The sequence below is a fragment of the Nocardioides soli genome, from assembly GCF_014191495.1.
Lineage (GTDB): Bacteria > Actinomycetota > Actinomycetes > Propionibacteriales > Nocardioidaceae > Nocardioides > Nocardioides soli.
Map to the genome: position 1 here is coordinate 2,021,058 of NZ_JACHWR010000001.1, position 96,462 is coordinate 2,117,519.

At 70.5% G+C, this 96,462-nt stretch carries 84 protein-coding genes and 4 tRNA genes (1 of these 88 cut by a window edge); 33 read left to right on the forward strand and 55 right to left on the reverse strand.

From position 1 onward, the window contains the following. A protein-coding gene (manA, locus tag FHU40_RS10010; RefSeq protein ID WP_183592036.1) for a mannose-6-phosphate isomerase, class I crosses the window boundary here: on the forward strand, nt 1-702 show its 3' portion. 537 nt of this gene lie to the left of the window's left edge; only the last 702 of its 1,239 coding nucleotides appear in the window; its start codon lies off the left edge, out of view; it ends in the stop codon at nt 700-702. A gap of 141 nt (nt 703-843) precedes the next feature. On the opposite strand, the gene gmd is transcribed toward manA, so the two are convergent. Together gmd and FHU40_RS10020 are read right to left on the reverse strand one after the other, a co-directional pair. Further along, nucleotides 844-1,872, reverse strand: a complete 1,029-nt coding sequence (gmd, locus tag FHU40_RS10015) for a GDP-mannose 4,6-dehydratase (RefSeq protein WP_183592037.1) — start codon at nt 1,870-1,872, stop codon at nt 844-846. 119 nt (nt 1,873-1,991) lie between these two features. Beyond that, entirely contained in the window at nt 1,992-2,948 is a 957-nt protein-coding gene (locus FHU40_RS10020; protein ID WP_183592038.1) for an asparaginase, read from the reverse strand. Between the two features lie 41 nt (nt 2,949-2,989). Between FHU40_RS10020 and cysC the strand changes: the two genes are divergently transcribed. Further along, entirely contained in the window at nt 2,990-5,065 is a 2,076-nt protein-coding gene (gene cysC, locus FHU40_RS10025) for an adenylyl-sulfate kinase (RefSeq protein ID WP_183592039.1), read from the forward strand. Then, on the forward strand, nt 5,062-6,063 hold the full coding sequence (locus tag FHU40_RS10030; protein ID WP_183592040.1) for a sulfite exporter TauE/SafE family protein: 1,002 nt from the start codon (nt 5,062-5,064) through the stop codon (nt 6,061-6,063). Before cysC ends, FHU40_RS10030 begins: the two co-directional genes overlap by 4 nt. A 17-nt stretch (nt 6,064-6,080) precedes the next feature. Here FHU40_RS10030 and FHU40_RS10035 read toward each other — a convergent pair whose 3' ends face one another. The 3 genes from FHU40_RS10035 to FHU40_RS10045 form a co-directional block, all read right to left on the reverse strand. Then, a complete protein-coding gene (locus FHU40_RS10035) occupies nt 6,081-6,536 on the reverse strand; it encodes a type II toxin-antitoxin system VapC family toxin (protein WP_246390512.1) in 456 nt (151 codons plus the stop codon). Then, nucleotides 6,536-6,808 (reverse strand): type II toxin-antitoxin system Phd/YefM family antitoxin, encoded by a 273-nt coding sequence (locus tag FHU40_RS10040; RefSeq protein WP_183592042.1) that lies wholly within the window; start codon nt 6,806-6,808, stop codon nt 6,536-6,538. The genes FHU40_RS10035 and FHU40_RS10040 overlap by 1 nt, the downstream gene beginning before the upstream one ends. 62 nt (nt 6,809-6,870) lie before the next feature. Next, nucleotides 6,871-8,037 (reverse strand): nucleotide sugar dehydrogenase, encoded by a 1,167-nt coding sequence (locus FHU40_RS10045; RefSeq protein WP_183592043.1) that lies wholly within the window; start codon nt 8,035-8,037, stop codon nt 6,871-6,873. Nucleotides 8,038-8,213: 176 nt separating this feature from the next. On the opposite strand from FHU40_RS10045, the gene cysD reads away from it, so the two are divergent. The 5 genes from cysD to FHU40_RS29440 all read left to right on the forward strand — a co-directional run bounded on the left by cysD (nt 8,214) and on the right by FHU40_RS29440 (nt 14,983). After that, nucleotides 8,214-9,128, forward strand: coding sequence for a sulfate adenylyltransferase subunit CysD (gene cysD, locus FHU40_RS10050; protein WP_183592044.1), 915 nt, complete (start codon nt 8,214-8,216; stop codon nt 9,126-9,128). Further along, entirely contained in the window at nt 9,128-10,435 is a 1,308-nt protein-coding gene (cysN, locus tag FHU40_RS10055) for a sulfate adenylyltransferase subunit CysN (protein WP_183592045.1), read from the forward strand. Before cysD ends, cysN begins: the two co-directional genes overlap by 1 nt. Nucleotides 10,436-10,618: 183 nt before the next feature. Further along, a complete protein-coding gene (locus FHU40_RS10060; protein WP_183592046.1) occupies nt 10,619-11,791 on the forward strand; it encodes a glycosyltransferase family 4 protein in 1,173 nt (390 codons plus the stop codon). A gap of 193 nt (nt 11,792-11,984) precedes the next feature. Next, the gene (locus FHU40_RS10065) at nt 11,985-13,277 is read left to right on the forward strand and encodes a lipopolysaccharide biosynthesis protein (protein ID WP_183592047.1); all 1,293 of its coding nucleotides are present in this window, start codon (nt 11,985-11,987) and stop codon (nt 13,275-13,277) included. Between the two features lie 221 nt (nt 13,278-13,498). Continuing rightward, the gene (locus FHU40_RS29440; protein WP_183592048.1) at nt 13,499-14,983 is read left to right on the forward strand and encodes a heparinase II/III domain-containing protein; all 1,485 of its coding nucleotides are present in this window, start codon (nt 13,499-13,501) and stop codon (nt 14,981-14,983) included. 6 nt (nt 14,984-14,989) lie between these two features. On the opposite strand, the gene FHU40_RS10075 is transcribed toward FHU40_RS29440, so the two are convergent. From FHU40_RS10075 to FHU40_RS10090, 4 genes are all read right to left on the reverse strand, one after another. Then, a complete protein-coding gene (locus FHU40_RS10075) occupies nt 14,990-16,138 on the reverse strand; it encodes an acyltransferase family protein (RefSeq protein ID WP_183592049.1) in 1,149 nt (382 codons plus the stop codon). A gap of 115 nt (nt 16,139-16,253) precedes the next feature. After that, nucleotides 16,254-17,543, reverse strand: coding sequence for a glycosyltransferase family 4 protein (locus FHU40_RS10080; RefSeq protein WP_183592050.1), 1,290 nt, complete (start codon nt 17,541-17,543; stop codon nt 16,254-16,256). A 38-nt stretch (nt 17,544-17,581) separates the two neighbouring features. Beyond that, a complete protein-coding gene (locus FHU40_RS10085) occupies nt 17,582-18,844 on the reverse strand; it encodes a nucleotide sugar dehydrogenase (protein ID WP_183592051.1) in 1,263 nt (420 codons plus the stop codon). 147 nt (nt 18,845-18,991) lie between these two features. Beyond that, on the reverse strand, nt 18,992-20,338 hold the full coding sequence (locus FHU40_RS10090; protein ID WP_183592052.1) for an O-antigen polymerase: 1,347 nt from the start codon (nt 20,336-20,338) through the stop codon (nt 18,992-18,994). Between the two features lie 297 nt (nt 20,339-20,635). Here FHU40_RS10090 and FHU40_RS10095 point away from each other — a divergent pair, with 297 nt between their 5' ends. After that, on the forward strand, nt 20,636-22,015 hold the full coding sequence (locus FHU40_RS10095) for a polysaccharide biosynthesis tyrosine autokinase (protein ID WP_183592053.1): 1,380 nt from the start codon (nt 20,636-20,638) through the stop codon (nt 22,013-22,015). A 9-nt stretch (nt 22,016-22,024) separates the two neighbouring features. Here the strand turns inward: FHU40_RS10095 and FHU40_RS10100 are convergent, their stop codons facing one another. Together FHU40_RS10100 and FHU40_RS10105 are read right to left on the reverse strand one after the other, a co-directional pair. Then, nucleotides 22,025-23,770: a DUF4012 domain-containing protein gene (locus FHU40_RS10100; protein ID WP_183592054.1), complete on the reverse strand. Its 1,746-nt coding sequence runs from the start codon at nt 23,768-23,770 to the stop codon at nt 22,025-22,027. A gap of 187 nt (nt 23,771-23,957) precedes the next feature. Next, nucleotides 23,958-24,398: a hypothetical protein gene (locus FHU40_RS10105; protein WP_183592055.1), complete on the reverse strand. Its 441-nt coding sequence runs from the start codon at nt 24,396-24,398 to the stop codon at nt 23,958-23,960. Between the two features lie 346 nt (nt 24,399-24,744). Between FHU40_RS10105 and FHU40_RS10110 the strand changes: the two genes are divergently transcribed. Beyond that, entirely contained in the window at nt 24,745-24,990 is a 246-nt protein-coding gene (locus FHU40_RS10110) for a type II toxin-antitoxin system VapB family antitoxin (RefSeq protein WP_183592056.1), read from the forward strand. Nucleotide 24,991: 1 nt separating this feature from the next. After that, the gene (locus FHU40_RS10115) at nt 24,992-25,423 is read left to right on the forward strand and encodes a TA system VapC family ribonuclease toxin (protein ID WP_183592057.1); all 432 of its coding nucleotides are present in this window, start codon (nt 24,992-24,994) and stop codon (nt 25,421-25,423) included. Nucleotides 25,424-25,488: 65 nt separating this feature from the next. Here FHU40_RS10115 and FHU40_RS10120 read toward each other — a convergent pair whose 3' ends face one another. The 4 genes from FHU40_RS10120 to FHU40_RS10135 all read right to left on the reverse strand — a co-directional run bounded on the left by FHU40_RS10120 (nt 25,489) and on the right by FHU40_RS10135 (nt 28,081). Beyond that, nucleotides 25,489-25,785, reverse strand: coding sequence for a DUF1416 domain-containing protein (locus tag FHU40_RS10120; protein ID WP_183592058.1), 297 nt, complete (start codon nt 25,783-25,785; stop codon nt 25,489-25,491). 171 nt (nt 25,786-25,956) lie between these two features. Further along, on the reverse strand, nt 25,957-26,805 hold the full coding sequence (locus tag FHU40_RS10125; protein ID WP_183592059.1) for a sulfurtransferase: 849 nt from the start codon (nt 26,803-26,805) through the stop codon (nt 25,957-25,959). Between the two features lie 48 nt (nt 26,806-26,853). Continuing rightward, nucleotides 26,854-27,318 (reverse strand): DUF4395 domain-containing protein, encoded by a 465-nt coding sequence (locus tag FHU40_RS10130; protein ID WP_183592060.1) that lies wholly within the window; start codon nt 27,316-27,318, stop codon nt 26,854-26,856. Nucleotides 27,319-27,544: 226 nt separating this feature from the next. Beyond that, on the reverse strand, nt 27,545-28,081 hold the full coding sequence (locus FHU40_RS10135) for a thioredoxin domain-containing protein (RefSeq protein WP_183592061.1): 537 nt from the start codon (nt 28,079-28,081) through the stop codon (nt 27,545-27,547). A gap of 59 nt (nt 28,082-28,140) precedes the next feature. Here FHU40_RS10135 and FHU40_RS10140 point away from each other — a divergent pair, with 59 nt between their 5' ends. After that, nucleotides 28,141-28,569, forward strand: coding sequence for a VanZ family protein (locus FHU40_RS10140; RefSeq protein WP_183592062.1), 429 nt, complete (start codon nt 28,141-28,143; stop codon nt 28,567-28,569). 4 nt (nt 28,570-28,573) lie between these two features. Here the strand turns inward: FHU40_RS10140 and FHU40_RS10145 are convergent, their stop codons facing one another. Further along, complete coding sequence (locus FHU40_RS10145) at nt 28,574-28,852, reverse strand: MoaD/ThiS family protein (protein WP_183592063.1); 279 nt, start codon at nt 28,850-28,852, stop codon at nt 28,574-28,576. Nucleotides 28,853-28,937: 85 nt separating this feature from the next. Between FHU40_RS10145 and FHU40_RS10150 the strand changes: the two genes are divergently transcribed. From FHU40_RS10150 to mshD, 3 genes are all read left to right on the forward strand, one after another. Then, nucleotides 28,938-29,675, forward strand: a complete 738-nt coding sequence (locus tag FHU40_RS10150; protein ID WP_183592064.1) for a response regulator transcription factor — start codon at nt 28,938-28,940, stop codon at nt 29,673-29,675. Between the two features lie 316 nt (nt 29,676-29,991). Next, the gene (locus tag FHU40_RS10155) at nt 29,992-30,960 is read left to right on the forward strand and encodes a hypothetical protein (RefSeq protein WP_183592065.1); all 969 of its coding nucleotides are present in this window, start codon (nt 29,992-29,994) and stop codon (nt 30,958-30,960) included. 76 nt (nt 30,961-31,036) lie between these two features. Continuing rightward, the gene (gene mshD / locus FHU40_RS10160; protein ID WP_183592066.1) at nt 31,037-31,858 is read left to right on the forward strand and encodes a mycothiol synthase; all 822 of its coding nucleotides are present in this window, start codon (nt 31,037-31,039) and stop codon (nt 31,856-31,858) included. 99 nt (nt 31,859-31,957) lie between these two features. Here the strand turns inward: mshD and ygfZ are convergent, their stop codons facing one another. The 3 genes from ygfZ to FHU40_RS10175 are packed head-to-tail and all read right to left on the reverse strand — an operon-like array spanning nt 31,958 to nt 33,860. Further along, nucleotides 31,958-32,944 carry a CAF17-like 4Fe-4S cluster assembly/insertion protein YgfZ gene (gene ygfZ / locus FHU40_RS10165; protein ID WP_183592067.1) on the reverse strand — a complete coding sequence of 329 codons (987 nt, stop codon included), beginning with the start codon at nt 32,942-32,944 and terminating at the stop codon, nt 31,958-31,960. Continuing rightward, a complete protein-coding gene (locus tag FHU40_RS10170) occupies nt 32,937-33,356 on the reverse strand; it encodes a Fur family transcriptional regulator (RefSeq protein ID WP_183592068.1) in 420 nt (139 codons plus the stop codon). The genes ygfZ and FHU40_RS10170 overlap by 8 nt, the downstream gene beginning before the upstream one ends. 9 nt (nt 33,357-33,365) lie before the next feature. After that, nucleotides 33,366-33,860, reverse strand: coding sequence for a heme-binding beta-barrel domain-containing protein (locus tag FHU40_RS10175; protein WP_183592069.1), 495 nt, complete (start codon nt 33,858-33,860; stop codon nt 33,366-33,368). 24 nt (nt 33,861-33,884) lie between these two features. On the opposite strand from FHU40_RS10175, the gene FHU40_RS10180 reads away from it, so the two are divergent. The 5 genes from FHU40_RS10180 to FHU40_RS10200 all read left to right on the forward strand — a co-directional run bounded on the left by FHU40_RS10180 (nt 33,885) and on the right by FHU40_RS10200 (nt 40,564). Then, nucleotides 33,885-34,244 carry a DsrE family protein gene (locus FHU40_RS10180; protein ID WP_183592070.1) on the forward strand — a complete coding sequence of 120 codons (360 nt, stop codon included), beginning with the start codon at nt 33,885-33,887 and terminating at the stop codon, nt 34,242-34,244. Nucleotides 34,245-34,296: 52 nt separating this feature from the next. Then, the gene (locus FHU40_RS10185) at nt 34,297-36,618 is read left to right on the forward strand and encodes a coiled-coil domain-containing protein (protein WP_183592071.1); all 2,322 of its coding nucleotides are present in this window, start codon (nt 34,297-34,299) and stop codon (nt 36,616-36,618) included. Between the two features lie 55 nt (nt 36,619-36,673). Continuing rightward, nucleotides 36,674-38,836: an RNA degradosome polyphosphate kinase gene (locus tag FHU40_RS10190; protein WP_183592072.1), complete on the forward strand. Its 2,163-nt coding sequence runs from the start codon at nt 36,674-36,676 to the stop codon at nt 38,834-38,836. A 105-nt stretch (nt 38,837-38,941) separates the two neighbouring features. Further along, nucleotides 38,942-39,559: a DUF47 domain-containing protein gene (locus FHU40_RS10195; protein ID WP_215525423.1), complete on the forward strand. Its 618-nt coding sequence runs from the start codon at nt 38,942-38,944 to the stop codon at nt 39,557-39,559. 6 nt (nt 39,560-39,565) lie between these two features. Then, nucleotides 39,566-40,564, forward strand: a complete 999-nt coding sequence (locus FHU40_RS10200) for an inorganic phosphate transporter (RefSeq protein WP_183592073.1) — start codon at nt 39,566-39,568, stop codon at nt 40,562-40,564. 89 nt (nt 40,565-40,653) lie between these two features. On the opposite strand, the gene FHU40_RS10205 is transcribed toward FHU40_RS10200, so the two are convergent. Further along, nucleotides 40,654-41,721, reverse strand: coding sequence for a hypothetical protein (locus FHU40_RS10205; RefSeq protein WP_183592074.1), 1,068 nt, complete (start codon nt 41,719-41,721; stop codon nt 40,654-40,656). Nucleotides 41,722-42,024: 303 nt separating this feature from the next. Between FHU40_RS10205 and FHU40_RS10210 the strand changes: the two genes are divergently transcribed. Then, nucleotides 42,025-42,336, forward strand: coding sequence for a hypothetical protein (locus FHU40_RS10210; RefSeq protein WP_183592075.1), 312 nt, complete (start codon nt 42,025-42,027; stop codon nt 42,334-42,336). Here FHU40_RS10210 and FHU40_RS10215 read toward each other — a convergent pair. The 6 genes from FHU40_RS10215 to FHU40_RS10240 form a co-directional block, all read right to left on the reverse strand. Further along, nucleotides 42,312-43,058 (reverse strand): response regulator transcription factor, encoded by a 747-nt coding sequence (locus FHU40_RS10215; protein ID WP_252274779.1) that lies wholly within the window; start codon nt 43,056-43,058, stop codon nt 42,312-42,314. The two genes, FHU40_RS10210 and FHU40_RS10215, sit on opposite strands and share 25 nt — an antisense overlap. Before the next feature lie 81 nt (nt 43,059-43,139). Next, nucleotides 43,140-43,919, reverse strand: coding sequence for a phosphate ABC transporter ATP-binding protein PstB (pstB, locus tag FHU40_RS10220; RefSeq protein WP_183592076.1), 780 nt, complete (start codon nt 43,917-43,919; stop codon nt 43,140-43,142). A 23-nt stretch (nt 43,920-43,942) separates the two neighbouring features. Then, complete coding sequence (pstA, locus tag FHU40_RS10225; protein ID WP_183592077.1) at nt 43,943-45,043, reverse strand: phosphate ABC transporter permease PstA; 1,101 nt, start codon at nt 45,041-45,043, stop codon at nt 43,943-43,945. Then, entirely contained in the window at nt 45,040-45,984 is a 945-nt protein-coding gene (gene pstC, locus FHU40_RS10230) for a phosphate ABC transporter permease subunit PstC (RefSeq protein ID WP_252274781.1), read from the reverse strand. The genes pstA and pstC overlap by 4 nt, the downstream gene beginning before the upstream one ends. Before the next feature lie 76 nt (nt 45,985-46,060). Then, entirely contained in the window at nt 46,061-47,182 is a 1,122-nt protein-coding gene (gene pstS / locus FHU40_RS10235; protein WP_183592079.1) for a phosphate ABC transporter substrate-binding protein PstS, read from the reverse strand. A 166-nt stretch (nt 47,183-47,348) separates the two neighbouring features. Then, a complete protein-coding gene (locus FHU40_RS10240; protein ID WP_183592080.1) occupies nt 47,349-48,209 on the reverse strand; it encodes an NUDIX hydrolase in 861 nt (286 codons plus the stop codon). A 44-nt stretch (nt 48,210-48,253) separates the two neighbouring features. Between FHU40_RS10240 and FHU40_RS10245 the strand changes: the two genes are divergently transcribed. Next, nucleotides 48,254-49,315 (forward strand): hypothetical protein, encoded by a 1,062-nt coding sequence (locus FHU40_RS10245; RefSeq protein WP_183592081.1) that lies wholly within the window; start codon nt 48,254-48,256, stop codon nt 49,313-49,315. A gap of 201 nt (nt 49,316-49,516) precedes the next feature. Here FHU40_RS10245 and FHU40_RS10250 read toward each other — a convergent pair whose 3' ends face one another. From FHU40_RS10250 to FHU40_RS10265, 4 genes are all read right to left on the reverse strand, one after another. Then, entirely contained in the window at nt 49,517-49,810 is a 294-nt protein-coding gene (locus FHU40_RS10250) for a metal-sensitive transcriptional regulator (protein ID WP_183592082.1), read from the reverse strand. Between the two features lie 45 nt (nt 49,811-49,855). Continuing rightward, on the reverse strand, nt 49,856-50,020 hold the full coding sequence (locus tag FHU40_RS10255) for a hypothetical protein (RefSeq protein WP_183592083.1): 165 nt from the start codon (nt 50,018-50,020) through the stop codon (nt 49,856-49,858). Nucleotides 50,021-50,223: 203 nt separating this feature from the next. Beyond that, the gene (locus tag FHU40_RS10260) at nt 50,224-50,427 is read right to left on the reverse strand and encodes a cold-shock protein (protein WP_183592084.1); all 204 of its coding nucleotides are present in this window, start codon (nt 50,425-50,427) and stop codon (nt 50,224-50,226) included. 745 nt (nt 50,428-51,172) lie between these two features. Next, entirely contained in the window at nt 51,173-57,217 is a 6,045-nt protein-coding gene (locus FHU40_RS10265; protein WP_183592085.1) for a DUF5979 domain-containing protein, read from the reverse strand. Between the two features lie 343 nt (nt 57,218-57,560). On the opposite strand from FHU40_RS10265, the gene FHU40_RS10270 reads away from it, so the two are divergent. From FHU40_RS10270 to FHU40_RS10280, 3 genes are all read left to right on the forward strand, one after another. After that, on the forward strand, nt 57,561-59,228 hold the full coding sequence (locus tag FHU40_RS10270; RefSeq protein WP_183592086.1) for an RNA polymerase sigma factor: 1,668 nt from the start codon (nt 57,561-57,563) through the stop codon (nt 59,226-59,228). A 133-nt stretch (nt 59,229-59,361) separates the two neighbouring features. Beyond that, the gene (locus FHU40_RS10275; protein WP_183592087.1) at nt 59,362-59,529 is read left to right on the forward strand and encodes a hypothetical protein; all 168 of its coding nucleotides are present in this window, start codon (nt 59,362-59,364) and stop codon (nt 59,527-59,529) included. Continuing rightward, nucleotides 59,526-59,777, forward strand: a complete 252-nt coding sequence (locus FHU40_RS10280) for a hypothetical protein (RefSeq protein WP_183592088.1) — start codon at nt 59,526-59,528, stop codon at nt 59,775-59,777. Before FHU40_RS10275 ends, FHU40_RS10280 begins: the two co-directional genes overlap by 4 nt. 16 nt (nt 59,778-59,793) lie before the next feature. Here FHU40_RS10280 and FHU40_RS29445 read toward each other — a convergent pair whose 3' ends face one another. Beyond that, a complete protein-coding gene (locus tag FHU40_RS29445; RefSeq protein ID WP_183592089.1) occupies nt 59,794-62,226 on the reverse strand; it encodes a LuxR C-terminal-related transcriptional regulator in 2,433 nt (810 codons plus the stop codon). A 48-nt stretch (nt 62,227-62,274) separates the two neighbouring features. Continuing rightward, nucleotides 62,275-64,635, reverse strand: a complete 2,361-nt coding sequence (locus tag FHU40_RS10290) for an arylsulfatase (RefSeq protein WP_343057811.1) — start codon at nt 64,633-64,635, stop codon at nt 62,275-62,277. Nucleotides 64,636-65,100: 465 nt separating this feature from the next. On the opposite strand from FHU40_RS10290, the gene FHU40_RS10295 reads away from it, so the two are divergent. After that, nucleotides 65,101-66,558 (forward strand): hypothetical protein, encoded by a 1,458-nt coding sequence (locus FHU40_RS10295; protein ID WP_183592090.1) that lies wholly within the window; start codon nt 65,101-65,103, stop codon nt 66,556-66,558. A gap of 136 nt (nt 66,559-66,694) precedes the next feature. Here FHU40_RS10295 and FHU40_RS10300 read toward each other — a convergent pair whose 3' ends face one another. The 5 genes from FHU40_RS10300 to FHU40_RS10320 all read right to left on the reverse strand — a co-directional run bounded on the left by FHU40_RS10300 (nt 66,695) and on the right by FHU40_RS10320 (nt 72,158). Beyond that, entirely contained in the window at nt 66,695-68,284 is a 1,590-nt protein-coding gene (locus tag FHU40_RS10300) for a CocE/NonD family hydrolase (protein ID WP_183592091.1), read from the reverse strand. A gap of 2 nt (nt 68,285-68,286) precedes the next feature. After that, on the reverse strand, nt 68,287-68,493 hold the full coding sequence (locus FHU40_RS10305; protein ID WP_183592092.1) for a ferredoxin: 207 nt from the start codon (nt 68,491-68,493) through the stop codon (nt 68,287-68,289). Nucleotides 68,494-68,546: 53 nt separating this feature from the next. After that, entirely contained in the window at nt 68,547-69,785 is a 1,239-nt protein-coding gene (locus FHU40_RS29450; protein WP_183592093.1) for a cytochrome P450, read from the reverse strand. Nucleotides 69,786-69,888: 103 nt separating this feature from the next. Next, the gene (locus FHU40_RS10315) at nt 69,889-71,091 is read right to left on the reverse strand and encodes an NAD(P)/FAD-dependent oxidoreductase (RefSeq protein WP_183592094.1); all 1,203 of its coding nucleotides are present in this window, start codon (nt 71,089-71,091) and stop codon (nt 69,889-69,891) included. Then, nucleotides 71,088-72,158: an alcohol dehydrogenase catalytic domain-containing protein gene (locus tag FHU40_RS10320; RefSeq protein WP_183592095.1), complete on the reverse strand. Its 1,071-nt coding sequence runs from the start codon at nt 72,156-72,158 to the stop codon at nt 71,088-71,090. The genes FHU40_RS10315 and FHU40_RS10320 overlap by 4 nt, the downstream gene beginning before the upstream one ends. 250 nt (nt 72,159-72,408) lie before the next feature. Between FHU40_RS10320 and FHU40_RS10325 the strand changes: the two genes are divergently transcribed. Further along, complete coding sequence (locus FHU40_RS10325; RefSeq protein WP_183592096.1) at nt 72,409-73,410, forward strand: substrate-binding domain-containing protein; 1,002 nt, start codon at nt 72,409-72,411, stop codon at nt 73,408-73,410. A 5-nt stretch (nt 73,411-73,415) separates the two neighbouring features. Here FHU40_RS10325 and FHU40_RS10330 read toward each other — a convergent pair whose 3' ends face one another. From FHU40_RS10330 to FHU40_RS10365, 8 genes are all read right to left on the reverse strand, one after another. Further along, nucleotides 73,416-74,762 carry a sulfatase family protein gene (locus tag FHU40_RS10330; protein ID WP_183592097.1) on the reverse strand — a complete coding sequence of 449 codons (1,347 nt, stop codon included), beginning with the start codon at nt 74,760-74,762 and terminating at the stop codon, nt 73,416-73,418. A 7-nt stretch (nt 74,763-74,769) separates the two neighbouring features. Then, nucleotides 74,770-75,555, reverse strand: coding sequence for an ABC transporter permease (locus tag FHU40_RS10335; protein ID WP_221199551.1), 786 nt, complete (start codon nt 75,553-75,555; stop codon nt 74,770-74,772). A gap of 16 nt (nt 75,556-75,571) precedes the next feature. Continuing rightward, a complete protein-coding gene (locus FHU40_RS10340) occupies nt 75,572-76,363 on the reverse strand; it encodes an ATP-binding cassette domain-containing protein (RefSeq protein ID WP_183592099.1) in 792 nt (263 codons plus the stop codon). Further along, nucleotides 76,360-77,424, reverse strand: a complete 1,065-nt coding sequence (locus FHU40_RS10345; RefSeq protein ID WP_183592100.1) for an ABC transporter substrate-binding protein — start codon at nt 77,422-77,424, stop codon at nt 76,360-76,362. Before FHU40_RS10345 ends, FHU40_RS10340 begins: the two co-directional genes overlap by 4 nt. Nucleotides 77,425-77,554: 130 nt before the next feature. Next, the gene (locus FHU40_RS10350; RefSeq protein ID WP_183592101.1) at nt 77,555-78,574 is read right to left on the reverse strand and encodes a LacI family DNA-binding transcriptional regulator; all 1,020 of its coding nucleotides are present in this window, start codon (nt 78,572-78,574) and stop codon (nt 77,555-77,557) included. Nucleotides 78,575-78,788: 214 nt separating this feature from the next. Then, the gene (locus tag FHU40_RS10355) at nt 78,789-81,008 is read right to left on the reverse strand and encodes a sulfatase-like hydrolase/transferase (RefSeq protein ID WP_183592102.1); all 2,220 of its coding nucleotides are present in this window, start codon (nt 81,006-81,008) and stop codon (nt 78,789-78,791) included. A gap of 65 nt (nt 81,009-81,073) precedes the next feature. Beyond that, on the reverse strand, nt 81,074-81,349 hold the full coding sequence (locus tag FHU40_RS10360; RefSeq protein ID WP_183592103.1) for a DUF202 domain-containing protein: 276 nt from the start codon (nt 81,347-81,349) through the stop codon (nt 81,074-81,076). Continuing rightward, nucleotides 81,349-81,714 (reverse strand): YidH family protein, encoded by a 366-nt coding sequence (locus FHU40_RS10365; protein ID WP_183592287.1) that lies wholly within the window; start codon nt 81,712-81,714, stop codon nt 81,349-81,351. The genes FHU40_RS10360 and FHU40_RS10365 overlap by 1 nt, the downstream gene beginning before the upstream one ends. A gap of 91 nt (nt 81,715-81,805) precedes the next feature. Between FHU40_RS10365 and FHU40_RS10370 the strand changes: the two genes are divergently transcribed. Continuing rightward, nucleotides 81,806-83,101 (forward strand): thymidine phosphorylase, encoded by a 1,296-nt coding sequence (locus FHU40_RS10370; protein ID WP_183592104.1) that lies wholly within the window; start codon nt 81,806-81,808, stop codon nt 83,099-83,101. An 8-nt stretch (nt 83,102-83,109) separates the two neighbouring features. Here the strand turns inward: FHU40_RS10370 and FHU40_RS10375 are convergent, their stop codons facing one another. Both FHU40_RS10375 and FHU40_RS10380 read right to left on the reverse strand, forming a co-directional pair. Next, on the reverse strand, nt 83,110-84,015 hold the full coding sequence (locus tag FHU40_RS10375) for a hypothetical protein (RefSeq protein WP_183592105.1): 906 nt from the start codon (nt 84,013-84,015) through the stop codon (nt 83,110-83,112). Between the two features lie 226 nt (nt 84,016-84,241). Next, nucleotides 84,242-87,028 (reverse strand): Ig-like domain-containing protein, encoded by a 2,787-nt coding sequence (locus FHU40_RS10380; protein WP_183592106.1) that lies wholly within the window; start codon nt 87,026-87,028, stop codon nt 84,242-84,244. A 325-nt stretch (nt 87,029-87,353) separates the two neighbouring features. Here FHU40_RS10380 and FHU40_RS10385 point away from each other — a divergent pair. Beyond that, nucleotides 87,354-87,426 (forward strand) — tRNA-Lys (locus FHU40_RS10385). A gap of 171 nt (nt 87,427-87,597) precedes the next feature. On the opposite strand, the gene FHU40_RS10390 is transcribed toward FHU40_RS10385, so the two are convergent. Continuing rightward, a complete protein-coding gene (locus FHU40_RS10390; protein WP_183592107.1) occupies nt 87,598-88,146 on the reverse strand; it encodes a GNAT family N-acetyltransferase in 549 nt (182 codons plus the stop codon). 42 nt (nt 88,147-88,188) lie between these two features. On the opposite strand from FHU40_RS10390, the gene FHU40_RS10395 reads away from it, so the two are divergent. Continuing rightward, complete coding sequence (locus FHU40_RS10395) at nt 88,189-88,863, forward strand: PaaI family thioesterase (protein WP_215525470.1); 675 nt, start codon at nt 88,189-88,191, stop codon at nt 88,861-88,863. 3 nt (nt 88,864-88,866) lie between these two features. Here the strand turns inward: FHU40_RS10395 and FHU40_RS10400 are convergent, their stop codons facing one another. Beyond that, nucleotides 88,867-90,369 carry an NAD(P)/FAD-dependent oxidoreductase gene (locus FHU40_RS10400; RefSeq protein ID WP_183592108.1) on the reverse strand — a complete coding sequence of 501 codons (1,503 nt, stop codon included), beginning with the start codon at nt 90,367-90,369 and terminating at the stop codon, nt 88,867-88,869. 317 nt (nt 90,370-90,686) lie between these two features. Between FHU40_RS10400 and FHU40_RS10405 the strand changes: the two genes are divergently transcribed. Further along, entirely contained in the window at nt 90,687-91,568 is an 882-nt protein-coding gene (locus tag FHU40_RS10405; RefSeq protein ID WP_252274796.1) for an ATP-binding protein, read from the forward strand. A 25-nt stretch (nt 91,569-91,593) separates the two neighbouring features. Here the strand turns inward: FHU40_RS10405 and FHU40_RS10410 are convergent, their stop codons facing one another. The 5 genes from FHU40_RS10410 to FHU40_RS10430 all read right to left on the reverse strand — a co-directional run bounded on the left by FHU40_RS10410 (nt 91,594) and on the right by FHU40_RS10430 (nt 93,371). Then, on the reverse strand, nt 91,594-91,950 hold the full coding sequence (locus tag FHU40_RS10410; protein WP_183592110.1) for a metallopeptidase family protein: 357 nt from the start codon (nt 91,948-91,950) through the stop codon (nt 91,594-91,596). A gap of 208 nt (nt 91,951-92,158) precedes the next feature. Continuing rightward, nucleotides 92,159-92,590, reverse strand: a complete 432-nt coding sequence (locus FHU40_RS10415) for a PIN domain-containing protein (RefSeq protein WP_183592111.1) — start codon at nt 92,588-92,590, stop codon at nt 92,159-92,161. Further along, entirely contained in the window at nt 92,587-92,808 is a 222-nt protein-coding gene (locus FHU40_RS10420; protein ID WP_183592112.1) for a hypothetical protein, read from the reverse strand. Before FHU40_RS10420 ends, FHU40_RS10415 begins: the two co-directional genes overlap by 4 nt. Before the next feature lie 320 nt (nt 92,809-93,128). Beyond that, nucleotides 93,129-93,205, reverse strand: a tRNA-Asp gene (locus tag FHU40_RS10425). A 93-nt stretch (nt 93,206-93,298) separates the two neighbouring features. Next, a tRNA-Glu gene (locus FHU40_RS10430) sits at nt 93,299-93,371 on the reverse strand. A gap of 112 nt (nt 93,372-93,483) precedes the next feature. On the opposite strand from FHU40_RS10430, the gene FHU40_RS10435 reads away from it, so the two are divergent. Next, nucleotides 93,484-93,557: transfer RNA gene (locus FHU40_RS10435), tRNA-Phe, on the forward strand. A gap of 85 nt (nt 93,558-93,642) precedes the next feature. Here the strand turns inward: FHU40_RS10435 and FHU40_RS10440 are convergent. Beyond that, nucleotides 93,643-94,026 carry a hypothetical protein gene (locus tag FHU40_RS10440; RefSeq protein WP_183592113.1) on the reverse strand — a complete coding sequence of 128 codons (384 nt, stop codon included), beginning with the start codon at nt 94,024-94,026 and terminating at the stop codon, nt 93,643-93,645. A 213-nt stretch (nt 94,027-94,239) separates the two neighbouring features. On the opposite strand from FHU40_RS10440, the gene FHU40_RS10445 reads away from it, so the two are divergent. After that, on the forward strand, nt 94,240-96,462 hold a 2,223-nt coding region (locus FHU40_RS10445), incomplete at its 3' end, for an eCIS core domain-containing protein (protein WP_183592114.1).

Here is a 96,462-nt window from a genome sequence, read left to right on the forward strand (position 1 = left end):
GGCGTGGTCGGCGAGATGCTCGACCAGAGCGGCGACCCGCTCCGCCGACTGATCGGCGAGATCGCCGATGCCGCGGTCGCGGCCGAGGAGCGCGGGCACCAGCTGACCCGCACCGCCGGCCGGATGTACCTCGACCGGGCGAGCGTCGAGCGCGAGAGCACCCGGCTCTTCGCGCAGACCACGCAGCTGGCGCGGCAGTACCCCGAGGACCCGGGCGTCCTGGTGACCCTGCTGCTCAACCACGTCGTGCTCTCCCCGGGCGAGGCGATGTTCCTCGACGCCGGCGTCGTCCACGCCTATACCTCCGGCTTCGGCATCGAGATCATGGCGTCGTCCGACAACGTCGTCCGGGCCGGGCTCACCCCCAAGCACGTCGACGTCCCCGAGCTGCTCCACATCGCGAGCTTCACGCCGATCCCGGCGCCGATCTGGGAGCCGACGCCGGTCAGCGCCAACACGCTGCGCTATGCGCCTCCGGTCGCCGAGTTCACGCTCTCGGTGACCCGTGCCCCGGAGACGCGCCTGCCCGCGGCGGGGCCGCGCACGCTCCTGTGCCTCGACGGCGAGGTCGACGTGGTCGCCGGCGACGCCAGCCACCGGCTCCGGCAGGGAGAGTCACTCTTCGTGCCGCACTCCGACGGCGCGCTCGAGCTGGACGGCGACGGCACCGTCGCGATCGCGAGCGTGCCGACCGGTGGTTGAGATGCTCCGGAGCGAGGAACGAGCGGAGGAGCCTCGAAACCTCGTAGGCCGGGAAGCAGGGTCCGGAAGGGGTGGTTTCGAGGCTCGGGCCTGGCGGCCCTCGCACCTCAACCACCTAGGGCACCTCAACGACCGTGGCGGTCACCCGACCGGCGGCCAGTTCCGGGGCCGGTCGACCCATGGTCGGCCCTCGTGCTGGACCGCCTCGACGTCGGCGTCGACCATGATCCGGACAAGCTCCTCGGTGTGCACCGTGGGACGCCAGCCGAGCTCGCGCTCGGCGCGACGGGCGTCGCCGATCAGCTCGCCGGACTCGGTCGGCCGCAGGTAGCGCTCGTCGAGACGCACGTGCTTCTCCCAGTCGAGCCCCGCATGCTCGAAGGCCGCGACGACGAAGTCGCGAACCGTGAAGCTCCGGCCGGTCGCCAGCACGTAGTCGCGGGGCCGGTCACCTTGGAGCATGCGCCACATGCCCTCGACGTACTCCGGCGCGTAGCCCCAGTCACGCACCGCGTCGAGGTTGCCCATGTAGAGGTAGTCGGTGAGCCCGGCCTGGATGCGGGCGACGGCCCGGCTGATCTTGCGGGTCACGAAAGTCTCGCCGCGCCGGGGCGACTCGTGGTTGAAGAGGATGCCGCTCACGGCGTACATGCCGTAGCCCTCGCGGTAGGTCGCCGTCGCCCAGTGGGCGTAGAGCTTGGCGGCGCCGTAGGGGGAGAGCGGCCGACAGACGGTGTCCTCGTCCTGGGGCGCCGGCGCCACGCCGAACATCGCCGAGCTGGACGCCTGATAGAAGCGGCAGTCGAGGTCGGCGGTGCGGATCGCCTCGAGCAGCCTGACGACGCCGAGGCCGACGGTGTCGCCGGTGTACTCGGGCTCGTCGAAGCTGACGCCGACGTGGGACTGCCCGGCCAGGTTGTAGACCTCGTGCGGCTCAATCCGGCGCAGCAGCCTCGTGAGCCGGGACTCGTCGGTGAGATCGGCGTAGTGCAGGAAGAGCCGCGCGTCCGGGTCGCGGGGATCCTGGTAGAGATGCTCGATCCGCGAGCTGTTGAAGGTCGAGGCGCGGCGTCGCAGCCCGTGGACCTCGTAGCCCTTCGCGAGCAGCAGCTCCGCGAGATAGGAGCCGTCCTGCCCGGTGATCCCGGTGATCAGAGCCCGTCGCGTCACCGGCACAGCGTGTCATACGACGGTGCGCGACGGCCGGGTACCGAAGTGGTTGCGCCGAGAGGTCATACGGAGGGTGCAACCCCTTGCTCCGTCCGCATGACGTTGTGGGGACCCACCACTCACAGAACGGCGCGAATCTCTCCGACCTCACGCCCCCCGCCGAGCAGCGGCACGCGGCCGGTGCGTCGTACGGCCTCGCCGTCGACGCCGGCCTCCTCGTCGACACCCGAGCGACGGAGGGCGGCCACCAGGACGACCGGCCAGGCCCGCATCGCGCCGTCGTCGACCTTGAGCGCGAACGCCCTGCCGTCCGCGAGGGCCAGGGCGAAGCATCCTTCCGCCCCCATCTTGGCGACGGCGCCCGGGATGGCGTCCAGGAGGACGCGCTCGTCCCGGCGCGTGCCCGACACCCACGCGGGATGCTGTCGGATCGCGTCGGCGATCAGGCGCTCCGGCCCGGAGTCCGCGCTCGCGATCCTGCGGAAGGCCCGAGCCAGCCCGGCCAGGGAGGCCGAGAGCAGGGGCGCCCCGCAGCCGTCGACCGCCTGCTGGGCGGGCTCGGCCGTCAGCTCCTCGTACGTGGTCCGGATCGCCCGCTGCAGCGGATGGTCGGGGTCGAGGTAGGAGACCGGATCCCAGCCGTTGATCGCGCAGGTGACGAGCATCGCCGCGTGCTTGCCCGAGCAGTTCATCTGCAGCGACGTCCGCTCCCCGCCCGATCGGAGCACCGCGTCGCGCTCGGTGTCGTCGAGCGGGAAGTCGGGCGGCGTCTGCAGCAGCTCTTCCGACAGGCCGGTGGTGGCGAGGATCCGGCGTACGCCCTCGAGGTGGAAAGGCTCGCCCGAGTGCGACGCCGAGGCGAGCGCGAGCAACTCCGGGGGCAGGTCGAGCCCCAGCCGCACCATGGCGAGCGCCTGGATCGGCTTGTTGCACGATCGCGGCAGGATCGGCTCGTCGACGCCGCCGACGGACCAGCCGGTGCCGCCGGTCGCGTCGAGCGCGAGCACCGCGCCGCGGTGGTGGCCCTCGACGAATCCGGAGCGGACCAGCTCGGCCACGACGGGGGCATTAGGCATGGGTGCACATTAACTTCACTGGGAATGGCAAGATTGCCGCCGTGCCGAACGCAGCTCCGCCGCAGTACTGCCCCACGCCCCGGGAGCTCGACGACGTCGAGCTGCTGGCGATCGGGGCTCTCGCGCCGACGGTCGCCTTCGGCGAGGCGGACAGTCCGGTCACGCTGACCCTTCCGCCCGACGTCGCCGACGCGGCGGCGGCGGCCGGCGCGGTCGAGCTCGTCGACCCCGAGGGCCTGCCCCTGGCCCGGGTCGGCGTGCCGGACGGCGAGGTGACGCCGCTCACCCACGCGCAGTACGGGCCGTTCCGCCGCCTCTACCTCTCCCCCGCCCGGGTGCGCGAGCGGTACGCCGGACGGACCGTCGTCCCGGTCGTCGACGCTCTCACCGACGAGCAGATCGACGACATCGGGGCGACCGGCCCGGTCCTGCTCCTCGCGCTCGTCGGCCACGGCACCCCCGAGCTCCCGGCGACCGGCCTGATCCGGGCCACGCTGGCGGCCGCGGCGCTGATGCCGGACGCCGCCGTCGTCGCGGTCCCGCTCGCCTCCCACGACGACGCTGAGACCGACCACGCGCTCGGCCTCCAGGTCGTCGCCAACTACGCCGGCCCCGACCCCATCCGCGCGGTCGCCGCGCGGGTTGCCGCCACGATGGTGGAGGAAGGCGCGCCACCGCCCGACACCACGGTGGTTGAGGAAGGCGCGCCACCGCCCGACACCACGGTGGTTGAGGAAGGCGCGCTAGCGCCTGTCTCGAAACCCACCTACCCACCCGCCATCCAGGCGATCGTCGACCAGGAGCGACCCGACCCGGTCGACCAGGGCCTCGTGCTCTTCTTCACCGGCCTGTCCGGCAGCGGCAAGTCGACGCTCGCCCGGGCCCTGATGGACCGGATCCTCGAGCAGGGCGCCCGGACGGTGACCAGCCTCGACGGCGACGTCGTCCGCCGCCACCTGTCCGCCGGCCTGACCTTCTCCAAGGCCGACCGGGAGACCAACATCCGCCGGATCGGCTGGGTGGCCGCCGAGATCTCCCGGCACGGCGGTCTCGCGGTGTGCAGCCCGATCGCACCCTTCGACGAGACCCGCCAGCAGGTGCGGACGATGGTCGAGGACGCCGGTGGCGCCTTCTTCCTCGTCCACGTGGCGACGCCGCTCGAGGAGTGCGAGCGGCGCGACCGCAAGGGGCTCTACGCCAAGGCCCGGCGCGGCGAGATCCCCGAGTTCACCGGCATCTCCTCGCCCTACGAGGATCCCGAGGACGCGGACGTCCGCGTCGACACCACCGGCCGCAGCATCGAGGACGCGCTCGACGACGTCATCGACGCCCTGGCGGAGGCCGGCTACCTCGACCTGCGCGACGACGAGGGTGGTTTCGAGGCTCAGGCGCCAGGGCGCCTTCGCACCTCAACCACCGACCCGGTGGTTGAAGTGCGAGGAGCGCCAGCGACGAGCCTCGAAACCACCGACCCGGGCAACACGGTGGTTGAGGAAGGCGCGGCACCGCCGGACGCCACGGTGGTTGAGGAAGGCGCGCTAGCGCCTGTCTCGAAACCACCCCACCCGGACGACCCCCTCGGCGTCCTCTTCGTCTGCACCGCCAACATCTGCCGCTCGCCGTACATGGAGCTCGCCGCCCGCGGGCTCGCCGGCACCGACGGCGCCGTGGTCTTCTCGGGGGCGGGCACCCACGGCTCGGCCGGTGGGGCGTTCGACGCGGAGATGGCCGGGATCTACCGCCAGGCGGGGGGCAGCGACGGGCACACGTTCAGCAGTCGCCCGCTCACCACCGACCTGCTGCGGGACGCCGACCTGGTGCTCACTGCGGAGAGCTCCCACCGCCAGTTCATCCTCGACGACCACCCGGCGCTGTTCCGCAAGGTGTTCACGCTCGGCCAGTTCGCCGAGGTCGTCCGCAACGGGGACGCCGACCTGGCCGGACGCGAGCTGATCGCGTACGCCGCGGAGCACCGCGGCCCGGCTGACCCGGAGCTCGACGTACCGGACCCCTACCGCCGTGGGCCGGAGGCGGCCCGGACGTGCGCCCAGCAGCTCGACGAGCTCCTGCGCGTCGTCGTGCCGGCACTCACCGGCGCGGGGAGGATCGACGGATGAGCGAGGTGATCACCACCGGGTTCTTCTCGATCCTGGCGGCCGGCTTCTTCGTGGGCGTGATCGTCGGTCTCACCGGCATGGGTGGCGGCGCACTGATGACGCCCGCGCTGATCTTCCTCGGCGTCGGCGACGCGGCCACCGTGGTGACCGCCGACCTCACCGCCGCCGCGATCTACAAGACCGGCGGCGCGGTGGTGCACGCAAAAGAGGGCTCGCCCAACCTGACCCTCGCGAAGTGGCTGATTATCGGGTCGGTGCCGATGGCGCTGCTCGGCCCGTGGGTGATCCACCGGCTCGCGGGCGGGTCCCCGGACACGCTCGACGAGCTGCTCAAGCTGTGCATCGGCTTCGCGCTGCTGCTGGCCGCCGCGACGTACGCCCTGCGCCTCTACATCAACCTGCGCCGGGTCCGAGGCGGGGCGCCGGAGGCCGATCCGAACCCGCACATCCGCCCGCTGGCGACGCTGCTGGTCGGCGCCCTCGGCGGCCTGCTCGTCGGCATCACCAGCGTCGGCTCCGGCTCGGTCATCATGATCGCGCTGCTGATGCTCTACCCCGGCCTGTCGGCCGTGAAGCTGGTCGGCACCGACCTCGTGCAGGCGGTCCCGCTCGTGCTGGCGGCCGCCATCTCGAACATCGCCATCCACGGCATCGACTGGTCGATCCTGGTGCCGCTCGTGCTCGGCTCGCTGCCCGGCACGCTGCTCGGCAGCCGGATCGCCCCGAGGGTGCCGCAGTCGATCATCCGGCGCGGGATCGTGATCGTGCTCACCATGTCGGGCATCGCCCTGCTCGACAAGGCGGGCTGGGCACCGCTCGGCAAGGAGGACACCCACCCGATGCTGATCGCACTGGTCGGCGTCGCGATGCTGGTGCTGGTGCCGTTCATCTGGGGCCTGCTGCGCAAGGGGCAGGGCCTCCCCATGTTCGGGGCGCCCACCGTGGCCGAGCTCGACGACGTCGAGTACGACCCCGAGAGGGTCCGAGATCGAGGCTGAGGGGATCCTCGGCTCACCTACCTGCTGCAGTACTTGATCTCCAGCGTGCGTTCGCGGGCAGCGAGCCAGTCGGCGAGATGACCCTCGCCGTCCACTGCCGATCGCAGCTGTTCGGCGAGACGATGGTCCATCGTGACGAGTGCGTCGTCGGCCTCCAGCGCGGCAGCCGTGATCCAACAGTCGTTGTGCGACACCTTCCTGCTGACCGCCGAGCTCACGACACCGAACAGATGCGCCTGCTCCGCGCTTGCCGACAACGGCACCACCGTCAGCTCCTCCCGGCTGAACCTCAGGGTGGCGCCGCGCCTTGCCTTCGTGGCCTCGTCAGGCGCTTCCAGGACGCCTCGCTCGAGTTCGCCGAGCGTCACCGCGTGGATTGCCGGCACACCATCGTCGGCAGCCTCCAGCAGCCATCGCACCAGACCAGCGTCCTGCAGCTCGACCCAGCCGATGACCGCCGACGTGTCGAGCATCAACCCCACAGCGCGTCGTCCTTCGCCGCCTGGGCCGCGAGGTCGGCCTGCTTCGAGTCCACCAGCTCCTCGAACGCGCCGGTGTCACCGGACGACACCTGCTCCGCCTTCGCGACCAGTGTCTCGATCGGCCGGAGGTTGTGCGCGGGGCGGATCTCGGCGACGCGGTCACCGCGGCTGGTCAGGTAGACCACGTCACCCGCGCGCACCGCCTCGAGCACCCGCGACGTGTGGTTCCGGAGCTCCCTGATGCCGAATTCACGGACGGCCATGACCCCGAACGTAGCACTTTCCATGAAGAAGGTGCTACACGTTTCCCGAGCGCGACATCCACTCAGTCGCGACCGTAGATGTCGCGGGTGTAGACCTTCTCGGCGACGTCCTCGAGCACGTCGGTGCGCCGGTTGGCGACAATCACGTCGGCGCGCTCCTTGAACTCGCCCAGGTCGCGCACCACCTCGGCGTCGAGGAAGACCTCGCCGTCCAGGGCCGGCTCGTAGACGATCACCTCGACACCCTCGGCCCGGATCCGCTTCATCACGCCCTGGATCGAGGACATCCGGAAGTTGTCCGAGCCCGACTTCATCACCAGCCGGTGGATGCCGACGGTCCGCGGCTGGCGGCGGAGGATGTCGGCGGCCACGAAGTCCTTGCGCGTGGTGTTGGCCTCCACGATGGCGCTGATCAGGTTCTGCGGGACGTCGCGGTAGTTGGCCTGCAGCTGCTTGGTGTCCTTCGGCAGGCAGTAGCCGCCGTAGCCGAAGCTCGGGTTGTTGTAGTGGCTGCCGATGCGCGGGTCCAGACCCACGCCCTCGATGATCTGGGCGGTGTCGAGGCCGTGCGTCGCGGCGTACGTGTCGAGCTCGTTGAAGTAGGCGACGCGCAGCGCGAGATAGGTGTTGGCGAACAGCTTGATCGCCTCGGCCTCGGTGGAGTCGGTGAGCAGCACCGGTACGTCGTCGTCCTCGGCGCCCTCGAGCAGCAGGTCGGCGACCAGCTTGCCCGCCTCACCACGGTCGCCGACGACGATGCGTGAGGGGTGCAGGTTGTCGTGGAGCGCACGGCCCTCGCGCAGGAACTCCGGGCTGAAGACGATGCAGGTGTCCGGGTGCTCCTCGCGCAGCCGCCGGGTGAAGCCGACGGGCACCGTCGACTTGATCACCACCACGGCCGACGGAGTGACCGCGAGCACCTCCGCGACGACCGACTCCACCGAGCTGGTGTCGAAGAAGTTGGTGCGCGGGTCGTAGTCGGTGGGCGTGGCGACCACGGCCACCTCGACGTCGGCGTACGCCGCCTTCCGGTCCGAGGTCGCAGTCAGCCGGAGGTCGCACTCGGCGAAGTACTCCTCCAGCTCCGGATCCTCCAGCGGGGACACCCGGCGGTTGACCTGGTCGATCCGACCGGGATCGAGGTCGACGGCCCAGACGTCGTGCCGTCGGGCGAGGATGACGGCGTTGGAGAGTCCGACGTACCCGAGGCCGACGATGGCGATCTTCACCCCCCGAGCCTAGGCGGGTGACCACCCCCGTGGGCGGGCATGGACCGTTTCGCCGGGACGCCACTCGACGCCGTAAAGTGAAGCGAGCCACTCGACTTGATCGGCACTTCGTCGCTGACGAGGCCGGATCGCTACGATGTGGGCTGCTTGTCCCGAGGAGAGGTCGCAATCCAGTCATGACCGCAACGCACGCCGACTACCGGCTGAGTCAGCTCGACCAGCTGGAGGCGGAGTCGATCCACATCTTCCGCGAGGTCGCCGCCGAGTTCGAGAAGCCCGTCCTGATGTTCTCGGGCGGCAAGGACTCGATCGTGATGATGCGCCTGGCGGAGAAGGCGTTCTACCCCGCGAAGATCCCGTTCCCGGTGCTGCAGGTCGACACCGGCTACGACTTCCCCGAGGTGATCGCCTGTCGCGACAACTGGGTCAACCGGCTCGGTGCCCGCCTGATCGTGGCGAGTGTCGAGGAGGCGATCAAGGACGGCATCGTCATCGACGACGGCAAGACGTCGCGGAACCGCCTCCAGATCGGCACGCTGCTGAACGCACTCGAGGAGGGTGGCTTCACCGCCGCCTTCGGCGGCGGTCGCCGCGACGAGGAGAAGGCCCGCGCGAAGGAGCGCGTCTACTCCCACCGTGACGAGTTCGGTCAGTGGGACCCGAAGAACCAGCGCCCCGAGCTGTGGAGCCTGTACAACGGCCGGATCCACGAGGGCGAGCACATGCGGATCTTCCCGATCTCCAACTGGACCGAGCTGGACATCTGGCACTACATCGGCCGCGAGGGCATCGAGATCCCCTCGATCTACTTCTCCCACCAGCGCCGCGTCTTCGAGCGCGACGGGATGCTGCTGACCGAGTCGGACTACAACCCGCTGCGCGCCGGTGAGACCGCGACCGAGCGGACCGTCCGGTTCCGCACCGTCGGCGACCTCACCCTCACCGGGTGTGTGGAGTCCGAGGCCGACACCATCGACAAGATCATCGACGAGATCGCCATCGCCCGCGTCACCGAGCGCGGCGCGACCCGTGGCGACGACCGGTTCTCCGAGGCAGCGATGGAGGACCGGAAGAAGGAAGGCTACTTCTGATGAGCGACCTCACCACCGACCTCACGAAGGCTGAGGTTGCGCAGGAGTCCCGGAACATGGACCTCCTCCGGTTCGCCACCGCGGGCTCCGTCGACGACGGCAAGTCGACCCTCATCGGTCGGCTGCTGCTGGACTCCAAGTCGATCTTCGAGGACCAGCTCGAGGCCGTCGAGGCCACCAGCCAGTCCAAGGGCTACGACTACACCGACCTGGCGCTGCTGACCGACGGGCTGCGCTCGGAGCGCGAGCAGGGCATCACGATCGATGTGGCGTACCGCTACTTCGCGACCCCGACGCGGAAGTTCATCATCGCCGACACCCCCGGGCACGTGCAGTACACCCGGAACATGGTCACCGGCGCCTCCACCGCCGACCTGGGGCTGGTGCTCGTCGACGCCCGTCAGGGGCTGACCGAGCAGTCGCGGCGGCACGCGGTGATCCTCTCGCTGCTGCGCGTTCCCCACCTGGTGCTCGCGGTCAACAAGATGGACCTGGTCGACTACGACCAGGCCGTCTTCGAGAAGATCCACGCCGAGTTCACCCAGTTCGCCACCAAACTGAACATCCCCGACCTCCAGGTCATCCCGATCTCGGCGCTCAAGGGCGACAACGTCGTCGAACGATCCGCCCAGATGTCCTGGTACTCCGGCCCGACCCTGATGCACCACCTCGAGAACGTCCACGTCGCCTCCGACCGCGACCTCGTCGACGTCCGATTCCCGGTGCAGTACGTCGTACGCCCCAAGTCCGACGAGCACCACGACTACCGCGGCTACGGCGGGATGGTCGCCGGGGGCGTCCTCAAGCCGGGCGACGAGGTCGTCGTCCTGCCCTCGGGCATGACCTCGAAGATCGCCGGCATCGACCTGTTCGACAAGGAGGTCACCGAGGCCTTCCCGCCCATGTCGGTCACCGTGCGTCTCGAGGACGACCTCGACGTCTCCCGCGGCGACCTGATCGCGCGGGTCAACAACGCTCCCAAGCCGTCCCAGGACATCGACGCGATGATCTGCTGGATGACCAACGAGCCGCTCCGCCCCCGGCAGAAGCTCGCCATCAAGCACACCACCCGCTCGGCGCGCGCGCTGGTCAAGGACATCCAGTACCGCCTCGACGTCAACACCCTGCACCGCGACCAGGAGACCCGGGAGCTCGGCCTCAACGAGATCGGCCGCGTCCAGCTGCGCACCACCGTGCCCCTGCTGTGCGACCCCTACTCCAAGAACCGCGCCACCGGCTCCTTCATCCTCATCGACGAAGCCACCGGCGTCACCGTCGGCGCGGGGATGATCAACACCGGCAGCTGAACTCGGTGGCGAATCAGTTCCAACGGATTCGCCACCGACGTTAGACCGGGCTGACAGGGCGATGACGCACGACCGCGTCGTCGCCCGGTCAGCATTTTGGCAGCATGAAACCTCAAGCGTTCGAGCATGCGACGATATGACCCGAAGGCTGGACAGCGTCGCCCCGCAGCGAACGGAGACGGAATGACCCAGCGAGTCCTGATGCTCGCCAAAGCATTCCCACCCGTCACTGGGGGGATCGAAACCTTCTCCGAGCAGGTCGCGCGCGCCTACCTCCGGGCGAAGGTGAGGGTAGATGTCATCACTCAGACCACGCTCCCCGCCGGTCGCAGCGAGGTCCAGTACCCTGAGGGATACCTTCAACTCCTCAATGCCGGGCCTGGTCCTCAAGCGCCAACGGGACTCAGGCTCAGCAGGTTGGCACGCGAGCTTCTGAAATCCGAGGAGTATGCCTACATTCACGCGACCAGTTGGCGCGCTGGCTTAGCGACACTACCGGTCCGACGCGGGGTGCCGCTGTTTGTATCCGTCCATGGGCGTGAAGTCCTGATCGTTCCCCGTGCCATGCGTCCCCTGATGCGTGCCACCTTCCGGCAAGCAACCGCCGTGGCTGCGGTGTCGACAGCGACGAAGCAGTTTGCATACTCAATGTGGGGCGATGCCATCGGAGCAGACTCCTGGAGAGTCATCGGAAACGGATTGTCGTTCCCACCTCAGCCGACACGTGACCATACGGAAGATATGCAGGCGCGCCCACTGCGCATTCTGACCTTGGCGCGCCTCGTGCCGAGGAAGAACGTACAAGGGTGCCTATCCGCGCTCGCGCAACTGACGGCTTCCGGACGAACCGACTTCGAATATCGGATCGCTGGAAGCGGTCCCCTGGCCGATGAGCTTCGCCAACAGAGCGATTCCCTCCGACTCTCCGGGCAAGTGCGCTTCCTCGGACGGGTTCCCGACGCGGACGTCGCCGCCTTGTATAGATGGGCTGACGTCTTCCTTCACCCACAAGTCGTCGCCAACGACGGCACCGACGTTGAAGGCTTCGGGATCACGATCGCCGATGCGATGTCCTTCGGATGTGCTGTCATCGCCGGCGACAAGGCTGGTCCGAGCGACTTCATCACCGACCAGAGGACTGGCTACTTGGTTGACGGCAACGATCCTCAAGCCATCCAGCAAGCCGTTCGACGCCTGTTGGACGATCGTGGCCTTGCCCGCAGTCTTGGATCGGCGGGCCAGCAGAGCGTAACGGAAATGCTCTCCTGGGACGACCACGTCAAACGGGTCCTTGAGATCATGGCACCGCAACCCGGCCCTGCCCAGGCAGAGTCGCGCTGGGGTGCGACCCCGTGAACAATCGGCGGTCCTCGGCCATGTGCGAGCAACGAAATCTAAACGCCGAAACAGCAAGCCAGCAACCATCCGGGTTCGGATTGTGGCATGTCTGTGCTACGCCATTGCCGACAACGACTCGGCACACTCGTAGCCCTGGACGCTCGTTGTGAGGCGGTTCATGGTTCCGATCACGAGCCGATATGGCGCTGTCATGGTGCAGTTCGTCACGATTGCAGTCATCGCCCGGCACCTATCGTCAGACGACTTGGCCAGCTACTTCGTCGTGATGGGGATCGTGCTTGCGACGTACTTCGCCGCCGGACTCGGACTACCTGATGGGCTAGTACGCCATGTACCCCGAACGTCCATCACCAGCCGAACTACCGCCGTTGCGCTCCTGAAACGTGCATTCTTGATTTCTCTTGCCACAGTCCCAGTCGGCGGCGCTTTCTGCGGTTTGGCTATCGGGATAGTCACCGAGTCGGGGCTGATCGGACTCCTGGCCGGCACCTGGTGGGTGTGCTACGGCGTCATCTTCGTGTCCGCACAGGTAGTTGTCGCTTCAGGAAGCCCAAACCTGGGCAGTGCGATCTTCTACACCTTCGCAAACGTCGGACAGATTCTGTTGACCGTCCCACTCGTGCTCGCCGGCATGGCCTCGTTGACGGAGACCCTGTTGGCGACCTGCGTGGGCTGCGGTTTGGCGGCGTTGATTTCGCTGGGGCTCGCCGTCACGAAACAGCGACGCACGGACATTCCTCCCTCATTAGCGATGAACCGGTCGGAAGTCCCCCCGCTCGGCACCGTCTGGCGGGACGGCGCATTCATGGGTGCTGCCCGGATCGTGCAGGGGTGCCTTATCTGGAGTCCCGTCTGGGCTGCGGGCGTCATCTTACCTGGCGCGGACACGGCGAACGTGGCGTTGGCGGGTCGTCTGACGTCGGCGGTCGGAGCGGTTATCGCGGCGATCCGCTTCTCCATCAGGCCGGAACTCGCCACGAACGCGGCATCCGGCAACTGGGCAGCCATCGAACGACGGGGTCGGTCGATCGCCCTAGCGGCGTCGTCCATTGCCGTCCTCTCCATCGTCGGAGCAGCAGCCCTGGCTGATCCTGTTCTGACAGCCGCCTTCGGCACTGAATTCAGTGGCGCGCACTGGATCTTGGTGGCCATGTTGTTCGCCACCCTGGCCGAGAGCTTTGGTGGACCGGTTGACGAAGTTCTACGTATGTCCGGGTACGCACGAGAGGCATTCGTCGCACAAGCCGTCCTTCTTCCCGCTGGCTTCGGCGCTGAGGTCATTGCTGCGGCTCTGGCGGGGCCTGTGGCGCTCGCCTCCACGTTCGCTGCAGTGGTCGGAGCCCTCTACGGATACTTCGTCGCGAAGTTGTATCGTTCCGAAGGAGTGCTTGTCCTAACCCCGCCCCTTTCTCGTGTGATGTCGACGCCGACCCGGTTGGTCTCCAACGCTGACGAAGCAGCCGAGGCGACCGCGAAGTCATGAAGCTCGCCATCCGTCTGGCTCGCCAAGCACGATTCGTCCGACGACTCACGATACGCATGGTTCTAGGCCGCCTCCGCCAAGAAGCTATCCGTCGGTATGTCGCCCCGGTTTCGTGGCACCGGCGCTCTCGCGAGGTCCGCACGCGGGATCTCCGGGGTTTGGCTGCCCTACGCGCCTTTGCCGACGCGTACTCCCCCCAGGGAACCAGGTTTGAGTCTGTCGTGCCGCTACTCCACCGCGGGACCTTTGTATCGGGCGGCATCACGAAGGAGTTCGGGTCACCGGACAAGGTCCAGTGGGGCAAGGAGATCGCCGAGAACCCCGCTGCATACCGGTGGGAACACGATCTCGCCTACTTCAACTTTGCGTTGCCGCTCATTGATTGCGACCCGGAGCGTGGCCTCAGCACCGTCGCCATCCTTCTCAGGGCCATGGAGACGCAAGCGGATGCTGATCCGGGCGACCTTCGCAAGTTCCACTGGTCACCAATAGCCATGGCCTACCGGTGCATGTCACTTACGGCGGCGCTTGCTCGGGTCCCACACGGCCACATCGGCTCGTACCCCGATCGATGGATTCTCGCGCGTCATGTGCGATTCTGTGGCGGAATGCTACGACTGCAGGCCGAACGGTACTTAGGTTTCAACCACGCCGTCTTTACGGAGATGGGTTTGATGGTTGCTCATGCACTCCAGGGTCGGGAGCGTTCCGCTCGTCGTTCAGCCGTTCGAGTGCTCCGGACTCTGTCTCGCTGCATCACGACCGATGGTGTTTGGGCCGAGCGTTCGCCCACCTATCACATACACATGCTTTCCATGGCGCAATGCCTGAAAACCAGTGGCAGCCTTCCGGCACGGTTCGAAGCCGAAGCCGTGCGCGTGGAGAACGTTATGCGGGAGGCAATGGACGCCATCGTGCACGTCGACGGCGAAGTGGCCGTGTTCAACGATGCTGCCATCGGAGATGCCGTCACACCTTCGTCGGTCGGCTGGGTTCCCAGCGCGGCGCCCCGCGACCTCGTGCTGACCGACGCCGGCTACGCGCACATCATCCGCGATCGGCTCAGCGTGATATTCGATGCCGGCCCCATGGGTCCGAGGGAGGTTCTGGGGCACGGACATGCAGACTTCCTTTCCATTCAGGTCTGCATCGCCGGAGCGCGAGTTGTCGTCGACCCGGGCGTTGCTGCCATCGCTGCTGGGCGTGACCGCGATTGGACGAGATCTGCGGAGTCCCACAACGGTCCCACCTACGGCGGCGTCGAGCCGGCCGAATTTTTTGGAGCATGGCGCGTGGGCTGGAGTGGTACCGCGTCGCTTTCAGCCTTGGTTCGGCACTCAGAGCGGGAGGTCGAGTTGGCGGGCACCGCTGACGGGTATTCCAGGTTTGGGGGAGGCGTGTCCCGGCGGCTGATCGTCTCCGACGACGCAGTATTGCTGCGCGACACGTGGGTTCCTATCCGCGGAAGGCAGATGGTCAGCCGCTTCATCGTGGACGAGGCGTGGCGGATCGACTCAACCGAGTCGGCGCTCGGTCTCCGGCACCACTCGGGAGCCAGGGCTCAGTTCTCTCTGACTACCGGCACCCTCGGCTCGATCCGAGCCGTCCACCACTTTCCTCGTGGCCCCTCCGAGCCGTGTCTTGGACGCGAGATCGAGTTTCTAGCGCCCGACGGACTTCTCGAATTGGAGATCAGAGCGCTCTGACCCGCGCTAGGAACTCTGTAGGTCCCTGGGCTCGACGTCAGTTCGGCTACCCCGATCGCTGACGAACAAGAGCCAGTTTCTAATTCGACCGGTGTGCGCTTCGCCCAGGAAGAAGGCTGGATAGCAAGCAGCAGCAATGAGACCGGACGCGACGTAGACGACGACCACTTCGACACTGGCCGAAAACTCAGTCTTCGCGCCGATCGCCGTGGCGACAAAAGCGACGATCGGGCGGTGAAACGCGTACAGGGTGTAGGACCAGGCGCCGACCCACGCCCAACGCGACACCCATCGCCGCTGCCAGGCCGCCGACGGCCTCGTCGCATAGCTGACCAACGGTAGACTTGCGACACCCACGACAAGAAACCGGATCTCATCCGAAATCGACGAAACACTGGTCGCTGCACAGACAATAGCCAGTCCGAGCGCAGCAACCCCGACGCTGCGCGGGGCGACTGGATCCTGAGTGACACGCCGGACGTCGTGCCACATCGCAAGCGCGACGCCAAGAAGCCATGCCGGGATCAGCCAAAGCAGGTGCCAACCGAACAGCGCGATGACACCGAAGACAATTACGACGTTTATGCCGACTCTGATGACGCTGCGCGAACGCGCTTGCGCCAAGGCCAGCACGCCGGCGGCGAATACCACGTAGAACCAGAACTCATAGGACAGCGACCACAACGACCCGTTGCTACCGATCGGGTCACATCGCGCATCCTGCAGGAAGGCCAGGTTGCAGACTACCTCCCGGGCAGTCGGCGTCTCGTCTGCCTCGGCCGAGGCAGCGTTGGGCTCGAAGAGGCCACGGGTCCACCAGTCGACCACTAGCGTGAATAGAATCGTCGGCACGAGGACGACATAGAGGCGCGAGAGGCGGCGGATCGCGTACGTCCTCCAGGTGAATCGGTTGGCTCGGACGTTCCGGACAACCTGCCCACCAACGAGAAAGCCCGACACCACGAAGAAGAGAGCTACGGCCTCCGCAGCGAATCCAGTCGGGGCCAAGGCTAGCTTCTGCCAACCCTCGCCCTGCTTTGGGTGCCCCTGCGCCACGAGGATCTGCGCTCGCGTGTGTCCCATCACTACCGCAAAGGCCGCAAGACCACGAAGCGCATCCAGAGCAACGAGGTTGTGCCTGTGAGGTGCCTCCACGGCATGAGCCTAGGTGCGCGGGAGAACGGAGGCGTGAAGTCAGAAGAACTAGGGCGAAACTCACAAGACGCACTCGATCACCACCGACCACTGATGCGACCCTTGTCACCCAAGCCTAGTCAGACCTTGCCACCTGGCCCGACACCGCGTCGTAGAAGTTGCGCTCAAGCACCTCGAAGTGCGCTTCCCACGTCCAGTGCTCGAGCACGAACGAGCGCGCTCGTTCCCCAAGTTGATCGGCCACGACACGGTTCTGCAACAACTCAAGGACCGCGTCAACAACGTCGTTCGGCTCATCGGCGATCCTGAGCACGCCGGGGGGCGCCATGATGCCTTCGTTGGCTACCGTCGACGCAACAACCGCCTTCGCGCTGGCGAGGTATTCAAGGAGCTTGTTCTGCATGCCGCCGGCGGCCAGCATCGGGTTCACACACACCGCGGCGCTCCGGATGTACTCTCCGACGTCGTGCACGGTGCCAGTCACCGTGATCCCGTCCGCCGCCTGCAGGGCACGGATCTCCGATACAGGATCGCGGCCCACGATCAGCCACTCGAGATCCGGTCGGACCCGCTTCAACTCCGGCCAACAGTTGTTATAGAACCACAACACGGCTTGAACGTTCGGCTCGTAGACCATCGAGCCTGAGAAAACGAGACGGTTCGGGATGACATCGTCACTCAGAGCCGGCCTGAATACCTCGACATCGGTCCCATGAGCACCATACAACCAGTTGGAGATCATGGGCTGCCCCTCCGCCTCACAGGCCGCTGCGACAGCTTCCACATCCTTGGGCCCGATCAACATCACCTTTGTGAAGCGCCGCCATACGCGTGCCTCGAACCGACGCATCAACCGAGTCTCGATGCGATAGATGAGCCTGCGGGTGAGGCCATGAGAATTCTGCGCCATCCGACCGGTGTTGAGCGTCTGCGACAACTGCATCGCGAGGAAGGCGGCCGTCCTGCGCCCGCCAAGTTGCGTGGCATGATTCGGGCGAAACCATCGCGGAATCGCTGGTGCCGACCGCACATAATAGCAATAGACGACATCGTAACATCCGCTTCCGATGGCACGAGCCAAGTCGCGCTCCAACCGCCTATTCTGGAATATGCCGACTTGCAGTGGATTCAGCCGGAAGAGGCTTCCCAGCAAGCCAACGCCGAAATGCAGCGGTCCCTGGTCGTAGATTCGCAGTTGCCGACTCGCACCCTCCAACCACCTGCGCTGCTCAGGCGTGAAATCGCCGTCGACGTCGAGCGTATACAAGTCGACGTCATGTCCTCGCTTGGCAAGGAAACTCAGCAGGTGAGCGATCGTGACCTGGTCGCCGCGCATCATGGGAAATGGGAGACGGCTGTAAACGACAGCGATCTTGAGCGGCCGTTCCGCCTCACCGACAGACATGTCCTTAGGCAGATTTAGACTCATCGTTAAAACTCAACTCAAGCTAGGGCATTGATATCGACCACTGGCCCGACATCAAGATCGAGATCGGAAGCGATCGACCGGGAGTCGATCACTAGGTCCCACATTGTCGCATGGACGGTCTCTTCATCGACGAGAATGTCCCGAATGAAGGGCGAATTGGACAGCGCCCCGAGATTCTGTCCGACAAGGCTGTGAGGCGCGACGAATGGGTCAAATACTGACAGTTGGTAACCGGCAGTGATCAGCATTCGAGCAAGGTCGACATTGGGCGATTCGCGCAGGTCATCACTCTTGTCCTTGAATGCGAGGCCCAGCATGAGGACCCTGGCACCGTAGATGAGGTCGCGAGTGACGTATTCAAACAGGAAGTCCTTGTGCGCCGAGTTCGACTGGAGCAAGGAGTCGATCAAGTGCGTACCGGCACCCGCCGTTCGTGAGATGTACTGAAGCGCTCGAACGTCCTTCGGCAGACACGAACCACCGAAGGGTCCGCCGGGACGGAGGTAATAGGGGGATACATTCAACTTGGTGTCAGCGATGAAGATCTTATGAACCTCAGTGGCACTTATGTCGAGACGAGCGCAGATCCTACCGATTTCATTTGCGAAGGCAGTCTTGACGGCATGGAAGGTGTTGTCTACAAACTTGGTTATCTCGCTTTCGCGGTACTTCACATAGAAAACCGGGGCATTGATTCCATCGTTTATCGCGTCAATTGCGGCGGAGCGCTCGCCGTCCTTCGTGCCGACCACGATCTTTGGTGGCGCGAAGAAATCGTTGATCGCAGAAGACTCTCGAAGAAATTCTGGATTGTAGACAACTTCGACCCTCCCTGCGGCGTCCCCGCCCAAGATCGAGTTGAAGATCGGTTGAATCAGTTCCTCGATCGTTCCGGGGCGAATCGTGGATCGGTACGCCACTGTGACCTTGCGACCCGGGTTGGTCTGAAAGAGTTCCGCGAGCTGTCGCGTGACCTCAACGATGTAGGTCATATTGTGGGACCCGTCAACCGCACTCGGTGTGCCGACACAGACGATTACCAACTCTGCATCAGCAACGTCCTGCGTGAGCGTCGTCGTTGCCCGGAGCAATCCACGCTTGACTACGGACTCGACCAGATCATTCAGGCCCGGTTCCGTGATCGGAGACCGACCTTCCTCCACCCGCTGAACCTTGGTCGCGCTGGGATCGACTCCGACCACCTCGTGGCCGCGACTGGCAAGACACGCCGCAGCCGTCATGCCCACGTATCCCAGACCCATGATCGCGATTTTCATGCACACCTCTCCAGGCCAGCGCGGACGGCCAGTCTCGAGAGAGACGTTAATGCCGGCAGGCCGCCCGCGCAGGGGTACTTGACTGTGACCTGTGCGGCGATCGACACGGCCGGGTGCCTCGGTTCGACGACACCGCTACAAGTTCTCCTATTCGTCAGCCGTCGTCGACCGACTGCTTGTTGCGACCTGCCGCTGTGGTGAGGACAAGCCTCCGGGGGGAGTGGGTCGCACCGTTGCCCACATGACGACTGCGGCAAGCACTACGCCACCAATGCGCGATCCATAGGCGAAGAACCAGCCGTTGAACGAGTACAGAGCCGCGGCGTAAACCGCGGCGAGCGGAACTACCCACCCGATGCTCCCCGCAACGACGCGCAGGTAGACGCGCTGGCTCACGAAGCCAGCAACGACACAAGCGATCAGGGCGCCCGGGAACCCGAAGTCCAAGAGCAGGACCCGGAAGACGGTCATCGCATTCGACATTCCACCGTCGCCGATCGCGACTGCCTCGACCTGTTCGCCGAACCCCTCGCCGCGTGCCAACCCCAACGGGACGAGGACGCCCCGCGATAAGTTCTCTCCGAATCCACCGCCACTCGGGTCCACATCCGCGCTCCACTGAGACAGCGCGGGCATGTATCCGGCGAACCATGCGCGCAAGTAGTCGAGCGTCGCGCCGACGCGCTCGAATGACATGTCGCCTCTCCGCGCAGACTGGACGACTACAACCCACACGAGAAAGCCAGCGACTGCGGCGGCTCCGCCCGCCGCGGCTCGCCCACTCACGCTGAAGCCCACGCCGACGACGAAGACCTTGGTGGCTAAGTACGTGCCGAGGACCATGAAGATGGTGATCAAGAGGTAGCTGCGAACGCCGGTGCTCGCGCTCGTGACGAATGCGAGCACTAACACCGCGCCCATCTGTAGCCGCGCGCGCCACCTCGCCTCATTCCTCGCGACAGCAACTTCCAGGCCAGCGAGGACCGAGGCAGCCACGAGGAGAGTGGCCGAGACCGTGATGGCGGTGGGGGTGACCCAGACTCCGTTGACACTGAAGTTGGACTTCGTCACCCGGAGCGAATCGGAGAACTGCGAATAGGACCCCCCGAGCATCGAGTTCAACCCGGGGTGCCCGATCTGTCTGAGGCCGATCTGGAGAGACAACACCGCCAACATCAGACACGCAACACAGGTGACCAAGCGTGCTCTCGAACCCGTACCCAGGTTGACGACGCGGCCCGTAGGCGAAGACCCGGGGACCCGCGACACGGCTGGTACAGCCAAGTAGGCCGCGAAGAGGAAGGCCAGATTGCAGGCTGCGACAAACACCGCCGTTCCCCAGTCCAGGAGGTATCCGGTGCCGAGAACGGCCTGACACGCCCACGCAAATGCCCATGCGTAGGACCACACATGTCCCGGCGTGTACTTTGCGGGGAGCACAAGGGTTGCGAAAGCCACCAGCGCGACGGCTGCGCCAGCACTGAAGAGCACCATCGAGTCTGACCCCCGGATCCCTAATGCTGTCTGCGTCGACGTTCTCGCAGCGCTACTTCAGAGCCATTTGACACCGAGTGCAGCGTGTCTCGCGAAAGAAGGCGCCGTGTGAGCCTTGAGGTAGTCGGAGCCGCTTCGCGCTTCGACTCCACGGCGTCGCGAGCCTACAGCGTCGGTGCGGGAGCACTGGGCTGACGCGTGTCTCGCCCGAGCACCCGCCGAACGCACGGCGGTCCTGAACGAACCGATCCGGGTTGGTCTAGACTCGCGCAAGTCTTTGAAGAGGGGGTCTGCGGCGTGGAGTTGCGTGAGTACTTGCGCGTGATTCGTCGTCGTTGGCTCACCGTCCTGTCGACCACCAGCATCCTTGTGGCTGTCGTTGCAGGATTCACGTTGGCGGCAACTCCGCAGTACCAATCGGTGGCACAGTTGTTCGTCACCACCCAGACCTCAGACACAGCATCCGATCTCAACCAGGGCGGCTTGTTCTCTGCCCAACGGGTGACGTCCTACGCGGACCTGGTGGACGGCCGCGAACTGGCCAAGACCGTGGCATACGACCTCGGCCTCGATCTTGCTCCGAACGAACTCTCGGCAAAGGTCCGCGCGTCGGCGGTGACCGACACCGTCAACCTGGAGATCACGGCGACGGACGCCGAACCGCTGCGCGCCCAGGCGATCGCTCAGGCGTATGCAGAGAGCCTCGTCGACCTTGTTAGGCAACTCGAGACACCCCCGGGCAAGTCGCGCGCCCCCGTCAAGGCGACCATCGTCGACCCGGCTGACTTGCCGAGTGACCCAGTCAGCCCCCGGCCTGCCCGGAACATCGGGCTCGGGCTCGTGTTCGGGCTTGTGCTCGGCGCCGGCCTCGCCGTACTCCGCGAGCTACTCGATGTCACGATCAAGTCGCCAGATGACATCACGACCGCAACCAACGCTCCAGTGCTGGGCGGGATCACGTTCGATGCGGCGACCAGACAACACCCGCTCGTCACGTCGCTTGAGCCTCACGCGCCCCGCGTCGAAGCGTTCCGGGTGCTGCGCACCAATCTGCAGTTCGTGGAGGTCGACAGCGCCAACAAAGTCTTCGTTGTGACCTCAGCAGTTCCCGAGGAAGGCAAGTCCACGACCTCGGTCAATCTGGCGCTCACCATGGCTCAGGCCGGTCATCGAACGCTGCTGATCGAGGGCGACCTGCGTCGGCCGAAGGCAACCGCCCAGCTCGGACTCGACCATGCGGTCGGTGTCACCACGGTGCTGCTGGGCAAGGTTTCACTGGACGACGCTATCCAGAAGGTGACTGACAGTGACCTGGACGTCTTGGCGAGCGGCACCATCCCACCCAACCCAGCAGAGCTGCTGCAATCGAACGCGATGGCCGACCTGCTCAAGCAGATCCGGGACCGGTACGACATGGTCATCATCGACGCGCCGCCGCTGCTGCCAGTGACCGACGCGGCGCTGATCGCCTCGCAGGCCGATGGCGCCCTGCTCGTCGTTCGCTATGGCAAGACCACCAAGGACCAGCTCAGCCAAGCCGTCGATCGCCTGCAGCAGGTCGATGCACACCCCGTCGGCGTCGTGCTCAACATGGTGCCGAACAAGCGACGCGCATCAGGGTACGGATATGGCTATGGCTATGGGTACGGCTATGCGCCTGAGCAACCGGCCCCCTGAGCGTGTCGCTCAGCAGGCAGAGTCAACCGGCATAGACGTCGACCCTGATCCCACTCTCGGCGTCACTGACACCCGGATGTCGCCGGTCTGATTGGCTCCCGTCTTCATGCGCCACGTCAGGTCGACCTTCTCCTGGGGGTCGAGCAGCAGTGTCGCGTTCAGGACCGGGCGCCCCTGGTCGAGGATCGGGCCAGGGCCGCGCAGGGGCTTGCCGTTGAGGGCGAGGGCGCTGATCTGACCGCCGACGGGACCGTAGATGTAGACCTGCACGAGCTGGGAGCCGGGCTTACCGCCGTACGTCGCGTAGCTGCCGGTCACGTAGTCGGGCAGGGAGGCGGCGTCCTCGGGGGCGTCGGACATCAGGGTGGCGTGGCCGGCCAGGCCCTGTACGCCCTGGTTGCAGTACGTCGCATCGACGGAGACGTCATAGCGCAGGTAGTACGACATCTTCGAGGCGGTGCCGTCGTTGAGGTAGAAGCCCACCTGGGGCGCCGCGTCGGGGTCGGTGACGAGGTCGCCGGCGACCGCCTTGCCGGCGATGGCTTCCTGGAGGGAGTCGTCGAAGCTGTGCACGAACACCCGGTGCTCCCGGACCCCGTCCGCGATGGCCCGCACCAGCTCCTGAGGTGAGCCGACCCCGGTCGACACCTTGTCGAAGACGGTGCGAGCGACCCGGCGGAACCAGCGGTCCTGGGCGGCCGGGTCGGGGAACCGCTGATAGACACGTGACAGCAGCTCGTCGACGGCGTTGTCCTCGGTGAGCGTCACGCCGCCCACCTCGACCGGGCCGGTGGCGCCGAGGAGATACGAGATGGCCACCGGGTCGACCGAGAGCACGCCGTCGAGCCGCTCGGGGTAGACCTGCTCCCAGCGGGCCCGCCAGAGGTCGGACGCCCGCGAGAAGTCCGGCTGCAGGTTGGCGTCGAGGAAGTAGGTGCCGAGGATCTCGTTGTAGACGGCTTCCTCGGAGTCGGTCAGCGGCAGCACCGGCCGATCCGTGCGACCGAAGGTGTTGGCCGCGACCTGACGCGTCATCCGGACTTGCCCGTCGTCGGCCCGCACCACCGACACGGCACCGGGCAGGCCACCGGTGGCGCGGATCTCGGCGTTGTTCTGGAAGACGAGCAGGTAGTCCTGGGGGCCGTCGCTGCCGAGCATGGTCGGGAGCACCCGGAGGGCCGTGTCGGCGCTGGAGAGGATGGCGGCCGCGTCGTCGACCTGCCGGGTCAGTTCGCGGTACTTCGTGCGCAGCCGCTCGACGTAGCCTGTCGAGTCCTCGCCGACCAGGCGCGCCCGCGCGTCGTCGAACGCCGCCCTGCCCGCCGCCACCGGGTCCTGGAGCGCCTCGAGCGCGGCCACGTCGATCCGCGCCTGGGCCGGCACGATCAAGTCGAGGTCGTCGGAGACCCGGACCAGCGGCTCCACTCCCGCGTCGGCGAGATCGCGGGCGACCGCACTCGCGACGGCCACGCCGCGCGCGTCGTCGCCGTACGCCGGCAGGTGCTCCAGGACCGACCAGGTGAGGCCGGCGGTCCGGTCCGCCGCCGCGGCGCTGTGGTCGCGCAACCGGCCGAGCGACGCCTGCACGGCATCGTCGTCGTCACCCTCGACCGCGGCACGCAGCGCCGTCGCGTCGTCGACGGCGGCGGTGAGGTCGCGGTTGACCTGATAGGTCGTCCAGGCGGCCCAGGCCGCGAAGAGGACGACGGCTCCGACGAGGACGGCGAGCCCGATCCACAGAGCGCGTCGATTCACGCGGTCACCCTAGTCAACACCGATCCGTTCCTCCGGCACACCGACCAACTCGACGTACGGTGGTGGTTTCGAGGCTCAGGCGCTAGCGCACCTTCGCACCTCAACCACCGACGACGGCGGCCACTGACAAAATGCACTCGGGCCCCGCGACGAGTGGTCACGGGGCCCGGCGATCGCGGTCGGCGCCTCAGCGCTTCTTGACCACGACGGTGATCTTGCCCTTCGACGCCTTGAAGGCGGTGCCCGCCTTGGGCACGAAGTCGTACTTGAACTTGTACTTGCCGGGCTTGAGCTTCGGCAGCTTGACGACGACCTTCCCCTTCTTGACCTGGAAGGAGACGTTCTTGCCCTGGAGCTTCTTGGGGAGCTTCTTGTCCGCGAGCTTGACCACGACCTTGCCGGTCGGCTTCACGTTGCCGTTGGTGCCGATGGTGATCTTGACCTGCGGCTTCGCGCCGGGCTCGACGACCACGCTCTTCGGCGCCTGGGGCTTCGTGGGCACGCAGGCCGGCTGGTACTGCTCACCGCAGGCGCGGGCCGGCGCGGCCTGGGCCACGGGGCCCGCCAGCGCAACGAGACCAGCCGACAGCATCAGTGCCGCCACGAGACCGGACAGGTACTTCTTCATGCGGGACTCCCCTTGAGTGCCTTGAGTGCTCACGTAGTACCGCAGCATCCAATCACACAAATTGGGTATGCGTCCGGCAAGCTCGACACCTGGAGGCGGAGATCACGGCCCTGACGCACATGCTCGTCGAAAGGCACCGGAATTATCGACCCCGGGAGTCGATAGTGGCCCAGATGGGCTATTGAGAGTGGCGCTCACCGCCCTCGTGATCACCCTTCCCGCACCAGGGTGGTCCAGACATCTCGGACCGAGCACCCCGCCTCCGGCCGCGCTCGGTCGATCGAGCGCGAGGAGCCCGGAGATCCTTGATGTTTTGATGCCACAGGCTTGATGATAAGATGCGTGGATGCGCACCACGGTGAACATCGACGACGAGCTCCTCGCTGCAGCCAAGGTGCTCTCCGCACGCTCGCACCGGACGATCGGATCCATCCTGGAGGAGGCGCTGCGCAAGATGCTCTACGACGTGGAGCAGCAGACCGAGGCCACGTCGGCGCTGCCCGACTTCGCCTACTCGGGTGGGCTGCGGCAGGGAGTCGACCTCTGGGACAAGGACGCGATGGCCGAACTGCTCGGCGAGGCGCGTCGCTGAGGTGCTGTTCCTCGACGTCAACGTACTCGTGGGCGCACAGCGCAACGACGACTCTCCGCACGCCCGCGACCTGCGCAACTGGCTCGAACGAGCCCTGGTGGGTCACGAGCCGATCGGCATCAGCGAGCTGGCCCTCAGCGCGATGGTCCGCATCGTCACTCATCCGCGCGTCTTCGAGCGTCCCTCTGCCCCCGCCGAGGCAGTCGCGTTCGCCGAGGCCCTGCTCGGTTCCTCGCGAGTGACAGCGGTCCGGCCCGCGGCCCGGCACTGGGCGATCTTCACCGAGCTCGTCGCAGGGCACCGCCTGCGAGGCAATGAGATCCCGGATGCCTACTACGCCGCGATCGCGCTCGAGCAGGGCGCGACGGTCGTGACCGCGGACCGCGGGTTCCAGCGGTACGGCGTACGCGTGCTCGACCCCACGACCGGGTGACGCAGGCGCCGAAACGCCGGTCCCACCCGTGGGTGGGACCGGCGTGCTCGAGCTCGTGCAGTCGATCAGATGCTGACGACGACCTCGGCGATGTCTCCGACGGATGCGATGACCTTCTTGTCCACCGGCTCCGCCTTCGGCGCGAGCGTGCGCAGCGTCCACTCGCCGTTGCCGGCGAAGAACCGGAAGTGACCGGTGGCCGAGGTCGGCACCTCGGCGGTGAACTCCCCGCTGCGGTCGAGCAGGCGGACGTAGGCGTTGCCGACGGGCTCGCCGTCGCGCACGACCTGTCCCTGGACGATCGCCTCCTTCTTGACGTCGATGCCGTCGAGGGACAGGCCGCCCTCAGTTGCTCCGCACATGTTCCTGCTTCCTTCTGTGATGTTGCGTAGGTGGTGGTTTCGAGACAGGCGCTAGCGCGCCTTCCTCAACCACCGTTGACCGGCCGGCGCCTTCCTCAGTCACCGTTGACGGGGTTTCGAGGCTCAGGCGCTAGCGCGCCTTCGCACCTCAACCACCGTGATGGGACTCGCTCAGGCCTCGCCGGGCTCGTCGCCGACGGCCACCGGGACGCCGACCAGGGAGCCGTACTCGGTCCACGAGCCGTCGTAGTTCTTCACGCTCTGGTGGCCGAGCAGCTCCTTGAGCACGAACCAGGTGTGCGAGGAGCGCTCGCCGATCCGGCACAGGGCGATGGTCTCCTTGCTGTCGTCGAGCCCCGCCTCGGCGTACAGCGCGCGCAGGTCGTCGTCGGACTTGAAGGTGCCGTCGTCGTTGGCCGCCTTGCTCCACGGCACGTTGATCGAGGTCGGCACGTGGCCGGCGCGCTGCGCCTGCTCCTGCGGCAGGTGCGCCGGCGCGAGCAGCCGTCCGGCGTACTCGTCGGGGCTGCGCACGTCGACGAGGTTCTTCACGCCGATGGCCTCGACGGTCTCGTCGCGGAAGGCGCGGATCGAACGGTCCTGCTCCTGCGCGGTGTACGACGTGGCGGCGCGGCTCGGCAGCTCGTCGGTGAGCTCGCGCGAGTCGAGCTCCCACTTCTTGCGGCCGCCGTCGAGGAGCTTGACGTCCTGGTGGCCGTAGAGCTTGAAGTACCAGTAGGCGTAGGCCGCGAACCAGTTGTTGTTGCCGCCGTAGAGGACGACGGTGTCGTCGTTGGCGACGCCGCGCTCGGAGAGCAGCGCCTCGAACTGCTGCTTGTTGACGAAGTCGCGACGGACCTGATCCTGCAGGTCGGTCGTCCAGTCGAGCTTGATGGCGCCCTTGATGTGGCCCTTGTCGTAGGCCGTCGTGTCCTCGTCGACCTCGATCAGCACCACCTTCGGGTCATTCAGGTGCTCCTCCACCCACTGGGCGGTGACAAGGGAGTTCTCGCGGGTCATGTGCTTCTACCTTTCTTGTGCGCCGAGGAAGGGGCGCGGGGTCTGGGATCAGTGCGCGGTCGCGCGCTTGATGAGGAGGTACATCTCGCAGCCGAGGCAGAACCGGAAGACGGCATTGAGGAGGGCGGCCGCCAGGGCGAGTCCGACGGCGACGAGGCCGACGAGGTCGGCGCCGAGGAGCAGCGCGACGAGCCCGACGACGGCGAAGCCGAGTCCGACCGCCTGGGCGAACCGCGGCGGGGCCGGGTCCTCGAGCTCGGCCGGCGCGCCGAGTCGCGGCCGGACGAGGGTGCGGAAGAGCCAGGAGTACGGCGTGTGCTGCACGCCCCGGGACGCGCCGATCGCGAAGAGCGCGGCCTGGGCGGCGAGCAGGGCGGTCGCCACCGGGCCGGGCGCGAGCAGCAGCACGGCGAGCAGCACGACCGAGGTGAGGGCGGCGGCGAACTGCGGGCCACGCGGGTCGATCCCCGGTCGGGCATCGACCCCGTGGGTGGCAGCGGTGGTGGCGGACATGTCTCTCCTGCGGACGAGTGCGTGGACTGGTGGCCACGCAGGTCAGCAGGGAGCTGAGGCGCAGCCGATCAGTGCATTCGACACAGGGACGAGCGCACGCGGCAGTGGTCGACTGCGCGGCGCTTCGTCAGCAGGGTCGAGGACATGGCACACAGACTAGGGAGCGAGTTGCGGCCGGCCACAATCGGCGTATCAATATTCGAGACGACTGTCCACAATGTGGGCATCAGGTCCTCCCGAGGGCGGCGACGACCTGCTCCTTGCGCGGTGCACCCGACGCTCGTGTCACCTCGCGGCCGGCGGCGTCGAGCACCAGCGTCGTCGGGGTGCGCAGCACACCCAGCCGACGGACCAGCTCGAGGTGGTGCTCGGCGTCGACCTCGAGATGCACGACGCCGGGAACCGCCTCCGCGACGTCGGCGAGCGTGCGACGCGTGGCCCGGCACGGCGCGCAGAACGCCGAGGAGAACTGGAGCAGCGTGGCCTTCTCGCCCAGCTCGGCCTCCGGGAGCGCGCGGCGTACGTCGTCCCAGGCGCTGGCGGGCGGGTGCGGTGGTTTCGAGACAGGCGCTAGCGCGCCTTCCTCAACCACCGTGGGCCCGGCGAGCGCGCCTTCCTCAACCACCGTGGGCCCGGCGAGCCCGCCTTCCTCAACCACCGTGGGGGTGGTGTGGCGGAACCGGCCGTCGGTGCGGGCGCGGTAGAGCCCGAAGCCCACGGCCAGCGCGACCGCGGCGAGGGCGACCCACGCTCCACTGCTCACATCTGGGACAACCCACCCGGGGGCGAGCGCATTCCGGCGCTGTGGAAGCGTTCGCGCACATGGGGCTGCCGGGTCGGGTGCGACGCGCGCTGCTCATCGCGCTCGGGGCGTACGTCGTGCTCCTCGCGATCGCCCTGCTGGCCCCCACGTCGGGCACCCAGTCGGAGATGGCGTCGTGGCTGTGCGACCTCGGCCGGGCGGTCGGCTTCGACGCGGGTACGGCGACGCAGCCGCGGGCGGAGTTCCTCTGCAACGCGCTGATCCTCGCGCCCGTCAGCGCACTCGGGTCGCTGGCCTGGCCGCGCACCGACTGGCGGGACTGGACCGCCTGGACGTTCCTGGCCGCCGGGCTGGTCGAGCTCGTCCAGGGGGCGGTGCTCTCCGGCCGCACCGCGTCGTACGCCGACGTCGTGGCCAACACCCTCGGCGGACTCGCCGGAGCGTTGGTCGTGGCCCTCGTCCGGCGCGTCCGGGCGACCGCGGGCTGAGAGATCAGCCGCCGGCGAACGGCGGCAGGAACTCCACCGTCTGGCCGGGGAGCACCTCGACCCGGCCCGGGTCCTCGGAGCCCACCGGCCGGTCGCCGACCAGCGTCGAGCAGACCTTGAGCACGTCGGGCAGCCGGGTGCCCGGGTGCAGGGCGACCGCCCGGCGTACCACCTCATCGAGGGTGACGGGCCCGTCGACCGCGATGTCGTCGCCGCTCACGCCGGCGGCCGCGCGGGCCGAGGCCCAGTAGTGCACCCGGATGCTGGCGGTCTCGACGTTCATGTCACGGTATTCTTCCCGACCAGAGTCACCGGCCGAAGCCCAGCGTCGCGTTTCGGCCCCCGCCCGCCATGGGAGGAGGCCACCAGTGAGCACGCTCCTGCTTCTCACCAGCGCGCTCCAGCCGTCGGCCGAGGTGCTTCCGGCTCTTGCCCTGCTGGGCCACCAGGTCCGGATCGTGCCCGCGACCGGCAGCGCCCTGCTCGACGCCCCCGACGCCGACCTGCTGCTGGTCGACGGGCGCCAGGACCTCGCCCACGCGCGCGACCTGTGCCGGCTGATCCGCACCACCGGCACCGACGTGCCGGTGCTCCTCGTCTGCACCGAGGGCGGCCTCGCCGTCGTGCTCCACGACTGGGGCATGGACGACGTGGTGCTGCACACGTGCGGGCCGGCCGAGCTCGAGGCGCGCATCAAGCTCGCCGTCGGGCGCCTCACGGCGCGCCGCGAGGCCGACGACCCCGAGGCGCATGTGATCCGCTCCGGCGAGGTCGTGGTCGACGACGCGTCGTACACCGCCAAGGTCGGCGGCCGCTCGCTGGACCTGACCTTCAAGGAGTTCGAGCTGTTGAAGTTCCTGGCCCAGCACCCCGGCCGGGTCTTCAGCCGCCAGCAGCTGCTCCAGGAGGTGTGGGGCTACGACTACTTCGGCGGCACCCGCACCGTCGACGTGCACGTGCGGCGACTGCGCGCCAAACTCGGGCCGGAGAACGAGACCCTGATCGGCACCGTGCGCAACGTCGGCTACCGCTTCGTGCTGCCCGCGAAGGAGCAGGAGGCCGCGGCCGACGCCCGCACCGGCAGCCAGGCCGAGCAGACCGTGTGAGGTCTACGGGCGGACCAGGCGACGGGTGAGACGTCGGCCCCGGCGGTTCTGCACGAACATGGCGATGGCGTCCTCCAGGCCGACCTCGGCCATCGTCCGAGGGCCACGCCATCGTCGCCACGCGCTGCGCAGGTTCACGGCTCCCATGCAATGCCCGGGCCGGCCCGCGCCGCATCACCGATGTGGGGTAGGCCGTCGCCGCCGCCCGACCGTGGAGTCCTGCGCGTACCGGCTGCGCACGGCGCTCCACGACGACGCTCTCCACAGGCGCCCGGTCCGCGGCCTGCGCGGTCGCGCACCCGGGCAGGCTCCGCACATGGATCAGCACCCCGCACTCGGACTCGACGAGTCCGCCCTGGCGGCGCTGCTCGCGCAGCAGGACGGGGTCGTCTCGCGCCGACAGCTCCGGTCGCTCGGAGCGCAGCGACACGACATCGACCGCCTGCTGCGCCGCCACCGGCTCGCCCAGTCCCACCCGCGGGTGTACGTCGACCACACCGGCCCGCTCACCCCGCGCCAGCGGGCCTGGGCGGCCGTCCTGTACGCCGCGCCGGCGGCCCTCTCCGGGCGTTCCGCGCTCGCCGATCCGGAGCCGAACGCACCCGTCCACGTCTCGATCGATGCCAGTCGCCGGCTGACGGCGCCCGACGGCGTACGCATCCAGCGCCGTCGGGACTTCGCCGCACAGGTGCTCTGGAACGCCTCACCGCCGCGGCTCCGGTACGACGCGGCCGTGCTCGACCTGGTCGAGGAGGCGTCCGACGAGATGGCCGTCGTGCGGCTGCTCTCGGACGCCATCGGCAGCCGACGCACCACGGTCGCGCGACTGCGTAGCACGCTCGCCGGTCGGTCACGGATGCCACGCCGGCGCTGGCTGTCCCGACTGCTCGACGACCTCGCGACCGGCGCCTGCTCGGTGCTCGAGCACGCCTACCTCACGCGGGTGGAGCGGGCGCACGGCCTGCCTCTCCCGGATCGCCAGGCCGTGCGCACCGGCGTGGCCGGACGGGAGTACCGCGACGCGTCGTACGCGGTCGGCGTGACGGTCGAGCTCGACGGCCGACTCGGACACGCGTCGTTCGACGGCGGCGGCCGCGACGCCGACCGCGACCTCGACGACCACGCCGACGGCCGGGAGGCCGTCCGGCTGCGATGGCACCAGGTGGTCGACACTCCCTGCCGGACCGCGCTGCAGCTGGCCCGCATCCTGCAGCGCCGCGGCTGGGCCGGCATGCCGATCGCCTGCGGGCCGGACTGCGCCGTCGCCGAGCTCGCCACGGAGTGATCGTGGAGTCGCACGCACACCTCACGTGCCCAGCGCTCCACGATCAGGCTCGACACCCCCGGCCTAGGCTGGGCCCGTGCCCGACCTCGACCTGCTCGCCAGCATCACCGCCGAGGCCGAGACGGCCGACGGCGCCGCGCCCCTCGACGAAGCCACCTGGCGGGCGCTGCGGCACCGGCCGGAGTCGGTACGCAGCTGGCTCGACGACGACGGCTGCGCGCTGCTGATCGGTGCCGAGGTCGACCTCGTCGTCCGCCCGGGGGCGCGCGGTCGCGGCCTCGGCGGGCGGCTGCTCGGCGAGGCGCTGGCGGCGTACGGCGCGGGCGAGCTCGGCGCGTGGTCGCACGGCGACCACCCGGCGGCGGCCCGGCTGGCGGACCGGCACGGCTTCGCGCGGGTCCGGTCGCTGTGGGTGATGCGCCGGTCGACGGCGGTCCCGCTGCCCGAGCTGGTGGTGCCCGAGGGCCTGACGATCCGTGGCTACACCCCGGCCGACGCCGACGAGCTGATCCGGGTCAACGCGGCGGCGTTCGCCCACCACCCCGAGCAGGGGGCGATGGACGCCGCCGACCTGGCCGAGCGGATGGCGGAGCCGTGGTTCGACCCCGCGGGCCTGCTGCTGGGCTTCGACGGCGACCGGCTGGCCGCCTTCCACTGGACCAAGCAGCACGATGCCGGCCTCGGCGAGGTGTACGTCGTGGGCGTCGACCCGGCCACCCAGGGCTGCGGTCTCGGGAAGGTGCTCACCCTCGCCGGCCTGCACCACCTGGCGGACCGGGGCGTCGGCGAGATCCTGCTGTACGTCGAGTCCGACAACGCCCCGGCCGTGGCGGTCTACGCGGGGCTCGGGTTCACCCACGCGGCCGCCGACACGCACGTGATGTACCGCCGCGCGTGAGGCTGGGGGCGGGTCGGGCGCGCCGCTTCCCCAGCCGAGCTCACCCGGGGAGGCGCGGGTCCGGCCTCATCCCTTGATGAGGCCGACGACCCGCGATACTCAGCGCAGCGGACGCACGTGCAGGCCGACCTCGGGGTCGACGACGACCTCCTGGGCGGCCGGCATGCCCTCGACGCTGAGCTGCGCGTCGAGGGAGACGTTGCGCTTGACCATCGCGAGCGCGATCGGGCCGAGCTCGTGGTGGCGCGCGGAGGTGCCGACGAAGCCGACCGCCTTGCCGTCGAGCTCGAGCGGCGCGCCGACCGTGGGCAGCCGGTTCTCGGAGCCGTCGAGGTGGAGCAGGGTGAGGCGCCGCGGCGGCCGGCCCAGGGTGTGCACGCGGGCGACGGTCTCCTGGCCGCGGTAGCAACCCTTGTCGAGGTGCACGGCGGGGCCGACCCACCCGGCCTCGTTGGGGATCGTGCGGTGGTCGGTGTCGAGCCCGAGCCGCGGCTCGCCGCGCGCGATCCGCAGCGCCTCGAACGCCCAGAGACCGCAGGCCGGACCGGCCGCCTCGGCGTACGCCGTGAGCCGGTCGCGCGGGACGAACTCGTAGCCGGCGTACGGACCCTGGTTTCGAGACGGTTGCTGCGCAACCTCCTCACCCACCGGCCGCCGCGGGCGCCAGGTGGTCGCAAGCTCGGACGTCACCTCGGCGACCTCGACGCGCATCATGAAGCGCATCCGGTCGAGGAACTCCACGAGCGCCGCGGCCGCGCCGGGCTCGGTGTGGGCGGTGAAGGCATCGTCGCCGTCGTCGTACCCGAAGAACGCATGCTCGACGTGGCCCTGGGGGCTGAGGACCAGCGCACCGGTCCACACCTGCGGGGCGAGCGTCTCGAGGTGCTGGGTGGTCAGCGAGTGCAGCCAGGTGAGCCGATCGGGTCCGGTGACCCGCACGACGTCGCGGTGGGAGAGGTCGACGAACCCCTCCCCCGCCTCGAGGCTGCGCTGCTCGCCGTTGAACGACCCGTAGTGGGCCGCGACATCGCGGTCGATGCCGTCGGCGGCGACCGCCCCGGGCAGGCTCAGCAACGGGCTACTCACTCGTCTCACACTCCACGCACTCGCCGAATACCGCCAGATGTCCCACGTCGACGACGAAGCCGTGCTGCTGTCGCAGCGCCTCGGCCAGCGGCGCGGCCACCTCCGGGTCAACCGATACGACCCGGTGACAATTCCGGCAGACCAGGTGGAAGTGCTCGTGGTCGGTCACCGAGTGGTACGTCGGGGCGCGGTCGGACAGGTGGGTGTGCCGCACCAGGCCGAGCTCCTCCAGGACCTCCAGGGTCCGGTAGACCGTCGACACGTTGACCGCGCTGGCGTGCTGCTGCACCTCGGAGAGGATCTCGTCCGGGGTGGCGTGCCCGAGCCGCTCGACCGCCTGCAGCACGAGCTGCCGCTGGGGCGTCAGCCGGTAGCCGAGGCTGTGCAGCCGCGCGGCGAGGTCCTCGGTCACGTCGTCCCCCTACTGGCGCACCAGCCGCGCCCACAGGTGGGGCTGCAGCTGCTGGCCGACCGCGGCCATGTCGTAGGCGTAGAGCAGGTCGCCCTCCACGTTGCCGTAGAGGCGCTTGCCGCCGGCATACTCCTTGGCCGTCTCGGTGCGCACCACGGCGTCGGTCGTCAGGTCGAGCTTGCCGCCCTCGGCCTCGCCGTACCAGACCTCGACGAAGCCGGTGTTGTGGGTGAGCAGCAGCTCGACCCGGCCGCCGGGCTTGCAGCGCAGGAAGCCGGCCTCCTGGGCGGCGTCGCGGACCTTCTCGCCGTTCTCGTCGACGATCCACGCCCGTGAGAAGTAGTGGAAGAACGGCCGGCCGTCGTGGGTGAAGACCAGCTCCTGGCCGTACTCGAACGCATCGATCGTCGGATAGTCGCCGTGGCCGCGACCGCCCCACCGACCCAGCAGCCACGCGACCGGGCCGCAGTCGGGGTGCAGGTTGTCGGGGAGCTCGAACGGCATACGGCTAACTCTAGGGTGGTGGTCATGACTCGCCCACTCGTCGTCAAGGTCACCTGCGGGTCCGACGAACCCGAACGCAGCAACCAGGGCCTCACCGTGGCCGCGACCGCGGTGAGTGCGGGAGCCGAGGTGAGCCTGTGGCTGACCGGCGAGGGCTCCTGGCTGGGCGTGGCCGGGCGGATGGCCTTCGCGCTGCCGCACGCCGCCCCCGTCGGCGACCTGGTCGCGGCGGTCGCCGCGGGCGGCCGGGTCACCGTCTGCACCCAGTGCGCCCAGCGACGCGGGATCACCGAGGCCGACCTGCTGCCCGGCGTACGCATCGCGGGGTCGTCGGCGTTCGTGGAGGAGACGCTGGTACCGGACGCACAGGCACTGGTCTACTGACCGATCGGACCCGCTGCTCGGGTCCTCGACGCGGCACTAGGCTTCAGCCCTGATGACATCGAACGACCCGACTCCGACCCGCTGGTGGCAACGCAAGGGCGAGCCGCAGGACGCCGGTGGCACGACCCCGCCCGCAGCTCCCCGCCCGGCCGGGGCGGACGCCACCCCACCGACCGCGGCGCGCGCCGCCGCCGACCTCGAGGCTGCGGCCGAGCGCGCCGCCGAGCTGCGCCGCCGGGCCGAGCAGGCCGCGACCGAGCAGGCCGCCGAGCGCCTGGTCGCCGAGGAGGCCGCCCAGGAGGCCGCCCGGGCCCGTGCCGAGGCCGACGAGCGGGCGGCGGAGCACGCGGCGAAGGCGCAGGAGGCGTACGACGCGCGCCGCGCCGCCGAGGAGGCAGGCGAGGCACACGCGGCCGAGCGGGCCCGCCTGGAGGAGGCGGCGACCGAGGCGGTCCGCGCCCGCGAAGAGGCGGAGGAGGCCGCACACAAGCTGGTGGACTCCGCCAAGGTCGCGACCGCCCTGCGGCTGTCCGCCGAGCAGGCCGCCGCCCAGCAGACCGTCGACCGCACCGCGGCCGAGGAGGCCGCCCGCGCGGCCGCCGAGCGCGCGACCGCCGCCGAGGAGGCCCGCGCCGCGGCCGAGGAGCGAGCCCGGCAGCAGGCCGAGACCGCCGCCGCCGCGCACGAGGCCCGCCTCGCCGCCGAGCAGTCCGCCCGCGAGGCCGCGACCGCCGCGGAGGAGTCGCTGCGCGAGCTGGCCGACTCGACCCGGCAGGCGCTGCAGGACACCGTCGCCTCCACCCAGCAGGCACTCCAGGACACCGCCAACTCCACCCAGGAGTCGCTGCGCGCGACCGCCACGTCCGGCGAGGCATCGCTGCGCGAGCTGGCCGACTCGACCCAGCAGGCACTCCAGGACACCGCCAACTCCACCCAGGAGTCGCTGCGCGCGACCGCCACGTCGGCCCAGCAGGCGCTGCAGGAGCAGTCGGCCGCCGCCGAGCAGTCCGTGCGCGGCGCGGCCGCGGCGGCCGAGGAGTCGGTGCGCGCCGCCGAGGCGAGCGCCCGGCAGGCCCACGAGGCCCGCACCGCGGCCGAGGCCCGCGCCACGGAGCTCGCCGAGAGCCTGGCGCAGGCGACCCAGGCCCACGAGGACTTCGTGCGGGTCTCGCAGGAGTCGCGCGCCGAGGCCGAGCGATCGGCGGCGGACCAGGCGACGGCCCGGGCGGCCGCGGAGGCGACCGCGGCCGAGGCCCTGAACGGCCGCAGCGTCGCCGACGAGGCGGCCGCCGCGGCCGCGCGGAGTGCCGAGGAGGCGCACCGCGCCCGGACCACCGCCGAGGAGGCCGCCCGCGAGCAGGCCGCCGCGGCCGAGTCCGCCGGTGCCGCCCGCGGCCGCGCGGAGGAGGCCGCCACCCGACAGGCCGAGGCCGCCGCGACCGCGGCCGCGGGCGAGGCGGAGGCGCGTCGTACCGCCGCGGAGATGGCCGAGGCCCTCCAAGCGGCACACGAGGCCCGGATCGCCGCCGACGAGGCCGCCCGCGAGCAGGCCGCGCGGGCCGAGGAGGCGCACGCCGCTCGACTCGCCGCCGAGGAGCTCGCCGCCGCGGCCGTCACCGCCCGCGAACGGGCCGAGGCGCAGGCGCGGACCCAGCTGGACGCCGCGAGCGCCGCCCACGGCGACCGGTCCGCGGCCGAGGAGGCCGCCACGGCCGCCGCGACCCGGGCGGAGGAGGCGCAGTCGGCGCGCGAGCAGGCCGAGATGCGGGCCCGGGAGCAGGCCGAGGCCGCCGCCCAGGCCGTCACCGACCAGACCGCGGCCCACCAGCGCGCCGAGCAGCAGGCCATGGACGCCGAGCGCGCCCACGAGGCGCGCGCCGCCGCCGACGCCGGCGCCCGGGCGCACGCCGAGGCACGTGAGGCCGCCGAACGGGCCGCCACCGAGGCACTCGCGGCCCGGCACGCGGCCGAGGAGGACGCCCGCACCCACGCCGAGCTCGCGGCCACCGCCGCCGCCGAGCGGCAGGAGGCCGAGCGGAAGCTGCGCGAGATCCTCGACTCCACCGGTGCGGCCGCCGCCCGGCAGGCCGAGGAGCTCCAGGGGGCCGTCGCCGCCCGCGAGGCCGCCGAGCAGGCCGCGGCCGAGCAGGCCCGGCTGCGCGCGGAAGCCGAGGCGGCGGTCGCCGACCGAACGGCCGACCGGAGCGCGGTCGAGGCCGCCGTACGCCACCAGGCCGAGATCGCCGAGGACGCCATGCGCGAGCGGGTCGCCGCCGAGGAGAAGGCGCGCGAGCTGGCCCAGGAGCTCGAGCAGGTCCGCGCCGAGCTGCTCGAGCTGCAGAGCCAGCGGCACTGGTGGCAGCGCAAGGGCTGACCCGCCGAGTTCGCGCGTCACCCCCTGTTCATCCGCTGGTGCGACACTCGAAGGCATGACCCTCGACAGCCTGCCGCCGGACGCCGTCGCCAGCCATGGCGAGGGGATCCCCGATCAGCCGTTCGACGTCGAGCCGCCCTACGAGCCCGACGACGAGGCGCTGGAGGCCGTCGAGAAGTACGCCGACCGGTTCCTCGACCGCGAGCTGTCGTGGCTGCGGTTCAACCAGCGCGTGCTCGAGCTCGCCGAGGACCGGCAGTTGCCGCTGCTGGAGCGGGCCCGGTTCCTGGCGATCTTCACCAGCAACCTCGACGAGTTCTTCATGGTCCGGGTCGCCGGGCTGAAGCGCCGGATGGCGGCCGGCCTGGCCGTGCCCGCCGCGAGCGGCCTGATGCCCGCGGAGCTGCTCGGGGAGATCCTGACCGCCACCCGGGAGCTCTCCGAGCGGCAGGTCCGGGTGTTCCGCGACGACATCGTGCCCGCCCTCGCCGACTCCGGCATCGAGCTGGTGCGGTGGGACGACCTCGACCGCGAGGAGCAGCGGACCTGCAAGCGGCTCTTCAAGGAGCGGGTCTTCCCGGTGCTGACGCCGCTGGCGGTCGACCCCGCCCACCCGTTCCCGTACATCTCCGGCCTCTCGCTCAACCTGGCGGTGCTGATCCGCAACCCGAAGACCGGCAAGGAGCACTTCGCCCGGGTCAAGGTGCCGCCGATCTTCAGCCGCTTCGTGCCGGTCGGCAACCAGCGCTTCGTGCCGCTCGAGGACGTCATCGGCGAGCACCTGAAGCGACTGTTCCCGGGCATGGACGTCCTGGAGGTGCACACGTTCCGGGTCACCCGCAACGAGGACCTCGAGGTCGAGGAGGACGACGCCGAGAACATCCTCGCGGCGCTGGAGAAGGAGCTGCTGCGCCGCCGGTTCGGGCCGCCGGTGCGGCTGGAGGTCGAGGAGTCCATCGCCCCCCAGGTGCTCGAGCTGCTGATCTCCGAGCTGGGGATCTCCGAGGAGGAGGTGTTCCGCCTCGAGGGACCGCTCGACCTGCGCGGCCTGCACGACATCGCGGACCTGCCCCGCCAGGAGCTGAAGTACCCCGCGTTCGTGCCCATGACGCACCCCCAGCTCGCCGAGGTGGAGTCCTCCGCGCCCGTCGACGTCTTCAAGGCGGCCCGGCGCCACGACGTACTGCTGCACCACCCGTACGACTCCTTCGCCACCTCGGTGCAGCGGTTCCTCGAGCAAGCGGCCGCCGACCCCCACGTGCTCGCGATCAAGCAGACGCTCTACCGCACCTCCGGCGACAGCCCGATCATCGACGCCCTCATCGACGCCGCCGAGAGCGGCAAGCAGGTGCTGGTGATCGTCGAGATCAAGGCGCGCTTCGACGAGGAGGCCAACATCCGCTGGGCGCGCAAGCTCGAGCAGGCCGGCTGCCACGTCGTCTACGGCCTGGTCGGCCTCAAGACCCACTGCAAGCTCGCGATGGTGGTGCGCGACGAGGCCGGGCATGGGGCCGGCATCCGCCGCTACACCCACATCGGCACCGGCAACTACAACCCGAAGACCTCGCGGATGTACGAGGACCTCGGGCTGATCACCACCGACGAGCGCATCGGCGAGGACGTCGCGCACCTCTTCAACAACCTGTCGGGGTGGTCGCGCAACGCGTCGTACAACGAGCTGCTCGTCGCCCCGGACTCGGTCCGCTCGGGGCTGATCGAGCAGATCCACCGCGAGGTCGCCCATCGGCAGGCCGGACGGCCGGCGCGGATCCGGATCAAGGCCAACTCGGTGGTCGACGAGGCCGTCATCGACGCGCTCTACCTCGCCTCACAGGCCGGGGTGCCGGTCGAGATGCTCGTGCGCGGCATCTGCGCGCTGCGTCCCGGCGTGCCCGGGCTGTCGGAGACGATCACGGTCCGCTCGGTGCTGGGCCGGTTCCTGGAGCACAGCCGGATCTTCTGGTTCGAGAACGGCGGCCGGCCGGTCGCCTGGATCGGCTCCGCCGACATGATGCACCGCAACCTCGACCGCCGGGTCGAGGTGCTCGTGCGGCTGCCCGGTGACGACAACGTGACGGCGATCGGCGGGCTGCTCGATCTGGCGTTCGACGACGACACCAGCGCATGGGTGCTCGACAGCGACGGGCTGTGGGCCAGCAACGGCGGCACCACGCACCTCCAGGAGGCCCTGATCGAGGCGCAGCGCCGGCGGCGGTGACGCAGGCCACTCCCGGCGTACCGCACGGGGGGTCCTCACTTGCGCGATCCGGCAGGCCACCCCCTAGGCTGTTCGCGTTCTGGTCCTCCTCATCAGGAGTTATCCGTGGGTTTGCGATTCCGCCCCGTCGACACCTCGTTCTACGACCTTCTCACCGAATCCGCTCAGCACCTCGTCACCGGTGCATCGCTGCTCGCGGAGATGCTCGCCGAGGACGCCGACCACGACGACGTGGCCCGCCGGATGCGGGAGGCCGAGCACAACGCCGACGAGACCACCCACGCGATCGTCAAGAAGGTGAACTCGACCTTCGTCACGCCGTTCGACCGCGAGGACATCTACGCGCTGGCCTCCGGCCTCGACGACGTCATGGACATGATGGACGAGGTCGTCGACATGATCCTGCTCTACGAGGTCCGGCTGCTGCCGGCCGAGCTGTCGGGTCAGGTCGAGGTGCTCCAGCGGTGCGCGGAGCTGACCTCCGCAGCGATGCCGAACCTCCGGTCGATGCAGTCGCTCGAGGAGTACTGGATCGAGGTCAACCGACTCGAGAACGCCGGCGACAAGAACCACCGGCGCATCATCGCCAAGCTGTTCAGCGGCGAGTTCAAGACCATCGAGGTGCTCAAGCTCAAGGACATCACCGAGTCCCTCGAGGAGGCGATCGACGCCTTCGAGAAGGTCGCCAACACGGTGGAGCAGATCGCGGTCAAGGAGTCCTGACCGCTCATGGACCTCGCGATCGTCATCGCGGTCGTCGTCGTCGCCCTGACGTTCGACTACACCAACGGATTCCACGACGCAGCCAACGCCATCGCCACCTCGGTGTCGACCCGGGCGCTCACGCCGAGGATCGCGCTCGGCATGGCAGCGATCATGAACTTCGTCGGCGCGTTCCTCGGCCAGGAGGTCGCCAAGACGGTCAGCAGCGTGATCACCATCCCGGACGACACCCACGGGTTGGTGATCGTCATGGGCGGCCTGCTCGGCGCGATCGCCTGGAACATGATCACCTGGTACTTCGGCCTGCCCTCGTCGTCCTCGCACGCCCTCATCGGCGGCCTCGTCGGTGCCGCCATCGCGTCCGGCTCGAGCATCGAGTGGCAGGTCATCCTCGACAAGGTGGTCATCCCGATGATCGCCTCGCCCCTGGTGGGCTTCGGCGCGGCGTTCGCGCTGATGCTCGCGATCATGTGGATCTTCCGGAAGCGCAACCAGCACAAGGTGTTCCGCGGCTTCCGGGTCGCCCAGACGATCTCCGCGGCGGCGATGGCGCTCGGCCACGGCCTGCAGGACGCGCAGAAGACCATGGGCGTGATCTTCCTGGCGCTGCTGACCGGGGGGTACGTCTCCGCGGGTGACGACCTCCCGCTGTGGGTGATCTTCTCCGCGGCCGGCGCGATCTCGCTCGGCACCTGGTCGGGCGGCTGGCGGATCATGCGGACCCTCGGCCGCCGGATCATCCACCTCGACCCGGCCCGCGGCTTCGCGGCCGAGACCGTGGCCGCCGGTGTCCTCTACACCACGGCGTTCGTCTTCCACGCCCCCATCTCGACCACCCACACGATCACCTCCGCGATCATGGGTGCCGGCGCGACCAAGCGCTTCTCCGCCGTACGCTGGGGCGTGGCCCGCTCGATCGTCGCCGCCTGGGTCCTCACCTTCCCCATGGCCGGCCTGGTCGCCGCCTTCTTCTACGTCATCCTGCACGCGATCCTCGGCCAGTAGAGGTCGCCCGGGTTTCGGATACCCAGTGACGAACTGGTCGTTCCGGGTCGCTCGGAACAACCAGTTCGTCACTGGGTATCGCTCGGATCTCAGCTCGCACGCCGGTAGCCGAGGAAGCGCTCCCGCTGATCCGCGGTCAACCGGCGGCGGAGATCGACGGTGTGCGTCGGCACCCACCACGGGGGCGCCTCGAGGGTCCAGGCACGGTCGACCGGCGAGCTGTAGGGAGCCCGTGACCTCGCGGCGAGGATCCGGCGCGTCAGGCGGCCGCGGTCCCGACGGTCCGCGGACACGAGCGTGAGGTACTCCAGGCCGACGCCCCGGAAGCCGTCCTCGCGCACCAGGTCCTTCGAACGTCGCTCGCCCGCGAGGTGCAGCGCTCCGTCGTAGTCGATCGCCAGGCCGGCCTCGACGTCGATCAGGTCCGGAGTGCCGAGGTGCCGGCCGGACCGATCGAAGACCGGACGGTTGGTGAGCGGTGGCGTGAGCCCGAGCTCCAGCGGCCAGGCGAGGCGGACGTCGACCTCGGTCGGCGACCAGGCGTTCTCGTCGACGAGCTGCGCCGCCTTCCGCGCCCGGGGGATCCCGATCCAGTGGTACAGCAGCTCGAAGTGCTCGAGCAGCTCCGCCTTCGACACCAGGTCCGCGGCGGCCGCCATGTCGAACGCGCGGACGGCCGCGGCCAGGCTCGGCGCGTAGCGCATCTCGAACGCCACCGCGCAGACCGGGGTCACGACCCGGAGCCCGTCGACCACCATCCGGTCGCGTGGCGGGATGTACTCCGAGGTGACCGCGGCCCCGGGCTGCGATCGCATCGCGCCCCGGGTGGTCGCGATCCGCACCGCTCGTTCAACCTCCCCCGCACGCGCCGTCCCATCGATCCACTCGGCACCGTGCCAGCGCAGCGCCGCCCACCCGGTCACCGAGCTCTCCCCGGTGAGGAAGTGGGCGGCCTCGACGATCCGCTGCTCGGGGATCGTGGAGTCGACGTACGCCGGCACGAAGTAGCCGCGGGTCGTCCGTCGCCACCGCCCGCCACGGGACTGAGCACGCGTCGGGCCCACCCGTCCCTGCGGATCCACCCGCACCGGTCGCACCAGCGTCGGCCGCGCCGGGTCGAACGGCGGCGGCACCAGGTGCTGGGTCCGGGCTCGCATCCGTCCCACCATGGACGATCGCGCGCGACCGCGCAGCGCTCATCCACAGCCCTCACCCCACCGTCCGATCATGATGCTGCCGCGATCGAGCCGATACCCAGTGACGATCTGGCTGTTCCGGGGCGGTCGGAACGACCACTTCGTCACTGGGTATCCCCCCGCGGCGACCCCCTTGCAATTCCCTTGTAGGAATCCGTGCCCTGAACGCCCGGCATCTTGAGGCGGACGGCGTTTGATTGCTGGACATCAGGATCGAACCGTCCGGCCGATCGGCCGGACGGGTCCCAGGGGGAGGGAAGTCCGATGCGCATGAGCGTTCACGGCAGGCACCGCACCGGCCGGCACTGTCGCCGGGTCGACACGGGGACGGGGGCGACGACCGCGATGGTGGCGCTGGTGGCCGCCGCGGCCGACGACGACAACGACGGGACGATCCCGGCGATCACCGGGGCACGCGACTTCCGGCCGTGGGTGCCGCCGCGGCTGGTGGCGACCGGACCGGACGTCACGATGAACGGCCCGGGCACCCGGTTCCGGGTGGGCGAGCTGGTCGACGAGTCCGAGGCCGCGCCGCGGCGCGGCGTCCTGGTTCAGCTGGCGGAGCGCAGGCGGTAGCCCACGCCCCGCACGGTCTCCACGAACCGCACCTGGCCGCGGCGGTCGCCGAGCTTGCGTCGCAGGTTGCCCATGTGGACCTCGACATGGTGGGTCTCGCCCCACGTCTGGCCCCAGACCCGCTGCATGAGCACGGTGCGCGGCCACACGCGCGACGGCGCGCGCATCAGGGTCACCAGCAGCTCGAACTCGGTCCGCGTCAGGCCGACCTCCTCGCCGTCGCGCAGCACCCGGTGTGCGTCGACGTCGACCACGAGGTCACCGTGGCGCAGCACCTCGTGCTGGACGGCGCCCTCGACGGCATCCGCGCCGTCGGCGGGCCCGTCCGGCTCGTCGTACGCCGCGGGCTCGACCAGCCGGCGCGGACGGCGGAACATCGCGTTGACCCGGGCCTTGAGCTCGCGCACGCTGATCGGCTTCGCGAGGTAGTCGTCGGCCCCGGTCTCGAGCCCGATCAACCGGTCGATCTCGTCGGCCTGCGCGGTCACCATGATCACGTACGCGTCGGTCATCGGCCGGATCCGGCGACAGACCTCGAGGCCGTCGATCCCCGGCAGCCCGACGTCCAGGGTGACCAGGTCGGGAGCGAGCTCCGCGACGAGCCCCACGCCGTGCTGCCCGTCGCTCGCGATCCGCACCTCGAAGCCCTGGGAGGTCAGGGCGAGCTCGAGGAGCGACGCGGTGTCCGCGTCGTCCTCGATCACGACTGCTGTGCGTGGCACCAGTCCCCCATCGCGTGCGGAGCGACACTTGCGACCGGCTCATCGGCCGGCCCGGGAGGGACCTGAGGGTTTCGCCGCGGATCAGCCGAAGCGGCCGGAGATGTAGGCCTCGGTGGACGGCTCGTCGGGGTTCGTGAACATCTTGGTGGTCGGGTTGAACTCCACCAGGTGTCCCGGCTGGCCGGCCGCCTTGAGGTTGAAGAACCCGGTCTCGTCGGAGACCCGGGCCGCCTGCTGCATGTTGTGGGTCACGATCACGATCGTGTACTCCGACTTCAGCTCGTGGATCAGGTCCTCGATCGCGGAGGTCGAGATCGGGTCCAGCGCCGAGCACGGCTCGTCCATGAGCAGCACCTCGGGCTCGACCGCGATCGCCCGCGCGATGCACAGACGCTGCTGCTGGCCGCCGGAGAGGCTCATGCCGGGCTTGTCGAGGCGGTCCTTGACCTCGTTCCAGAGGTTGGCGCCCCTGAGGGACTTCTCGACGATGGCGTCGGCCTCGGACCGCTTCATCTTCTTCGCGTTCAGCTTCGAGCCGGCGATGACGTTGTCGTAGATCGACATGGTCGGGAACGGGTTCGGCCGCTGGAAGACCATCCCGATCTGGCGGCGTACGGCGACCGGGTCGATCGCCGGGTCGTAGAGCGACTGGCCCGAGACCATGACCTTGCCCTCCACCCGGGCGCCCGGAATCACCTCGTGCATCCGGTTGAGGGTGCGCAGGAACGTGGACTTGCCGCAGCCGGACGGACCGATGAACGCGGTCACCGCCTTGGCCCGGATGGTCATGTTGACGCCCTCGACGGCGAGGAAGTCGCCGTAGTAGATGTTCAGGTCCGAGACGTCGATGCTCTTGGCCATGGGCTCTCTCTCAACGGGTGCGCTCAGCGGCGCCGGTCGGTCTTGGGTGCGAAGTAGGTGCCGATGATGCGCGCGACGAGGTTGAGCACCATCACGATGACGATCAGCACGAGCGCGGCGCCCCACGCCCGGGCGTAGCCCGGCGGGTCGCCCTCCATGCCCACCGGCACCACGCCGGGCGAGCTGTACTGACTGAAGATGTAGACCGGCAGCGTCATCATCCGGCCGTCGAAGAGGTTGAAGTTCACCGAGTCGGTCGCGCCGGCGACCACGAGCAGCGGCGCGGTCTCGCCGATCACCCGCGAGATCGCGAGCACGACGCCGGTGATGATGCCGCCCAGCGCGGTCGGGAGCACCACCTTGACGATCGTGCGCCACTTCGGGATGCCGAGGGCGTACGACGCCTCGCGCAGGTCGTTCGGCACCAGCCGCAGCATCTCCTCGGCGGATCGCACCACGGTCGGGATCATCAGCAGCGACAGGGCCACGGCGCCGCCGAAGCCGATCCGGATCGCCGGGCCGAAGATCAGCACGAAGAGCGAGAGCGCGAAGAGGCCGGCGACGATCGACGGGATGCCGGTCATCACGTCGACCAGGAACGTCGTCGCGCGGGCCAGCCGCTTGCCGCGGCCGTACTCCACGAGGTAGATCGCGGTGAAGAGGCCGATCGGCACGGAGATGACGGTCGCCGCGAGCGTGACCAGGATCGTGCCCCACAGCGCGTGGTAGATGCCGCCGCCGGAGCCGACGACGTTGCGCATGTCGTAGGTGAGGAACTCGCGGTCGATGGCGGAGAGGCCGTGGTCGACGACCATCCAGATCAGCCAGACCAGCGGGACCAGGACGACCGCGAAGGCGGCCCACACCAGGGCCGTCGCGAACCGGTCGGCCGCCGCGCGGCGGCCCTCGACGAGCAGCGACCAGGTCGGCAGGCCGGCGACCATCAGCAGGATGGCGAGCACCAGGCCGCCGACGAGGCTCCACCCGGTCAGCAGCGTGACCAGGCCGGCGAGGCCGAGCGAGATCACGCCGACCAGGACCACCGCCCACCGCGGCAGGCGGGGCTGGGCGAGGTTCGCGCTGATCGCGAAGGTGTCCGGCTCGAGGGGGGTCGTGGTGCTCATCGCGCGACGTTCCTCTCGCTGCGGCCGATCACCCATCGCGCGGCGAAGTTGACCGCGAAGGTGACGGCGAAGAGCACCAGACCGGTCGCGATCAGCAGCGCCTGCTTGTCCGGCGTCGCCTCCTTGTAGTTGGAGGCGATGTTGGAGGCGATCGTCGCGGGGTTGGTGTCGGAGATCAGGTTCAGCGTGACCACGGGGCTCGCCGAGAGCACCATCGCGACCGCCATCGTCTCGCCGAGCGCGCGTCCCAGGCCCAGCATCACCGCGGAGATCACTCCGGAGCGGGCGTAGGGGAAGACCGCGAGCCGGATCATCTCCCAGCGGGTCGCGCCCAGGGCCATCGCGGCCTCCTCGTGCAGCCGCGGCGTCTGGGCGAACACCTCCCGCGAGATCGCGGTGGTGATCGGGACGATCATGATCGCCAGCACGATGCCCGCGGTCAGCATGGTGCGGCCGGTCACCGAGGGCGGGCCGGCGAAGAACGGGAGGAAGCCGAGGTTCTCGTAGAGCCAGTCCATGACCGGGCGGATCGCCGACGCCAGGGCGAGTCCGCCCCACAGGCCGTAGACGACGCTGGGCACCGCCGCGAGCAGGTCGATCACGTAGGCGACCGGCGCCGCGATCCGCGGTGGTGCGTAGTGGGAGATGAAGAGCGCGACGCCGATCGAGAACGGCACCGCGATGATCAGCGCGACGACCGCCGCGAGGATGGTGCCGAAGACGAGCGGCCCGACGTACGACCAGAAGTCCTCCGCGGGCGCGTAGATGTGCGCGGGTGCGCTGAGCCCCGGGAGCCCCTCGATCGCGAGAAACACGAAGACGCCGGCAAGGGCCAGCATGATCGTGAGGGCGGCGACCCGCGCGGCGCCGGCGAAGATCCGGTCGCCCGGCCGGACCACGGCCTTGGCCGGCCGTGGCTGGGGCGGTGCGGTGACGGACACGGGGCTCCTGTTCTCCATGGGGTTGTGTCACGAGCGTGTGGCGGCCCGGGCCCGGGCCGCCACACGTCCGGTCGGACTACTTCGCGGAGATCGCGCCGACGATGCCGGCGGCCCGCTCGGCCAGGCTGGCCTCGAGCGGCGCGGCTCCGGCCTGCTCCGCGGCGGCCTGCTGGCCCTCGTCCGACACGATGTAGGACAGGAAGCCCTTCACCAGGTCGGCCTCGGCGGCGTCGTCGTAGGTCTGGCAGGCGATCAGGTACGACGCGAGCAGCACCGGGTAGGCACCGGACTCGGTCGTGGTGCGGTCGATGTCCATCGCCATGTCGACGTCCGCGCGGCCCTCGACCGGCGTCGAGACGGCCAGCGCCTTCGCGGCACCCTCGGCGGACGGTGCGACGAACTCCTTGCCGACCTGGACCGACACCAGGCCGAGCCCGCCGGCCTGGCTCTCGTCGGCGTACCCGATCGTGCCCTCACCGCCCTTGACGGCCGCGACCATGCCGGAGGTGCCCTCGGCCGCCTCGCCGCCCTTGATCGGCCAGACGCCGTCGGGGTCGTGCGACCAGGCGCCGTCGCCGGCCTTGCTCAGGTAGTCGGTGAAGTTGTCGGTGGTGCCGGAGTCGTCGGAGCGGTGCACCGGGCTGATCTTGGTGCCCGGGAGGTCCACGCCGTCGTTGAGCGCGGCGATCGCCGGGTCGTCCCAGGTGGTGATCTTGCCGTCGAAGATCTGCGCGAGGGTCTTGGCGTCCAGGTTGAGCGAGTCGATGCCCGGCAGGTTGAAGACGATCGCGATCGCGCTGACGTACGCCGGCACCTCGATCGCGTCCTCGCCGCCGCACCGCTCCGCGGCCGCGCTGAGCTGGCCCTCGTCGTCGTCGAGGTAGGAGTCGGACCCGGCGAAGGAGAACGCCTTGCTGATGAAGTTCTCCCGGCCGGTGCCCGAGCCGACGGCGTCGTAGGTGATGGTCACGTCGGGGTTGGCGGACTGGAAGCCGGCGCGCCACGCCGTCTGGGCCGACTCCTGAGAGCTGGCGCCGCCCCCCGCGAGCTCGCCGCTGAGGCTGGCGCCGGCGCTTGCGCTGTCAGTGCTGCCGCCGTTGTCGCCGCTGTCATCGTTCGCGGCGCCGCAGCCGGTGAGGGCGAGCGCCAGGGCGGCGATGCCGGGGACGACCGCCCGGCGGATGGAAGTGCGAATCACTTCGAAGCTCCTGTCTTTTCTTCTCTGACAGCAGCGAAGTTAGGCAGCCGAGGTGGACGGTTCCGGGGCCGTCGGTGAACGACCGGTGAACTCAAGTCGCCCAGTCGGAGACCGGCAGCCGCTCCCGGGACGGCGAACGCGTGAACAAGCCCCGAAGCGGTTGACGTCAGCCGATCCGGTGCACTTCGGTTGCGGTCACCGTGCCCTGGCGCAGATGGACCACGAGCATCGCCGCGGGCTCGAGCTTCGCCTCCGGCAGACCGAGAGAATCGAGCACCGACGGCAGCACCGGCCGGTGGGTGCAGAGCACCGCGGACTCGTCCGCCGCGGCCAGGGCGTCGACGATCGCGAGCACCGACTCGGCGGTCGCGTCCTCCTCGCTCAGCCCGTCCTCGGACTCCAGCCGCCACCCGGTCGTGGCGGCGTACGGCGCCACGGTGTCCACGCAGCGCGTGCTGCTCGACGTGACGACCCGGGTCACGTCGTACGCCGCGAGCACCGGCACCAGCTGCTCCGCCTGGACGTGTCCCTCCTGCGCCAGCGGGCGCAGCCGGTCCTCGCCGTCCCACTCCTTGCGCGAGCGCGCCTCGCTGTGGCGGAGCACGACCAGCGCGTGGGTCCGGCGGTGCCGCGGCCGCGCCTCCTTCAGGGTCGCCCGGTCGTACTCGTAGCTGAGCCGGTCCATCGCCTCGTCGTAGGGCACCCACTCGACGGCGTCGATCTCGTCGTTGGGGCGGTACGACGAGACGTCGCCGCTCCCGACCACGCGACCGACCCAGTAGGACACCTGCTTGGTGCGGCCGCCGCTGACGGGGTAGCGCTGGGGCGAGAGCGGCGGCCCGAGGCGGACGTGCAGCCCGGTCTCCTCCGCGACCTCCCGGACCGCGGCCGCCGCGACGTGCTCACCCTCGTCGAGCTTGCCCTTGGGGAACGACCAGTCGTCGTACCGGGGTCGGTGCACGAGCAGCACCTGCTTGCCCGAACGGAAGACCACGGCACCGGCGGCGAGCACGTCCTTCGTGGCCATGCCGCTAGTGTCACATCACCCGGCCCCGGATGAGGAGTGGCCCCGTGCCGAGACGTGTGACGACGGTGGTCGTCGTCGTGCTCGCCGTGGCCCTGCTCGCCGCAGCCGCCGTCGGCACCGTGCGGTGGTGGCGCGACCGTGGCCGCACGACGTTCGAGCGGGCCGCGGCGTACGCCCCGGCCGACGCCGAGCGGCTCTCGTGGACCGACTGGGCCGCGGTCCGCGAACGGCTGGGCTCCGGCGTCGACGCCGACTCCTCCGCCGCGGACGTGCGGACGTTCCTCGACGACGCCTTCGACGACGACCTGACCTCGGCCTCCGCCCTGGTGCAGTCCGCTCCGGTGCTCCAGACCCGCTTCGGGTTCTCGCCGGCCAGCGCCGAGTGGGAGCTGTTCAGCCAGTCGAGCCGGGGCGCGGTCGTGATCGTGCGGCTGCCGGAGCGCGCCGACGTGGAGGCGGTGGCCGACCACCTCGACCAGAGCGGGTTCGAGGCGCCCGCGGCGGACGACGGCGTCTGGACGGGCGGTGAGACCCTGCTGCCCGGGATCGGCGCCGACCTCACCCCGGAGCTCCAGTACGTCGCGCTCGACGCCGACGAGCGGCTGGTGCTGACCAGCGACCGGGCCGACTACCTCGAGCAGGTGGTGGCCGACCTCGGCGACGGCGGGGCGAGCGCGGCGCTGCGGGAGGTCGTCGCGGCCTCCGGAGAGCCGCTGTCCGCCGCGGCGTACGACGGCGACCGGGCGTGCCGGGCGCTCGCGATGGGCCAGGCCGATGCCGGCGACCGGGCGACCGCCGAACGACTCCTCGCCGAGGCCGGCGACGTCGACCCGGTGACGGCGTTCGCGATGTCGGTGCAGCCCGGCGGCGGCGTCCGGGTGGTGATGGGGTTCGCCGACCACGACCGGGCCGAGGTCAACGCGGACACGCGGGCGAGGCTGGCCGCCGGCCCGGCACCGGGCCAGGGCGGGGACTTCGCGGACCGGTTCGCGGTGCGCTCAGCGACCGCCGACGGCGCCCTGGTCACGCTGGAGCTCGCGCCCCGCGCCGGCTCCTACGTCTTCTCCGACCTCTCGAACGGGCCGGTGCTGTTCGCCACCTGCTGAGCGCGGGTGGCGGGTGCCGCCGATGACGGTGGTTGAGGAGGTTGCGCTCGCAACCGTCTCGAAACCACCCGGGCGCGGCCAGACAGTGCGGTTTCGAGGCTCGGGCCTAGCGGCCCTCACACCTCAACCTCCGTGGAGGCGGTGGGTTTCGAGGCTCGGGCCTGGCGGCCCTCACACCTCAACCACCGTGGGTGGTGACGCTCACGACTTCACCAGGCGGCTGATCGCGTCGACGGCCTCGGTGATCTTCTCCTGGGCCTCGGCGTCGCTGGACCGCGCGGCGTCGATCACGCAGTGCGACAGGTGCTCCTCGACGAGCCCGATCGACACCGCCTGGAGCGCCTTGGTCATGGCCGAGACCTGGGTGAGGATGTCGATGCAGTACTGCTCCTCCTCGACCATGCGCTGCAGGCCGCGGGCCTGGCCCTCGATCCGGCGCAGGCGGCGGAGGTAGTCATCCTTGCGATGGATGTACCCGTGCTGGTGCTCGCTCATGACCACATGATACCCAGCAGGGGTATCGGGACCCAAGGGTCGCGATCAAGTCTCCCGACGCGGCCTGGGGACGACCCCGAGGATCCGGTCGATCTCCTCGGTCGACAGCCGGCTGTCGGTCTCGCTCGCCGCGATGATCAAGTTGGTCGTGAGCTCGACTTCGCCGAGGAGGTCGGAGTCCTCGAGGGAGATGTCGAACTGATCGTGCACCTCATCACTCCCCGCGCCTGTCGTCGTTGCTGACCTCCGCATAACGTCAAGCGTGCCCGACGGTCACGGCGAACAAACGCCACCGGCGAAATCTGACCCGTCCGGGCCATCGCGCCTGCTCCGAGTGGGCGACTCCAAATTGACGAGAGGCCCCACCCTCGCGGGTGGAGCCTCCTGTCGACGTCCGTGTGAACGGCGTCAGATCACAGCGGGCGAACGTTCTCCGCCTGCGGACCCTTCGGACCCTGGGTGACCTCGAACTCGACCTTCTGGTTCTCGTCGAGGGACTTGTAACCCTGGGTCTGAATGGCCGAGTAGTGGACGAAGACATCGTCGCCGCCGCCATCCTGCGCGATGAAGCCGAAGCCCTTCTCCGCGTTGAACCACTTCACAGTGCCCTGAGCCATCTGCTCGTTACTCCTCTGTCGGGGCGAGAGACCGCCACATCGACGGTCCCGCACCAGGTGCGGGTGACACGTCGCTCCGACTTCTCGTGAGTGGCAGGCCCACGAAAGAGGAAACGCCGTTGGCTCACAAACTCCGCGGGCGTCAGACCTGCTGGAACTTGCACCTGTTGCGTGGCACACGTTACCAATCCTCGATCCGGACGAAACCGCCTCGGGCGGGATTTCTCAACTCGCGGATGAAGGTCGCCCCACGGCGACGTGGCCGCCCGGGAAAGCGCCGCCGACCGGGACCGGAACGGCTACCAGAAACGGTCGACCCGGGGGGTGCTGGGGAAGATTGGGGTTTCATCGAGGGATGCAGGCGAGGCCGCACCTCCCGGGGCGAGCTCACCTGGGGAGGGGCAGCTCCGTCTTCATCCCGTGATGAAGCGTCGTCACGGGCGGGCGGACCCCACCGCGAGATCGGTGGAACGAGCGAACCCGGCGAAATAGAAACAAGCCGCGCTGGTGTCTCGGGTCACCAGCGCGGCTTGTGAGAACGACTGTAGCCACCCGGACGACACCGTCCAAGCGACTCGCAGTCGTCTTGCGGAAACCTTGCGATTGGGCGATTCGGGCGCCCGGCGAAGCCGGATCAGGGGCGTGCGGCGCGGCGGAAGTGCCGCACGTGGCGGGCCGCCGAGCGGCGGGACCCGCCCGGTCCGGGCGGCCGGAGTGGCCGTCCCGGACCGGGTCTGGTCCAGCCTCAGGCCCGGCCGGTCCGCCGGCTGCGCCACACGAGCGTCGCGCCGCCCGCGCACAGCACCGCGGCGAGCCCGAGGAGGCCGAGCGCGGGGCCGCCCAGGTTGGGCAGGATCCCGTCGTCCCCCGCGCCGGCGCCGGTGCCGGCGACATCGCCGTCCTCGCCGTCGCCCTTGTCGCCGCGGCCATCGAGGTTGCCGTCGACGGTGCCGTCGAAGGTGTTGACCACGGTCACCTCACGGTCCCGGTCGACGACGACCTTGCCGTCGGCCTTGCCGTCCTTCGGCTTGCCCTCCTGGAAGGTGACCGTCGCCGCCTTCGGCACGTCCACCTCCGTGATCGTGCACGTGGCGCCGAGCGGCACCTCGATCGTGCGGCTCCGGCCGTCACGGAGCTCGAACGCCGCGTCGCGGTCGCGGAGCTCGACCGGGCCGAGGTCGGTGGTGCAGGTGACCTCGAAGGAGTACGGCCCGGCCGGTCCGTCGACGACCTTCTTCGTCACGACGAGCTCGGCGGCGTCGAACCGGTTGTCGATCCCGATCGTGCCCGGCTGGGTGCCGAGCACCAGCGGTGCCGCGGGACCGGCGTGGTCGACGACCGACGCGGTCGCGCCGCCCTGGTCCGTCTCGACCGCCCAGCACTCCGCGCCGACCGGCAGGTCCGGAACCGTCACCGGCTTGCCGGCGGCGATCGTGAACGGCGCGTCCGTGAGGATCGGGGTCTTGACCCCGCCCTGCGGCAGCACGCACGTCACGGCGACCTGGAACTCCCGCCCGGCGGCGTACCGCGCGGCGTCGCCCGTGACGACCTTGTCGAGCACCACGGAGGTCAGGTCGAACGTGTTGACGACCTTGATCTCCAGGTCCTGGAGGTCGCTGGGAGTCCCCGGCAGCACGGTCACGCCCGTGTCGAAGGACCCGGCGCTCACCGTGTGGCCGCTCGCACCGCCGGTCCCGGTCTCCACCGCCCAGCAGCGAGCGCCGGCCGGCAGAAGGAGCGGGTCGCCCGCCTGGTCGCGCACCTGGATGCGCTCACCGCCGCGGATCGCGAGGGTGCCGGAGTAGAGCACGTTCGTCGGGGCGCCGATGGCGCAGGTCACGGCCACGTCGAACACCGCACCGGTGGCGTACGACGCGGTCGCGCCCGCCCCGGCGAGGGCCTTGCTCAGCGCGATGGTGCCGGCCGAGAACTCGTTGGTGAACGTGGCCCGGACCGTGTTGTCGTCGGCGTTCTCGACGATGGTCACCGTCACCGGCGCCGGCGTGGCGTCGGCGCCGCCGGCGTCGGTCTCCGTGACCGTGCACTCGGCGCCGATCGGGAGCAGCAGCGGGACGTCCGCGACCAGCTCCGGCTCACCGGCCGGGCGCGGCACCGTGACCGTCACCGGGGCGATGGCCTCGCCCTGGAACGTGCACGCCACCTCGTACTCGAACGGGCCCTTCGGCAGCTTCTCACCGGTGCCGGTGATCCGCTTCAGGATCTGCAGGTGGCCCTGGTCGAAGGTGTTGGTGACGGTCAGCGACAGCGTCCCGGTGGCGCCGGCGGTGACCAGCAGACCGGCCGACGGATCCACGTCGGAGGAGGTCGCGCCGCCGTCGTCCAGCTCGGTGGCGGTGCAGGTCGAGCCGACGGGCGCGTCGAGCGTCTCGCTGTCGTCGCCGACCAGATCGACGGTCACGGGGAACCCGGTGGCCGTCACGCCGTCCATGGCGCAGGTGACCTCGATGGGATACGTCGTGTCCGCGCCGTACGCCTTGGCGTCACCCTCGACGAGCTTGGCGACCTCGATCTCCGCGAGCGGGTAGCTGTTGGTGACCGTGACGCTCGCCGCCGGGGCCGGGTCGGACCCGAGCTGCGGGTCGATCGTGACGACCGCGGGGTCGTCCTCGGGGTAGTTGGTGACACCCCCGTAGGCGTCGGCCTCCCACACCTCGCAGGTCGCGCCGCCGGGCAGCCCGGTGACCTCGTCGGACTCACCCGGTCGCAGCGTGAGCGTGCCCGACGCGACGACCTGGGCCGGGTTGCCGATCGGCTCGATCTCGCAGGAGTAGTCGATTTCGAACTCCCGGTCGTCCACCGGCAGGTCGCCGGGGTTGGCCAGCAGCTCCTTCTCGACGTGCAGCGTGCCGTACGCCGTCGCGACGCCGACCTGGATCGGCTCCGTCGGCGGCAGCACCCGGGTGCTGCCGTTCGCGCGCTTGGTGGTCTCGGCGTGCCCGAAGGAGTTCCACGCGATCGTCGGGTCGGCGACCTGCGCGACCTCGAGCGGGGTGTTCATCGAGAACGAGATGCTCACCCCGGCCCCCGGCGCCAGCGGCGTGCCCCAGTGGACCCGCATCTGGGCCGCGACCACGTCGGCGCTGAAGTCGTCGGCCCACATCTCCGGACCGCACGCGTTCGTCATCGAGAGGTCGGCCGTGCAGACCCCCGCCTCGCTGTCGGCGTAGGTCGTGGTCAGCGCGCCGCTGCCGACGAGCACGGGCTCGGTGGCCAGCCGCGGACGGTTGTCCCACTGGGTGCCGCGGTCGGTGCCGCTGAGCACGACGCCCTTGTCGCCCTGCACCGGGAACCGGTCGATGATGCGCATGTCGGTGGCCGGCTCGGTGCCGGCGTTCACCATGCGGAGCAGGTAGTCGTAGCGGTCGCCCGGGTTGACCAGCGCGACGCACGGGTATGCCGTGTAGGTCCGGCCGCCCTCGGTCAGCGAGGGGCAGACCGAGGCACCGACGGCCACCGGCTCGTGGTTGCGGTTGTCCCACCAGCCGAGCGCGTCGTTGCCCGCGACCCACTTGCGGGCCTCGAAGGCCGCGCCGGCCTTGGTGGTGACCGCCGCCGAGTCGGTGCACCAGGTACCGGTACCGAAGGTGCCGTCGGTCGAGGTGCCGGTGCCGGCCGCGCAGGCCAGGTCGTCGGCCGACGAGGAGGCACCCATCCGGTTGGTGTTGACCAGGCCCTCGGTCACGCCGGGGGCGAGCCGCACCTGGATCTCGATCGCGAACCTCGCACCGGGCCGCATCACCCAGTCGCCGAACGACCAGTGCAGCTCGGAGATCCGGCCGGCGTCGCTCGTCGTGGTGAACGTCGGCGTCGGCGGGTCCTCGGTGCCGGCGGGCACCTGCACGTCGACGATCCGGTACCCGACGCCGGACTGGTAGCTCTCGTCGAAGGTCAGGCCCGCGGGCAGCAGGTCGGTGACGACCACGTTCGGCAGGTCGGCCGTGCCGGAGTTGGTCACCTCGAGACGGAAGGGTGCGTTCTCACCGGGGGCGATGGCGCTGTTCGGCGTCTTCTCGACGTCGAGCTGCGGGTCGCCCTCGACCAGGTCGAGGGTGGCCTCGACCGGGTCGATCGGGGCGAGCGTGCCCGGGGTCTGCAGCCGTGTCTCGTAGCCGGCGGTCGCGCTGTTGTCGAGCTCGGCCGGCGGCATGGCCTCGGCGTCCGAGCGCAGCGTGCTGCGCGGGTGCACGTCGAGCACCACGGCACCCGTGCAGTTCGTCGGCGTCGGCGTGCCCTCGCAGGGACGCAGGGAGTAGCCGCCGTCGGAGTTCGTGAACGTCAGCCGCACGCCGATGACGTCGCCGGCCGCGACGCCGGCCGGGAGGGCGTAGCCGCTCGAGACCGGCGTGCCGGTCACCCAACCGCCGTCGGTCAGCGCGTCGACCTGGAGCCGGTTGGCGCCGATCGGGTAGGTCACGGAGCGCACCTGCCCGAAGTTGACGGCGTCGAAGAAGTCGGCGTCCGCATCGGTGATCTGGAGCCGCTTCGCGCTCATGTTGCCGGTGTTGGCGACGGTCAGACGTACCTGCGCGGTCTGCTGCGGGACGCCGGGGATCGGCGCCGGCAGCTGACCGGGCGAGATCGACTTGTTGAGCACCGCGCCGCTCGCGGCCGGGGCGGTGGTCACCTCGGCCGAGCAGACCGCGGGACCGGTCCAGCCGACCGCACCGGCGGCGAAGCAGTTGCTCAGCGTGACGCCGTCTGGCACGCCCGCGCGGCGCTCCGTGACCAGGTCGACGAAGACCCGCTTGGTCGGGGTGAGCTCACCGTCGACGAGGGCGCGGACGCCGGTGGCCCGGGCCAGCAGGGCCGTGTTGCCGGCGGCGTACGGGACCCAGGTGTCCGCGTCGGGGTCGAAGACCTCGAGGTCGACGTCCGGCGTGCCGGCGTCCTTGCGGACGGCGGCGGAGACCAGCGACAGCACGGTGAACGGGTTGTCGGTGGTGCGCGGCTTGCCGGCGCCGTCGGTCGGCGGGTCGTTGAGGACCGGGTCGACGAGCGGGACGTTGCCGTTGTTGGTCAGCGTCAGCGTGAACGGGATCGGCTGGCCCGGGGGCACGGAGGTCTGGCCGACCGACTTCACGCCGCTGCCGCCGGCGGAGCGGGCCTCGACGGGCAGCGACGCGCAGGCGTTGCCGGACGTGGTGCCGGTGCTGTCGGAGGTGTCCGCCTGGGCGCGGTACGCCGCGCAGTTGACGACGCCCGGCGACGTGCCGTTGGGCAGGTCGTCGTTGGTGACATCGTCGTTGAGCGTGCCGTGCACGTCGAGGTACGCCGTGGCGCCGATCGCGATCGAGGGCTTCCCGTCGCCGTCGACACCGGTGTAGACGACCTCGATGCTCTTCACGCGGGTGCCGGTCCGGCTGATGTCGACGGTGGCGGTGGCGGAGAGGTCCTGCTCGAGGTCGGCGCTGCCGTCGTCGTACTTCACGACCAGGTGCGCGGTCGTGGCACCGGTCGGGAAGCGCAGCCGCACCTTCGTCAGGTCGAGCTTGTCGAACTCCGACGTCGCGGCTCCGGCGTCGGGCTCCGTGATCCGGATGTGCCGGAGCGGGAAGGCCGAGTCATTGCGCACGGACACGGTCGCGGAGACCGGGGAGTCCTCGCCGACCACGGCGTACTCGCCGGTGTCGCGGGTGAAGTTGCCGTTGGTGTCGGCGAAGAAGGACTTCTGGGTGTGCACGAGCACGGTGTCGGGCAGCACGTCGAAGGGCGCGCACACCGAGGCGCCGCTGGTCAGGGTGTCGGTCTCGTCGACGGCGCCGGGCACGGCGCAGTTGCTCACGGTGAGCTTGGTCGTCGGCGTGAGGTCGTCGCCGCTGGAGCGCAGGGTGTCGCGGAGCGCGAGGCCGAGGCGGACCTGGCCGCCGGTCGCGTCGTACGGCAGCGGGTCGCCGGAGCTGTCGGTGAAGACCACGCGGACCCCGGTGACGGCACCTGCCGTCACGCCGCCGGGCAGGGCGAGCGCGCCGGCGGCCGAGGCGACCGCGCCGGCCGACCAGTCGGACTCGGCGGCGCAGCTCGAGCCGGCGGCGGTGCACACCAGCAGCTGGGCGCGGTCCGCACCGGCCGGGAAGGAGAGGAGCTCGACGCCGGTGAGGTCGAAGTGCTCGTACGTCGCCGGCGTCACGTCGGTGACCCGCAGCTCGGCGACGCTCACCGAGCTCGACGAGGCGTTGCGCACGCCGAGGGTGACGGTGGTCTGCTCGCCGCTGCCGGCGATGGCCGAGCCGTCGGCCCAGGTCTTCGTCGCGACCGGCTTGACCTCGCGCGGCACCGAGACCGGGAGCACGTTCTCGTCGAAGTCCTCGGGCGCGTTGTCGGCGACGGTGGTCGCCCGGTTGGTGATCTCCGCGCCGTCGAGCATCGTGGTGTTGGCGGGCAGGCGCATGCCGATGTCGAAGGCCCGGGTGGCGCCGTCGTTGAGGCCGATCGCGCCGACCGGCTCCTGCAGCGGCTCGATGAAGCGGACCGTCAGGGTGCGCGTCGGCGCGTCGTAGTCGACCTCACGGGTCTCGGTCGACGGGGGCAGCGAGGTGACATCCAGCCCCGGGGGCAGCACGTCGGTCACCGTCTGGTTGACGCAGCCGGTCGTCAGGCCGGAGCACCGAACGGTCAGCGTGTAGGTGAACTGCGCACCCGGGGTCACCGTCGACCCGTCGAGGCTGCTCTCCTTGGTGATACCGACCTGTGACTGCGCGGGCGCCGCGTCGGCCACCCCGATCGGTCCGGTCGTCATCACCGCCAGCGCCATCGCGGCCGCTGCGAGCACTCTGGTCGCGAGTGTCCTCCGTCGCCGGGTCTTGCCCATCCCTGTTCCCCACATCCGTGTCGCCGTAGCCTTCCGAGCGTCGGACGCAAGGGTCCGACCGCTGCTAGAGACCCCTGATCTACGGGTTCCTTACGGCTTCCGCACACCCGGGAGCATGCGGTCTAGACCGTCACTGTCGAACCCGCGAACGAGCGGGTGAACCAGTGGGTGAATCCCGCCCTCCTGTGGTCCGATCGGGGGCAAGCACCCTCGTCGAGGGGGATGCTGACGGAGGCTGTGTCCACGTCACGGCGCCGTGGCGTAGATGACCCCGACACCAGGCGCCATGAGGAGATCGACCCCGATGACCGCGTTCTTGGAACGTGAGTCCGCCAGTGACCTCGACCTGATCTCCGCTGCTCGGAGCGGAGACGACGAGGCCGTGGCGGAGCTCTACGTGCGGCACCACGACGCGGCGGCCCGGTATGCCCGTGGACTGGCCGATCCCACGACCGCGGAGGATCTGGTCGCCGAGGCGTTCGCCAAGCTGCTGGAGAGCATCCGGGCCGGGGGTGGCCCGTCCGTGGCGTTCCGTCCCTACCTGCTCCGGACGGTCCACAACGTCTACGTGAACCACGTGCGCCGCGACAGCCGGCACGCCTGGGTCGAGGACGCCGACGAGCTCGACGCCCCGCTGCCCGACGCGACGGAGCAGCGCCAGGAGTCCGTGGTCCTCGCGAACGCCTTCGCGGCACTGCCCGAACGGTGGCAGGCCGTGCTGTGGCACACGGCCGTCGAGGGCGAGGACCACGAGACGGTCGGGCGGCTGCTCGGGCTAAAGGCGAACGCGGTCGCGGCCCTGGCCTTCCGGTCCCGCGAGGGCCTGCGGAGCGCCTACCTCGAGGCGCACCTGGGCGCCGTGCGCGACGAGGCCTGCCGGCCCTTCCGGGACCAGCTCGCGCCGTACGTGCGCGGTCGGGTGCGCGGTCGGCGGCGGCAACGACTCGAGGAGCATCTCGCCGGATGCCCCGACTGCACGGCGGGCTTCCTCGAGCTCAACGCGCTCGGCACCGACCTGGGTGCCGTGCTCGCCCCGGCCCTGCTGGGGGCATCGGCGGCGGCGTACGTCGGGACCACGGCCGGTGCGGGCACCGGCGTCGGCGTCGGGCTGTTCGGGGGCCGCGGCCTGCGCACGTCGCTGGCCGTGGCCGGTGCGGTGGCCGCCGTGGCCGCCCTCGCGGGCATCGGCTTCGCGCTGCTCGCGCAGGGCGACGAGCCGGACGACACGATCTCCGCCGGCCCGCCCGGGCAGAGCGCGGGCACCGTCCCGGCTCCGGAGGCCAGCGCCCCGTCCGCCTCGCCGACGTCCGCGTCGGCCGAGTCGACGATCACCTTCCCGCCCCCGGCGGAGGCGACCGCCCCCGCGCTGGTGCCCACCCGCACCCCGGCGCCGTCGACCCGCCCGGACCCGAGGCCGACCTCGGAGCCCAGCACGACACCGAGCCCGACCGCCAGGCCGAGCTCGAGCCCGACGCCGACCGCCACGCCGACGTCGCCCCCCGTCGTGCCGCCCGCCCTGGAGCCGAGCGAGACCCCGACGGAGACGCCCAAGGAGACGCCGACCGAGACCCCGACGGAGACGCCCCCGGTCGACCCGAAGACCCAGGAGGACCTGGCGATCGGCTCCGGCTCGCACACCTACTACGGCCCGCACCACCACGTGCAGATGTCGGTCGCGGCGCTGCTGGATCCCACCGTCATCACGCTCCGCGTGCACCGCCTCGAGAGCTTCTGGGTGCACGACGAGTCGTCGTACCTGCCGATGGCGGAGCCGGACTCGCCGTGCGTGCAGCGGCACATCGACGGTGACCTCTCGGAGCTGACCTGCCGGATCTCGGTCTCACCGCCACGGCAGGGCATCTTCGCGATCGACCTCGTCGTCGCCGGCGAGCTCGACGTCGTCGCCCGGGTCTCGGCCGCCGACAACGCCGACCCGAATCCGGACAACGACGAGCTCGAGTTCCGGAGCTGACGCTGGTCCAGTCCAGTCGGCAGGGTTCACCGAACGCCGTAAGCAACGGCGCGCTCGCGGGTCCTTCTCGGGCCGGCGCCGCACCGTCCCCACGGCGGCGTCGGCCGCTTGACGTGCAGGAGGACAGGCAGCCGTGGAAGCAGAGGACAACCGGGCCGTGCAGGAGATCATCGAGTCGCTGGAGCCGGGAGAGCGGGCGGCCGTCTTCGCGCTGTGGGCCGACGAGCTCGGCCGCGGCTGGGTCCCGAAGCGCACCGATCTCGAGGCCGCGCTCCACGTCGTCCGCAGCAGACGGCCATGAGCCTGCACGACCGGATCGACGAGCAGATCGAGGAGCTGAGCCGGGGCCGGCTGGCCTTCGACGTCCGTGAGCGGCGGCTGACCGGGCGGGGTGCCGACGGCGACGTGGCGCACGAGCTCGAGATCTCCGAGGTCGAGCTCCGCGGGCTGCTCCAGCGGCTTCTCCTCGACGCCCCGCAGCCGCTGGACGACGAGCCGCTCACCGTCGCCGTACGTCTGCTGCTCGACCACCTCGACGAGCGGCTCTGACCCTGGATACCCGGCGTCAGTCGAGCAGGCCGATCCGGCTCGCCTTCCGCACCGCCTCGGTGCGATCTCGGACCTGCAGCTTGCGGTAGAGCGAGGCGACCTGGGTCTTGACGGTGTTGCGGGAGACGAAGAGCTCCCGGCCGACCTGCTCCAGCGACAGCCCGCGGGCGAGCGCCTCCAGCACGGCGAGCTCGCGCGGCGAGATGGCCGGCAGCTCGTCGACGAGGTCGTACGGCGCACGGACCCCGGCCTCGCGCAGCAGGACCATGACCTGCCCCAATCCGGACACCGCGCGCCGGTGCCGCTCCAGCAGGGACGTCGGCACGTGCGCGAACGGGAGCACCATGCGGTCGCGCCGCGCGGCGTAGAGCGCTCGCGCAAGGGCGTCCTCGGCCCCCGCGGCCGACCCGTCGAGGCACCAGGCACGCAGCACCAGCGCCTCGATCTCCAACGCGGTCGTCGGCATCCCGGCCGCCGCGACGGCGTCGAGTACCTCGAGCGCCTGGTCCGGCTTGCCGGCCACCCTCTCCAGGCGGGCCCGCGCGAGCAGGGCGGGCACCGATCCGGGGTCGGCCTCGGCGAGCAGCCGGTCGGCGACCGCGGTGCGCCCGAGCGAGATGCACAGGTCGACCTCGGCGGCGTCGAGCAGGCCCTGGAGCCACGGAGTCTCCGGCCGTCGTAGCGCTGCCTCCCGCAGCGCGGCGAGCTCGGCGCGCAGCCGACTGCGGCCGCTCCAGAGCAGCGCGTGCTCGGCCTCGAGCCAGGCGACGAACGGCCAGAGGTCGTCGTTCACGACGCCCCCCGCCCACAGCCGGTCCAGCGCGTCCCTGGTCCGCGGTCGGTCCAGGACGTGCAACGCGTCGAACGCGAGCGCGATGCGGCCCGCGACGCCGACCGGATCGTGGCGGTGCAGCCACTGCCTCGTCGCGTCCCGGTCACCGCTCGCGGCCGCGCTCAGGACGCGCTCCTCCGCCGCCTCGTCGGCGATCAGCAGCACGCGGCTCGCGGCGCCGAACTCACCCGACATCAGCCGGGCACGACCGGCCTCGAGTGCCGCGCGGCGTACCGGCGGCGACCCGTCCGCGACCCCGGGCGACCCGAGGACGGCCTCCACCCGGTTCGCGAGATCGAGGGCGGACTCGTGCTCCCCCCGACGCCGGTCGCGGACCAGCAGCAGCGTCAGCAGCGCCAGGACCTCGGGGTCCCCGGCCCGGTCGACGAGCTCGTCCATCGCGGCCGACCGCAGCTCGGTCTCCGCCAACCGGGCCGCGGGCGACAACGGGGTCGCGTCGTCGGGCAGCGCCGCCTGCCGGCCGATCTCGGCGGACGGATGCCCCCGCACCTCACTGGCCGGGACCTCGCGCAGGTCGGCGTCGGCGATCTCCCACCAGTGGTCCTCGACGACCTCGACCGCCAGCGCCCAGCAGCGGCCGGACACGGCCTGGTGGAGAGCCCGCTGGGGATCGCGCTCCCCCAGCCAGTACCGCGCGACCTGCTGATGCACCGCGGCCGCCGGTCCGAGCACGCGCTCGTCGTAGCGGCTGCCGAAGAAGTCGCGCAGCACCGGCGGGAGCCGCACCAACGGCTCGCCCTCGCTGACCAGCGGGTCGAGGATGCCGATGTCCTCCAGCGCGGCCCGGGCCACGTCGTCGAGCGGTCCCGTCGCAGCGAGCACGGCGCCGTACGTCGGCTGCTCGACCAGTGCGGTGCGGACCAGGGCGGCGAGCGCCGTCGGCGGCAGTGCGGGCTCGATGTTGGCGCCGACGAACCAGGCCACGTGGCGCGGCGACCAGGCGGTCACCCGCTGCTGCTCGAGATCGGGCAGCGACTCCAGGCCGGTGCGGACCAGGGCCGCCCAGCCGCCGACCGAGGCCCGGATCGCGTCCGCCTCGTCCTCCGGCAGGTCGAGGTCGAACTGCTGCGCGAGGGCCCGGACCTCCTCGACGGTGAACTGCAGGTCACCCAGCCCGACGACGCGCGTCTCGGTCTCGAGCAGGGCCTTCGCGACCGGGTCGAGGCGGCGCCGCAGGCAGAGCACCAGGTGCACCTCGCGGCAGTCGCGGACGATCTCGACCAGTTCGTCCCCGATGGCGGAGACGATCGGCTCGGCGTTGTTGACGACCAGCGCGAGCCGGCGCTCACGCGCCTGCAGGTCGCGCCGCAGCCGCCGGAGCGTCGCGGCGTCGTCGACGCCGGCCGGCACGCCGGCGTACCGCACCAGGGCCGCCACGACGTCGGCCGGGTCGTCGACCTCCCCGTCGAGCCAGATCACGTCGTGGCCCGCCGCACGGGCGTGCACCGACCACTGCACGGCCAGCACCGCCTTCCCCGCACCGGACGGCGCCAGGATCAGCGAGATCGGCGACCACTCGTCGAGCATGTCCAGCAGTCGCGGACGGACGAGGAAGTCGGCGTTCACCCTGGGTAGAGGCGTATCGGTCCTCGTCACGCCCCCATTCTGACCCGTGCCGATCGGCCGGGTGGTCGCGGTCGGCGGCTACTCGCGCGCGAGCATCGCCGCCGCCTCGAGCTCGAGGTCGAGGTAGCTCTCCTCGCTCACGTCGACGGCGACGCCGAGCAGCTCCCCACCCGTGAACGGGAACGGGTTCGTGTAGTGGCGACTCACCGCGTCGGCGCTGTCGAACCCGACGCAGAGCCCGTCGCCGCACAGCGTGAACTTGCCGACCTGGGCCCGCATCGGTCCCTCGGCGACCACCCGGTTGTCGACGTAGAGCCGGCAGGTGCCGATCGACTCGCCGTGCTCGCCGGCGCTCTCGCGGGTGAACTCCATCCCGAGCGAGTGCGGACCGGCGGTGAGCGGCTCGGAGACGAACTCCTGCTCGGGCGGGATGCCGAGGAAGTTGTAGACGTAGTGGAGCTTGTTCTCCTTGAGGAACAGCGCGTGGCCGCCGAACCGCGAGCCGTGCGCGAACAGCACTCCCTGGGCGCCGTCGTCGAGGCGCACGTCGGCGATGATCTTGAAGGACCGGCCGCGCACGCTGACGGCGACGCTCTCGGGCACCGCGCCGGTGTCGGGGTAGTAGACGTACCGGGTGCGCGGGGGCTCCGCCTGCGGGCGCTCGATCGTCAGCTGGTCGCGCGCCGAGCGGTCGTCGAGCGGCAGCACGTGGTTGCGCTCGGCCTCGGCGTTCCAGGCCTCGACGAGCTCCTGCAGCCGCTCCGGGTGGTCGGCGGCCACGTCGTTCGACTCCGAGCGGTCGGCGTCGACGTGGTAGAGCTCCCAGCGGTCCTCGTCGAACCGGCCGTGGCCGCTCAGCGGGGCGTGGATCGCGGACGCCTTCCAGCCGTCCTTCCAGATGCCGCGGGTGCCAAGCATGGCGTAGTACTGCACCTGCTTGCGGGTCGGCGCGTCGGGCGCGGCGTCGAAGCTGTAGCGCATCGACACACCGTCGAGCGGGCGCTGGGCCACGCCCCGGAACACCTCGGGCATCTCGAGGCCGATCACGTCGAGCATGGTCGCCACGATGTCCGTCGAGTGGTGGTACTGGTGCCGGATCTCGCCCCGGGCCTCGATCCCCTTCGGCCAGTGGATCACCATCGGGTCGCAGGTGCCGCCGGAGAACTGCGAGTAGCGCTTGAACATCTGGAACGGCGTCGAGAACGCCACCGCCCAGCCGGTCGGGTAGTGGTTGTAGGTCTCCGGCGAGCCCAGCACGTCGATCTTCGCGAGGTTCTCGGCGAGGTCGTCGGGGAAGCCGTTGAAGAACTTGTTCTCGTTGACCGAGCCGTCGGGCGAGCCCTCGCCCGACGCGCCGTTGTCGGCGCAGTAGAAGACCAGCGTGTTGTCGAGCTGGCCGGTCTCCTCGAGGTAGTCGACGATCCGGCCGATCTGCGCGTCGGTGTACTCGCTGAAACCGGCGAACACCTCGGCCATCCGGCTGAACAGGCGCTTCTCGTCTGCGGAGAGCGAGTCCCACGGCTTCACGTAGTCGGCGGGGTTGGCCTGGTCCTCGGGCATCGGGTTGAACGGCGTCAGCTCGGTGCCCGCGGGCATGATCCCGCGCTCGATCATCCGGGCGAGCATCCACTCGCGGTAGGCCTCGTAGCCGTCGTCGAAGACCCCCTGGTACTTGTCGATGTACTCCTGCGGCGCGTGATGCGGGGCGTGGTTGGCGCCCGGGCAGAACCACGTGAACCAGGGCTTCGACGGGTTCGACGACTGCTGGTCGCGGATCATCCGGATCGCCTGGTCGGCGAGGTCCTTCGAGAGGTGGTAGCCCTCCTCCGGCGAGTAGGGCTGCTCGATGAACCGGTTGTCCTCCACCAGGTCGGGGTACCAGTTGTTGGTCTCACCGCCGAGGAAGCCGTAGAACCGGTCGAAGCCCATCGCCAACGGCCACTGCGACTTGCTGCCGCCCGACGAGACGTCCTCCTCGGGCACGTTGTGGTTCTTGCCGATCCAGAACGTCGAGTAGCCGTTCTGCTGGAGCACCTGTCCGATCGTCGCGCACTCCTCGGGGATGCGCCCGCAGAGGCCGGGGAACCCGTTCGTGCCCTCCATGATGTTGCCCATGCCGTTCGCATGATGGTTGCGGCCGGTCAGGAACGTCGAGCGCGTGGGCGAGCAGAGCGCCGTGGTGTGCCACTGCGTGTAGGTGAGGCCGTTGGCGGCGAGCCGGTCCATGGTCGGCATGTTGATGCGCCCGCCGTACGGCGACCACGACGCCATGCCGGTGTCGTCGTACAGGATCACCAGGATGTTGGGGGCCCCCTCGGGCGCGCGCGTGAGCTCGTACGGCGACCAGTCCGCCACCGAGTCGCGCACGTCGAGGCTGACCTTCCCTGCGAAGTCCTTGCTCATCCCGTTGCCCATCCCGTTGCCCTCCCGCTTCCTCACCGTCGGCGTCCCGGTCGCCCGGACGCCTTCCAGCGTCGACCCGGCGTCGCGCCCCTGACACACCCGAATCGGGTGAGGAACGCGAGCCGGTCGGCCGCCGTTCCATGGCCCGATCGGGTACCGCAAACAGGGGAAGTCGGGTCCGGGTCGCACCGAACGGGACCCAACCGGCGCCGTCGGGCTCTACCGTCCTCGACATCCCGGACCCCACCGTGGGAGGACGTCGCGATGCACCATCCGCTGGTCAGGCGCACCCGGATCGCCCCAGGTGTTCGGGTGGGTGTTCGGGTGGGTGTCCGGGTGGGTGTCCTCGTGGGCGTCCTGGTGGGCGTCCTGGCGGCACCGACCGCGGAAGCCGCGGTTCCAGGGGCCTCTCGTTCCACCGGCTCGCACGCGGCTCGCGCGTCGGCTGCCACGACCACGTTGACGCCGTCCACGTACTTCACCTCCGTGGTGGACGCGTCCATGGTCGAGTTCCAGGGCTACACGTACTTCTTCGCCGACGACGACGTCCACGGGCGAGAGCTGTGGCGCAGCGACGGCACCGCGGCGGGCACCACCCTGTTCGCCGACCTGACACCGGGTGACGCCAGCTCGGACACGACGTTCGGGGCCGGTCCGACCGAGATGGTCGCAACCCGTAACCGGCTCTACTTCCTGACCGGCTCGATCCCGTACACGCTGTGGTACACCGACGGCACCTCGCCGCCTCGGGCGGCGAGCACCTCGGTGCCATACTTCCGATCCGGCCTGGTCGCCGACACCGACGGTGTCTTCATCGTGAATGCCGCCTCCCTGTACGGCATGAGGGACACCGAGTCGTCGTTGCGCGAGCTGGGCGGCAAGAGCGCCTTCTACAACGTCGGGATCCAGGGCGCCGCGCTCGACGGGGTCGTGTACTACGCGAACTCGACGGGCGGCAACGACTTCGAGCTGTGGCGCTCCGACCTCACCGCGGCCGGCACCAGCCGCCTCTCCGAGATCCGGGCCGGCAGTGCGTCGTCCGAGCCGCTGCTGTTCATGGCCACGTCGACACACGTCTACTTCGTCGCCGACGACGGATACCACGGCCGGGAGCTGTGGGTCACCGACGGCACCGCCGACGGCACCAGGCGGCTCACCGACCTCGCCACGGGCACGCGCGACACGGCGTTCGGGTCGTTCAGCATCGCCGGTGACCGGCTCTACTTCACCGCCACCCGGCAGGGCGCGCAACGGACCACGCTGTGGCGCACGACGGGTTCGACCCCGACCGCGGTCGGCGACCTCACGAACACCGCGACCGGCATCGCGCAGCCCTTCGCCGACCGGGCGGTGGTATCGCAGAACTTCGAGCTGTGGGCGGCCCGGCCCGGCGACGGCGGGGGTCTGAACCTGCTCAGCAGCACCTACAACCGATCCCCGGTGGTCACCCACCGCGGGCATCTCTACTTCCGCGGGTGGACCGATCGCTACGCGGGCGACCGGTCGTCGATCTACCGGTCGACGGGAACCGCCGCCGGCACCGTCGCGGTCTGGACCTCGTCGAGCTACCCCCAGTTCCTCAGCCCGGCGGGGCGGAACCTGATGTATTTCGTCACCGAGTCCGGGCTCGGGTACCGCCTTCGCTTCTACGTCCCACGGCCGGTGACCACGAAGCTCCGGGTGCGGTTGAACCGCACGACCTACGTCGTCGGGACCAAGCCCCGGGTGCAGGCCACGGCGGTCGTCAGCGGCGTCGCGCTGGGGCGGGTGACCTTCTACGACGGCCGCAAGAAGCTGCGGACGGTGGCGGTGCGCGACGGGCGCGCCTCAGTTCGCCTGACGGCCCGGCCGAGCGTCGGCAAGCACCGGATCCGGGGCCGGCTCGCTCCGACATCGCTGACCACCGCGGCACAGGGCAGCGCAGTCGTCACGGTCAAGAAAGCCGTCAGGAGTCGCTAGCGAAGCTAGGTTCGTCGGGGCTCGAGCCGGCCCTCCGGCTTCGAGCCGGCACGTCCAGCAGGGCCGATCGCGGTCGACCGCGGTGGGCTGGGGTCGTGATCGCTCGTCGCCGGCCTGGCCGGACCCCGATGCTGCGCTACGGCAGGCCCCCGACGGTCCGGAGGGTGAGGTCGGTGAGGACGATCCGCTGGTCGGACCTCTCGGCCGGGCTCGGGAGGTGCCGGTCCGCGGGCCCCGCGATCCAGGCGTCGGCCTGCGCGACGGGGAGGTAGCGGGGGTAGGCCTCCTGGGCGAGGATCAGCATCCACGAGCGGTCGCCGCCCGCTCCGCCGGCATCCCGATGGCAGACCGGGCCGAGATCCAGGAGCAGCGGTTCCGGCCCTCCCGATCCGGCGTCCTGCCCGACGGGCCGGGCGGCGACGCCCTCCGCGACGCGGAGGATCCGGCCGTCCGGCTGCTTCTGAGCCAGGGTGGCGACGATCCGCGCAGCGCCGTTCCACCGGACCTCGCCGGCGAGCTCCAGTGACCCGGCCACCTCGTCGGCGTCGAACCTCACGACGACGACGTCGTCGCGCTCGGTGGTCGCCCGCTCGTCGGGGAAGTCGGCCGCGAGCGAGCCCCAGACGAAGGTCTCCCCGCTGCCGGGGAGGTCGGCCGAGGCGGTCGGCGCGGGCACCACGACCGGCTCGTCGAACCGGGCGACGGCGACGTCACCCGGCACCGGTGGCCAGTGCGCTGACTGGAACGCCTGTCCCCGTTGGTCCTGATAGGTGACCCGCGGACCCCGTCGTCCGGTCGCGCCGTCCACCGCCGCCAGCAGGTGCGGCAGGTTGCGTCGGTAGCAGCCCACGAGGGAGCTCGCCCGGTCGGCCTGGGTCGACGCCCGGCGGAGCGCCGCCTCCCAGGGGTTGCCGAGATGATCGGTCGGGGCGAGCTCGAGGTGGTGCGCCTGCCCGGGACGCAATGCGGCGGCGGACCTGAACTCCTCGATCGTCCCGCGCGCCAACGGGTCCCAGTAGCCGGTCCACAGCACGATCGGAACGTCGGCCACACCGGCGCACCGGTCCGTCAGCCCACCGGCGAGCTCGGTGTCGCCGTCGCGATCGATCGGGACCGAGCGCAGCTCTCGGAGAGCGCTCAGGTCCGCGCCGCGGGTGTCGACGTCGGTGACGTCCGAGACCCGTCCCCAGCCGTCGATCGCCCACGGCAGGGTCTCGGGGAGTGCGCGCTGGCCGAACGACATGGCGATCCACTCGGCATTGAGCTGGAGCCGGAAGGCGCGGTCGCGGTACAGCCAGTCCGTCACCACCCGCGAGGTCGTCATGCCGGCCATCACGCCGACGATCGACGGATGCCGGCTCGCCGCGGCCGTGAGCGCCGTGAAGCCGCAGTAGGACTCGCCGGTCGGGACCAGCCGGCCCGCGGACCAGGGCTGCTCGGCGATCCACTCGACCAGGTCGCGCCCGTCGTCGAGCTCCTGCCGGAAGGGGCGGCACTGGCCCTCGGAGTCGAACTTCCCCCGCACGTCCTGGGAGACGAGGACGTGTCCGAGGCTCGTGAGGTACGCCGCGAGCTCGGGCACCGCGTCGAAGCCACCGCGACGCCCGTACGGCGTGCGGAGCACGAAGGTGAGGCCTTCGGGGCCCGGTCCGTCAGCCGGTAGATGGACGTCGGTCGCCAGCCGCACCCCGTCTCGGGTCGGCGCCTGCTCCGTGTGGCTGCGCACGGTCACGCCGGGCGCAGCGCGATGGCCCGCTCCGGGCACGCGGCGATGGCCTTGCGGACCTCGTCGAGCTGCCCCTCCGGAACCTCGTCCAGCAGCGGTACGGCGATGCCGTCGTCATCGAGGTCGAAGAGGTCCGGCCAGCCGAAGAAGCACAGCCCATGGCCCTTGCAGGCCGGGACGTCGACGACGAGGTGCTGGGGGTTGCTCATGCTCTTTCCTTGCTGCAGAGAGTCGGGGTGCGTGGTCGGCCGAGCGACACGGGTCAGCCGGCGTGCCCGGGAGAGGTCACCGGGACCGCCCGGTAGCCCCAGATCACGAAGGCGCCGGTGCGCTCCGGGGCTTCGGCGAGCTGCAGGTCGGGCACCAGGCGGGCCAGGTTCGCGAAGCTGGCCTCCAGCTCGACACGCGCCAGCGGGGAGCCCAGACAGGCGTGGACGCCGCCGCCGAAGTTCACGTGCCGCGACGCGCCCTCGCGGGTGATGTCGAGCTCGCGCGGCCGCTCGAAGACGCGCGGGTCCCCGTTCGCCGCGCCGTAGAGCATCGCGATCCGCGAGCCCCAGGGCAGCTCGACCCCGCCGACCTCGATGCCCTCGTCGAGGACCCAGCGCTCGAAGAGCTGCAGCGGCGGGTCGAAGCGGATCAGCTCCTCGACCGCCTGGCGCGCGGGCACCTCTCCCGACGTGACGAGGCGCCACTGGTCGGGGTGCTCGATCATCGTCGTCATCCCGTTGCCGGTGGTGTTGACCGTGGCCTCGTGCCCGGCGTTGAGGAGCACGATGATCGTGGAGACGAGCTCCTCGTCGGTCAGTCTCTCGCCCTCGACGTCCGCCTGGACCAGCCTGGAGACGAGGTCGTCGGCCGGGTTCCTCCGCTTGTGGTCGATCAGGTCCTGCGCCGCGCGGATGAAGTCGCCGGCGGACCGGTCCGCCTCGACGGCCTCCTCCGGCGTGGTGTTGACCTCGTACATCTTGACCATCGCGTGCGCCCAGTGCAGGAACATCGCCTCGTGGGCCCGCTCGGCGCCCAGGAGCTCGCAGATGATCGACACCGAGTAGGGCTGCGCGTAGTCGGTCAGCAGGTCGAACTGCGGCCGCTCGCGCAGGTCGACCAGGAGCTCCTCGGAGCGCTTGGCCGCGGGCTCCCGGAGGCCCAGCACCGTCTTCGGCGTGAACGCCGACGAGACCAGGCTCCGGATGCGGGTGTGGGCGGGGGGCTCCAGCTCCAGGAGGCTCCACTTCTCGGCCTGCCAGAAGTTGCGCCAGCGCGGGTCCTGGGGCGGCCGGCCGAACTCCTCGTCGGTGAACCGCTGGCGGTAGCTACGACCGAGACCGGGGTTGCGCTGGCACGCGAAGACGTCCTCGTGGCGGGTGATCAGCCAGCGATCCATCGCCGGCGCGTACGCGACGGGCGTCGACTCCCGCAGCGCGTCCAGGTGCGGATAGGGGTCGCCGAGGACCTCGGGGCGGGTCGGGTCGAAGTCGGTGGTCGGTGCGTGGTTCACGGCGTTGCTCCGGTCGGTAGGTCGTGCGAGTGGCTGGCCCGGGACGGCGGGGCGGTGCCCGCGACTGCGGGTCGTCGGGGCTCCGTCTCCGTCATGCGGTCGGTCATGCGCCGACACGCTTCGAGGACTCGGCGAGCGCGGTGCTCAGGGTCCGTCGCATCAGCATCGCGTCGCGGGCCCGGTTGATCGTCGCCCCGCCGACGAGGTCGTCGCCGAGCCGGAACGCGACGACGATCGAGTCGGCGTCGCGATGCTCGACGTGGGTCGTGGCGCCGTCGAGGAGGCGACCTACGGTCTGGATCTTCAGGTCCAGCTGGTCGGACCACACGTAGGGCACATGGAGGAACGGGGCCGGGGCGTGGCCGGCCAGGTCGGCGACGAGGTTCGCACCCGCACACGCGCCCTGCTCGCGCGCGGTCGTCCAGTGCGCGATCCGCAACCGACGCCCGTAGAGATGGCTGTAGGAGCTGGCGACGTCCCCGCAGGCGTAGATCCCGGGCAGGTCGGTCCGGCAGTACCCGTCGACCTCCACGCCGTCGGACAGGTCCAGCCCGGTGGCCGCGAGGAGGTCGGCGGCGGGCTCGACGCCGATGCTCAGGACGACGAGGTCGGCCTCGACCGCGCCACCGTCGAGCAGCCGGACCTCGGCGCGGCCTCTGCCCGCGGGCACGACGTCGCGGACCCGGGCGCCGAGCCGGAGCTCGCACCCGGCGGCGCGGTGGCGGTCGAGTACGAATCCGGCCACGTCGGCTCCCACGGCCGACCCGAGGGGCAGCTCGCTCACCTCGACGACCGTGCAGCGCTTGCCGAGGGCGACGACCGCCGCGGCGACCTCGAGCCCGACGAATCCGCCGCCGATGATCACGACGTCGTTCGCGTCGCCGAGGTCCGCGCGCAGCCGGAGCGCGTCGCCGGACGTCTGCAGGACGTGGCTGCGGACCTCCGGGCTGATGTGGAACGGGGCGCGACGAGGGCGGGTGCCGGTGGCCACCACCACGCCGTCGTAGGTCGTCGTGGCCGCGTCGGTGGTGACCGTCCGGTCCGCATCCACGGCCCGCACGGCATGCCCCAGGCGCAGGTCGACGTCCAGGTCGGCCCAGTCCTGGTCGGACCTGAGCGCGATCGCGTCGACCTCCTGGGTCCCGCTCAGGAGGCCCTTGGAGAGCGGCGGCCGGTCGTAGGGCCGCACCGACTGCGCGTCGTAGAGGTGGACCTCGCCCTCGAAGCCGGCGCCGCGCACGGCCTCGGCCGCGGCTACTCCCGCGACCGACGCCCCGAGCACGGCGATCCTGGACCCCTGGCTCATTGCTGCGGGTCCACCAGCACGAAGCCGGACACCTGGAAGTCCTCCATGCGACCGAGCGCGTCGGGCAGCTCTCCGAGTCCGAGCCGCTCGGTGACGAGCTCCTCGGGACGCCCCCGACCCGCGGCCACGAGAGCGAGCAGCTCGTCGTACGCCGGGTGCGGGTTGCCTGTCACGCCGAGGAAGGACAGCTCCTTCGCGACGATGAGGTCCACCGGCACCTCGATCGCCCCGGAGTCGGCGGGTCCCGTCATGCCCACCTGCACGTGGCGGCCGCCGACGTCGAGGGAGCGCACCGAGGCCTGGGTCGTCGCGGCGGTCGCGACCCCGTCGAGCGACACCGCGACGCCACCGCCGCTGAGGTCGACGACGGCCTCGACCAGGTCGCCCGGGTCGCCCAGGTCGGCCGAGTCGAGGACCAGCTCGGCGCCCGCGTCCCGGGCGAGCTCGAGCCGCTCCCGACCACGGTCGATCGCGATCACGCGGCCGCCGTACGCGGCGGCGATCTGGACCGCGGAGAGGCCGATGCCGCCGGCCGCGCCGTACACCGCGACCCACTCGCCGACGCGCACGCCGGCGATGCGCCGCACCGCGCTGTAGGCGGTCATGTAGCGACAGCCGAGCGCGGCGCCGGTGGCGTCGCTGACGGCGTCGGGCAGCGCGATGCAGTTGACGTCGGCGACCGGCACGGCCATCAGCTCCGCGAAGCTCCCGTCCACCCCGCCCCCGAGGAACCGGAGCTTCCGGCACAGGTTGCCGCGCCCCTGGCGGCACTGGTCGCAGTGACCACAGGCGAGGTGGAACGGCACGATCACCCGGTCGCCGACCTCGAAGCCACGCACCTGCGGGCCGGCCGCCACGACGACCCCGGCGACCTCGTGGCCGGGGATGAGCGGCAGGTCGAAGCTGGTGCCCAGCCACGCCCAGTCGCCCCGGGCGACGTGCAGATCGCTGCGGCAGACCCCGGTCGCGCCGACGCGGATGATCACGCCGTCGTCGTCCAGGACGGGATCGGGCACCTCCTGCACCTGCAGGGGCTTGCCGTGCTCGACCAGTACTGCCGCTCGCATGGGTCTCCTCGATCGTGAGAGGTGGGTGAGAACGCCGTCGAGGCTAGGTCTCTCATTGCCGCGAAGTCAAGCGCTTGACTCAAGCGGTGCATGAACTTTGACAGCCAGACATCAAGCGGTTGATGATCGGCCGACCGAGCGAGCGCCGCCGGCCCCGCGGGCGGGCGCGCTCTGCCAGAATGTGCCCGACACGACGGGAGGTCGGGTGGAGTCGGCAGCGAGCAGTCCAGGCGGTCCGGGACGGCAGCGGGTGACCGCGAAGGAGGTCGCCGACGCCGCGCAGGTGTCGACGTCCGTCGTCTCCCTCGTGCTCAACGGCAAGCACACCGGCCGGGTCGGTGCCGCGACCCGCGAGAAGGTGCTGGCGGCCGCCGACGAGCTCGGCTACCGCATCGACGGCCGCGGCCGCAGCCTCGCGACCGGACGCACGGGGATCATCGGGTACGCCGCGCCCGACGTGAACCCGTTCTTCGCCGTCGTCCAGACCGGCCTTCTGCGCGAGCTCAACCCCGACTACCAGGTGATCACGGTCGCCACCGACCTGCAGAGCTCGGCGGCGCGCGCCAACCTCTCGCAGATGCTGGCGCTCGGACCCGACGCCCTGGTCGTCTCCACGGTCGAGCCGGAGCGGATCCGCGAGCTACGACCCCGGTGCCCGGTGCTGATCCTCGACGCTCCCGAGGTCGAGTCGGACTACCCACGTATCAACGTCGACGTGGACCGATCCGCAGCGGAGCTCGCGCGCTACCTCACCGGCCTCGGCCACCGGCGGTTCGCCTACCTCGACCTCCAGGGCGGCTCACGCACGATCCACGTGCGTCGCAACGCGTTCGTCGAGACGGTCCGGGCGTCGTCACCCGAGTGCGAGGTCGTGCACGCCGAGTCCCCGGTCGACGCCGAGGCGGCCCGGGCGCTGGTGCGCGACCGGTGGCTGGCCTGGTCGCGCATGGGCATCACGGCCGTCGCCTGCGGATCCGATCCCCAGGCCTTCGGCACGATCGCCGCCCTGCACGACCTGGGCGTCGACGTTCCCGCCGAGGTGTCGGTCGTCGGCGCCGACGACCAGTCCTTCTCGACGATCGTCCAGCCCGCGCTCACCACCGTGCGCATCCCGGCCCTGGAGATGGGACGGCGTGCGGGGTCCGTGGTGCGGCGGATGCTGACCGAGGACGTGCCCGTGGAGGTCGAGATCCTCGAGACGGAGCTGGTCGTCCGCGACTCAGCGGGACCGCCGCCGGGTGCGCCGCGCTGACGCCGTCAGGTCATCGCCCACTTCACGTTGTCGTCGAGGAGATCGCTCGCGCCCGCGCGCCGGAAGCCCTCGGACTCGTAGTAGTCGAAGTCCCGGCCGCCCGTCGCGACCCACCAGGAGTCGAGTGCGCCGGCGAGCGACGCGACGACGTCCGCGTGGTCGGGCTCGTCGACGACGTTCCGCTGCTCGGACGGGTCCGACCGCAGGTCGTAGAGCTCGAGCGAGCGGTCGGGCCCGTAGTACTGCACGAGCTTCCACTCGCGGGTCCGGACCAGGCGGAATGGATGCACGCCCCAGTAGGCGGCGTAGTGCTGGGCGAAGACCATCTCGGGCGCGGCCTCCCCGGAGCCGGCGGCGACGAGCGACGGCATCGGCAGCCGACTGCGTGCGTGCCAGGCGCCCGTGCGAGTGACGCCGGCGAGGTCGAGCAGGGTGGCCGGGATCGCGACGTTGCTGACGAGATCGTCGACCACGCCGAGATCCGGCGAGCCGGCGCCCTTGACGATCAACGGGACCCGGAACAGCTCGTCGTAGGGCAGCGTGCCCTTGAGACGCATCCCGTGGGCGCCCATCAGGTCGCCGTGGTCGGAGGTGAAGGCCACGACGGTGTCGTCCCAGGCGCCGGCCTCCCGGACGCCGGCGACGACGTCGCCGACCAGCGAGTCCAGGTGGGCGATCATCGACAGGTAGCGGCGCACCTCGTCGTCGTACCGCCCCTCGGTCATCACGCCCTCGTCGGACCGCTGCCGACGCAGCTGGAACTCCGGACGGCCGTCGAGCGGGTCCCGCATGGATGCCGGCCGAGCGAAGGACTCCTGCGCGGGCTCGAACCCGGGGACCAGCTCGAACGGCGGGTGCGGCTCGTGGAACGAGACGGTGAGGAAGAACGGCCGGTCCGGAGGGGCGCTGCGGATGAAGTCGCAGGCATCCGCGGCGATGGACCGGTCGACCTCGGCGAGCCCGCCCACGACCCCGCCATGGTCCTCGACCACGTCGTACCCCAGGCGCTGGAGCGGGAAGCCGAGATGGCTCTTCCCGAAGTACGCCGTGCGGTAGCCGGCCCGCGCGAACGCCTGACCGACGGTGTCGTGGGTGTCGTCGACGTGGCCGGCGTGGTCGAAGAAGCCGTAGTTGGTCATCACGCCGGCCTCGTGCGGATGCAGTCCGGTGAGCAACGACGTGCGCGATGGCGTGCACTGAGGGTTGGACACGAAGCAGTGGGAGAAGTCCACACCTGCCTCGGCCAGGCCGTCCAGGTGCGGCGTCGACGACTCGGGGTCGAGACGGCCCTGGCGCCGGTACTGCATCTGATCGCTGAGGATCAGGATCACATTGCGCCGACGGGTACTCATCGCGGCGTCACTTCCACCGCACGACGAGCCGCTTGAGCAGGGCGATGAGCAGCACACCGGCGACCGCGAGGGCGGACGAGACCGCCATGGCGGCGTACAGGAACGGCGTCCGGAAGTCGTAGGTCGCCTGGATGATCAGGTTGCCGAGGCCCTTCTCCGACCCGATCCACTCCGCGACGATCGCGCCCAGGACGCACGACGTCGCGGCGATCTCGAGCGAGGAGAAGAGGAACGGCAGCGCGGCGTACCAGCGGGCCTTGAAGAAGATCTCCCAGGGCCGGGCCGACAGCACCTTCATCAGCTCGATGGTCTGCGGGTCGACCGACTTCAGGCCGACGACCATGTTGACCAGCGTCGGGAAGAAGCAGATCAGGGCGGCGATCAGGACCTTCGAGCTGATGCCGTTGCCGAACATGATCACGAAGACCGGGGCGACCGCGATGATCGGGATCGTCCGCAGCGCGACCGACACGGGATAGAACGCCCGGTAGACCAGGTCGCTGTAGACGAAGCAGACCGCGAGCAGGATCGCGACGCCGTTGCCGAGCAGGAAGCCGAGGAACGCCTCGGTCGCGGTCGGCCACAGGTTGTCGATGAGGATCTGCCGGTTCTCGACGAGCGCGGTCCATACGTCGGAGGGCGCCGGCACGAGGTAGATCGGCACCGCGAACACGCGCACGGTCAGCTCCCACAGCGCGATGACGAGCGCCGCGCCGGCGAACGGGATGAGCAAGCGCCCGAACGGAACGCCGGACTTCGCGCGGGCTCGGTTGCGGGTTGCGGTCACAGACATGGTGGTCATTCCTCTGTCACCTCTGGGAGTCGAGGGCGCGGCGGAGGTGGGACACGATCCGGTTGAACTCGGGCGTCTCGCGCAGGCCGACGTCGCGCGGGTAGGGCATCGGCACGTCCACGATCTCGTGGACGCGCCCGGGATTCGCGGCCATCACCACGATCCGCTGAGCGAGGAACACGGCCTCGGGGATGCTGTGCGTCACGAAGAGGACGGTCGCCCGGGACCGCTGCCAGATGTCGAGCAGCTCGACGTTGAGGCGGTCCCGGGTGATCTCGTCGAGGGCCCCGAACGGCTCGTCCATGAGCAGCAGCCGCGGGTCGGTGACCAGGGCGCGGGCGATCGAGGCACGCTGTCGCATGCCGCCGCTGAGCTGCGAGGGATAGGCGCCGGCGGCGTCGGTGAGGCCGACCAGGGCCAGGGCCTCCTCGGGGGTCAGTCCGGTCATCTGCCGGGAGCGGCGCGGGCCGACGGTGGCCGGCAGCCGCACGTTGTCGATGACCTTCTTCCACGGCAGCAGCGCGGAGTCCTGGAACACGAAGCCGACGTCGCGCGCCACCCTGGCCTGACGCGGCGGTCCACCGAGCACCTCCGCGGTGCCCGTCGCCGGCGCCAACAGGTCGCTGACCACCCGCAGCAGCGTCGACTTCCCGCAGCCGGACGGACCGAGGAGGGCGACGAACTCGCCGTCGGCCACGTCGAGGTCGACGCCGCGCAGGGCGGTGAAGGGCTTGCCGTCCCGGACGAACTCCACCGAGATGTCCGCGAGCCGGACCGCCGAGCCGGCGAGGGCGGGCGCCGCGGTCACTTCGAGCTCTCCGCACCCAGGTCGGCCGCCTCCAGCACGTCCATCGTGTACATGTCCTGGGGAGCGAGGTCGTCCTTGATGATGCCGAAGGACTGGAAGTCGGCGACGGTGCTCTTCCACATCGCCTCGTCCATCCAGCCGAACCCGTGGGTGGTCGCCCCGCCGCTCGCGACGTAGTCGGGCAGGTACTCCGTCAGCTGCTCGAGCTGCAGGTCGCGGTTGAGCGCCGGGTTGACCTCCATCAGGATGTCGACGGCCTCCTCGGGGTGGTCGAGGGCGTACTGCCACCCCTCGGCCGACGCCTGGAGGAACGCGGTGAGGTTCGAGATGTCCCCGTCCAGCGCGGCATCGGTGGCGATGTAGTAGTTGGACTGGAACTTGGTGCCGTTCTCGAACAGCAGCAGCTTGTTGAGCTCCGTGCCCTCGGCCGGCGCGAGCTGCTCCAGGTTGATCTCCCAGGCCGCGAACGCGTCCACCTGCCCCTGGAGGAGCGGCGTGATGTCGGAGCCCACGGTGACGGTCTTGACGTCGTCGAGTGTCATCCCGTTGTTGCGCAGCATCGACTCGAGCAGGGTCTCGCCGCCGACCTGGATGCCGACCTTCTTCCCGGCCAGGTCCGCGACCGAGGTGATGCCCTCGTCGGCGAGCGAGAAGTAGGCCAGCGGCGCCTTCTGCATCGCGGCCCCGAATGCCTTCACCGGGATGTCCTCGTTGCGCGCCAGCATCAGGCTCGGTGCGTAGGTGACACCCACGTCGGCCTTCCCGGCCGCGACCAGCTGCACCGGGTTGGCGTTCGGCCCACCCGGCGTCAGGTGCACGTCCAGGCCGGCGTCGTCGTAGAAGCCCTTGGCGTCCGCGACGTACTCGCCGGCGGCCTGGACGTTCGGCAGCCAGGCGACCTGCACCTCGATCGAGGAGTCCACGGCGGCCGCCCTGGTCGACTCGCGGTCGCCGCAGGCCGCCAGCCCGGCGGCGGCGAGCACCGCGGCCAGCACGGCGACCGCCGCGCGGCGCGGGCCCGGCCGGGTGGACCCCGCGTGCCCGAAAAGGATTTCAGCCATGCCAGTTGCTCCCTTGCGAGTGAGATCTGCGTCTCGTGAAATCGATTTCAGAATCCTGACCGCTGCCGAACCTGCTGTCAAGGGTCGCACCGACATCAACGGCCGGCGACATCGCCGGCGCCGGTCGTCCTCAGTCGGTCGACCGCGGCGCGCGGACCGGCGCGCTCGACTCCCGGACGATCAGCTCGAAGTCGAGCCGGATGTCCGGTCTGACCTCCCGCCCCTCGGCGGCGTCGATGACCGCCCGCGCGGCGGCCCTACCGTACTCGCCGAGGTCGCAGCCGATGGTGCTCAGCGTCGGCGTGACGAAGTCCGCGGTGGAGACCGACTCGCAGGAGATGAGTGCGACGTCGTCGGGGACGATCCGGCCGGCCTCGGTGAGCCCGCGCAGCGAGCCGATGGCCATCGGGGTGTTGGCGGCCACGATCCCGTCGATCGCGTGCCCCTCGGCGAGGAGGCTCCGGATGGCGTCGCGTGCCGGACCGGCCTGGAACGACGCGTCGACGGTGCGGAGGGTGGCGCCCCCGCTCTCGCTGGCGGCGCGGGCGCCCGCGCCCACCATGCTGCTGTACGGGCTCTCCCCCGCCCCGACGTAGACCAGGTGCCTGCGCCCCTGGCCGGTCAGGTGCCGGACCGCCTCCTCGCCCATGCCGTGGTAGTCCATGCCGACCCGGGGGACGTTCATGTCGGGGACGCCCTGGACGGTCGACACCACCGCGACGCCCTGCGCGACGAGCCGCGCGATCGCCGCGCTCACCTCGGGATCGGTGATGTCCTCCGCCGTCGCGATCACGACGCCGTCGACGTTGCGCTTCACGATCGAGCGGAGGAACTCGAGCAGGCGACCGCGCCGGTGGTCCAGGTCTCCGAGCAGGACCGAGTAGCCGGCCGCCTCCGCCTCGGTCGCCACCGACTTGGCCAACGCGCCGTGGAAGGACTGCGAGATGTCCCCGACCAGGAGGGCGATCGATCGCGTGGAGCCCGTGCGCAGGCTGCGTGCGGACGTGCTCGGCTCGAACCCGAGCTCCTTGATCGCGGCCAGCACCAGCTCGCGCTTGACCTCGGCCACGATCTCGGGGCGGTTCAGGACACGCGAGACCGTCGCGGGTGACACCCCGGCGAGCCGCGCGACGTCCGAGATCGTGGTCATGATCAGGGAATGCTAGTGGTCATCGCCGTTGATTACGTCGGGGGTATCCGTGCCCAGGGTGCGTGCCTCGCAAGGCGGCGGCGCGACGGCATACCTGGTTGTCTACCGAGCGTCGCCAACGCGGCGAGGTGTGTGCACTGGGTGCGTAGACCCTTGGTGAATCAACGGTGATGGTCACTAGTGCCTGCCGGATGGCCGACAGGTCGCAGCCGGCTCACTCGATGTGCTCCAGCGCGGCCGCGATCTCGGCGATCGGCGGGCGGTCGTGGTAGGTCAGCCTGACGCTACGGAGCACCCCGGCCGAGAACGGGTTCTCGCCCTGGTAGCCGGTGCCCACCTGGCTGACCGGGTCGCGCCCGATGTCGGCTCCCCAGAAGGAGAGATGCGCACTGGTGGTTTCGATGTCCGCGGAGCCCGCGTCGGCGCCGGACACGACCAGCGTCGCCCGCGAGGCCCGGCTGTCCGGATCGCGCTCCAGCCGGACGCCCAGCTCGCAGGCGCCGGTCGGGAGCGGCGAGACCGAGCGCACCTCGACGTCGCTCCCGAAGCCGTGGTGCTCGAAGACCAGCCGCCCGTCGGCGACGTACAACACGTACCCCCGGCCCGCCGACCCGCTCGCGAAGAGGACGCCCTGGTGATCGGCGCGGTAGCCCGCCAGGCAGGCGACCAGCTCGAAGGAGCGCTCCGAGCCGGTCAGTCCGGTCGCGAACGGGATGTGCCCGGTCCGGGCGGGCAGCTCCAGGCTCTTGCGCGCGGTCTGGCCGAACGGCGAGCGGAAGCCGAGCAGCTCCACGAGCGGCCGGTCGTCGAGGGGCAGGACATCGTGGCGACGCGCCTCCTCCCACCAGCAGTCGATCAGCTCGCGGAGCAGCTCCGGATGCTGCTCGGCGACATCGGTGGACTCGCTGGGGTCGGCGACGGTGTCGTAGAGCCGCCAGGTGTCGGCGTCGTAGTCGGACCCCGGCTCGTGGACCGTCACGGCCTTCCAGCCGTCGCGCCACAGGGCCCGGTGCCCCAGCATCTCCCAGTACTGGGTGCGGCGCTGAGCGGGCGCACTCGGGTCGACGAACGTCGGTCGGAAGGAGGCACCGTGGGTCGCGCACCGGTCGCCCAGCCCGACGAGCTCGAGCACGGTGGGCATCACGTCGACGACGTGGACGAACTGCGTGCGGACCTCGCCGTCGCCGGCCGCCCCCGCCGGTGGCGCGACGATCAGCGGCGAGCGCACCCCGCCCAGGTCGACGTACTGCTTGTACTTGCGGAACGGCGCGTTGCCCACACCCGCCCAGCCCTCCGGGTAGTGCGCCGGACCGTCCGGGCCGCCGAGCAGCTCGAGCCGCTGCACCTGTGCCTCGACCGGCTCGCTCAGGCCCGAGTAGGGCCAGTTGCAGTCGACGGCGCCGTGCGTGCCGCCTTCGCGGCTCGCACCATTGTCGGACATGACCAGGACGAGCGTGTTCTGGCGGCGACCGAGCTCCTCCAGCACCGCGAGCAGCCTGCCGAACTGGGCATCGGTGTGCTCCATCATGCCGGCGTAGGTGGCCTGCAGATGGGTGTAGAGCCGCTGCCGCTCGGGGGACAGCTCGGCCCACGCGGGCACGTTGGGGTCCCGCTCGGTCAGCCGGGTGTGCTCCGGGAGCACGCCCAGCTCCACCTGGCGACGCAGTCGTCGCTCGCGCTCGACGTCCCAGCCGTCGGCGAAGACCTCGACGTACGGCTCGATGTAGGAGCGGGGCGCCTGCATCGGAGCGTGCGCGGCGCCGAAGGCCACCTGCAGGAAGAACGGGTCGTCCGGCCGGAAGGCGACGTGGTTGGCGAGGAAGGTGGCCGCCTGGTCGACGAGGTCCTCGGAGAGGTGATAGCCGGGTCGATCCGGCGGCGGGACCTGACGGTTGTCCTCGTAGAGCTCGGGGAGGTACTGATCGGTGCATCCGTCGAGGAAGCCGTAGAACCGGTCGAACCCGCGGGCGAGCGGCCAGTCCCGATGCGGCCCGGCGGGCGTGACCTCGTGGTGTGGCGTCAGGTGCCACTTCCCCACCAGGTAGGTGCCGTAGCCGTGCTCCTGCAGCACCGCCGGCAGCATCGGGACGTCGGCGCTCACCCGCCCTCGCGAGTTCGGGAAGCCCGTGTCGGCGTCGGAGAGGAACCGCATGCCCACGCTGTGGTGGTTGAGCCCCGTCAGCAGGGATGCCCGGGTCGGCGAGCACAGCGGGGTCACATGGAAGTTCGTGTACCGGAGCCCGGCGGCCGCGAGCGAGTCGAAGTGCGGCGTCCGGATCGGCGACCCGAAGCAGCCGAAGTCCGACCAGCCGACGTCGTCGAGCACCACGATCACCACGTCGGGAGCCGAGCCCGGCACGCCGGGCCTCGGCGGCCAGTGCGGCTGCGACTCCGCCACCGTCCGACCGACGACCCCGGCAAAGCTCTCCGCCACACCAACCTCCTTGAAATCGATTTCAGAATCGTGCCGCAATCCCCTCCCCGCCGCAACCCCGGCCGTCAGGTCGCGGCGGCGACGCCGGCCACCGCGGCCACCGCGGCGGCGACCAGCAGCAGGTCGGTCCCGTCTCGTCGTGGCGAGCGAACCACCGCCAGGAGACCGGCGGGCACCGCGACCGCGAGAGCGGCGACCGCCAGCAGGAGCTGGAACCAGCCACCGGGCCGCGCCTCGACGACGAGATGGATCGACGAGAACACCGCCGCGAGCGCCGCGAGCCGGGTCCGGCTGCGCGAGAGCGCCGTCCGCTCCGCGGCGAGCCCGGGATCGGCCGCCATCAGTGCCACTCCCCGATCGCCAGGACGACGAGCCCGGCCGCCAGCAGGATCGCGATCGCCGTCGCGCCCATCGGAGCGGGCAGCCCGCGCTCGAGCCGCAGGGCACGTTCGGCGCGGGCCCAGCGGAGCCAGCCGACCAGGCACGCCACCGAGGCGAGGGCGAGCAGCACCCGACCGATCGCGGCGTCGAGCTGTCCCCCGGCCAGACTGCGCAGGGCGTAGCCGAGCGCCGACACGGCGATGGCCGTCCGGATCCAGGCCAGGAACGTGCGCTCGTTCGCCAGCGTGAAGCGCGGATCCGGCTCGCCGCCGCTGCCGTAGACCCACCTCGGTCGCCGTTCGACCTCCTCGACCCGCCGCATCATGGTGCCCAACTCCGTCCCGAACCTTGGCGTGAAATCGATTTCAGCATACGCTGCGTCGACCCCCGCACCTCAAGCACGAAGGAGACCGCCCATGCGTCATGACGCCGTCGAGGTGATCGCCGCGAAGCGTGACCGGTTGGAGTTGAGCGACAGCCAGATCGATTGGGTGATCGATGCCTACACCCGCGGTGGGGTGGCCGATGAGCAGATGTCGGCGTTGTTGATGGCGATCCTGCTCAACGGGATGGGCCGGCGGGAGGTCTCGCGGTGGACCGGGGCGATGATCGCCTCGGGGGAGCGGATGGACTTCTCGGGGCTGTCGCGGCCGACCGCGGACAAGCACTCGACCGGTGGGGTGGGCGACAAGATCACGCTGCCGTTGGCGCCACTGGTCGCGGCGTGCGGGGTGGCGGTGCCGCAGCTGTCGGGGCGGGGGCTGGGCCACACCGGTGGCACGCTGGACAAGCTGGAGTCGATCCCGGGGTGGCGGGCGGGGCTGTCGAACCAGGAGATGCTTGCCCAGCTGGAGTCGGTCGGTGCGGTGATCTGCGCGGCCGGGGACGGGCTGGCCCCGGCGGACAAGAAGCTCTACGCGCTGCGCGACGTGACCGGCACGGTCGAGGCGATCCCGCTGATCGCCTCCTCGATCATGTCGAAGAAGATCGCCGAGGGCACCGGCGCGCTGGTGCTCGACGTCAAGGTCGGCACCGGCGCGTTCATGAAGGACCTCGACGCCGCCCGCGAGCTCGCCGAGACCATGGTCGCGCTCGGACAGGACGCGGGGGTGCGCACGGTGGCGCTGCTCACCGACATGACCACCCCGCTCGGCTACACCGCCGGCAACGGCATCGAGGTCGCCGAGTCCGTCGAGGTGCTCGCCGGCGGCGGACCCGCCGACGTGGTCGAGCTGACCCTCGCGCTGGCCCGCGAGATGCTCACCGGCGCCGGCCGCGGCGACGTCGACCCGGCCGACAAGCTCGCCGACGGGACCGCCATGGACACCTGGCGACAGATGATCCGCGCCCAAGACGGCGACCCCGACGCCCCGCTCCCCACCGCACACGAGACCCACACCGTGACCGCACCCGCCACCGGCACCCTGACCCGCCTCGACGCCATGGCCGTCGGCCTGGCCGCCTGGCGCCTCGGCGCCGGCCGGGCCCGCAAAGAAGACCCCGTCCAGGCCGGCGCCGGCGTGACCTGGCACGCCCGCCCCGGCGACCCCATCACCACCGGCCAACCCCTGTTCACCCTCCACACCGACGACCCCGACCGCATCGACCGCGCCCAGACGTCCCTCGACCACGGCTACGACATCACCACCGACAACAACCCCACCAGCACGCCATACCAGCCCACCCCCCTCATCCACGACCGCATCGGCTGAGTCGGGACTCAATCTCCCAGCGCGGTCTCGATCCGGGTCTGGACGGCGTCCAGGGCCTCCTGCGCGGGGCCCGGTGTCGTGGTCATCGCCTCGACGTCCTGCCGGGCGCGCCGCACCGCGTCCCGGAGCTCCAGGGCTCGGGCGCGGTCGGTGTCGTCGTGGCCGCGGGAGGCCAGAGCGGTCAGCTGGTCCTCGGCCTCGGTGACGCGGGCCACGTTGCTCGCGGTCCAGGCACCGAGGTCGTGCCGGAGCTCGGGCACGAGCTGCCTGCCGAACCAGGCCACCTCGGCCTCGGACGCCGCCAGGTCGGCGGCCCACGATGCCCGCCGCCGGTGCCGGACGAGCAGCGGCACGCCGATCACGAGGAGCAGGGCGACGGCGCCCAGCACCCACCACAGCCAGGTAGGTACACCGCCGTCCGCCGTGTCGTCCGTCTCGGCGTCCGTCTCGGCGTCGGCGGAGGCAGGCGGCTCGCTGGCCGGCGCGGTCGACGGGGCGTCCGTCGTGGGCGTCGGCGTCAGCGTGGGATTCGGCGTGGGGGTCGGGCTGTCGGTGACGGTGATCGTGGCGGTCGGCCGGGGCGTCCGGTCCGGAGATCGGGACGGACGCTCGGTGGGCGTTCGCGAGGGGGTCGGTCCAACCGAGGCCTCCGGGCTGCTCGGGGTGGAGTCGCTCGGGGTGCTCGGGCTGGTGGCGGACTCGCTCGGCAGCGCCGAGTCCGAGGCCTCCGGAGTGTCGCTCGCCCCGGGAGATCCGCTCGGGAGCGCCGGGGTCCGGGTCGGCGTGCGCGTCGGCTCCACGCTCGGCGTCCGGGTCGGCGACGGCAGGCCGGTGCCGTCGCCCTCACCGCCGCAGCCGGCCAGCACCACCAGGAACGCACAGGCCATCGCGGCCCCGGAGCATCGCAACCTCATGCGCCGGAAGGTAGGGGTCCGGAGGAGAGGGGCACACCACCCCCGAACGGGTGGTGATCTCCGGCCGCCGGCAGGTCGATGACGTCCGGAGCGGCGGCCCCGCTCCCCTGCGTGGCAGATCGGTGCGCGACGGGCGGCGCGAGCCATCCGGCTCGCGATGCGGGTTCCGGCTGACCGGCTCAGCCTCGGCGGGTCGGACCCACCGCTCCGCGTGCGTGTTCGCCCCTCACCCCGGCGGGGGTGGCGTCGGGGTGAGGACGTAGCAGACGGTGACCGAGTGCAGCGCTGGCGTCACCGCGTCGTCGGTGGTCGAGAGGTAGGCCCGGTACTGCAGGTATCGCATCCCGTCGAACTGGGCCAGGCTGGCACCGCTGGAGGTGAAGTACGTGTCGGCGGTGCCATCGGGGCCGACGAAGGTGAAGGGACCGGTGCTCGAGTTGCTCGCCGCGACCTGGAACCTCACCGTGGTGCCGGCGGGTGCGTCGGCGTCGAAGGCCAGCGCCGACCACTCCGCCCGCTGGCCGGCGGCCGGGGCGGCGTCCTTCACCGAGGACGTGAACGTCCCCGAGGTCTGGAAGCCGGTGCCCGTCAGGATGTGCACCTGGAAGCCGGAGTCCGTACTGACACCGCCGGTCAGCGGAACGGACCAGACCGTGCCGCTCGTGGCTCCGGCCACCCGCGTACCGGCCGCGTACACGTCAGAGCCCGCGGTCGCCGAACCCGAGCGCGTGAGGGCGTAGGTCCCCGGCGACGGGTTGGCGGTCGGGCGGACGACGAACGCGTACTGCGTACCCGCCGTGACCGAGTACGGCGTGGCGAAGGTCGCGGTGTAGCTGCCGTCCGCGCCCGAGGAGAAGCCCGCGATCGTCCCCGTGGCCAGGTCGCTGCCGGTCGGCAGCCCGCCGCTGGTGGCGCGGATCGAGACCGTCAGGTCGGGCGTCGTGCCCGTGCACCCGCTGCAGAACAGGCGGACGTCCAGCCGGGTCAGCGCGCCGGACAGGCTCGGGGTGAACGTCTGGCCGCCCCACGTCGTGGTGGTGACGCCGACGCCCGACGTGCCGACCGTCCCGTTGGACTGATCGACCACGGGTGCGCTCGCGCCCAGCTGCAGACTGCCGGGGACGGTCGAGGCGTCGCAGCCGGCGGCCGTGCCCGCCTCGAAGTCGGCCTTCGCATCGTCGGTGAAGCATCCGGCCGGGAAGACCGAGATCGACACCGTCTTGATGCTCGACGTCTTGACCGCGTCGCAGCCGGGCGCGCCCGTCGTACAGTCGTCCGGGTCACCGCGGTCGGTGACCGAGTAGGTGAAGCTGTCGGAGCCGGTGTAGCCGGCGGTCGGCGTGTAGGTCCGCGTGGCGCCGCTGCCACTCAGGGTGCCGTGTGACGGGTTGGTGACGATCGTGTAGGTGAGGTCCGCGGCGCTGGTCTCCACGTCGGACACCAGCGTGTCGAGAGGCACCGACAGGTCGGTGTCCTGTGGCCCGCCCACCTCGCCGTCCGTGGCGACCGGCGCGTCGTTGACGGGGGTGACGGTGATGGTGACGGTTGCGGCCGTCGAGCTGGTCGTGCCGTCGTCGACGGTGTAGGTGAAGCTGTCGCTGCCGTGGTAGTCGGCGTCGGGGGTGTAGCCGACGGTGGCGGTGCACTGGCTCGGCGTGCTCGCGTCGCAGTCGGAAGCGGGGGCGAGGGTGGTGAGCGAGCCATGGGCGGGCTCAGTGACTGCGAACGTGAGTGGGTCGCCGTCGACGTCGCTGCCCGAGAGGTCGATGGACGTGTCGCCGTCCTCGGCCACGGTCCCGGTGTCGCCGACCGCCTGGGGTGCGTCGTTGACGGGGGTGACGGTGATCGTGACGGTTGCGGCCGTCGAGCTGGTCGTGCCGTCGTCGACGGTGTAGGTGAAGCTGTCGCTGCCGTGGTAGTCGGCGTCGGGGGTGTAGCCGACGGTGGCGGTGCACTGGCTCGGCGTGCTCGCGTCGCAGTCGGAAGCGGGGGCGAGGGTGGTGAGCGAGCCGTGGGCGGGCTGGGTGACTGCGAACGTGAGTGGGTCGCCGTCGACGTCGCTGCCCGAGAGGTCGATGGACCGGTTGCCGTCCTCCGGCACGCCGGCGACGTTCTTCGCGTCGGCCGCCGGGGCGTTGTTGGGGGCCGGGTCGACCGTCACCTCGACCGTCGCGGGAGCCGAGTCGACCGCTCCGTCGTTGACCCGGTAGGTGAAGCTGTCGGACCCACTGAAGCTCACGGCCGGCGTGTAGACGACCGTCGCGGTGCAGGTGCTCGGCGTCGTCCCGCTGCAGGTGGCGGCCGGGGCGGTCGTGTCGACCGAGCCGTGTACCGGCTGGACGACGTGGAAGGTCAGGCTGTCGCCGTCTGCGTCGCTTCCCGACAGCGTCAGCGTCGTGGAGTCGCCGAATGCCACGCCGCCCAGCGTCTTCGCGTCGGCGGTCGGTGCGACGTTGACGTGGCTCGGGGGGACCGGCGTCTCGGGCGCGGGCGGGTGCCGGCGAACCTGCTCGCAGGTCGGCGACACGACGTCGCGGGCATCGGCCAGCGCGACGTCGTTCCTGCCACCGTCGCACTGCAGGCGGTCGGAGAAGCCGGCGCCGTCGCGGCCGTCGAGGCGGTCGTCGCCGCTGCCGCCGTAGAGCCGGTCGTCGCCCCGGCGGCCGTTGAGCCGGTCGTCGCCCTTGCCGCCGTAGAGCCGGTCGTCGCCCTTGCCGCCGTAGAGCCGGTCGTCGCCGCTGCCGCCGTAGAGCCGGTCGTCGCCCCTCCCGCCGTAGATGATGTCGTTCCCGCCACCACCGTGAACGACGTCGTCGCCGCCGCGCGCACAGATGACGTCATCGCCGGGCGTACCGACGATCCGGTCGGGACCCTTGGTGCCGACGATGGTGCACCGCACTCCGGCGGGGGCCCCGGAACCGCTCACGGCGACCGCCTGGACCGCCGGCACGAAGGCCACCAGCGCAGCGATCCCGCACAGCATCGACCGGACCACCAGCGTAGAACGCGTCACGTCTTCCCCACCTGATCATGGCGCGGCAGAAGGCGCCCAAACGCTTGGACGGGTCGACGCTATCCCTCGGCGCTGTGTTCTGTACCTCGATCGTCCGGTTTGGCCGTGCGATGAAGCCCACGCCGCGCGAATCGCGACGCGGGCGCCGCGCTCGGACCGGTGCACCTGCATCGTCCGGTCCGGGCGGTCAGTCTCCGGCCTGTCGGTCAACGGGGCCGGATCGCTTGCCGAACCGGGCACGTGGCGGACAGGTCACGGCATGGAATACTCGCGGCACTGGGTCAGGAACGACGCCGGGGCCACCCCCATCGATCTCCTGAACCCCGGGCCCCTAGCTCAATTGGCAGAGCATCGGACTTTTAATCCGCGGGTTGTGGGTTCGAGTCCCACGGGGCCCACCGACCGCGGGCGACCCCAGGGTCCGGCGAAGCCGCCGTCCTCCGAACGGGCTAGGCGCACCCCAGGCTTTGCCCCGGGCACTACCCACGACGATCGGGAGCGCATAGCCTCTGCGAGGTTGAACCGTCGGTGACCCGAGACGCCGGCGGTTCACTCCATTTCGGACCGGATCAGGAGCGGGTCAGCCCGGTGTCGATCCAGTAGCGGCGCTTGCCGTTGCGGGTGTCCTCGTAGACCCCGCCGCCGCGCTCGATCGTGCCCCGCGAGCCCACGTTGTCGTCGTCGCAGGTGACGAGGACGCGGTCGATTCCGAGGTCGGCGGCCCGGTGGACGGCCAGGGCGAGGGCGCGGGACGCGTGGCCCTGCCGACGGCGTGAGGGGCGTACGCCGTACCCGATGTGGCCGCCCTCCTCGAGCAGCCAGGCGTTCAGGGTGTGCCGCAGCGCCAGGAAGCCGACGACCTCACGGTCGGGCCCGTCGCGGTCGGTGATCCAGAAGTAGGTGCAGTGCACCTTGTCGTCGGGCAGCGGCGTGGCCGGGTCGGCCTGCGCGACGAGGTGCTCGACGACGGCGCGACAGCCGTCCTCGGTGACGTCGAGCGTCTCGAACTCCCACAGCCCCGCACCGTGGACGTGCTGCTCGCCCGCCCGATGGAACTCGCCGATCGCCTCCGCCCAGGAGGCGGCGAGGGCGACGTCGGGAAGGTCCAGGGAGGTCATGGCTCCGATTCCATCAAATGGAACGTGTTCTAGGATCGAGCGGTGGGTGGATTCCAGCAGGACGAGATGACCCCGGAGCAGATCGAGCACGAGGTGGGGCTCTACGGGCCGTTCACCGAGGTCGTGCGGGAGCTCGTCGACGCGACGATCCGCACCGAGGTCGACGACGACGAGATCCGGGCGGTGCAGGCCGAGCTCGAGGACATCGTGGCGCGGCTGCGGCGCTCCCAGCTCGACGGCCCGTACGGCGTGCGCTTCAACGCGACCGGCCACGGTCGGCCGTGGGGCAACTCGGTCGTGGGACTGCGCAACGCAATCGCCCCGCCGCTGGCCATCGAGCGCGAGAGCACCGGCCGGGTGCGGTGCGAGTTCCACCTCGGCGCGGCGTACGAGGGCCCGCCGAGCCTGGTGCACGGCGGCGTGTCCGCGCTGATCCTCGACCAGATGCTCGGCGAGGCGGCCGGCGCCGGGGGTCGCCCCGGGATGACCGCGACACTCACCCTGCACTACCGGCGGGCGACGCCCCTGGGCGACCTGCGGGCGGAGGCGTGGATCGAGCGCACCGAGGGCATCAAGACCTGGGCGCACGGCCGGATCGAGGACGCCGAGGGCGTCACCGTCGAGGCGGAGGGCCTGTTCATCCTGCCGCGCTGGGCGCGCGAGCTGGCGTTCCCGACCGGGGACGCCGCGGAGACGCCCCCGTCGTACGCCGAGTAGCGGTCAGCCGACCTGGTGCTCGACGCGGACGCCGCGCACGCCGGAGTCGGTGAGCCGGGCCTCCTCGGCCGCTCGCTCCTCGAGCTCCGCGCGACGCGTGGTCTCGAGAAGCGCCCGGGCCGCGTCGTACGCCCCGGGGTCGGAGACCAGGTCGGCGGCGCCGTGCTTGAGCCGCCCCAGCGCGCTGCGCGCGAAGATCTGCTGCTCGGTGGTGGTGCGCTCGGACCGGCCGCGGCCGATGAACGAGACGAACCAGTGCAGCAGCGCGGTCAGGCGGTTCTTGAAGCCGGTGATGTAGATCAGGTGCAGCGCCAGCCACATCAGCCAGGCGATCAGTCCGGTGAACCGGAACCGGCCGATCAGCGCCACCGCGCGGAACCGGCTGATGATCGCCATTGAGCCCTTGTCGAAGTACGTGAACGGACCCAGCGAGGGCTTGGACCGCAGTCGGCGGTCGATCTCCTTGGCGGCGTACTTGGCGCCCTGGATCGCCACCTGCGCGACGCCCGGCAGGTTGTCGAGCGCGATCATGTCGCCGACCACGAAGACCTCGGGGTGTCCGGGGAGTGTGAGGTCGGGGTTGACGGCGATCCGGCCGGCCCGGTCCAGCGGCGCGCCGGTCTGCTCCGACAGCGTGCGGCCGAGCGGGTTCGCGGCGACGCCCGCGGCCCAGATCTTGGTGACGCTGTCGATGCGCTCGACGCGACCGTCCTTGAACTGCATCGCGATGCCGCGCTCGTCGACGTCGGTCACCATCGCGCCGAGCACGACCTCGACGCCGAGCTTCTCCAGCTCGGACCTGGTCTTCTCGCCGAGCTTCCTGCCGAACGGCGGCAGCACCTGCGGCGCGGCGTCGACCAGGATCACCCGTGCGTGCCGCGAGTTGATCGCTCGGAAGTCCTTCTTGAGGGTGCGGTGCGCGAGCTCGGCGATCTGCCCGGCCATCTCGACGCCGGTCGGTCCGGCGCCGACGACGACGAAGGTCAGCAGGTGGTCAACGTTCTCGCCGCGGCTGGCGCCGATCTCGGCCAGCTCGAAGGCGCCGAAGATCCGCCCGCGCAGCTCGAGCGCGTCGTCGATGCTCTTCATGCCCGGTGCGAACTCGGCGAAGCGGTCGTTGCCGAAGTAGGACTGGCCGGCGCCGGCGGCGACGATCAGCGAGTCGTACGGCGTGATCGTCGAGCGGCCCAGGACTGTCGAGGTCACGGTGTGGGCGGCGAGGTCGATCGCGCTGACCTCGCCGAGCAGCACCTGCGCGTTGCGCTGGCCGGCGAGGATCTCGCGCGTCGGCGGGGCGATCTCGCCCTGGGACAGGATGCCGGTGGCGACCTGGTAGAGCAGCGGCTGGAAGAGGTGGTGGGTGGTCTTCGCGACCATCGTCACCTCGACATCCGCGTGCCGCAGCGCCTTGGTGCCGAACAGCCCACCGAACCCGGAGCCGATGACCACCACCCGGTGCTTGCCGCTCGGCTGCTCGACGACCTCGGTGCTCGGCTGCGTTGCCATCGTGAACCTCTCACTACCGCTGTGGACCGTGCTGTCAGAACACCCTCCGCCGTACCCATTGTTCCGGTCGCGGCCCGGATCGGGCCATTCCCGCCGGGTCTGGTCCGTCACAGCGACGGCCGACGACCAGTTCCGTGCCGACCAGATGTCTGGACCACCGGAATCGGCCCCACGGGCCAGGTTTCGGTGCGGATTCGCGGGGGTAGACGAGCCGTCAGCGGCACTGCCGTGATCAAGCATGCCCTCATGAGCCTCTCGTGGAGACGACCGTGCCTCTGAACAGGCCCGCCCTGTCCTTGGGTCCAGGGCCCCGCAGCGTGCAGGACGCACGCCGCTGGGTGGTCGGCACCTGCCACGAGATCGGCCGCGACGACCTGGCCGAGTGCGCCGAGCTCGGCGTCTCCGAGCTGGTGACCAACGCCCTGCTGCACGCCGAGCCGCAGCTGACCGTGCGGGTCCGGGGCACGCGCGAGCACCCGCGCGTGGAGGTCCAGGACGGGTCGGTGGAGCAGCCGGTCATGCCGACGGACGAGGTACGGGTCGAGGACGACGTGCTGCTCACGTTCGGCCGCGGCCTCGGCATCGTCGCCCGCTGCTCGACCGCGTGGGGGGTCGACCTCGAGGACGACGGGAAGACCGTCTGGTTCGCTCCGGCCACCCGGCCCGGTGGGGTGCCGGTCGCGGGCAGGATCACCGGCCACCAGCCCCCGACCAAGCCCGAGCCATCGCCCGACGAGATGCACATCGACATCGTCGGCGTACCCCTGCGGTCGTTCGTGCAGTTCCAGCGGCACTACCGCGAGCTGCGGCGGGAGGTGCGGCTGCTCGCGCTCGCGCACGAGTCCGACTACCCACTCGCCAAGGACCTCTCCGACCTCTTCGGCTCGCTCGAGCGCGACCTGCGCGAGGGCATCGGCGCCGAGCAGATCGAGCAGGCGCTCGCCTCGGGCGCGGCCGCCGCCGACCTGCATGTCGCGATGCCGCGCGAGACCGCGGCCACGATCGGCCGGTTCATCGAGCTGCTCGACCTCGCCGACGCCTTCTGCCGCGAGGAGCGCCTGCTCTCCCTCGCCCGGACGCCGGGTCAGCAGCGCTTCCAGCGCTGGTTCCTCAGCGAGTTCGTCCGGCAGGAGCGCGGCGAGGCGCCGCTGCCGTGGAAGAACGCGCCCTCGGCGCGCCCGCGCAGCAGCGCCTCGTGACCCGCGGCGTACGACGCGGGCCGGGTCACGCGTAGCCCAGGTCGTGCAGGCGGTCGTCGTCGATGCCGAAGTGATGCGCGACCTCGTGCACGACCGTGATCCGGACCTCGTCCTCGAGCTCCTCGACGCTCCCGCACATGTCGAGCAGCGGGTTGCGGAAGATGAAGATGCGGTCCGGCAGGCTCATCATCGGGTCGCCCCAGCGCTCGGTCAGCGCGATGCCGTCGTAGAGGCCGAGCAGGTCGTCGGGCTCGCCCTCGGGCGGCTCGGCCTCCACGAGCACCACGACGTTACGGACCAGCGCGGCGATCTCGTCCGGGATCCCGTCGAGGGCGCGGTCGACGAGCGCGTCGAAGTCCTCGGGCGACATCTCCACCGGCATGGCGCCATTGTGGCGGGTCGCACGAAGCGGGGCGGCCCCGGCGACGGCGCCCGGAAATGGACGATGCCCCGGACCAGGTGGTCCGGGGCATCCTCTCGCCATCTCGGCTGAGCGACCCCGACGGGACTCGAACCCACGGCCTCCGCCGTGACGGGGCCGGTCCCCGCCGATGGTTGCGCGGGTCAGCACGCATCTCGAGCCTTGGCTCTCAGGGCGAGAGTTCCGGCAGCAGCAGGAATGCCTCCACATGGCGAGGGCGGACGACTCGGAAGTGCCGGCGATCGAGCGTCGCGATCTCGGCGACACCGAACCGCTCGGCGAGCGCGATCACTGACGCATCCGCGGTACCGAGCGGGAGATCGTCGTAGCGAGCCACGAGCTCAGCGATGCGCGCGGTATCCGACCGGGTCAGGTTGACCAATTCGAAGCTCCCATTGGCAACCGAATCGAGGAAGGCGACCTCGGCGAAGGTTCCGACCTTGGCCTCCAACATGTAGCCGACCTCGGCCATGACGGTCTGCGGCAACAGCAGCCGTCGACCAGCCAGGCGAAGTCCGGTGAACAGCTCAACGCAGGCATGGTGGTCGGCGTCCCTGCGGTCGGCTGCGGCGAAGATCGGGCCTGTGTCGCAGATGATCACGACCGGCGGGCGCCGAATCCCTCAGCGAGTACCTCGTCGACACGTCGTGCGTTGTCCGTGCGGCCATCTCGAGATTCGCCGATGCCGAAGAACCTCGGCGGCCACTCTCCGACCGGCGTCGGTGAGACCAGGCGCCGGACGTCCGCGAGCACGAGCTCGACCTGATCGTCGGGCAGACCCTCGATCAGGTGGATGAGCTCGTCGCGGTGCGCGGTCATGGATTGAGTGTAGGCGGCGACGACCGCACCGGACGGAACCCTCCTCGATCGGCGACCAGCTCCGCACAGGCTTCGGCGCGACCTACTGCGCAATCTTCTGCGCGATTCGGCAAGGACGCCGGAGACGTAGGGCGGAGCCGGCAGTCGCCAGCCTGCCAGGGGAGGTGCTCGCAACCGGCGTTCTGCAGGTCGGCGGGCATCCGGGCCCGGCCAACCTCGGCCTCTCGCGCCGCTGCACCGAGATTCTGCACGGCTTCTGCAGGGCTTCTGCAGGCGAAAGGCCCTCTGACTGCGTTTCCGCTGATCAGAGGGCCTTTCAATGGCGACCCCGACGGGACTCGAACCCGCGGCCTCCGCCGTGACAGGGCGGCGCGCTAACCAACTGCGCTACGGGGCCAGGTGTGGTGCTGGTGCTTCATTGCTGGAGCCGTGGAACTCTAACCCACGAACCACCCAGCTTCCCAATCGGCGCCGGTGGCCGTGGCGCTCGCACCCCCAACCGGATTCGAACCGGCGCTACCGCCGTGAAAGGGCGGGGTCCTAGGCCGCTAGACGATGGGGGCCAGACGCACCCAGCAGCATAGGGCGGGACGGCACGTCGCACGAATCCCACCCGACCTTCGGACGCCCGGTTTTCGTCGGTCGGCGGACGCTCCTGTAGGGTGTGCGTCGCTCGGGCAGGTAGCTCAGTTGGTACGAGCGTCCGCCTGAAAAGTGGAAGGTCGGCGGTTCGACCCCGCCCCTGCCCACGAGCACGCAGGGCTCCGAACCTGCAGCGAGGGCCCCGCCGGTCTCCGGCGGGGCCCTCGTCACATTCGGCCCCGCCCCCGAGCGTCAGGCGATGCGCTCCCGAGGTACGGCGAGCCGCGGCACCCCGCCGAGGCCGGGCCGGTAGCGGACCCGCTCGGCGTACTGCTCCAGGGTGCGGTAGAGGGTCTGGTGGGCCGCCCACGGGAGCGGCTCGGCGCCGTCGTACCAGCTGTCGCCGAAGGAGATCCAGACCGGAGTCCAGTCGGCGGCGTGGTCCCAGGCGCCGCGGCGGGCCATCAGCAGCCGCCGCCGCTCCTGGAACGCCCGACGCGGGCCGTCGGCGCAGATCGGGGCGGTGGTGATGGGCCAGACCCGCAGGTCGAGGGTCATCAGGTGCACCTCGAGCTCGTGCAGCACCCCCGGGTCGACCAGCACGGTGGCGACGTTCTCGTGGGGCACGCGCTCCATGCAGGAACGTTCCCCGACGCTGCCGCCCCCGTCAACCACCCGGATCGGGCCGGGGCACCCTGGGGTCGGAGTGGCCCAGACCGACCAGCCCTTTTCACCCATTCGGATGTGAGGAGGGGCGTCCGCTCGCTAGCGTGGTCGCCGCCCCGAGCCCCCTGGAGGATCCCCGTGCGCCGAGCCACCTTCGCTGCGCAGCTGCCGGCAGGTCGAGCGATGTCCGCACTGCTCGACCGGAGCGAGCAGGCGGAGCCCGCTCCCCCGGTGCGTCGGTCGCTCGAGGTCGGGGCGGCCGACGACCGCGCCGAGCTGGAGGCCGACGCGGTCGCCGCCCAGGTGCTCGGCAGGCTCGCGGAGCGCCACGAGCACGCGCCCGGGTGCGGCCACGACGACGGCGTGCGCCGGGCGCCGGCCGCCGGCACGACGGGGACGATCGGGGCGGCGGGCGGAACGCTGGACGAGGGTGCCACCGGCGCGATCGAGTCCGCGCGCGGCGGCGGGTCCGCGCTGGACAGCGGCGTACGCCGCGAGATGGAGGCCGGCTTCGGCCACAGCCTCGGCGACGTGCGCATCCACACCGACGCCCGCGCCGACGAGCTGAGCCGGCAGATGTCCGCCCGCGCCTTCACGACCGGGCGCGACATCTTCTTCGCCCGCGGGGAGTACGACCCGACCTCGGCGGCCGGCCGGCACACGCTCGCGCACGAGCTCGCCCACACGGTGCAGGAGGGCGGCCCGGCCCGCCGCAAGCTGCGCGGCACGGCCGAGGCGTTGGAGCAACAGGGCGGCGGCATGACCTCCGGGAAGTTCCGGAAGGCGATCGGGCTCCTCACCAACTGGGACAAGATCGTCGCCGGCACGAAGGCCTACGAGCTGGAGGAGACCAAGCTCCTCGCCGGCGGCAAGAACCCCGACCCCATGGTCCTCATGAAGGCCAAGCCGGGCATGCTCAAGCTGCTCGCCAAGATCCAGTCGGCGGTCAAGGACTGGCGCAAGTCGAACGACAGCACCAAGGAGGACGCCAAGTTCGAGCGGTCCCGGTTCGGCGGTCTCAACAACGACATCGAGGAGAACCGCACCGAGGACGACCGCACCAAGTCCGGGCGCCGCCAGGCCGTGGCCCTGCTGGATCCGCGCGTCGGCCACGAGGTCTCGCTGCTCAGCGCGAAGGACGGTCAGGGGTGGCTGAGCTCCCTGGGGCTCAGCACGAACCAGGTCACCGGCACGGGTCGCCAGGACGGCGGCCAGGTCAACCAGGTCTCGGAGCTCCACTTCAAGACCGAGTCGGGCGAGATGTCCGGGTTCTTCAAGGAGGACAAGGGCTTCAACGCGAAGTCCGAGGGGCACGAGACCGAGGTCGGGATCCGGCAGGTCGACCCCAACTACGGCGCTCGGTCGATCGCGCTCTACCGCCTCGACCAGCTGTTCAACGCCGGCGTCACGGCACGCGCCGAGTTCGCCGTGCACAAGAACGGGGACGGCAAGAGCGTCCTCGGCACCGTGCTGGAGAGCTCGAAGGGCACGAAGGCCGTCGACGTGAAGTACCACGTCGCGGGCGACGAGAAGGATCCCGGATCGGTCGACCTCTACGACCCCGTGCTCCAGCGCGGCCTCAACAAGCTCCAGCTGCTCGACGCGATCTGCGGACAGCTCGACCGCCACATGGGCAACTACTTCGTCCAGGACGACGGCAAGGGCAATGTCACCGGCGTCACGGGCATCGACCTCGACATGGCGTTCGGCAGCAAGATGACCTCCGTCGACTACAAGGGCGCCCAGAACTACAAGGGGCTCCCCGAGTACATCGACAAGGAGATGGGCCAGAAGATCCTGCAGATCACGCCCGCCGACAATCCGCGCCGCCCTGACTGGGCTGCTCTCCAAGCCCGAGATCGACGCGACGGTCAGCCGCTTCACCGAGGTGCAGAAGGCGGTCAAGCAGGCCGAGAAGGACGGCAAGCTGCAGGAGAGCTGGGACGCGAAGTCCGGCCAGCGCGGCCCGACGTACGACAAGAGCCGCCACGGGCAGAAGACCTATCACCAGTCGGCACGCGAGAACCGCCGCATCGCCCTCGACGTCGAGTGCGACGCCGCCTTGAAGCGCGCGCTCCTCGACGAGCTGCCGAACGGGCCGGACAGCTCCGACCGCGAGGTGCACCAGCTGCTGTCCGACGCACTGGAGATCGGCCTCTTCTGGGGCGGCAACTCCAACTCGTTCGCGGTCAAGGTGCTCGGCGCCCACATCTTCGACAACCACCTGCCGAACACCGTGGCCGACCGGCTCGCGCCGCTGCTCGTCCGCGAGCTCCTCGGAGGCATCGACCAGTCGGCGATCATCGTCGAGCTCCAGGAGGCGTTCGACGGCGGCTCCCGGTCGAACGCTCAAGTTCCCGGACCCACGGACCAGCTCAAGGCCGGTGCTCGCCGCGAGGCAGACGC

Coding starts and splice junctions, on each gene's coding strand:
- FHU40_RS10020 (WP_183592038.1), bottom strand. CDS start 2,948: ATGCCTAATGCCCCCGTCGTGGCCGAGCTGGTCCGCTCCGGATTCGTC.
- FHU40_RS10030 (WP_183592040.1), top strand. CDS start 5,062: ATGAGCGAGGTGATCACCACCGGGTTCTTCTCGATCCTGGCGGCCGGC.
- FHU40_RS10035 (WP_246390512.1), bottom strand. CDS start 6,536: ATGCTCGACACGTCGGCGGTCATCGGCTGGGTCGAGCTGCAGGACGCT.
- FHU40_RS10040 (WP_183592042.1), bottom strand. CDS start 6,808: ATGGCCGTCCGTGAATTCGGCATCAGGGAGCTCCGGAACCACACGTCG.
- cysD (WP_183592044.1), top strand. CDS start 8,214: ATGACCGCAACGCACGCCGACTACCGGCTGAGTCAGCTCGACCAGCTG.
- cysN (WP_183592045.1), top strand. CDS start 9,128: ATGAGCGACCTCACCACCGACCTCACGAAGGCTGAGGTTGCGCAGGAG.
- FHU40_RS10060 (WP_183592046.1), top strand. CDS start 10,619: ATGACCCAGCGAGTCCTGATGCTCGCCAAAGCATTCCCACCCGTCACT.
- FHU40_RS10065 (WP_183592047.1), top strand. CDS start 11,985: ATGGTGCAGTTCGTCACGATTGCAGTCATCGCCCGGCACCTATCGTCA.
- FHU40_RS10080 (WP_183592050.1), bottom strand. CDS start 17,543: ATGTCTGTCGGTGAGGCGGAACGGCCGCTCAAGATCGCTGTCGTTTAC.
- FHU40_RS10085 (WP_183592051.1), bottom strand. CDS start 18,844: ATGAAAATCGCGATCATGGGTCTGGGATACGTGGGCATGACGGCTGCG.
- FHU40_RS10090 (WP_183592052.1), bottom strand. CDS start 20,338: ATGGTGCTCTTCAGTGCTGGCGCAGCCGTCGCGCTGGTGGCTTTCGCA.
- FHU40_RS10105 (WP_183592055.1), bottom strand. CDS start 24,398: ATGAAGAAGTACCTGTCCGGTCTCGTGGCGGCACTGATGCTGTCGGCT.
- FHU40_RS10110 (WP_183592056.1), top strand. CDS start 24,745: ATGCGCACCACGGTGAACATCGACGACGAGCTCCTCGCTGCAGCCAAG.
- FHU40_RS10120 (WP_183592058.1), bottom strand. CDS start 25,785: ATGTGCGGAGCAACTGAGGGCGGCCTGTCCCTCGACGGCATCGACGTC.
- FHU40_RS10125 (WP_183592059.1), bottom strand. CDS start 26,805: ATGACCCGCGAGAACTCCCTTGTCACCGCCCAGTGGGTGGAGGAGCAC.
- FHU40_RS10130 (WP_183592060.1), bottom strand. CDS start 27,318: ATGTCCGCCACCACCGCTGCCACCCACGGGGTCGATGCCCGACCGGGG.
- FHU40_RS10140 (WP_183592062.1), top strand. CDS start 28,141: ATGGGGCTGCCGGGTCGGGTGCGACGCGCGCTGCTCATCGCGCTCGGG.
- FHU40_RS10145 (WP_183592063.1), bottom strand. CDS start 28,852: ATGAACGTCGAGACCGCCAGCATCCGGGTGCACTACTGGGCCTCGGCC.
- FHU40_RS10155 (WP_183592065.1), top strand. CDS start 29,992: ATGGATCAGCACCCCGCACTCGGACTCGACGAGTCCGCCCTGGCGGCG.
- FHU40_RS10175 (WP_183592069.1), bottom strand. CDS start 33,860: ATGCCGTTCGAGCTCCCCGACAACCTGCACCCCGACTGCGGCCCGGTC.
- FHU40_RS10180 (WP_183592070.1), top strand. CDS start 33,885: ATGACTCGCCCACTCGTCGTCAAGGTCACCTGCGGGTCCGACGAACCC.
- FHU40_RS10185 (WP_183592071.1), top strand. CDS start 34,297: ATGACATCGAACGACCCGACTCCGACCCGCTGGTGGCAACGCAAGGGC.
- FHU40_RS10190 (WP_183592072.1), top strand. CDS start 36,674: ATGACCCTCGACAGCCTGCCGCCGGACGCCGTCGCCAGCCATGGCGAG.
- FHU40_RS10200 (WP_183592073.1), top strand. CDS start 39,566: ATGGACCTCGCGATCGTCATCGCGGTCGTCGTCGTCGCCCTGACGTTC.
- FHU40_RS10205 (WP_183592074.1), bottom strand. CDS start 41,721: ATGCGAGCCCGGACCCAGCACCTGGTGCCGCCGCCGTTCGACCCGGCG.
- FHU40_RS10210 (WP_183592075.1), top strand. CDS start 42,025: ATGCGCATGAGCGTTCACGGCAGGCACCGCACCGGCCGGCACTGTCGC.
- pstB (WP_183592076.1), bottom strand. CDS start 43,919: ATGGCCAAGAGCATCGACGTCTCGGACCTGAACATCTACTACGGCGAC.
- pstA (WP_183592077.1), bottom strand. CDS start 45,043: ATGAGCACCACGACCCCCCTCGAGCCGGACACCTTCGCGATCAGCGCG.
- FHU40_RS10240 (WP_183592080.1), bottom strand. CDS start 48,209: ATGGCCACGAAGGACGTGCTCGCCGCCGGTGCCGTGGTCTTCCGTTCG.
- FHU40_RS10250 (WP_183592082.1), bottom strand. CDS start 49,810: ATGAGCGAGCACCAGCACGGGTACATCCATCGCAAGGATGACTACCTC.
- FHU40_RS10260 (WP_183592084.1), bottom strand. CDS start 50,427: ATGGCTCAGGGCACTGTGAAGTGGTTCAACGCGGAGAAGGGCTTCGGC.
- FHU40_RS10270 (WP_183592086.1), top strand. CDS start 57,561: ATGACCGCGTTCTTGGAACGTGAGTCCGCCAGTGACCTCGACCTGATC.
- FHU40_RS10280 (WP_183592088.1), top strand. CDS start 59,526: ATGAGCCTGCACGACCGGATCGACGAGCAGATCGAGGAGCTGAGCCGG.
- FHU40_RS10295 (WP_183592090.1), top strand. CDS start 65,101: ATGGTCGAGTTCCAGGGCTACACGTACTTCTTCGCCGACGACGACGTC.
- FHU40_RS10305 (WP_183592092.1), bottom strand. CDS start 68,493: ATGAGCAACCCCCAGCACCTCGTCGTCGACGTCCCGGCCTGCAAGGGC.
- FHU40_RS10315 (WP_183592094.1), bottom strand. CDS start 71,091: ATGAGCCAGGGGTCCAGGATCGCCGTGCTCGGGGCGTCGGTCGCGGGA.
- FHU40_RS10320 (WP_183592095.1), bottom strand. CDS start 72,158: ATGCGAGCGGCAGTACTGGTCGAGCACGGCAAGCCCCTGCAGGTGCAG.
- FHU40_RS10330 (WP_183592097.1), bottom strand. CDS start 74,762: ATGAGTACCCGTCGGCGCAATGTGATCCTGATCCTCAGCGATCAGATG.
- FHU40_RS10335 (WP_221199551.1), bottom strand. CDS start 75,555: ATGTCTGTGACCGCAACCCGCAACCGAGCCCGCGCGAAGTCCGGCGTT.
- FHU40_RS10345 (WP_183592100.1), bottom strand. CDS start 77,424: ATGGCTGAAATCCTTTTCGGGCACGCGGGGTCCACCCGGCCGGGCCCG.
- FHU40_RS10350 (WP_183592101.1), bottom strand. CDS start 78,574: ATGACCACGATCTCGGACGTCGCGCGGCTCGCCGGGGTGTCACCCGCG.
- FHU40_RS10360 (WP_183592103.1), bottom strand. CDS start 81,349: ATGGCGGCCGATCCCGGGCTCGCCGCGGAGCGGACGGCGCTCTCGCGC.
- FHU40_RS10365 (WP_183592287.1), bottom strand. CDS start 81,714: ATGATGCGGCGGGTCGAGGAGGTCGAACGGCGACCGAGGTGGGTCTAC.
- FHU40_RS10370 (WP_183592104.1), top strand. CDS start 81,806: ATGCGTCATGACGCCGTCGAGGTGATCGCCGCGAAGCGTGACCGGTTG.
- FHU40_RS10375 (WP_183592105.1), bottom strand. CDS start 84,015: ATGAGGTTGCGATGCTCCGGGGCCGCGATGGCCTGTGCGTTCCTGGTG.
- FHU40_RS10390 (WP_183592107.1), bottom strand. CDS start 88,146: ATGACCTCCCTGGACCTTCCCGACGTCGCCCTCGCCGCCTCCTGGGCG.
- FHU40_RS10400 (WP_183592108.1), bottom strand. CDS start 90,369: ATGGCAACGCAGCCGAGCACCGAGGTCGTCGAGCAGCCGAGCGGCAAG.
- FHU40_RS10410 (WP_183592110.1), bottom strand. CDS start 91,950: ATGCCGGTGGAGATGTCGCCCGAGGACTTCGACGCGCTCGTCGACCGC.
- FHU40_RS10420 (WP_183592112.1), bottom strand. CDS start 92,808: ATGACCGCGCACCGCGACGAGCTCATCCACCTGATCGAGGGTCTGCCC.
- FHU40_RS10440 (WP_183592113.1), bottom strand. CDS start 94,026: ATGGAGCGCGTGCCCCACGAGAACGTCGCCACCGTGCTGGTCGACCCG.